At 60.5% G+C, this 115343-nt stretch carries 99 protein-coding genes and 2 tRNA genes (1 of these 101 running past the window's edge); 42 read left to right on the forward strand and 59 right to left on the reverse strand.

Going from position 1 to position 115343, the window contains the following annotated elements; genetic code table 11:
- Positions 1-31 precede the first annotated feature (31 nt).
- Entirely contained in the window at positions 32-535 is a 504-nt protein-coding gene (locus ACP7D9_RS19940; RefSeq protein ID WP_426159528.1) for a lysis system i-spanin subunit Rz, read from the forward strand.
- Here the strand turns inward: ACP7D9_RS19940 and ACP7D9_RS19945 are convergent.
- Positions 517-897: a hypothetical protein gene (locus ACP7D9_RS19945; protein WP_426159306.1), complete on the reverse strand. Its 381-nt coding sequence runs from the start codon at positions 895-897 to the stop codon at positions 517-519. The genes ACP7D9_RS19940 and ACP7D9_RS19945 overlap by 19 nt on opposite strands.
- A 448-nt stretch (positions 898-1345) precedes the next feature.
- On the opposite strand from ACP7D9_RS19945, the gene ACP7D9_RS19950 reads away from it, so the two are divergent.
- Both ACP7D9_RS19950 and ACP7D9_RS19955 read left to right on the forward strand, forming a co-directional pair.
- Entirely contained in the window at positions 1346-1753 is a 408-nt protein-coding gene (locus ACP7D9_RS19950) for a DUF3775 domain-containing protein (RefSeq protein ID WP_426159308.1), read from the forward strand.
- Positions 1754-2131: 378 nt separating this feature from the next.
- A tRNA-OTHER gene (locus ACP7D9_RS19955) sits at positions 2132-2209 on the forward strand.
- Positions 2210-2322: 113 nt separating this feature from the next.
- Here the strand turns inward: ACP7D9_RS19955 and ACP7D9_RS19960 are convergent.
- From ACP7D9_RS19960 to cyoA, 10 genes are all read right to left on the reverse strand, one after another.
- Positions 2323-3666: an MFS transporter gene (locus ACP7D9_RS19960; RefSeq protein WP_426159529.1), complete on the reverse strand. Its 1344-nt coding sequence runs from the start codon at positions 3664-3666 to the stop codon at positions 2323-2325.
- Positions 3667-3951: 285 nt separating this feature from the next.
- Positions 3952-4626: a polysaccharide lyase family 7 protein gene (locus ACP7D9_RS19965; protein ID WP_426159310.1), complete on the reverse strand. Its 675-nt coding sequence runs from the start codon at positions 4624-4626 to the stop codon at positions 3952-3954.
- Between the two features lie 42 nt (positions 4627-4668).
- The gene (locus ACP7D9_RS19970; RefSeq protein WP_426159313.1) at positions 4669-5835 is read right to left on the reverse strand and encodes an MFS transporter; all 1167 of its coding nucleotides are present in this window, start codon (positions 5833-5835) and stop codon (positions 4669-4671) included.
- Between the two features lie 40 nt (positions 5836-5875).
- Positions 5876-6118: a DUF2934 domain-containing protein gene (locus ACP7D9_RS19975; protein WP_426159316.1), complete on the reverse strand. Its 243-nt coding sequence runs from the start codon at positions 6116-6118 to the stop codon at positions 5876-5878.
- A 52-nt stretch (positions 6119-6170) separates the two neighbouring features.
- Positions 6171-6431 (reverse strand): metallothionein, encoded by a 261-nt coding sequence (locus ACP7D9_RS19980; RefSeq protein WP_426159318.1) that lies wholly within the window; start codon positions 6429-6431, stop codon positions 6171-6173.
- Complete coding sequence (cyoE, locus tag ACP7D9_RS19985) at positions 6424-7449, reverse strand: heme o synthase (protein WP_426159320.1); 1026 nt, start codon at positions 7447-7449, stop codon at positions 6424-6426. Before cyoE ends, ACP7D9_RS19980 begins: the two co-directional genes overlap by 8 nt.
- The gene (gene cyoD, locus ACP7D9_RS19990) at positions 7407-7745 is read right to left on the reverse strand and encodes a cytochrome o ubiquinol oxidase subunit IV (protein ID WP_101159446.1); all 339 of its coding nucleotides are present in this window, start codon (positions 7743-7745) and stop codon (positions 7407-7409) included. The genes cyoE and cyoD overlap by 43 nt, the downstream gene beginning before the upstream one ends.
- A 1-nt stretch (position 7746) precedes the next feature.
- Entirely contained in the window at positions 7747-8361 is a 615-nt protein-coding gene (locus tag ACP7D9_RS19995) for a cytochrome o ubiquinol oxidase subunit III (RefSeq protein WP_101159447.1), read from the reverse strand.
- 2 nt (positions 8362-8363) lie between these two features.
- On the reverse strand, positions 8364-10337 hold the full coding sequence (gene cyoB, locus ACP7D9_RS20000; RefSeq protein ID WP_426159323.1) for a cytochrome o ubiquinol oxidase subunit I: 1974 nt from the start codon (positions 10335-10337) through the stop codon (positions 8364-8366).
- 3 nt (positions 10338-10340) lie between these two features.
- Positions 10341-11270, reverse strand: a complete 930-nt coding sequence (gene cyoA, locus ACP7D9_RS20005) for a ubiquinol oxidase subunit II (RefSeq protein WP_039760286.1) — start codon at positions 11268-11270, stop codon at positions 10341-10343.
- A 401-nt stretch (positions 11271-11671) separates the two neighbouring features.
- Here cyoA and ACP7D9_RS20010 point away from each other — a divergent pair, with 401 nt between their 5' ends.
- Positions 11672-11986: a hypothetical protein gene (locus ACP7D9_RS20010; RefSeq protein ID WP_101159449.1), complete on the forward strand. Its 315-nt coding sequence runs from the start codon at positions 11672-11674 to the stop codon at positions 11984-11986.
- A 13-nt stretch (positions 11987-11999) separates the two neighbouring features.
- Here the strand turns inward: ACP7D9_RS20010 and galE (ACP7D9_RS20015) are convergent, their stop codons facing one another.
- Positions 12000-13025, reverse strand: coding sequence for a UDP-glucose 4-epimerase GalE (gene galE, locus ACP7D9_RS20015; RefSeq protein WP_426159325.1), 1026 nt, complete (start codon positions 13023-13025; stop codon positions 12000-12002).
- A gap of 326 nt (positions 13026-13351) precedes the next feature.
- Between galE (ACP7D9_RS20015) and ACP7D9_RS20020 the strand changes: the two genes are divergently transcribed.
- Genes ACP7D9_RS20020 through ACP7D9_RS20035 form a run of 4 tightly spaced genes read left to right on the forward strand, consistent with a single transcriptional unit; the run spans position 13352 to position 18634 of the window.
- Positions 13352-14521: a glycosyltransferase family 1 protein gene (locus ACP7D9_RS20020; protein ID WP_426159327.1), complete on the forward strand. Its 1170-nt coding sequence runs from the start codon at positions 13352-13354 to the stop codon at positions 14519-14521.
- On the forward strand, positions 14509-15681 hold the full coding sequence (gene glf / locus ACP7D9_RS20025; protein ID WP_426159329.1) for a UDP-galactopyranose mutase: 1173 nt from the start codon (positions 14509-14511) through the stop codon (positions 15679-15681). The genes ACP7D9_RS20020 and glf overlap by 13 nt, the downstream gene beginning before the upstream one ends.
- A gap of 50 nt (positions 15682-15731) precedes the next feature.
- Positions 15732-16877, forward strand: a complete 1146-nt coding sequence (locus ACP7D9_RS20030) for a beta-glucosidase (protein WP_426159332.1) — start codon at positions 15732-15734, stop codon at positions 16875-16877.
- Positions 16874-18634 (forward strand): ABC transporter ATP-binding protein, encoded by a 1761-nt coding sequence (locus tag ACP7D9_RS20035; protein ID WP_426159334.1) that lies wholly within the window; start codon positions 16874-16876, stop codon positions 18632-18634. The genes ACP7D9_RS20030 and ACP7D9_RS20035 overlap by 4 nt, the downstream gene beginning before the upstream one ends.
- An 8-nt stretch (positions 18635-18642) precedes the next feature.
- Here ACP7D9_RS20035 and ACP7D9_RS20040 read toward each other — a convergent pair whose 3' ends face one another.
- The 14 genes from ACP7D9_RS20040 to rfaH form a co-directional block, all read right to left on the reverse strand.
- The gene (locus tag ACP7D9_RS20040; protein WP_426159336.1) at positions 18643-20121 is read right to left on the reverse strand and encodes a LamG domain-containing protein; glycoside hydrolase family 16 protein; all 1479 of its coding nucleotides are present in this window, start codon (positions 20119-20121) and stop codon (positions 18643-18645) included.
- Positions 20122-20151: 30 nt separating this feature from the next.
- Positions 20152-21207: a UDP-glucose 4-epimerase GalE gene (galE, locus tag ACP7D9_RS20045; protein ID WP_312999122.1), complete on the reverse strand. Its 1056-nt coding sequence runs from the start codon at positions 21205-21207 to the stop codon at positions 20152-20154.
- Between the two features lie 31 nt (positions 21208-21238).
- Positions 21239-22657, reverse strand: coding sequence for an oligosaccharide flippase family protein (locus tag ACP7D9_RS20050; RefSeq protein WP_312999125.1), 1419 nt, complete (start codon positions 22655-22657; stop codon positions 21239-21241).
- A gap of 17 nt (positions 22658-22674) precedes the next feature.
- Positions 22675-23604: a glycosyltransferase family 2 protein gene (locus ACP7D9_RS20055; RefSeq protein ID WP_426159339.1), complete on the reverse strand. Its 930-nt coding sequence runs from the start codon at positions 23602-23604 to the stop codon at positions 22675-22677.
- Complete coding sequence (locus ACP7D9_RS20060; protein ID WP_426159341.1) at positions 23598-24905, reverse strand: O-antigen ligase family protein; 1308 nt, start codon at positions 24903-24905, stop codon at positions 23598-23600. The genes ACP7D9_RS20055 and ACP7D9_RS20060 overlap by 7 nt, the downstream gene beginning before the upstream one ends.
- Position 24906: 1 nt before the next feature.
- Positions 24907-26013, reverse strand: a complete 1107-nt coding sequence (locus ACP7D9_RS20065) for a glycosyltransferase (RefSeq protein WP_397478201.1) — start codon at positions 26011-26013, stop codon at positions 24907-24909.
- A complete protein-coding gene (locus ACP7D9_RS20070; RefSeq protein ID WP_426159344.1) occupies positions 26010-27089 on the reverse strand; it encodes a glycosyltransferase in 1080 nt (359 codons plus the stop codon). The genes ACP7D9_RS20065 and ACP7D9_RS20070 overlap by 4 nt, the downstream gene beginning before the upstream one ends.
- An 11-nt stretch (positions 27090-27100) precedes the next feature.
- On the reverse strand, positions 27101-27808 hold the full coding sequence (locus ACP7D9_RS20075) for a WecB/TagA/CpsF family glycosyltransferase (RefSeq protein ID WP_426159346.1): 708 nt from the start codon (positions 27806-27808) through the stop codon (positions 27101-27103).
- Positions 27805-29163: a UDP-glucose dehydrogenase family protein gene (locus ACP7D9_RS20080; protein ID WP_426159348.1), complete on the reverse strand. Its 1359-nt coding sequence runs from the start codon at positions 29161-29163 to the stop codon at positions 27805-27807. Before ACP7D9_RS20080 ends, ACP7D9_RS20075 begins: the two co-directional genes overlap by 4 nt.
- A gap of 46 nt (positions 29164-29209) precedes the next feature.
- The gene (locus ACP7D9_RS20085) at positions 29210-30601 is read right to left on the reverse strand and encodes an undecaprenyl-phosphate glucose phosphotransferase (RefSeq protein WP_426159350.1); all 1392 of its coding nucleotides are present in this window, start codon (positions 30599-30601) and stop codon (positions 29210-29212) included.
- A 66-nt stretch (positions 30602-30667) separates the two neighbouring features.
- Positions 30668-32977, reverse strand: a complete 2310-nt coding sequence (locus tag ACP7D9_RS20090) for a GumC family protein (protein WP_101159465.1) — start codon at positions 32975-32977, stop codon at positions 30668-30670.
- Between the two features lie 2 nt (positions 32978-32979).
- Positions 32980-33513: a polysaccharide biosynthesis/export family protein gene (locus tag ACP7D9_RS20095; RefSeq protein WP_101159466.1), complete on the reverse strand. Its 534-nt coding sequence runs from the start codon at positions 33511-33513 to the stop codon at positions 32980-32982.
- A 12-nt stretch (positions 33514-33525) separates the two neighbouring features.
- Positions 33526-34686 carry an outer membrane beta-barrel protein gene (locus ACP7D9_RS20100; RefSeq protein ID WP_397478198.1) on the reverse strand — a complete coding sequence of 387 codons (1161 nt, stop codon included), beginning with the start codon at positions 34684-34686 and terminating at the stop codon, positions 33526-33528.
- A gap of 51 nt (positions 34687-34737) precedes the next feature.
- Entirely contained in the window at positions 34738-35256 is a 519-nt protein-coding gene (gene rfaH / locus ACP7D9_RS20105) for a transcription/translation regulatory transformer protein RfaH (RefSeq protein ID WP_312999156.1), read from the reverse strand.
- A gap of 684 nt (positions 35257-35940) precedes the next feature.
- Between rfaH and ACP7D9_RS20110 the strand changes: the two genes are divergently transcribed.
- On the forward strand, positions 35941-36915 hold the full coding sequence (locus ACP7D9_RS20110; RefSeq protein WP_426159352.1) for an NAD-dependent epimerase: 975 nt from the start codon (positions 35941-35943) through the stop codon (positions 36913-36915).
- Between the two features lies 1 nt (position 36916).
- On the opposite strand, the gene ACP7D9_RS20115 is transcribed toward ACP7D9_RS20110, so the two are convergent.
- From ACP7D9_RS20115 to ACP7D9_RS20125, 3 genes are read right to left on the reverse strand one after another with little or no spacing between them, the layout of a single operon-like run.
- Positions 36917-37126, reverse strand: a complete 210-nt coding sequence (locus ACP7D9_RS20115; protein ID WP_426159353.1) for a hypothetical protein — start codon at positions 37124-37126, stop codon at positions 36917-36919.
- A gap of 5 nt (positions 37127-37131) precedes the next feature.
- Positions 37132-37494 (reverse strand): response regulator, encoded by a 363-nt coding sequence (locus tag ACP7D9_RS20120; protein ID WP_426159354.1) that lies wholly within the window; start codon positions 37492-37494, stop codon positions 37132-37134.
- 23 nt (positions 37495-37517) lie between these two features.
- Complete coding sequence (locus tag ACP7D9_RS20125; protein ID WP_426159530.1) at positions 37518-38957, reverse strand: ATPase domain-containing protein; 1440 nt, start codon at positions 38955-38957, stop codon at positions 37518-37520.
- A 312-nt stretch (positions 38958-39269) separates the two neighbouring features.
- On the opposite strand from ACP7D9_RS20125, the gene pstS reads away from it, so the two are divergent.
- The 6 genes from pstS to ACP7D9_RS20155 all read left to right on the forward strand — a co-directional run bounded on the left by pstS (position 39270) and on the right by ACP7D9_RS20155 (position 44514).
- A complete protein-coding gene (gene pstS / locus ACP7D9_RS20130) occupies positions 39270-40301 on the forward strand; it encodes a phosphate ABC transporter substrate-binding protein PstS (RefSeq protein WP_101159481.1) in 1032 nt (343 codons plus the stop codon).
- 74 nt (positions 40302-40375) lie between these two features.
- Positions 40376-41341, forward strand: a complete 966-nt coding sequence (gene pstC / locus ACP7D9_RS20135; protein ID WP_312999194.1) for a phosphate ABC transporter permease subunit PstC — start codon at positions 40376-40378, stop codon at positions 41339-41341.
- Positions 41341-42252, forward strand: coding sequence for a phosphate ABC transporter permease PstA (gene pstA, locus ACP7D9_RS20140; RefSeq protein ID WP_101159610.1), 912 nt, complete (start codon positions 41341-41343; stop codon positions 42250-42252). Before pstC ends, pstA begins: the two co-directional genes overlap by 1 nt.
- A 75-nt stretch (positions 42253-42327) precedes the next feature.
- A complete protein-coding gene (gene pstB / locus ACP7D9_RS20145) occupies positions 42328-43089 on the forward strand; it encodes a phosphate ABC transporter ATP-binding protein PstB (RefSeq protein ID WP_016774591.1) in 762 nt (253 codons plus the stop codon).
- An 85-nt stretch (positions 43090-43174) separates the two neighbouring features.
- Positions 43175-43873 (forward strand): hypothetical protein, encoded by a 699-nt coding sequence (locus ACP7D9_RS20150; protein ID WP_426159531.1) that lies wholly within the window; start codon positions 43175-43177, stop codon positions 43871-43873.
- Positions 43873-44514, forward strand: a complete 642-nt coding sequence (locus tag ACP7D9_RS20155) for a hypothetical protein (protein ID WP_426159532.1) — start codon at positions 43873-43875, stop codon at positions 44512-44514. Before ACP7D9_RS20150 ends, ACP7D9_RS20155 begins: the two co-directional genes overlap by 1 nt.
- Positions 44515-44667: 153 nt before the next feature.
- Here ACP7D9_RS20155 and ACP7D9_RS20160 read toward each other — a convergent pair.
- Positions 44668-44755, reverse strand: a tRNA-Ser gene (locus tag ACP7D9_RS20160).
- A 123-nt stretch (positions 44756-44878) separates the two neighbouring features.
- Here ACP7D9_RS20160 and ACP7D9_RS20165 point away from each other — a divergent pair.
- On the forward strand, positions 44879-45550 hold the full coding sequence (locus ACP7D9_RS20165; protein WP_008006561.1) for a Bax inhibitor-1/YccA family protein: 672 nt from the start codon (positions 44879-44881) through the stop codon (positions 45548-45550).
- Between the two features lie 65 nt (positions 45551-45615).
- On the opposite strand, the gene ACP7D9_RS20170 is transcribed toward ACP7D9_RS20165, so the two are convergent.
- Both ACP7D9_RS20170 and ACP7D9_RS20175 read right to left on the reverse strand, forming a co-directional pair.
- A complete protein-coding gene (locus ACP7D9_RS20170) occupies positions 45616-45945 on the reverse strand; it encodes a YceK/YidQ family lipoprotein (RefSeq protein ID WP_426159533.1) in 330 nt (109 codons plus the stop codon).
- Positions 45946-46003: 58 nt separating this feature from the next.
- On the reverse strand, positions 46004-46441 hold the full coding sequence (locus ACP7D9_RS20175; protein ID WP_426159355.1) for an Lrp/AsnC family transcriptional regulator: 438 nt from the start codon (positions 46439-46441) through the stop codon (positions 46004-46006).
- A gap of 148 nt (positions 46442-46589) precedes the next feature.
- On the opposite strand from ACP7D9_RS20175, the gene ACP7D9_RS20180 reads away from it, so the two are divergent.
- Positions 46590-47483, forward strand: coding sequence for a DMT family transporter (locus ACP7D9_RS20180; RefSeq protein ID WP_426159356.1), 894 nt, complete (start codon positions 46590-46592; stop codon positions 47481-47483).
- Between the two features lie 3 nt (positions 47484-47486).
- On the opposite strand, the gene ACP7D9_RS20185 is transcribed toward ACP7D9_RS20180, so the two are convergent.
- The 4 genes from ACP7D9_RS20185 to ACP7D9_RS20200 form a co-directional block, all read right to left on the reverse strand.
- The gene (locus ACP7D9_RS20185) at positions 47487-48527 is read right to left on the reverse strand and encodes an FUSC family protein (RefSeq protein ID WP_178081208.1); all 1041 of its coding nucleotides are present in this window, start codon (positions 48525-48527) and stop codon (positions 47487-47489) included.
- 57 nt (positions 48528-48584) lie between these two features.
- On the reverse strand, positions 48585-49544 hold the full coding sequence (locus tag ACP7D9_RS20190) for an HlyD family secretion protein (RefSeq protein ID WP_426159357.1): 960 nt from the start codon (positions 49542-49544) through the stop codon (positions 48585-48587).
- Between the two features lie 2 nt (positions 49545-49546).
- Positions 49547-49903, reverse strand: coding sequence for a DUF3302 domain-containing protein (locus ACP7D9_RS20195; protein WP_312999213.1), 357 nt, complete (start codon positions 49901-49903; stop codon positions 49547-49549).
- 104 nt (positions 49904-50007) lie between these two features.
- The gene (locus tag ACP7D9_RS20200; RefSeq protein ID WP_426159358.1) at positions 50008-51633 is read right to left on the reverse strand and encodes an NADP-dependent glyceraldehyde-3-phosphate dehydrogenase; all 1626 of its coding nucleotides are present in this window, start codon (positions 51631-51633) and stop codon (positions 50008-50010) included.
- A 308-nt stretch (positions 51634-51941) separates the two neighbouring features.
- Between ACP7D9_RS20200 and ACP7D9_RS20205 the strand changes: the two genes are divergently transcribed.
- The 11 genes from ACP7D9_RS20205 (at position 51942) to ACP7D9_RS20255 (ending at position 62873) form a co-directional block, all read left to right on the forward strand.
- Positions 51942-52553 (forward strand): transposase, encoded by a 612-nt coding sequence (locus ACP7D9_RS20205; protein ID WP_426159359.1) that lies wholly within the window; start codon positions 51942-51944, stop codon positions 52551-52553.
- 54 nt (positions 52554-52607) lie between these two features.
- A complete protein-coding gene (locus ACP7D9_RS20210; RefSeq protein WP_426159360.1) occupies positions 52608-54206 on the forward strand; it encodes a ShlB/FhaC/HecB family hemolysin secretion/activation protein in 1599 nt (532 codons plus the stop codon).
- A 12-nt stretch (positions 54207-54218) separates the two neighbouring features.
- Positions 54219-56018: a DUF2341 domain-containing protein gene (locus tag ACP7D9_RS20215; protein ID WP_426159361.1), complete on the forward strand. Its 1800-nt coding sequence runs from the start codon at positions 54219-54221 to the stop codon at positions 56016-56018.
- 11 nt (positions 56019-56029) lie between these two features.
- Positions 56030-56455: an ExbD/TolR family protein gene (locus tag ACP7D9_RS20220; protein WP_283436649.1), complete on the forward strand. Its 426-nt coding sequence runs from the start codon at positions 56030-56032 to the stop codon at positions 56453-56455.
- Between the two features lie 3 nt (positions 56456-56458).
- Positions 56459-57163, forward strand: coding sequence for an energy transducer TonB family protein (locus ACP7D9_RS20225; protein WP_426159362.1), 705 nt, complete (start codon positions 56459-56461; stop codon positions 57161-57163).
- A 39-nt stretch (positions 57164-57202) separates the two neighbouring features.
- The gene (locus ACP7D9_RS20230) at positions 57203-58900 is read left to right on the forward strand and encodes a putative porin (RefSeq protein ID WP_426159363.1); all 1698 of its coding nucleotides are present in this window, start codon (positions 57203-57205) and stop codon (positions 58898-58900) included.
- Positions 58901-58917: 17 nt separating this feature from the next.
- Complete coding sequence (locus ACP7D9_RS20235; RefSeq protein WP_426159364.1) at positions 58918-59547, forward strand: DNA repair protein; 630 nt, start codon at positions 58918-58920, stop codon at positions 59545-59547.
- Between the two features lie 17 nt (positions 59548-59564).
- Positions 59565-60035, forward strand: a complete 471-nt coding sequence (locus tag ACP7D9_RS20240; RefSeq protein WP_426159365.1) for a YbjN domain-containing protein — start codon at positions 59565-59567, stop codon at positions 60033-60035.
- Positions 60032-60979: a peptidylprolyl isomerase gene (locus ACP7D9_RS20245; RefSeq protein ID WP_426159366.1), complete on the forward strand. Its 948-nt coding sequence runs from the start codon at positions 60032-60034 to the stop codon at positions 60977-60979. Before ACP7D9_RS20240 ends, ACP7D9_RS20245 begins: the two co-directional genes overlap by 4 nt.
- A gap of 160 nt (positions 60980-61139) precedes the next feature.
- Positions 61140-62120 (forward strand): substrate-binding domain-containing protein, encoded by a 981-nt coding sequence (locus ACP7D9_RS20250; RefSeq protein WP_312999244.1) that lies wholly within the window; start codon positions 61140-61142, stop codon positions 62118-62120.
- 234 nt (positions 62121-62354) lie between these two features.
- Positions 62355-62873, forward strand: a complete 519-nt coding sequence (locus tag ACP7D9_RS20255) for a GNAT family N-acetyltransferase (protein WP_426159367.1) — start codon at positions 62355-62357, stop codon at positions 62871-62873.
- Between the two features lies 1 nt (position 62874).
- Here ACP7D9_RS20255 and ACP7D9_RS20260 read toward each other — a convergent pair whose 3' ends face one another.
- The gene (locus ACP7D9_RS20260; protein WP_426159368.1) at positions 62875-63567 is read right to left on the reverse strand and encodes an aspartate/glutamate racemase family protein; all 693 of its coding nucleotides are present in this window, start codon (positions 63565-63567) and stop codon (positions 62875-62877) included.
- Between the two features lie 197 nt (positions 63568-63764).
- Between ACP7D9_RS20260 and ACP7D9_RS20265 the strand changes: the two genes are divergently transcribed.
- Both ACP7D9_RS20265 and ACP7D9_RS20270 read left to right on the forward strand, forming a co-directional pair.
- The gene (locus tag ACP7D9_RS20265) at positions 63765-64256 is read left to right on the forward strand and encodes a hypothetical protein (RefSeq protein WP_101159502.1); all 492 of its coding nucleotides are present in this window, start codon (positions 63765-63767) and stop codon (positions 64254-64256) included.
- A gap of 156 nt (positions 64257-64412) precedes the next feature.
- Complete coding sequence (locus ACP7D9_RS20270; protein WP_426159370.1) at positions 64413-65387, forward strand: hypothetical protein; 975 nt, start codon at positions 64413-64415, stop codon at positions 65385-65387.
- A gap of 134 nt (positions 65388-65521) precedes the next feature.
- On the opposite strand, the gene ACP7D9_RS20275 is transcribed toward ACP7D9_RS20270, so the two are convergent.
- The gene (locus tag ACP7D9_RS20275; protein ID WP_426159371.1) at positions 65522-67888 is read right to left on the reverse strand and encodes a tetratricopeptide repeat protein; all 2367 of its coding nucleotides are present in this window, start codon (positions 67886-67888) and stop codon (positions 65522-65524) included.
- A gap of 212 nt (positions 67889-68100) precedes the next feature.
- Between ACP7D9_RS20275 and ACP7D9_RS20280 the strand changes: the two genes are divergently transcribed.
- Positions 68101-68778: a DUF3313 domain-containing protein gene (locus tag ACP7D9_RS20280; protein ID WP_426159372.1), complete on the forward strand. Its 678-nt coding sequence runs from the start codon at positions 68101-68103 to the stop codon at positions 68776-68778.
- A gap of 302 nt (positions 68779-69080) precedes the next feature.
- Here ACP7D9_RS20280 and ACP7D9_RS20285 read toward each other — a convergent pair whose 3' ends face one another.
- The 9 genes from ACP7D9_RS20285 to ACP7D9_RS20325 all read right to left on the reverse strand — a co-directional run bounded on the left by ACP7D9_RS20285 (position 69081) and on the right by ACP7D9_RS20325 (position 80904).
- Positions 69081-71585, reverse strand: coding sequence for a fused MFS/spermidine synthase (locus ACP7D9_RS20285; protein ID WP_426159373.1), 2505 nt, complete (start codon positions 71583-71585; stop codon positions 69081-69083).
- Between the two features lie 248 nt (positions 71586-71833).
- Positions 71834-73408, reverse strand: a complete 1575-nt coding sequence (locus ACP7D9_RS20290) for an arylsulfatase (RefSeq protein WP_426159374.1) — start codon at positions 73406-73408, stop codon at positions 71834-71836.
- 70 nt (positions 73409-73478) lie between these two features.
- Positions 73479-74501: an HAD family hydrolase gene (locus ACP7D9_RS20295; protein ID WP_426159375.1), complete on the reverse strand. Its 1023-nt coding sequence runs from the start codon at positions 74499-74501 to the stop codon at positions 73479-73481.
- Complete coding sequence (locus ACP7D9_RS20300) at positions 74498-75838, reverse strand: hypothetical protein (protein ID WP_426159376.1); 1341 nt, start codon at positions 75836-75838, stop codon at positions 74498-74500. The genes ACP7D9_RS20295 and ACP7D9_RS20300 overlap by 4 nt, the downstream gene beginning before the upstream one ends.
- Entirely contained in the window at positions 75835-77415 is a 1581-nt protein-coding gene (locus tag ACP7D9_RS20305) for a VWA domain-containing protein (RefSeq protein WP_426159377.1), read from the reverse strand. Before ACP7D9_RS20305 ends, ACP7D9_RS20300 begins: the two co-directional genes overlap by 4 nt.
- Before the next feature lies 1 nt (position 77416).
- Positions 77417-78409, reverse strand: coding sequence for a vWA domain-containing protein (locus ACP7D9_RS20310; protein ID WP_426159378.1), 993 nt, complete (start codon positions 78407-78409; stop codon positions 77417-77419).
- On the reverse strand, positions 78396-78995 hold the full coding sequence (locus tag ACP7D9_RS20315; RefSeq protein WP_426159379.1) for a DUF4381 domain-containing protein: 600 nt from the start codon (positions 78993-78995) through the stop codon (positions 78396-78398). The genes ACP7D9_RS20310 and ACP7D9_RS20315 overlap by 14 nt, the downstream gene beginning before the upstream one ends.
- Positions 78992-79927 (reverse strand): DUF58 domain-containing protein, encoded by a 936-nt coding sequence (locus ACP7D9_RS20320; protein WP_426159380.1) that lies wholly within the window; start codon positions 79925-79927, stop codon positions 78992-78994. The genes ACP7D9_RS20315 and ACP7D9_RS20320 overlap by 4 nt, the downstream gene beginning before the upstream one ends.
- Positions 79924-80904, reverse strand: coding sequence for an AAA family ATPase (locus ACP7D9_RS20325; protein ID WP_426159381.1), 981 nt, complete (start codon positions 80902-80904; stop codon positions 79924-79926). The genes ACP7D9_RS20320 and ACP7D9_RS20325 overlap by 4 nt, the downstream gene beginning before the upstream one ends.
- 355 nt (positions 80905-81259) lie before the next feature.
- Between ACP7D9_RS20325 and tpx the strand changes: the two genes are divergently transcribed.
- The 7 genes from tpx (at position 81260) to ACP7D9_RS20360 (ending at position 94309) form a co-directional block, all read left to right on the forward strand.
- Positions 81260-81760, forward strand: coding sequence for a thiol peroxidase (gene tpx / locus ACP7D9_RS20330; protein ID WP_426159382.1), 501 nt, complete (start codon positions 81260-81262; stop codon positions 81758-81760).
- 174 nt (positions 81761-81934) lie between these two features.
- A complete protein-coding gene (locus ACP7D9_RS20335; protein WP_426159383.1) occupies positions 81935-83239 on the forward strand; it encodes an MdtA/MuxA family multidrug efflux RND transporter periplasmic adaptor subunit in 1305 nt (434 codons plus the stop codon).
- Positions 83236-86337, forward strand: a complete 3102-nt coding sequence (locus ACP7D9_RS20340; RefSeq protein ID WP_426159384.1) for an MdtB/MuxB family multidrug efflux RND transporter permease subunit — start codon at positions 83236-83238, stop codon at positions 86335-86337. The genes ACP7D9_RS20335 and ACP7D9_RS20340 overlap by 4 nt, the downstream gene beginning before the upstream one ends.
- A 142-nt stretch (positions 86338-86479) precedes the next feature.
- Entirely contained in the window at positions 86480-89587 is a 3108-nt protein-coding gene (locus ACP7D9_RS20345) for an efflux RND transporter permease subunit (RefSeq protein WP_101159517.1), read from the forward strand.
- Positions 89584-91056, forward strand: coding sequence for an efflux transporter outer membrane subunit (locus ACP7D9_RS20350; protein WP_101159518.1), 1473 nt, complete (start codon positions 89584-89586; stop codon positions 91054-91056). Before ACP7D9_RS20345 ends, ACP7D9_RS20350 begins: the two co-directional genes overlap by 4 nt.
- A gap of 299 nt (positions 91057-91355) precedes the next feature.
- Positions 91356-93437 (forward strand): putative bifunctional diguanylate cyclase/phosphodiesterase, encoded by a 2082-nt coding sequence (locus ACP7D9_RS20355; RefSeq protein WP_312999313.1) that lies wholly within the window; start codon positions 91356-91358, stop codon positions 93435-93437.
- Between the two features lie 125 nt (positions 93438-93562).
- Positions 93563-94309 carry an SDR family oxidoreductase gene (locus ACP7D9_RS20360; RefSeq protein ID WP_101159520.1) on the forward strand — a complete coding sequence of 249 codons (747 nt, stop codon included), beginning with the start codon at positions 93563-93565 and terminating at the stop codon, positions 94307-94309.
- Between the two features lie 80 nt (positions 94310-94389).
- On the opposite strand, the gene mapR is transcribed toward ACP7D9_RS20360, so the two are convergent.
- The 3 genes from mapR to ACP7D9_RS20375 form a co-directional block, all read right to left on the reverse strand.
- Positions 94390-95799: a GntR family transcriptional regulator MpaR gene (gene mapR / locus ACP7D9_RS20365; RefSeq protein ID WP_426159385.1), complete on the reverse strand. Its 1410-nt coding sequence runs from the start codon at positions 95797-95799 to the stop codon at positions 94390-94392.
- A gap of 62 nt (positions 95800-95861) precedes the next feature.
- Entirely contained in the window at positions 95862-97292 is a 1431-nt protein-coding gene (gene ccoG / locus ACP7D9_RS20370) for a cytochrome c oxidase accessory protein CcoG (RefSeq protein ID WP_426159387.1), read from the reverse strand.
- Positions 97293-97487: 195 nt separating this feature from the next.
- Positions 97488-97736 (reverse strand): DUF3203 family protein, encoded by a 249-nt coding sequence (locus ACP7D9_RS20375; RefSeq protein WP_101159523.1) that lies wholly within the window; start codon positions 97734-97736, stop codon positions 97488-97490.
- A gap of 123 nt (positions 97737-97859) precedes the next feature.
- Between ACP7D9_RS20375 and ACP7D9_RS20380 the strand changes: the two genes are divergently transcribed.
- On the forward strand, positions 97860-98372 hold the full coding sequence (locus ACP7D9_RS20380) for an MgtC/SapB family protein (RefSeq protein WP_016774631.1): 513 nt from the start codon (positions 97860-97862) through the stop codon (positions 98370-98372).
- A gap of 65 nt (positions 98373-98437) precedes the next feature.
- Here the strand turns inward: ACP7D9_RS20380 and ACP7D9_RS20385 are convergent, their stop codons facing one another.
- Complete coding sequence (locus ACP7D9_RS20385; RefSeq protein ID WP_165368403.1) at positions 98438-98596, reverse strand: hypothetical protein; 159 nt, start codon at positions 98594-98596, stop codon at positions 98438-98440.
- 217 nt (positions 98597-98813) lie between these two features.
- Between ACP7D9_RS20385 and ACP7D9_RS20390 the strand changes: the two genes are divergently transcribed.
- The 3 genes from ACP7D9_RS20390 (at position 98814) to glgB (ending at position 106530) form a co-directional block, all read left to right on the forward strand.
- A complete protein-coding gene (locus tag ACP7D9_RS20390; protein ID WP_426159388.1) occupies positions 98814-100811 on the forward strand; it encodes an alpha-1,4-glucan--maltose-1-phosphate maltosyltransferase in 1998 nt (665 codons plus the stop codon).
- 143 nt (positions 100812-100954) lie between these two features.
- A complete protein-coding gene (gene treS, locus ACP7D9_RS20395; RefSeq protein WP_426159389.1) occupies positions 100955-104296 on the forward strand; it encodes a maltose alpha-D-glucosyltransferase in 3342 nt (1113 codons plus the stop codon).
- Positions 104297-104298: 2 nt separating this feature from the next.
- Positions 104299-106530: a 1,4-alpha-glucan branching protein GlgB gene (gene glgB / locus ACP7D9_RS20400; RefSeq protein ID WP_101159526.1), complete on the forward strand. Its 2232-nt coding sequence runs from the start codon at positions 104299-104301 to the stop codon at positions 106528-106530.
- 131 nt (positions 106531-106661) lie between these two features.
- On the opposite strand, the gene ACP7D9_RS20405 is transcribed toward glgB, so the two are convergent.
- From ACP7D9_RS20405 to ACP7D9_RS20440, 8 genes are all read right to left on the reverse strand, one after another.
- Positions 106662-107714 (reverse strand): autotransporter outer membrane beta-barrel domain-containing protein, encoded by a 1053-nt coding sequence (locus tag ACP7D9_RS20405; RefSeq protein WP_426159390.1) that lies wholly within the window; start codon positions 107712-107714, stop codon positions 106662-106664.
- Positions 107715-107995: 281 nt separating this feature from the next.
- Positions 107996-110527, reverse strand: a complete 2532-nt coding sequence (locus ACP7D9_RS20410; protein ID WP_426159391.1) for an autotransporter outer membrane beta-barrel domain-containing protein — start codon at positions 110525-110527, stop codon at positions 107996-107998.
- Positions 110528-110713: 186 nt separating this feature from the next.
- Positions 110714-111496 carry an endonuclease/exonuclease/phosphatase family protein gene (locus tag ACP7D9_RS20415; protein WP_101159529.1) on the reverse strand — a complete coding sequence of 261 codons (783 nt, stop codon included), beginning with the start codon at positions 111494-111496 and terminating at the stop codon, positions 110714-110716.
- Positions 111497-111627: 131 nt separating this feature from the next.
- A complete protein-coding gene (locus ACP7D9_RS20420; RefSeq protein ID WP_101159530.1) occupies positions 111628-112386 on the reverse strand; it encodes a PIG-L deacetylase family protein in 759 nt (252 codons plus the stop codon).
- A gap of 178 nt (positions 112387-112564) precedes the next feature.
- Positions 112565-113224 carry a glycosyltransferase gene (locus tag ACP7D9_RS20425; protein ID WP_426159394.1) on the reverse strand — a complete coding sequence of 220 codons (660 nt, stop codon included), beginning with the start codon at positions 113222-113224 and terminating at the stop codon, positions 112565-112567.
- On the reverse strand, positions 113221-113820 hold the full coding sequence (locus ACP7D9_RS20430; protein WP_426159395.1) for an SAM-dependent methyltransferase: 600 nt from the start codon (positions 113818-113820) through the stop codon (positions 113221-113223). Before ACP7D9_RS20430 ends, ACP7D9_RS20425 begins: the two co-directional genes overlap by 4 nt.
- Positions 113817-114575, reverse strand: coding sequence for a PIG-L deacetylase family protein (locus ACP7D9_RS20435; RefSeq protein WP_426159396.1), 759 nt, complete (start codon positions 114573-114575; stop codon positions 113817-113819). Before ACP7D9_RS20435 ends, ACP7D9_RS20430 begins: the two co-directional genes overlap by 4 nt.
- On the reverse strand, positions 114572-115343 hold the 3' portion of the coding sequence (locus tag ACP7D9_RS20440; RefSeq protein WP_101159534.1) for an acyl-CoA dehydrogenase family protein. It continues 227 nt past the right edge of the window; 772 of the gene's 999 nt are visible here — the last part of the coding sequence; its start codon lies beyond the right edge, outside the window — the gene reads right to left on this strand; the stop codon is at positions 114572-114574. The genes ACP7D9_RS20435 and ACP7D9_RS20440 overlap by 4 nt, the downstream gene beginning before the upstream one ends.

Raw genomic sequence — 115343 nt, forward strand, 5'->3', positions numbered from 1 at the left:
GGCACCACGTCTTCTTCAAGGATGTGCCGTGATGGTCGTGCCGGGGCAAGCGGTGGGCATGCTGGCGCTGGTTCTGATCGGTGCCGGTAGCGCCTGGCAGTTTCAGGACTGGCGCTACGGCCGGCAGCTCGCCGAGCAGGCGAAGTTGCATGGCGAGACGTTGAACCAACTGGCCACGGCCGGCGCCGATGCGCAGAAGGCCGAGCACGATAAGCGGCTGGCGCTCGAGCAGAAGCTGGCTGCCAGTGAGCAAACCTATTACAGGAAATTGAATGATGCCCAACGTGACCAAGATCGTCTGCGCGATCGCCTTGCCACTGCTGATCTGCGGTTGTCAGTCCTCATCGACGCGGATTCAGCCAGTGGCTGTGACGTGCCAAAAGCCACCGGCGCCGGCGGCGTGGATCATGCAACCGTACGAGCCCGACTTGACCCGGCGCATGCTCAAAGAATTATCGCCATCACCGACACCGGCGACCAGGGACTGATCGCGCTTCAGGCGTGCCAAGCGTACGTTCAGGAAATATCCCGCTGATGCGGAAAGGCCGGGGCGAAGGGGGTCTCGCCTTTTAGCTTTTTAATTTCCGTCGACAGGTGAGAGATGTGCTTGTCCTTCGCCATCAGCTCCCAGTTGGTTTTGATTGTGATGTCATTCGCGCGCCGGCCAGCCTCGGCGGCTTCAGTTTTGGCAGCAGTTAGCTCAGCCCTGAGAGAATTCCTCTCGAGCGTGAGCGCATCGTTGTCACGCACCAGGCCCTGAATATTTTCAAGTGCGCGCTCGAGCTTGAGGGTGAGAGCCTCGAATTCGTTCTCGTACATCCTGAGCTGGTGTCGACAGGTTTCGAGCGGGGTCGGGTTACCGAGCCAATCGTCGGTATCTTCTATGAGGTGGTCCACGGGAATGCCTTACTGAACACTGTTTGCATGTACAGTAATCGAGGCGACATTTGTGGGCGAGGGGGAGGCGACGAGCTGTAGATTTTTGGTTTGATAATCGGTCGGCTGGACGCCGGAGATGGGTTGAGCCTCTGTCTAAAACTACCGAGCATGAACGCGGTTTTATTGAGGCAAAGAATCGCCTTCTTGTACTTGAGTTTTAGACAGGAGCCAATGCATACCTTTGCAGTACAAGGCCTGCAAGCCGTTTCCGTCCATACTGCTGCATCAGTGGCGTGTTGGTGGGATTGCAGTTCGGCAGGGCGCCCTAGGGCGCTGCAGGAAACTCAACTAGATGGCGCCATGTACCCCGACGGCATCATTCTTCGCTTCAGTTGAGTTGCGGTGTTCCATTACTCCATCCACAAACTGTAGGATCAGGAGCTATCAACATCACAAGGGACGGTCCATGAAACACCTCAACACCACCAAAGCAGCCTCTATTGTTCGCCTTGCTGCGGCAAGCCATGACGAATACCGTCAGCGTCATCCTGGGAACCGCATTTTAGGAGCGGGGGAGTTGAAAGCTCTGATTCTTGAGCCTGATAGCCAGGAGGAAATTGCTTTCGTCGAGGCGATGCGTGCGCTTTCTGATGATGAACTCCTCGACCTGGTTGCCTTGATGTGCGTAGGCCGCGGCGAGCACGTTGAGAATCCTGAGGATCCAGAGTCGATTCGCGGCGCATTCGAAGGCCATGCCCACTCATTCTCAAAAGACTCGCATAAAGAATTGCTGGATTATATTTCCGGCAAGGGGGCCGTTATTCACCGGTACCTCGCGCGAGGCCTTGATCGGGTGAGATTCGCGTACAAGTAGGGCTGTTAATAAATTTAATCATCGCCGGGACGGGGTAACCACTGTAGGAATATACAACGCTAAGTTATTGATTCTTATATGGTGATGTTCCGGTTTTTCACCCACTGAAAATCTAGCATTTTTCCTTTTGAATCATATGCTTGCGTAGGTTTCGTGGTCACCTTGACATGGTGGTGCTCTGGACAACGCCGTCGGCGCATCGCCTTATGCATAATCGGCATACTTGCTGATCAGCGTACGTGAGCCGAAAGGGGCCCGTACTACCAAATCTCGGCGCCGTTTTTCGGTCCGCAATCATTTGAAGGTATGCGGAAACATTGGGCTGCATGACAGGCTTTCTAGGTTGATTGCGGACCAAAAAACCTATCACAAGGCGCGGCCTGATTGATTTCCACTTGGGACTTAAAATCCCCCGCTCGTAAGGGCGTGCCGGTTCGATTCCGGCTTCGGGCACCATCTTTCAACGAAGGCCTGCTAGCGAAAGCTACGCAGGCCTTTGTTCGTTTGCGCTTCGCTCTTCTGGCTTTTGCCGCGTCGATCAACGACGCAACCCGCCGGGCGGTTGCTGATCAGCTGTCACCGCGCTGCGCTACCCATTCGCCACTAATCGCATCCACCATGGCCGGATGCTCTTCCGCTGCCACGCGCAAATCCTCGGTGACCCGCAATTCCGCACCCGTAGGCGAAAAGGTGGCTGCCGCCGTGAACGGTGCGGGATTGGCCGGCACCGGGCGTTTGCCCCGGCGCCAGAAGAAAAAGCTGACCATGCACAGGTTGACCACTGCAAATACCCAGAACAGGCCGTCGGCGCCGAACGAGCTCATCACCGGCGAGATCATCATCGGGCTGATGGCCGAGCCCAGCGAGTTGATGAGCAGCAAACCCTGAATCATTGGTACGAGTGTTTCGGCGGGGGCGCGGTCTGCTGCGTGGCTGACGGCAACCGGATACAGCGCGAACACGCCGCCACCGAGCAGAAACAACATCACCGCGAGCATTGTCATGGACAGCGGCATCAGCACAATCACCAGCGATAACACGGTGCACGCAACCGCCAACAGAGTGAGCACCTGCACGCGATCCGTGCGGTCGGACCAGCGTCCGACCGGGTACTGCAGCAACATCGCGCCGAGAATCGTCCAGGCCATCATGCTGCCGACTTCACCGACGTCCAGCCCGCTGCGTTGCAGATACAACGGCAACAACGTGTAAATCGCCGCGATGGTCAGCCCCGAGCCGAAACAGCCGACCAGCCCGGTCGGCGTCACGCCCAGCAATTGTCGTGGCTTGAGCGGCTCGACGTGATCGAGCAGCGGCGACACCCGTGGCAGGATCACGATCGGCAGTACCGACAGCGCAGCGAGCATGCCGGCAACCATGAACGGCGCGCTGTCGCTCATGCCCGTGATGGTTCCCAACGTCGCCTGTCCGAGTACGCCGGCGCCATAGAGGACGATCATGTACAGCGCGAGCAAACGCCCGCGAATTTTTTCGTCACCTGCCAAGAGCAGCCAGCTTTCAATCACCAGAAACACACCGACCGTGGCCCAGCCGTTGATCAGGCGCAGAATCAGCCAGCCCCAAGTGTCATAGAACAGACCCTGCAGCAAAATCGTCACCGCTATCAGCGAGGCAAAGCTGCCGTAGGCCCGAATGTGGCCGATGCGCAGAATCAGCCGGTCATTGAACACCGCGCCGAGCGTCAGGCCCATGAAATAGGCCGACGAAACAATCCCGATCATCGTTGCCGAGGTACCAGCGGCGTCCAGGCGAAGGGTGGTCAGGGAGGAAAGAAAACCATTGCCCAGAGCAATAATGAACAGCCCGAGCAGGGGCGCCAGCGCCATGGCCAGCAAACGCGGAGACATAAAAACCTCAAGAAATAGAACAGCGCAACGTGCGCCTCTGCGCATGCGGTTGCCAGGCTGGAACAGGTGTTGTGAAAATGTCTGCCGATCGGGCAGGGCGGTGGTGTCGGACAAGGTCCGCCTTGCAGGTCCGCCTCCCTGACGAGACGCGCGATAGCAAGAGCGCGCGGGATTCTAAGGCTTGCGCAGGATTTGCCAAGAGCTGAAAGCTGCGACGTTAGGACGCAGGCTGTTCCGACATGAGGCGCAAGGCTGAAGACCAATCATCAAGCTCAGCTCCAACAAGGGCCTGCCAGCGAAAGCTGACCCAGGCCCTTGCTCATTGCAGCCCTAGGTATGTGAAATCAACAAATCACTGATGATGCAAATCGAGCCATCCTCAGGCGGGGTGGCGTCGGTGTAATCGATCTGGTTGTAGACCCCGCCGTGGAAGTTGAACACCTGCAAATTCCAGGTTGAATCGAGCTGCAAGTCGCCTGATGTCCCTACTATGCCGTTGTAGTCGACCGTGACTCGGGCGACGCCGGCAGAGTTCGCGCGAATGGTCACCTTGAACTTCGCCCCCAGCGGCACGCCCTTGAGCACCGTGCTGTTGACGGGGGATGGCTGGTTGAAGCTCTGGCGGAAGCCCATGGTGATGTTGCCTTTCTGCCAGAACACTTTGATCACCGGGCCGTCGTCGTTTTTCACGTGCATCTGCGAAATGACCACCTTCTGCGCAGAATTGACCTTGGTCACGGTCATCTCTTGATAGTTGAGGTGGTCAGCGGCGCTGGCCAGCGACCAATAGAAGGATTCCTTCCATTCGCAGCGGGTTCGGTGGGTGCTCTTGCTCGAGGCGCCTTTGGTCGGTGCGGACAGTTGCAGTGACCCGTCCGGCAGCACCGTGACGATGCTGGGAAACTGCGCGATCGCCTCGGCGCCGTTGAGCTCCAGTGCCACCGGATTGGTCGCCGAGACGGGAACCGGAGTGGAGAGGGTGAGATTGCTGATGTTTACGGCCATGGTTTCTACTCCTGACGATAAAAATCATTCTCGCTGCAAGCCTCAGGTCATTCCCGAGCCGCACATTTGCCTGCGCGGGTTTTCACTACCTCTCGGGCTCAGCAGCATGGCGACGCAAGCGACCGCCGCAAAAATACACAGGGCAACGATCACATCAGCAGCTTCCAGCACTGCACCGAACATCGGCGTGCCAGCGGTCTGACCGAGTGCCAGCACCAGAAACGGAATGCCCAGCCCCAGATCCGGGCGATCCGGGAACAACCGGATCCCTTGCAACAGATAAACGCCTGAAGAAACAATGTAGGCCGCGCCAAACAGGCCCATCGCAGCGAGGCCGTAAATGGCACCCGCGCCAGTGGCGGCAAGTCCCAGCGTGCCGACGGCGATCCCGGCGAGCGCCAGATGCTGCATTCGTGCAACACCAAACCGGCCGGTCAGCACACCGGTTGCGCAGCCACTGATGCCCGCCGCGCCCAACACAATCCACGCCCAGGCCATCGACTGATCAGAGAACCCAGCCTCGCTACGCAGAATGTCGGCGCCGAACGTCCAGACCGCCGTGCTCGCCAACCCCATCAGAAAAGCACTGGCGCACAACGGCATAACGCCCGGTCGACGCAACATTGCCAGAGAAAAGTGTTGCGCAACGTCATGCTCGACCCGACGCGGTACCGCAAACCAAAGCCAGGCCGTCACGCCAACGCCGATCAATCCGAACAGCGCATAAAGTGGCCGCCATTGCCCGGCCGCCAATATTGCCGCCAAGCCTGAAAAAACGATCCCGGCCGCCGTCCCTGCATTGATAAAACCATTAGCACGCGGCCGGTCCGCGTCATCAAGACGCGCCGCCACCGCGCTGGCCAATGGCGGCGAGGTCAAACCTGTGCTCAATCCCGCCAGCGCTACGCCGCAGCCCAACGCCAGTGCGGACGACCCGATCACGAGCAACCCCATCCCTAGCGTAGCCGCGGCGCCGGCCACGACCGTCAACCCGCGTGGGCTGACTTTGTGACTGCAGACAAACGTCGCCACGATCCCCACGCAATAAGTCGCGAACGCGCTGCCGCCGATCCAGCCGGCAGCGGTCACGCTGAGCGCCAGATCCTGACGAATCTGCGGCAGCAGCAATCCGTAGGCGAAGCGCGCCAGACCATAAGACAACGCCGTCAGCGCGAAGGCCGCCGCAACAAGGTTGATGCCACGTTTCACGAGCGCTTGGGCCCCGTAGTCACGCGGCTTTCAAGATCGGTCATTTGGCAGCAGACGCGCTTTTCTTGCGGGTTTTGGTCGCTGGAGCAGCGGTTGCAGCCTTGGCTTTTTTGCGGGGTGCCGGTGGCGCGACGCTGCTGGCCACCGAACCGGGCAAGCCATCGGAGTCAAACGCATCCAGCTCGGCACGCGCCTGCAACCAATGCTCGAAATCATTACCGTGGGGCCGTCCCTGTTCTTCCCAGAGGCGATAGGCGATTTTTCGGATGGTTTCCTCGTCCATTACGTTGTCTCCTGCTGAAAAAAAAGACTGCTTCGAAAGCGCAAGTGGCGGATCACGGCGAAATCGGATCGCTGGCGGGGAAGGTCTCTTCGACCGCTTCATCCAGTTTCGAATCACTCACATTGCGCTCATCGTCCCCAAGGTTTTGCTCGCAGTGGCAAGCTGAGGACGGGCAGGGTTGGCCTTTGGGATGGAGATCTGCGCAGGCCTGGCTGCAAAACTGCTTGCCGTCACGCTCGAAGGTTTGCTCGCCGCTGCACTTGCAGGTGCAGCCAGGGCAGGCGCAATCGGTAGTTGAGGGGGCATTAGCCATGGGTTTCCTCCGGGCTGTCTGTTGGTGAAGTTGTTATCGATTCTGATAACCCGCCACACGCCTGCGTTTGATGATTTTCCGCCACGCCCGATGAGCGGTAGAGCGCAGAGGGCGAGGGCAGCACAGCGTTCAGCGCCAGGGAAAGATTCAGCGCCAGGATCAGCAGGATCGACACGCTGAACAAACGCCGAGCCCAAGCTTTTGCGGTAGCGTTTCGCACGGGGCGCAAGGCCAGGTAAAACCAGTATCCGCCCAGCCCGAGCACCACCAGCGGATAGGAAACATTGATATCCGCGACCCAGCCCAATATCGCCGCGGTGAGCAGAAAAGCGACCATGTAGATGTTGATCTCGCGTCTGGCTTGACCCAAGGTCAACGTCGGCAATCCGGCGGCGCGAAAGTCTTCGTGGCGCATGACCGTAATCGCATGGGAGTGGGGCATCTGCCAGCAGCAAAACACCACGATCAGCATCAGCGCCGTCGCATCGAAGCTGCCTGTCACGGCGCAATATCCGACCACCGGCGGCATGGCCCCGGACAGGCTGCCGACCAGCGTGCCCCAGTGCGAGCGGCGCTTCATCAGACAGGTGTAGACGCCCGCGTAAACAACCAGCCCGACCGCCGCCATCGCACAAGCCAATTGCGTAGTGCCGGCCCACAGCAAGCCGAAGCCGACGACCCCGAGGACTGCCGCGTAGCACAACGCTCCAGGCAGCGATACTGCGCGAATGGCCAAGGCCCGATGGCAGGTGCGCACCATGCGCCGGTCGATGTCTCGGTCGACGCAGTTATTGATCACGCAACCGCAAGCAATGACCAGCGCGGTGCCGAGCAAGGCGGCCAATAAATGCGCCAAGGTAACCGGACGCCCGCCTGCAGCAAGCAGGTAGCCGCCGAACACCGACGCCAGGTTGCCGACGATAATGCCGGGCTTGGTCAGTTCCAGCCCGACATTCAGCGACAGCCGCCATTGCTTCAGTGCGCCAGCATGTTGTGGTGAATGCTGTCCATGATCCATAGCGAAAGCCCAACCAGCAGAAGAATGATGACGGCGGAAAAAATCAGCGCAATCAGGTTCCAGCGTTGCTCCTTGGCGGTGTCCAGATGCAGGAAATATTTGAGGTGGGCAAACACCTGCACTACACCGAGTGCGACCACCACCCACGCGGTGACGCTGCGCGGCAACGTCGGGTACATGACCAGGCCAAAGGGAATCACCGTCAGGATCACCGAAATGATGAAGCCCACCATGTATGAACGACTGGTGCCATGGCTGGTACCGGCACTGCTATGAATCGGACTCTGGTTATACATGTCACACCACCCCCAGCAGATAAACCACGGTAAACACGCAAATCCACACCACATCGAGGAAGTGCCAGAACAGGCTCAGGCAACTCAGCCGCGTGGTGTTGGTGTTGGTCAGGCCACGGCTGCGCACTTGCAGCATCAGCACCGCCATCCACACCAGACCGCTGAGTACGTGCGCGCCGTGGGTGCCGACGAGGGTGAAGAACGCAGTGAGGAAACCGCTGCGATCCGGCCCGTAGCCTTCTTCGATCAGATGATGGAATTCATTGATTTCCATGGCGATGAAGCCGCAACCCAGCACGAAGGTGACACCCAGCCAGCGCAATACATGGGATGTGTCATTGCGGTTCATCGCCAGCATGGCGTAGCCGTAGGTGATGCTGCTCAACAACAGCAACGCGGTTTCGGCAAGGACGTAGGGCAGTTCGAAAATGTCGACGGTCGATGGCCCGCCAGCCACGCTGTCACGCAGTACTGCATAGCCTGCGAACAGCGTTGCGAACAGGATGCAGTCGGTCATCAGGTAGATCCAGAAGCCGAAAATGCGCATCGATCCCGCGTCTTCATGGCCCTGTTCATGGCTGTGCGCGATGTCTTTATCCAGAATGATGTTGGACATGTTCAGGCCTCCGCCAAATCTTTGAGACGCGCTTTTTCAATCCGGGCGACTTCCTCTGCCGGGACGAAATAATCGATGTCTTCGTCGTAGCTGCGCACGATCATCGCTACCACAGAAGCGACCAGGCCAAGGATCGCCAGCCACCAGATGTGCCACACCAGGGCAAAGCTGCAGATCAGCGCGAAGACACTGATCACCAGGCCCGCCGAGGTGTTGCGTGGCATGTGGATGGCGCGGTAGTCGGTGTGGCTGAGGGTACTGACGCCGCGCTCCTTCATGCCCCAATAGGCGTCGAGATCGTTGACCTTCGGTTGCTCGGCAAAGTTATAGAACGGTGGAGGCGAGGCCGTGGCCCATTCCAGGGTGCGTCCGTCCCATGGGTCGCCGGTGAGGTCGCGTAATTTCGCGCGGTTGCGAATACTCACGTAGAGCTGCAGCGCCTGCGCGGATACGCCACAGAGAATGATGCCGACACCGACCAGTTCCAGCAGCAGCCACGGTTGCCAGGCCGGGTTGTCGAAATGGTTGAGACGCCGCGTCATACCCATGAAACCGAGCACGTAAGACGGCATGAACGCGAAGTAGAAGCCGACCAGCCAGCACCAGAACGCGATGCGCCCGAGGCGGTCGTTGAGGCGGAAGCCAAAGGCTTTGGGGAACCAGTAAGTCAGCCCGGCCATGTAGCCGAACACCGCGCCACCGATGATCACGTTATGGAAGTGAGCAATCAGGAACAGGCTGTTGTGCAACAGGAAGTCGGCACCGGGCACCGCCAGCAGCACGCCGGTCATGCCGCCGATGCTGAACGTGACGATAAAGCCCAGCGTCCACAGCATCGGCGTTTCGAAGCGCACCCGACCGCGGTACATGGTGAACAGCCAGGTGAAGATTTTCACCCCGGTCGGCACGGCAATGATCATCGTCATGATGCCGAAGAACGCGTTGACGTTGGCCCCCGCGCCCATGGTGAAGAAGTGATGCAGCCAGACGATGAACGAGAGGATGGTGATCGCAATCGTCGCCCATACCAGCGACACATAACCGAACAGGCGCTTGCTGCTGAAGGTCGCGGCGATCTCGGAGAAAATCCCGAACGCGGGCAAGATCAGGATGTACACCTCCGGATGTCCCCAGGCCCAGATGAGGTTGACGTACATCATCGGGTTGCCGCCGGCCTCGTTGGTGAAGAAGTGCATGCCCAGATAACGATCGAGGGTGAGCATCAGCAGTGTCGCGGTGAGGATCGGGAACGCGGCGAGGATCAAAATCGAGGTGCACAGTGCGTTCCAGGTGAACACCGGCATCTTGAACAGGGTCATGCCTTCGGTGCGCATCTTCAGAATGGTCACGAAGAAGTTGACCCCGGTTAATAACGTCCCTATGCCGGATATCTGTAATGACCAGATGTAGTAATCCACCCCGACTCCCGGGCTATAGCCGAGCTCGGAAAGGGGCGGGTAGGCGACCCAGCCGGTGCGGGCAAACTCACCGACACCCAGCGAGATATTCACCAGCGCCGCGCCGACCACGAACAGCCAGAAACTCAGGGCATTGAGGAACGGATAGGCGACGTCGCGGGCGCCGATCTGCAGCGGCACGACGATGTTCATCAGGCCGACCACGAACGGCATGGCCATGAAGAAAATCATGATCACGCCGTGAGCAGTAAAGATCTGGTCGTAGTGTTCCGGCGGCAAATAACCCGGCCCGCCACTGGATGCCATGGCTTGCTGGGTGCGCATCATGATCGCGTCGGAGAAACCGCGCAGCAGCATGACCAGCGCAACGATGATGTACATGCAGCCGATTTTCTTGTGGTCGACCGAGGTGAACCACTCGCGCCAGAGGTAACCCCACTTGCGTTTCCAGGTCACGGTGCCGACCAGGGCAAAGCCCATCAGGCCGACGATAGCCAGGGTGTACATGACAATCGGCTCATGCAGTGGAACCGCGTCCCATGAAAGTTTCCCGAACATGATTTAACGCTCCTCGGCCAGCAGACTCGGTTGTTGATTGACGCGCACATCGTCGCTGTTGCGTTGCACTTGGGTTTGCTTCTTGCGTGGTGCCTTGTTCATCCCTTCATACTTGTCGACGATGTCGAGAAACAGTCGCTCCTGCACAGCCGAGTAATAAGTAATCTTGTGCGCGACAGAGGGCTTGGCCAACTCGGCGTAACTGGCCTGATCAAGTTGGCCGGGCGCCGCTTTGACTTTATTGACCCAGGCTTCGTAATCCGCACCGCTGAGTGCCAGGGTGCTGAAGTGCATGTCGGAGAAACCGTGGCCGTTATAGTTCGCGGCGATCCCGCGATACTGGCCGATTTCATTGGCGATCAAGTGCAACTTGGTCTGCATGCCGGCCATGGCATATATCTGCCCACCGAGTGCAGGAATAAAGAATGAAGTCATGGCAGCGTCAGAAGTGACGGTGAAACTTACCGGCGTATTCACCGGTATCGCCAGTTCATTGACCGAGGCAATGCCCAGGTCGGGGTAAATGAACAGCCATTTCCAGTCGGTTGCCACCACTTGCACATTGAGGTGCGGTACATCGGAATCCAGCGGTCGGTACGGATCGAGTGCATGGGTGGTTTCCCAGGTGACCCAGCCGAGCACGCAAATGATCAGGAACGGCACGCCCCAGACCACCGCTTCGATCTTGTGCGAACTTGCCCAACGCGGCGAATAACGGGCCTTTTTGTTGGTCGCCCGGTAGCGATAGGCGAACAGGAAAGTCATGACGATGACCGGAATGACCACCAACAGCATCAGGCCCGTGGCGAGGATGATCAGGTCGCGTTCATCGCGGGCGACATCGCCCTTGGGGTTGAACACCACCAGGTTGCAACCGGCGAGCAGAACGCTGGTAGCGAGGTAGACCAGGCAATAGCTGATTGTTCGCTTCATACAGGCTCCTGTTTATCAGAGCGATCCTTTTTTTACGCCGGGACTGCGACGCGCCATGTTGAAAGGCAACTACCGTTGCGCTTGTTCAAGCGAAGCGAAGTTGCCGAGATATTTCTCCAGGCAATAGTGTTGCTGTCGGCTACAAAACAGTGTTTGCGCGGCCGCTCTGCCACCCTTTGTCGGAGATGAGTTGAGATGAACTCGTCTGGGTCTCGAACTTTTTGAATAAGCGCTCTGGCATTGGTTTGACAAAATGTTTCGCAAGCTGACGAACGGTTGAACTAGCGAAACGGCGAAGCGCAACTTGCGGGCTATGCTGCAAATGCCTCTCGGCAAAAGCGGGAATCATCCAGCCAGAGGGTGGGTCATTGAAGAAAGCGGAGTGACTTCAGGAGTACGACATGTTTATACGCGGCGAAACCTACAACAAATGGAAAGCGACGGAAAAGGCAGAGAAGTGCCATACCGAAGAAGTTGAAAATGGTTGCCATATCGAAGTTCGGGCACGGGAGGCCGATGATGGCGACGTAGAAATGTTTATCAGCGTGTACACCGCGACTGGCGAGTGCGCCTATGAGCGCATCAGGAAATTGCCGGGCGTGGAATGGGAAGTCGAAGACGCGCTCAAGCGCGGTATCGACCAGGCAGAGCGAATCGCCGGCGGCGAGTCCGGGCGATTGTCCTGTGCCGACGCGCACGGCCACGAGAATGAGTGACCGCGCGCAACGTTCAATTGGCTTGGCGAACATTGACATTTCCGCGCTGGTTGCACTGCCAGCGCCAGGCATCGGCGAGCATGCTGTGCAGTGAGCGGCTCGCCTGCCACCCCAGTTCTTCGATCGCTTTTTGCGGGTCCGCCCAGCAACGCGCGATATCGCCGGGCCGCCGCGCTTCAATACTCATCGGGATCTTGATACCGGTGATCTGTTCAAAGGCGCTGATCACCTCCAGTACCGAATAGCCGCGCCCGGTGCCGAGGTTCCAGATGCTCACGCCGTGGCGATCGCGCAGTGCGTCGAGGGCACAGACATGCCCCAGCGCCAGGTCAACGACGTGCAGGTAATCACGAATGCCGGTGCCATCCGGGGTCGGGTAATCATTACCGAATACTGACAGCTGCGCGCGCTGGCCACTGGCGACTTCCAGCAAGTAGGGCAACAGATTGTTCGGCGTGCTGGTGGGGGCCTCACCGAGCAGGCCGGAAGGATGCGCACCGATCGGGTTGAAATAGCGCAGCAGGCCAATCGACCAGCGCGGGTCGGAACTGGCCACGCTCTTCATGATGTTTTCCGACATCAGTTTCGACATCCCGTAAGGATTGGTCGGTTGGCCGGTGGCGCAGGCTTCATTGATGGGCAGAGTGGCACAATCGCCGTAGACCGTGGCCGACGAGCTGAACACCAGATGGAATACACCGGCCTGGGCCATGGCCTGGCACAGCGTCAGGCTGCCGCCGACGTTGGTATCGAAATAACGCAGTGGTTCACGGACGCTTTCGCCAACGGCTTTCAAACCCGCGCAGTGCACCACGGCATCGATCGGATAGTCATGCAGGAGATTGTCGAGCAGTCGTCGATTGCGCACATCGCCCTGAATGAACTCCGGTCGTTTTCCGGCCAGCGTGCTGATGCGCTCGATCGCCGCGCGCTGGCTGTTGCACAAGTTATCGAGGATCACTACATCCTCACCTTTGCCCAGCCATTGCAGTGCGACATGCGCACCAATGTATCCCGCACCACCCGTAATCAAGATCATGCGTCCGCCCTCACCAGTGCTGCCATCGGCCGATGGCGATGGCGATGTGGATGGTTTCGGTGCGCCTGTGTGGCGGCCAAAACCATGGTTGTCCTGGACGGTAGGGGATGGATTGGCCGGCGAGTTCAACCTGCTTTGCCAACCGGTATGTGCAGTTCATCGGCTTCGATCAACGTTCGTATGAACGCTGTGTGAACGCCGCGATTCCAACAATCAAGAGCCGTACGGCCTCATCGAGACATGCCATGCACTTGCTGTGTCGACAAGTGTGACGGTCCGGTGGCTCGGCACTGTGTCGTCTTGTTTTTCTTGATGAGGAACTGGCTATGAACCTTGCAGAACAACCCGAGGTCCTCGCACTGGCGAGTGTGCAAAAAGCTGTTGAAGCATCGCTACAGGTGCGGCCGACGCTGGTGTGCCTTTCGCACTTGCGTTGGGGGTTTGTCTATCAGCGGCCGCAGCACGTCATGTCGCGACTGGCAAAAAACTACGACGTAGTGTTTTTCGAAGAACCGGTATTTTCCCAAGACACGCCCCCCCGGCTTGAACTCTCGAATCCGGCAACCGGGATAGAAGTCGCTGTACCGCATTTGCCTGGCGGCATGAGCGGCGAAGCGATTGAGCAGGCGCAAAAAAAACTGCTCGACGAACACCTCGCGGGCCGTGTGCAGGGTGATCTGCTGCTTTGGTATTTCACGCCGATGAGTCTGCTGTTTACCGAGCACCTCGACCCTCGCGTCACGATTTATGACTGCATGGATGAACTCTCGGCTTTCATGGGCGCACCGGCGCGATTGATTGATATGGAAAAGCAACTGCTGGCCCGAGCCGACGTGGTGTTTACCGGCGGCGTCAGTTTGTGGGAGGTCAAGCAGCGCCAGCACGGCAATGCTTATCCGGTGCCCAGCAGCGTAGACATTGCGCATTTCGCGGCGGCGCGGCAGGCATTGCCGGAGCCGCCAGACCAGGCATCCGTAGCGCGGCCACGTCTGGGTTTCTTTGGCGTGATTGATGAACGCTTTGATCTCCAGTTGATCGAGCGAGTGGCGACCATGCGTCCCGACTGGCAAATCGTACTGATCGGGCCAGTGGTGAAAATAGATCCGCAGACGCTGCCGCAACGGTCGAACATTCATTATCTGGGCGGCAAGCAATATGCCGAGCTGCCGGACTACCTCGCTGGCTGGGACGTGGCGCTGATGCCGTTCGCTCTCAACGCTTCCACGCGTTACATCAGCCCCACCAAGACCCCGGAATATCTCGCCGGCGGCTGCCCGGTGGTGTCGACGCCGATTCACGATGTCATCAGCGGCTACGGCGAGAGTGGCGCAGTGTTTATTGCCGACACCGTCGAGGCTTTCGTCGAAGCCATCGAAAAAGCCTTGCCGCTCAAAAGTACGGTTGAATTTGTGCAGCGCGCCGATGCCGCCATCGCCGGTATGTCGTGGGACAACACCAGCCGCTTCATGCAGGAGCAGATCGAATGCCTACGATAAGCCTGGAGAGCGCAAAGTCCGCCCATTCCTACGACTACCTGATCGTCGGTGCCGGGTTTGCCGGCAGCGTTATCGCCGAGCGTCTGGCTGAAGGGTTGAGTCGCCGTGTGTTGCTGATTGATCGGCGTCCACACATCGCTGGCAATGCCTACGACCATTACGATGAGGCCGGGGTGCTGGTGCACCGATACGGCCCGCATATCTTCCACACCAACGCGCAGCGGATCGTCGATTACCTGTCGCGCTTTACCAAGTGGCGGCCCTATGAGCACCGCGTCCTGGCGCAGGTGGACGGCAAGCTGGTGCCGATCCCGATCAATCTGACGACGCTTAATTCGCTTTATGGTCTGTCGATGTCCTCTGAGGAAGCCGAGGTATTTCTCGCCGAACGCGCCGAACCGGTGGCGACCATTCGCACGTCCGAGGACGTTGTAGTGAACCAGATCGGTCGCGAACTTTATGAGAAGTTCTTCCGTGGCTATACGCGCAAGCAGTGGGGCCTGGATCCGTCGGCGCTGGACAAATCGGTGACCTCGCGCATCCCCACGCGAACCAGCGAAGACGACCGCTATTTCGGCGACACCTTTCAGATCATGCCCACCGATGGCTACACGAAAATGTTCGAACGCATGCTTGATCATCCGAACATCGATTTGCTGCTGGGCACCGATTTCACCGCGGTGCGTGAAGGGGTGAAGTACGCGCATTTGATCTACTGCGGCCCGATCGACGAGTACTTCGATTTCCAGTTGGGCCGCTTGCCGTACCGGTCGCTGCGCTTCGAGCATCAGACCCTCGAGCAGGAACATTATCAACCCGTGGCAGTGGTCAATTATCCGCACCCCGACGTGCCGTACACGCGCATCACCGAATACAAACATCTGACCGGCCAGACACACCCGTGCACCAGCATCACCTACGAATATCCCTGTGATGACGGCGATCCGTATTATCCAGTGCCCCGCGCGGAAAACGCTGAGCTGTACAAACGCTACCGAGCGCTCGCTGAGCAGACACCGAACGTGACGTTTCTCGGACGACTGGGCACCTACAAGTACTACAACATGGATCAGGTGGTGGGGCAGGCGCTGGCCTTGTATCGGGATATTCAAGCGGCGAACGCACCAGTCACTGCCGCAACCGAGATCGATATCTCATGAGCGTGCAGCCCAAACGCGACGAACCCGAGCCCGGCGCAGGCGCACCTTCAATGTTCAGCAGCTTCGTGATGGCCGGTTTTGAGTGTTCCAGTCAGCGCCGCCAGGACGGTCGGCGTCTCGACCTGTTGGCAGACACCGGGCATGCGCGTTGGGTGGAAGAGGATTACCAGCGCCTGGGCGCCTTGAACATTCGTTGCGCCCGAGACGGCTTGCGCTGGCACTTGATCGAACGCAGCCCCGGGCGGTATGACTGGAGCAGCTTTGTGCCCATGCTCAAAGCCGCGCAAGCGCGGCAGGTGCAAGTGGTCTGGGACTTGTGCCACTACGGTTATCCGGATGATCTGGACATCTGGCGCCCGTCGTTCGTCGAACGCTTCGCCCGTTTCGCTGGAGCCGTTGCGAAGCTGATGACCGACGAGGGCGTGAGCGTGCCGTTCTACTCGCCGATCAACGAGATTTCGTTCTGGAGTTGGGCGGGGGGTGATGTCGCTTACTTCAACCCGAACGCGCGCGGGCGTGCGCAGGAACTCAAGCATCAACTGGTGCGAGCCAGCATTGCTGCGATCGAAGCGATTCGCGGGCAGGCGCCGAATGCACGCTTCGTCCAGTGCGACCCGCTGATCCATGTGATCGCCGGATCCCGGCGCAGCGATGAAGTCGAAGCGGCCGAAGCGTATCGGCTGTCGCAGTTCCAGGCGTGGGATTTGCTCACCGGTCGCCAATGGCCGGGGCTGGGCGGGCAGGAACGCTACCTGGATATCATCGGTGCGAACTTCTACCCGCATAACCAATGGTATTTCCAGGGGCGGCGCATTGTTCGCGGCGAAGCGGACTATCGTCCGCTGGCCGGGATGCTCAAGGAATTGCACCAGCGGTACCAGCGGCCGGTGCTGCTTGCCGAGACCGGCGCCGAGGATGACGAACGCCTGCCGTGGCTGAGCTACGTTGTCGATCAGGTGGGGAGTGCGCTGGAGCGCGGTGTGCCGGTGCAAGGCATCTGCTGGTATCCGTTTCTCGATTATCCCGGTTGGGACGACGGCCGTTATTGCCCGACCGGCGTGTTTGGCTACGCGGATGGCGAGGGCGCGCGCGCGGCGTTTCATCCGTTGCATGTCGAGCTTGCGCGAGTCCCGGAGCGGATCAACGCACGGTTGCGCAGGCTCAATGACGGGCGATTGGAGGGGCGACCAACATGAACTTCCAGCACTTGCGTGACGAACCGTTGCCGGCCTCATCCAGCGCGTTTTTGTGGCGCTACGTCAGAGTGCGCCCGGCGCATTTCATGGCAATGGTGGCGCTGGTGATTGGCGCGGCGTGTTGCGCGGTGGTGGTGCAGTACGGCATGAAACTGCTGGTCGATGCCATGGCTGGCGAATCAGCAGCGGATCAGGTCTGGCGCGCGTTCGGCCTGTTCATGGCACTGATCATTCTGGAGAACGTGCTCTGGCGTCTGGGCGGCTGGGTGGGCTGTTACACCATCGTCGGCAGTTGTGCCGATCTGCGTGTCGACCTGTTTCATCATCTGACTGGCCACCCTATGCGTTATTTCCGGCGGCATTTTTCCGGCTCGCTGGCCAACCGCGTCGCGGCGATCGGCGCCGCTGCCGACAAGGTCTACGGCGGGCTGACGTGGCGCATCGTGCCGCCGTGCGTGGATTTTATTGGCGCTGTAGTGGTGATGGTCGCGGTCCATCCGGCAATGGCACTGGCCTTGATCGGCTGCGTCATCGTGGTCGCCGCGCTGATTACCCTTTTTGGCGTGCGCGGCCGCAGCCGGCACATCGCGTTCGCATCGCAGTCAGCCCGGGTCGGTGGCGAAATTGTCGACCTGGTCTCCAACGTGTGGACGATCAAGGCTTTCTCCGGGCGTGAACGCGAGCGGCTGCGCCTGGAGCGCGAGATCGGCATCGAGGCGCAATCGCACCGCCTTAGCTGGATCTACATGGAAAAGGCCCGGGTGCTGCACGACATCTGCCTGACCCTCATGGCCGGCGGCATGCTCGGCTGGGCGATTGTGCTCTGGCGCACGGGGCAAGTGACCGCAGGGGATGTGGTGATGGTCAGCGCGCTGACGTTCCGCATCCTGCATGGTTCGCGCGAACTGGCGCTGGCGCTGGTCGAAACCAGCCAGCAAATGGGCGTCATCAGCGAAACGCTGGGCATCGTCGCCCAGCCCCACGAGCTCAGCGACACCGCAGAAGAATTGGCACCAACGCGCGGGCACATAAAAATGCTCGACGTCAGTTACGCCTATCCGGACGGGCGCAACGTCTTCGAGCATTTTTTTCTGGATATCCCGGCTGGGCAAAGTATCGGGATTGCCGGTACCTCGGGCGCGGGCAAATCGACCTTGCTCGGCTTGCTGCAACGTCTGGATGACGTGCGCAGCGGGGTGATTCTGATCGACGACCGTGACATCCGCTCGGTCAGCCAGGACAGCCTGCGCCGGCAGATCGCCGTGGTGCCGCAAGAGCCGGCGCTGTTCAACCGCAGCATTCTGGAAAACATCGGCTACGGCCAGCCGCACGCCACTGAGCAGCAGATTATCGAGGCTGCCCGCCAGGCGTTTTGCGATGAATTCATTCAGGCGCTACCGCAGGGTTATCACACCCCGGTAGGGGAGCGCGGCGTAACGTTGTCCGGCGGGCAACGCCAGCGCCTGGGGCTGGCGCGGGCGTTTTTGAAGGACGCACCGATCCTGATTCTTGATGAGGCCACCTCGGCACTGGATTCCGATTCGGAAGCGATCATCCAGCGCGCACTGAGCAACTTGATGCGCGGCCGCACGGTGCTCGCCGTCGCCCACCGCCTCTCGACCATCGCCAACTTCGACCGCGTGCTGGTGTTGGAGGACGGCGAGATCGTGCAGGACGGCACTCCCGAAGAACTGCGCGAGAGCCAGGGACGGTTTCGCACGCTGTGGCAGATGCAGGCGATGGTGCATAACCGCTAAGTGCAGCCCTATTGCGTTGAGCGGGTCCAGACCCTGACGTAATCGATGCGAAAGACCGACGGCAGGTCCGCGTCGTCGACCACGCCGAACCAGTCCCACATCGCTTCACTGTCGAAGACGATCTGCATCGGAAAATGCCAGTAGCTGTTCTTCGCTTCCCGAACGAGTACGCCGTCGACATACCAGCGCAAGGTCTCGGGTTGCCAGTCGAAACCGTAAACATGAAAGGTGTTGGCCAGCCGCCACGGCGCAATCCAGGTACTGCCGGAACTGAGATGTTGATCGTTCTGTGGTCTGGCCCAAACATGCGCATTCATGTTGTAGCGGCGATCAAACGCTTCGTTACGGGTTTTGCCGCCGATTTCAAAGATATCGATTTCCGTGGCGTTGTCCGGCAGCCCCGTCCACGCCAGCCAGAACGCGCTAGAACCGGCAGAGTTCATCGGTTTCGCGCGTGCTTCGTAATAGCCGTACATGCCCCGTTCATGGGTGCGCACCATCGCCGAGCTGTAGTCCTTGTAGCCCAGGGCGACATATTTCTCCGGGAGGGTCTGTTTGCGGAACGTGATGTTCAGATTGCCGTTGCCGACCCTGGCGTTCTCCGGCAAAAACAGCGCCGGTTTGCGCCCGAGGGAGTCGGTGCCGGTGGCGTTGTTGACGTGCCAGCGCTCGGCATCGAGCGCACTGCCGTTGAATTCGTCGGACAGCCGCGTATCGCGTTTCCAACCGCCGGCATTGGCCTGGTCCGATAACGGCAGGTCGGGCGTAACGTGCGTCGGTGTCGGGCCCAACGGGCCGACGCGAGTCCAGGCATCGGCCTGTTGCGGTAGGGCGACCGCCCACTTTTGCGCCAGATACTCGAACACGTTGCGGCGTTCGTCCTGGTTGCTGAATGGGCGGTCGTAAACCAGTACTTCGGCAATGTCGCCACGCAGGATCTCCGAGGTGCCGACGACGTTGCGCGCCACGGCGAACGGGCCGATCGGCACGTCACTGGTTTCCAGCACCGCCAGGGCCGGTTCGTAGGCCGTGGTCTGCTGCACGCTGATGCCGAAATTCGGCGCGACGTTATCGTTATCCGCCAGTTGCGGTCGCGAGCTGAACAGGCGCTGCCAGGCCTTGCCACCGGCCTGCTCGGGCAAGCGCCGCGAGACCACGAACACCGTCACCGGGCCTTTGCTTGTGCGAATGGCCTGGCCCATGAACGCCGCCGTGCCGCTGAAACGTACCACGCCGTGGCCGTTGAGGGCGTTGTCGACGCGTGTCGGCAACGTCGTTGCCGCACGGTTGTCGACGACGACGTCATTGCCCTTGCCGGATTTATCCAGCCAGCGTACCACCTGATTTTGCCCTTCGAGGGTCATTGCGGCCGGGTCATTGCCGTCCAGCCACAGCACCAGTCCGTCAGCCACAGGCTGTGGAATATTGGCGCTGACGCCGGCGCTCAGCAGCAGCAAAACAAACAGCAAGCATCGTGATCTGTTCATGAGTCGTCCCTAACTTGGTTTGCGCCGTTATTACGTGCCCACCGCCAGCAACGGCGCGGGTTGCGGGCGGTAGCCCCACGGGTTGTTGGTTTGCCAGCGCCAGCTGTCAATGAGCATTTGCGTCAACTCACGCTGTGCCCGCCAGCCCAGCTCGCGCCCGGCCTTGCTCGCATCGGCGCGGCACTCGGCGACATCACCGGCACGGCGCGGGGCGAAACGGTAGGGAATGCGCAGACCGGTGACGTCTTCGAAGGCGCTGATGATCTGCAACACGCTGTAGCCGCTGCCGGTGCCGAGGTTCCATACGTGCAGGCCATGCTCATCGCCCTGCAAAACCTGCAGCGCCTTGAGATGACCTTCGGCCAGATCCAGCACGTGGATGTAATCGCGAATACAGGTACCGTCGACGGTCGGATAGTCATTGCCATACACGGTTAACGCAGCGCGCTGGCCGCTGGCAACCTCGCTCAGGCACGGCAGCAGATTGTTCGGTCGACCATTGGGCGCTTCGCCGATCAGCCCGCTCTCATGCGCGCCAATGGGATTGAAATAGCGCAGCACAGCGATGTTCCAGCGTGAATCGGCGAGGGCGAGGTCGCCGAGCAATTGCTCGATCATCAGCTTCGAGCGCCCGTACGGATTTGCCGGTATGCCGGTGCCGTGCTCCTCGACGATGGGCATCGCGGCCGGCTCGCCGTAGACAGTAGCCGATGAGCTGAACACCAGATTGAACACGTGGGCGCGGGCCATCGCCTGACACAGGTTCAGTGTGCCCACGACATTGTTGGCGTAGTAATCCATCGGCCGGCGCACGCTCTGTGCCACAGCTTTGAGCCCGGCGAAATGCAGCACCGCGTCAATCGCGTAAGTGCTGAAAATCTCTTCCAGCAGCGCGGCGTCGCGAATATCGCCCTCGATGAAATCGACGTGCGAATGACTCAACAGCTCAAGCCGTGCGATCGACTCGCGGCTGCTGTTGCACAGATTGTCGAGGATCAGAACCGAGTGTCCGGACTCGATCAGTTGCAATGCCGTGTGCGAACCGATGTAGCCGGCACCGCCCGTGATCAACGTGGTTTTGCGCATGACGACGTGCTCCATTGCGGGAAAATCCGGCTTAGCGGGCGGTGAACACCAGCTTGAATTCTTGCGGCCAGCGCGGGTGCAGCAGGCTGTAGGCCAAGGCGTAGGTCAGCGTGCCGATAGCGATGTCGCCGGCCAGGTGCGCGTAGCCGGACAGGCCGGTTTGCCGCGACAGCCACATCACCATGACGGCCATCACCAGTGAGGCGAACAGGCTGCGGTAACCGGACTGGAAGAAGCTGCGCCAGTCATAACCGATGGCGGCGTGCAGGCCGCGCACCTGCAGCGGCGTGATCAGCAGCATGCGCAGCAGCAAAGCCAGCGCCGCCGCCATGCCGCCATAGGTCGCGCCGAGCAGGTAGACCAGCGCCAGCGCGAGCAGGGTAGTGGCGACTTCGGCCTTGAGCGTCAGGTGTGTGCGGTTGACCGCCACCAGCGCGGTGGTGGCGTACAGCGCCAGATTGCCCAGCGCTGCCGTGCACGCGAGCACTTGCAGCAACGGAATCGCATCGGCCCATTTGGCGCCGAAGATCAGCAGAATAATGTCTTCGGCGGTCAGGGCGATGCCGAAAAAAAGCGGTGTCAGCACGAAGCCGCTGATCGCCGTTGAATCACCAATCACACCGATCAGTCGCGCCGGTTCGGCACTGCGCCGGGCAAACACTGGCAGCGCGTAACTCATCAAACCGTTGTAGATCGCCGAGCGCGGCAGGTCGATGATGCGCATGGCCAGGTTGAACATGCCCACCGCCTGCGCCCCGGCAGTGAGGCCGAGAAGCAGGTTGACGCCGCGTTGCAGGGTTTGCGAGCTCATGACGTTGACACAGACCGGCAGGCCGGCGCGCAGCAGTTCGCCCAGCACTTGGCGGTCGATCAACAAGGGAATGCGCCGACGCTCGCTGCGCATCAGTACCAGCGTGGAAATGCCGTCCATGATCAGCGCCTGAGCGACCACCGCCCACGGGCCGAAACCCATCAGTGCCACGGCCACACCGCCCACTCCGCCAGCAACTTTGCCGAGCAAGGTGCGCGAGGCCAGCAGCTTGAAATTGCCGCTGCGGCGCATCTGCGCCACATACACCCGCGCCATCAGGGTGAAGAGGATTTTCACCGAGGCCACAACGGTCATCCAGCGTAGCGCGGGCGACGGCGTGTAAAGCACGACCGCCAGCGAAATCAACGCAATCGACAACAGACTGACCAGCACGGCAAACCAGAACACGCTGCTGATGTGTTTGTCTTCCACCCGCTGCAGACGCACCAGCGGGTCTTCCAGCATCGACGAGAACAGAATGCCGACCACTTCGACCACAGCGATGATCAGCGTGCCGATGCCCAGCTCCGTTGGCGTCAGCAAATGTGCGTAGACGACAAAGGTGATCATCGACAGAAAGATCAGGCCGAATTTCTCGGTGAAAATCCAGGCGAGTGTCGTCAGGCGACGGTTGGCCATGGTGCGATCCCCGAAAGTCAGCGGCTGTTGCCCAGGCTTTTGAAGCAGGCGTAGAGGTAGCGCAGGGTCGGTTTGCCCTGAAAGAAAAACAGCGTCTGCCACGAATGCCCGAGCATCTGCCGGAACACCTCGATGACCCGGCGATGATCGCCGCGCCGGGAAAAGGCATTGAGAAACTCCGCGTGGTTGGCGAGGACGAAATTGATCCGCTGCTGCTTGTTCAATCGGGTGCCGTAACGCGCCAGGTACAGCTGGATGAAGCGCAGTTTGTGCGGGTAGTACTTGTGCGGTTGCGCGGTGATATTGGCGGCGTTGACGGCGCGCCAGTGCAGGATCTGCGGCACGCTGTGGATCTCGCTGATTTCCCCGATGCGCGTCCACAACAGGCGATCCTCGGCGAAGCGCAGGCTCTGATCGAAGCCGCCAATGGCAACGATGATCTCGCGCAGCGCGAGCACGCCGGAGGTGCCGTTGATGATGTTTTCGCGCATGAAGTCGGCAAAGTGATCACCGTGTTTGCAGCGATCCTCCAGTTGCCGTTTGCCGTCGCTGAATTCACTCATTTGAAAGCAATCGATCAAACCGACCTTGCGTCCCTGCTGCGTCAGTTCAGCGTGCAGCGCCAATTGCCTGTGCAGTTTTTCCGGATGCCAGCGGTCATCGGCATCGAGGAAGGCGATAAAGGTTTCCTCGGCACTGAACACACCGCGATTGCGCGCACTGGCCGGGCCTTGATTGGGCTGTTGCAACAGGACGATGGGGAAGGGCGCGGCGTATTGCCTGACGATCTCTGGCCCGGCATCGCTGGAGCCGTCATCGACGATGATGACTTTGTCCGGCTGGCGGGTTTGTGCGCACACCGAATCCAGTGTGCGCTGGATGCTGGCGGCGGCGTTGTACAGCGGAATCACCACGCACACGGTGAAGGCCGAGGGATCATTCAGCATGGGCGTTGCTCCCGGAAAGTGCCGCGCATCGGCCGCGCGTTGGCAGCTGGCAGCGGCTGGGTACGGGTGACGAGGTGATGGCGGAAGGTCAGGCTGAGCACGCAGAAAATCAGGAACTCGCCCGAGCGGTAGTTGGGAATTACATAGGCAACGTAATTGGTAACGACGAACAGGCCGATGATCACCAGAGCACACGCCTGATAGCGCGCCGATTGATCCGCCGTGATTGCCCGATAACGCTTTGCCAGTGTCTGGGCAAACATCAGCAGCAAGGCGATCAACTGAATCAAGCCACCGTTGAGCAGGGTCTCAACGTAGCCGCTGTGCGCGTTGCCGATGTAGCCCCAGCGCGTGATGAACGCGTCAGCATCGGCACTGGCCCAGAACGCGCCGAAGCCATAGCCCTTGAGAAATTGCGCATCGATCAGGGGCTGCAACAGCTCCCAGATCAGCGTGCGGTCTGTCAGCGACGGGTCGCGGCCAACCAGCTCCAGCAACATCGCGTAGTTGGCGTAGAGCACCCCACACAGGAGGAAGAACACCAGCGTGGCCGCCATGAACGCGAGCAGTGAGCGGTTGATGCGCAACCGGATCAGCGCAATGAAGTACGCGTAGCTGGCAGTGCCGGCGACGATCAGGGCAATCGCCGTGGCTGACTGCGCGAGGCCAATGGCAATCAGCGCGAACAGCCCATACAGCATGGCCAGCGGGTTGCGCTGGCGGATCATCGGCAGCAGCAACAGAATCGCGATGGCGTTCAGGCGCGCGCCAGCGTTCTTTTCCGCGAACACCCCGCGAAAGGCGCCGTCGCGAATGCCGCCGGAAATAAAGGCGATGTCCGGGCGAATCAGGGCAAAGATCAACCCGACCAACGCCGCCGCACCGATCACGCAGCCGAACAGAAAAGCGATGCGTTCCAGGCTGTAGCGCCAGGCAATGAAACCGGCAAAGAACACCACGCTGAGCAGCGCAACGAAACGCTTGAAGCTGAGCATCGGCTCGCTCGACCAACTGATCGACGCCGCCACGCAGCCCAGAAACAACAGCAAAAACAGGTTCTGCCGGTAGAAGCTCTTGCTGAGGAACACCTTGTGGCGAATGAAGAAAAACAGCGGCACCAGCAGCGTCAGCAAGCCACAGACCTGATTGGCCAGATTGCCCTCGAGATCCTGCTGCGCATCGTCCAGCGTGCTCACATTGCCCAGGCGCAGAAAGAAGCCGATCACTTGGGTATAGAACAGCACACCGAACAAGGTGAAGGCGTCGGCGAGCGTCGAATAACGCACTTGCAGACGGTTCATCTCAGCGCCTCCCGAGTAACGCCTTGAGGTAGGTCTGCACCGCGCGAGCGCTGACAAAGCGTGCGGCGGCGTCGATGCGCCGTTGTCGGTGCAGCGCTCGCGGCCTGGCCATTTGTTCGCTGATCGCAGCGGCAAGCGCCGCCGGGTCGTCAACCTCGACCAAGGGCGCGACGGCGCCATCGGCGAGGATTTCCTGCGGGCCATACGGGCAGCGTGTCGCCACTACCGGCGTGCCGGTCGACAGGGCTTCGACCAGGGCGTTGGGGCTGCCCTCGAAGCGTGACGACAAAACAAAGCAATCGGCCCGAGCGATTTCGGCGATGGGGTCACTGGCGTACCCCGGCAGATCGCAACGCTCTGCGACGCCGAGCGCTGTCGCCTGGGCAAGCAGTTCGCCGCGCAAGGCGCCTTCGCCGAAGATGATCAGACGTGCATCGCGTTGCGCCAGGCGGGCGAAGGCGTCGATCAACGTGTCGAAGCCTTTCTGCTGGGCCAGCCGACCCACGGCAACGATCACCGGAGTGGTTTTATCCCGCAGCCAGGGATGGCTGGGGGCGGCGGCAGGTTTGTCGCGAAAATCGTTGTCGAGTACCGGGTTGTCGGCGGTGGTCACATCGCGCGGGCGGGCGATAGTGGTGTCGACCAGATCTTCGGCGACGCCCTGTGACACGCAGATCACCGGGTTGGGAATCAGCCGATACAGCCACGGCGCCAGCCAATAGGCGAGCTTGACCGAGAGCGCCGGGTTGACGTGCTTGTCCCGCGAGAAGGCATTGCGCTCGCTGACATGCAGCCGCGCCAGCGTCCCGGACAGCGCGGCGGCGGCAATCGCCACGACGTTGACATGAGTGAGCACCGCCAGTTGCGCGTCGTAGCGATTGCTGCGCAAAAAGCGCATCAGGGCGGGCACGGCAGCGGCGCTGCGCGGGCTGTCGAGCAGCACTTGCCTGACCCGTGGATCGAGCGCCGGTTGATTGATGCCGGCGCCGGTGAGCATCAGCAGCGTGACTTCGTTGCCGGCCTCAACCAACGCGCCAGCGAGGCGCACCATCATTTTCTCCGCGCCGCCGGCGCCGAGATCCTGGAGGATGATCAGCAGCTTTTTCATCGGTTCCACACCTGGTAATAAGCCTGCGCAGCGTATTGGCTGGTATACGGCTGGATCGCTTCGCTGACTGAACGGCGCGCCGGGAAGGCAGGTTCGCGGCTGGCCAGACTGTCGAGCAGCGCCTCGGCCAGGGCCGGAACATCATCGACGCTGACCAGGCGCCCGAGGCGTCCGCCGTCGAGCAACTCGCGCGGCCCGCTGCCGCAATCGGTGGAGATCACCGCCGTGCCCAGCGCCAGCGCCTCGACCAGCACCGTCGGCAAGCCTTCGTGAAGTGAGCTGAGCACCAACAGCTGCGCATGGCGAATCAGCGGGTATGGATTGCGCAGATGCCCGGTGAAATGCACCAGACGTTCGATGCCCAGCCGTTGCGCCTGCGCTTCAAGCTCAGCGCGCAACGGCCCGTCGCCGGCAATCACCAGATAGGGCAACGTGCGTTGTTGCGCCGCCACGGCATAGGCTTCGAGCAGCAAATCAAAGCCCTTGGTGTGCACCAGTCGGCCAATTCCCAGCCAGTAATGATGGGGCACGCCACCGGGCAGCGGCGCTTGTGCCCCGCGCAGCAATTGCTCGGTGATCACCGCGTTCGGGCAATAACGGATGCGCGGCTGGCCCCACGGCATCAACCCGGCCAGCGACTGGCGCAAACCGTGGGACACCGCGACCACCTTGCCGCTGCCGCACAAATACAGCGCGTACAACAGGCGCAAGCTGGCGCGCCCGGTGTTTTGCTCGGCGCAATCCAGCGCGGCGTGGCGGCTGTAAATGACTTTGCATGTACTGCCCAGGGTGGCGAACCAGGTGCACAGATTGGCTTGTTCCTTGGCGCCGATCAGGTGCGTCACGCCTTCGCGGCGAATCAATCGGCGCAGCAGCACGATCGACTTCAGCCAGCCAGCGAGTCCGCTGCCGCCACCGGCCACGCTCGGCGCGCCGTCGACGTCGGGCGAGTCGCCGTTCATGACGTAAAAACTCACCCGTCGACCGTCCGCCAGAAACTGCTCGGCAAGGCGTTGCTGCACGCACTCGACGCCGCCGCCAGTCTGGTAATCCTTGAGCGTGAACAGAATATGCATCGACACAATCCTCATGGGGCAGTGACATTGATCGCCACTTGCTGGCGCAGAATCATTTCGGTCAGGCGCAGGGCATTGCTCGGGTAGTCGAGCAGGTAGCGTTTGATCGTGTGCGGCTCGCGATACATGCGGTAGAAGGCGCGCAGGTGCAGGCGATTGATGGCGTCGGGGTAGTAACGCTCGCTGGCATTGGCTTCCTGACGAATGAAGCCGCCGCAGGTGAACGCCACGCCGCTGAAACCGCCGCGCAGCGCCTGGAGGACAAAGCGCTCCTGCAGACCGGCACCGAGGCCGACCAGTAGAACGTTGGTCCGCTGTCGGCGGATATCGGCATGGATCATGGCGCCTTGCTCGGCGTCGAAGTAACCGTTGTGCGCGCCGACCAATTGCAGGCGTGGGTACTGCGTGCCGAGCTTTTCGACAAAATGATCAAGCTCCGCCTGTCGCGCGCCGACCACGTAGACGCGTTTGCCGCGCTGCTCGGATTCGCGCAACACCGGATCGGCAATCGAGGTGAAATCGAAACTGACCCGTTGCACTGCGCGCCCGGTGATACGCGACATGAACCCGGACATCAGCATGCCGTCGCAGAAATACGCCAGCGACGGCGGCGGCTGGCGGATGAAACTGCCAATCGAGGCAAAGTTGAGAAAGGAGAACGCCCGGTTCGATTCCAGCAGGGCCGGCGAATAACGGTCGAGCAATTCCAGGCGGATCATGATGCAAGATCCTGTACTTGCGCGGCGCAGGTCGGCCGACCGACGCTGATGTAGGTAAAGCCGCGTGCGCTGAGACGTTGCGGATCGAACAGGTTGCGGCCGTCGAAGATCAGCGGGTTTTTCAACTGGCGAGCAAGCAACTCGAAGTCCGGCGCACGAAACGATTGCCACTCGGTGACGATCACCAGCGCGTCGGCATTTTTCAGCGCCGCCTCTTTGGTGCCGGCCAGGGTCAGGTCGTCGCGCGGGCCGTAAAGCTGCTGGGCCTGTTCCATGGCTTTCGGGTCGAACGCCTGCACACTGGCGCCAGCGCGCCATAACGCCTCCATCAAGACGCGGCTGGGTGCTTCGCGCATGTCGTCGGTGTTGGGCTTGAAACTCAGGCCCCACAGCGCAAAGGTTTTGCCCTCCAGGGCGCCGTTGAAGTGTTCGGCAATTTTGTGGAACAGCGTGCTTTTCTGCTCGTTGTTGCGCGACTCCACCGCGCGCAGCAGGCGCGCATCGACATCAACGCCGTGGGCGGCATGGATCAGCGCACGCACATCCTTGGGAAAGCACGAGCCGCCGTAGCCGATGCCGGGGTAGATGAACTGGTAGCCGATGCGCGGATCCGAGCCGATGCCGTGGCGGACCATTTCGATGTCGGCGCCGAGCTTTTCGGCGAGCCCGGCCATCTCGTTCATGAAGCTGATCTTGGTCGCCAGCATGCAATTGGCGGCGTACTTGGTCAGCTCGGCGCTGCGTACGTCCATGACGATGATTTTTTCGCGGTTGCGATTGAACGGTTCGTACAGCTCGCGCATCAGCGCTTCGGCGCGCGGGCTGTCGGTGCCGATGATGATCCGGTCGGGGCGCATGCAGTCATCGACCGCGCAGCCTTCCTTGAGAAATTCCGGGTTGGAGACCACATCGAAGGTCAGTTCGCCACGGCCGCTTTCGGCGAGGATGACATTGATGCAATCGCGCACACGGTCCGCCGTGCCCACCGGCACCGTGGATTTGTCGACGATGATCTGCTCGCCGCGCAGGTGCTCGCCGATCGTTCGCGCGACGCTCAGCACATGTTTGAGATCCGCCGAGCCGTCCTCGTCCGGCGGGGTGCCGACGGCGATCAGCAACACGTCGCCGTGCGTTACCGCAGCGGCCAGATCACTGCCGAATTGCAAGCGTCCGCTCTGATGGTTTTCCCGCACCAGGCTTTTCAGGCCCGGCTCGTAGATGGGCAGGCTGCCGTCATTCAAGGCCTGCACCTTGGCCGCGTCAACATCCACACACAGCACGTTGTGGCCGACCTCGGCCAGCGCGGCGCCCTGGACCAGTCCGACATAACCGATACCGAATACACTCACATTCATGGGAAAACCTCATGCGTGGCGGGGTGGGCCAGAGCGCTGGCCGCTGTCAGTAGATGTTTTTCGAGAACAGGGTGAAGGGCGTCTTCAGCAGGATCTTGATGTCCAGCCACAGCGACCATTGATTGATGTAATTGAGGTCCTGGGCGACCCGGCGCTGCATCTTTTCCACGGTCTCGGTTTCGCCGCGATGTCCGGTGATCTGCGCCAGCCCGGTGATGCCAGGCTTGAGCCGATGCCGCGCCATGTAGGCGCGCACCTTGCCGGTGTAATAGATGTTGTGGGTGACCGCGTGGGGGCGCGGGCCAACCAGCGCCATGTGGCCGAACAGCACGTTGAACAGTTGCGGCAGCTCATCTATCGAGCTGCGCCGCAGAAAGCGTCCCAGCGGGGTGACGCGGTCGTCGTCGCGGGTGGCCTGGCGCACTTGCTGATCGTCGTGCACGCGCATCGAGCGGAATTTCCACACGCGGATCACTTCGCCGTCGCAGCCATGGCGGCTTTGCTTGAACAGCACCGGTCCCGGCGACGTCAGCTTGACCGCGATGGCCACGCCGAGCAGCAGCGGGCTGAGCAGAATCAGCGCCACGGCGGCCACGCTGCGTTCGAACAGGTCTTTGCAGAACAGACTGCCGGGGTGCGAGGTGAGCAGGCTTTCGTTGAGGTAGATCGCCGGCATCCGTTCGATCTCGGAGATCGAGTGATTGAGCAGGACCATGCTGCCCAGATCCGGAATCCACACCACGTCGACGTTCATGTCGAGCAGGTTGATGTACAGCGCTTCGATGGTCGCCGCCTCGGCCATTGGCAGCACGATGTACACGCGCCGCGCCTGCAAGCGCGTGATGATTTCGCGGATGTCCTCGACCTCGCCGAGCAGCGGCAGGATGCTCGGCGCGGGGCCGCTGTCGGCTTTCGCCGCGATGAAACCGAGCAGCAGCGCGCGATCCGGATCGAGGAGTTTGCGCGCCAGCTCATGGGCGGTCGGGCAGGTGCCGATGATCACCGCACGGCGCTCGTTGCTGATCATTCTGGTGTAGAGGCGCACGAACAGATGCAGCGGCACAAACGTCGCCGCCTGAGCGAGAAAACCGACCACGGCCCAGACAATCACCACCTGCCGGGAGAACAAAGCGCTGGTCTGGGTGACGAAAGCGATGCTCATCAGCAGCCCGAGCAGAATCAGCCATCCGGCAAGCAAACGCCCGAGCCCGACCAGCAGGCCATGGCGCTTGTGGTAGACCTGCACCAGGCCGTAGACCGGCATCGAACCGAGCACCGTGAGGATGATCAGCAAGCGGTACTCACTGGGCAGTTCGCCGATGCGCCAGTGCACCAGCACGATCAGCAACAGGTTGACCAGAGTCATTGCGCACAGCCATTGCACCCAGAAGGTGAGGCCGCGACGGTGTGCCATTTGCGCGGAATATTGCGAGGTCATCGGCGCGATCTCCGATTCGTCCAACAGGGAGGGATTTGCTGTTGCCGGGCGGCACGGCCCGGAAGATCAGCGCGGGGCGAAGTCGTAGTCGTAGAAGGAGCGGGAGTGACCATGGCCGTACTTGCGCGCCTTGCGCAGATCGACCTGATTGAGCACCACGCCGAACACCGGCGCTTGGCTCTGCTGCAACACGGCGATGCTTTTGCGCACCTGGCCGACCGGCGTGCTCTGCGCCTTGACCACGTAGATCACCGCGTCGGAGTGCTGAGCCAGCAACAACGCGTCACTGACGATTTCTGCTGGCGGCGAATCGATGATGATGTGCCGATAGCGCGACTTCAGAATCTGCAATAGCCGACCGAGGCGTGGCGAACTGAGCAAGTCCTGCGCGGGGGCCACGGCATTGCTCGAACTGCTCGAGGCTTTCAGCCGTGGCGCATCGAACGGGTCCAGCGCCGAAGGCGCCAGGCAACCGGCCGGGAGCATGTCGAGATTGCCCACGCTGCGGATGCAGTCTTCGAGCCGCGCGGTGCCGGCCATGAGGTTGGCCAGGCCGGGGTTTTCCGGCGGGAAATCGAAGTTCAGCGACAGTGTCGGCTGACGCATGTCGGCATCGATCAGCAGCACTCGCTCCAGCGGCGCGAGCGACGAAGCGAGGTTGTTGGCGATGGTGCTCTTGCCTTCGCCGGACACCGAAGACGTGACCAGCACCACCTGCGCCGGACGTTCGTTGTTTTGCAGCATCAGCCAGGTGCGCAGGTTGCGGATGGTTTCGCAGAAGCGCGGGTGGTCGTTGTCCTCGAACAGCCGCGCCAACTGCCGCCGGCTCTTTTTCATTACCAGCGGCACCACGCTCAGTAGCGGCACATTGAGCAGGCTCTCGACGGTGTCGTCGGTCTTGAAGGTGTTGCTCAGGGTATCGAAGAGGAAGGCGAGGGCGACGCCGACGACCGCAGCCACCAGCGCAACAATCGCGAGGATCAGATTCTTGCGCGGTTTGCTCGCTTCCAGCGGCGCGATCGCCGGGTCAACGATGCGTGCTTTGGCCGAATCCATGTCCGAGGTGGCGGCGGTTTCCTTGAGGCGAGTGACGAAAGTTTCGTACAGCGCTCGGGTGCTGTCGACTTCGCGCTGGAATTCGCGCAGCTGGAATTCCTTGCGCGAAATATCCTGAATCTGCGCCTTGTTGCTGTTGAAGGATTTGCGCAACGCGTCTTCGCTGGCCACCGCCAGTTGATATTGGCGTTCGATGCCGGCGACCACTTGCTGCACCTGCAGGCGCAGGCTGTTGGCAGCGGTGCGCTGTTCGGAACGGGCGGAAATCAGCGCCGGGTGCTTGGGCCCGTAGCGCCCCGACAACTCCTCGACTTTGGCCTGGGCCTTGGCCAGATCGCCTTGGAACTGCTGAATCAACGGGTTGCTCAGCACCGCTGGCACGCTCGACAGGCGACTGATATCGCCATTGCTGAGAGATTGGGCCTGGCGGTACTGGCTCTCGGCCTCGGCACGATCGCGGCGCGCGTCGATCATGCGGTTGCCGGTCATTTGCAACTCGTTGGCACTGATCGTCGCGACACCGTCAACATCGACCAGGCCTTGTTCCTCGCGATACGCCTGCAACTTGTTCTCGGCCACGCGCAGGTTGTCGCGCAATTCGACCAGACGAGTGTTCATCCAGCTCGTGTTGTTTTGCGAAGACTTGAGACTGGTGTCCTGCTGGCTGTCGATGAAACCTTGGGCGAGGGCATTGGCCACCGCCGCAGCGAGCGCGGGGTCGGGCAGCTCGACGTCGATTTCCAGCAACTGGCTCTTGCCGACGAACTTGACGCTGGTGTGCAGCATCAGGTTTTGCGTGACGTCGTTGAACACCTGTTCTTCGGTCGCAGGCGGCTTGGGCGGCGGCAGCAGATCCAGCCATGGCAGCCATTGATCGCGATTGAGCTCGGCCAGCCATTGGCGCGGGGCGAACCAGCTCTGCGCCTGTTGGCGTGGATCGGTAATCGGGTGGGTGGTCAGGCCGAGCTTGCGCACCGCGCGCTCGGCGAGTTCCCGCGATTGCAGCAACGCCTGCTGAGTCTGCAAGTAATCGGTGGTGGTCGCGCCGCCAGCTTCGGCGGCCTGCTGAAAACTCAACACCGGCGGCGTCTTGTCCTTGATCAGCAGCGTCGCACTGCCGACGTACTGCGGCGTGATGAACGACAGCACCGCCACGGCCAGCGCGCAACTGAGCAGAACCAGCCAGGCGATGTTCCACTTCGCCGACCAGATCACCCGCCACAGGTGCAGCAGATCAAGGGTGTCCGACTCATCGGCGGCTTGCGTTGGCAAGTGGCCCTGGAGCGGACGTTCGAGGTAGGTGCTTGGGCTGTTGTCCATGATCAGAAAAAGCCTTGTGCAATGGAAATGGTGTCGCCGGGGGCGATGACGGTAGTGCGCGAAATGTTTTCAGTGACCGGCGGGCCGCCACTGCCGCGCAAAATCGTCACGCGTTTCATCGAGGCGCGTTCGGTCAGACCGCCGCCCAGCGCGATGGCTTTTTCCAGGGTCAGGCCGGGTTGGAACGGATAGCTGCCGGGTTTCTGCACTTCGCCGTTGATATAGAAAGGGCGGTATTCGATCTGGCTGAGGCTGACTTTCGGGTCGACCAGATAGCCTTGCTTGAGGCCGTCGACGATCTTTTGTTCGACTTGATTGGGCGTCAGGCCCCTGGCGACGATCTCGCCGAGAAACGGGTAGGAGAAGGTGCCAGCGTCATTCAGGCGAATCTTCTTGAAGCTCAGTTCCGGCTCGCCGAACACGATGATGCGCAAGACATCGCCAGCGGCCAGGCGGTAATTGGTGTCGGTGTCCGCCGCCTCGACCGTGGGCACTGTCCAGAGCAGCAACAACAGTAAAATCAGGCGCGTGTGCATGGCCCAACCCTCCTACAGACTGACGTCGAAAGTGATCTGGAAGACGTTGCGGGTGAAGCTTTCGTTGTCGGCATCGGAGTCGTTGTCGCGGTGGCGGTAGGCGACTTCGACGTCCAGCCAGCGGCGCATTTCGTAATTCACGCCGAGTTTGTAATCCTGCAGATCGTCGCTGCGGTCCTGGCCTTCGTAGACGTAATGACCCATGCCAACTTCGGCAACACTGGTGATGCGCTCGGTCCAGCCATGGCGCCAACCGACCTGGGTGAACGTGGCTTTCACCGCGTCGGCGCCGTCGTCGCCTTCGGCCATGGCCTGGCGCGCAAGAAAGGTGAAGGTCGAGTAGGTGCGCGGTTTCCACGCCAGGTCCACTTGCCAGGTCGGGTTGCTCAGGTCGTCGGAGCCGCTCTGGTCGAAATTCTTGCGCTCATAGCCGACGCGCAGCTTGCCGGTGGTTTTCGCCGTCATGTCCCACTCGGCGCCGGCCAGCACCGCATCGGAGCGGCTGCTGCGCGGGCTGTTCGATTGCAAGTAGTCGAAGCGCGTGTGGTCGTATTCGAGCAGGCCACGGGTCTTGCTGCCGAGGCGGTGATACCAGGTGGTGGTCAGGTTGCTGGTGTCGCGCTCCTTGTCATCGTTGATGCCGTCGGCGTTGTCGTAGCGAAGCTGTGCGTAGTTGGCGCCGAGGTCGATCTGGTTCAGCGCACTGCGCGCACCGAAGGTGTAGACGCCGCCGACGCGTTTGCTTTCGATCTTGTCGTTGATGCCGTCGACGGCGGTAGACGTGGTGCGCTCGTATTTGCGCGCCTCGGCTTCGAGTTTCAGCCGATGTCGGTCCGTAAACTCCATGATGCTGTCGGCGCGCAGGCGCTGGGCGGTGTTCGAAGCATCCGAGTCGCTGTGATAGATGTAGCGGGTCGGTTCCCAGATCACTCGCGTGGCGCTGTTGCGATCCTCGGCCTTGAGCTCGAAGGCGGGCGCCAATCGCGTGACCATGGTGGACTCGACATCGTGTTCGACTTCGCGAAAATTGTCGTCGTAGCTTTCCGACAAGGCGAAAGTCGGGGTGAAATCGAAGCCGTAGACATTGATCGCTTGCGGCTCGACGCTCCAGGCGGCTTCGGGAGCGCAGCAGGCGACGACTAAAACCAGGGAACAGCGAGGCTTCAGAGCCATGGATCACGCTCCTGATGAAGGGGGTCGGTGTCAGGGCGAAGCGGATCCGGACTATTGTCGCTGGCGTTCTAGGTAACTCAGCGGGACGCTGACGTGCTGTTGGCGGTTGAGGAAATTGAGCAGAAGCATCACGCGCTCTTCGCCCTGCATGGACAGGAACACGCCTTCGAGCGGGGACAGCGGGCCTTGGACGATTTGCAAAGGTTCGCCGGGTTTGAGCATCGGATCGACAGGAAAGCCGATCGACTCCTGGCTGCGTTCACGCAGTTGTGCGATCACGTCTTCATCGACCCGGGCGGGCACATGGTTGAATTCAACAATGCGACTGACGCCGCGCGTTGAGCGGATCGGCGCCCAGTTATCGTCACGGCTCAGTTGAATGAACACATAGCCGGGGAACAACGATTCCAGCGTCCGTTGGCGTTTGCCACGGATGCTGCGCTCGCTCATCAGCTGAGGCCGAAAGATCGAATAGTTCTGTTGCTGCAGATTGAGTTGTGCCCGTTCATCCTGGCGGGGCTTGCACTGCAATAAATACCAGTTAGAACCGTTGCGGCAAACCGTTAGCATGCTGGAGTACTCCATACATAGCGATCGTGTAAGCAGGGTGGCCGATAACGTGGGACGAGCCGCCCTGCTTGCTAGTAGGTAGTAGGCTGATCAAGGCAAAGTGCCGAGCCAGATGCATCAATGTTTATTGGCAGAAGAAGTGTTTCAAAAATGAATCAAGTTGATCGGGTTATTGTTATATCCGTGGCCGTCTTGGCTATAACGAGTCCGTGCTTTTGTTTAAGCAAAGCTACCGCACGGTTCGCAGTTGCGACCTTCAGGATCCAATTACATAAGTAGCCAGAGAGCGGAAAAGTGCGCGGCGGCGCGAGCTCATCGGGCAGTGCTAAGTTATCGGCCAGTCTGCGCAAGCTGTCAATTGATAACAGTCAAAAACATTGCCTTTCATCCGCTGATAATGGGCGTGTTTCGTAAGTCGTTGACTTTCAACGATGAAAGCTGTTCGTCGGATTTTTTAAACTTTTCGAAGTTATTGTAGTCGTCGAGGTTAGATGCTGTGCGTGATAGCAAATTAGTTTCAATCTTACATGTTTCGGTTCGTAAGAAGTTCGGTTTTTAAATGCCTCGCGTCGGATGCTGCTGGCCCTGGTAACTAAGGTCGTCTATGAATAACTGTCGTCGTTTGCGGACAAATGTACGGCGGTGTTTAACGCCTTAAAGTCGAAACAGTGAGCCGAGGCAATCATGAGTGTTCTGGTAACGGGGGCCGCAGGTTTTATCGGTTATCACACGGCCATGCGATTATGTCGCGAAGGACTGGAGGTTGTTGGGCTCGATAATCTCAATCCTTACTACGACGTCAAACTCAAACAGGCGCGGTTGCACAGACTGCAAGCGCAGACCAACTTCACTTTCCATCGGCTGGACATTGTTGACCCGTCGGCACTCACCGCGCTGTTCGAACACGGCCAATTCCAACAGGTCATTCACCTCGCCGCGCAGGCCGGAGTGCGCTACTCGCTGGACAATCCTGAGGCTTATGCGCAATCGAATCTGGTCGGGTTTCTCAACGTCCTGGAAGCCTGCCGACGTCATCCGCCGGAACACCTGATCTACGCATCGAGCAGTTCGGTGTACGGCGCCAATACCCGAATGCCGTTTCGCGAAGACGACAAGGTCGACCAGCCGGTTTCTTTGTACGCTGCGACCAAACGCGCCAACGAACTAATCGCCCACAGCTACTGCCATCTCTACGGTGTGCAAGCCACCGGTCTGCGCTTCTTTACCGTTTACGGCCCTTGGGGTCGGCCGGACATGGCGCTGTTCAAATTCACCGAAGCGATGCTGCAAGGGCGCGCCATCGACATCTACAACCAAGGCGAAATGGCGCGGGATTTCACTTATATCGATGACATTGTCGAAGCGATTTTTCGACTGCTCGACAAACCGCCCGCACGCAGCGCCGAGCGTGGTACCAACCGTTTGTTCAATATCGGTCGCGGCAGTCCGGTGGCGCTGATGAGCTTCGTTGAATGCCTGGAACAGACGCTGGTCATCGAGGCGCAGCGCCGTTATCTGCCGATGCAGGAAGGCGACGTATTGAAAACCTGGGCCGACGTGTCGGCACTGGCACGCTGCATCGACTTCCGCCCCCAGGTGCCGATCGAGCAGGGCGTGCAAGCGTTCGTGCAGTGGTATCGCGAGTTTTATCAGGTCTGATTCAGTGCAGGGTGACGGCCCTGCGACTTTCACCAATGCGGATCCGGTCGAGGGCGCGGTTCAGCGCATCCAGCGCATCGAGCAACGCCTTGGCCTCGGCTTCACGCCCGTCGCCCCACAGACGTTCGGCCATTTTGTTCAAGGCCAGAATGGCGCGTTCGATGTCGGCTGCGCTGGCGGTGCTGTCAGGGGCTGGTGTTTTTTTTGGCATTCAAGCTAGTCCAGCGCAAGGATCTTTTTTACCTCAGCCACAATCACCGCAATGTCGAACGGCTTGGCCACCACCACATCAAACAGATCCGAGCGCTGCATGCCGATGTGCGCCTGCGCGCCACTCATCAGAATGATCGGCAAATGTTTGACGGACGGCTGGGCACGTACGGCTTCGGCGAATTCGAGGCCGTCCATGACCGGCATCATGAAGTCGGTAATAACCAGCGCCGGGCGTTCTCTTTCCAGCACCTCGAGCGCTTTCTTGCCGTTGCTCGCGGTCACGGTCATGAAGCCCTCATCCTCAAGCGCAAAGCCAAGAATGTCAGCAATCAGATACTCGTCGTCGACTACCAGAATGGTGGTCATGTTATTTCAACCCGCTTGAAGACTTACGAAATTGAACCAGGCAATGACTCAGCTGCGACTGAAGGTTCATTTTTCAAAGCCTTTTCCAGGAACACATCTTGATCACGGACAACCACCTCGAACCGCGACGGGTTGTAGGAGCTATCGCGTACCTTAAGAATGGAAAGCGTCCTGCGAAGTTCAGCGTGATTGTCAAAGAAACGCATGAGGATCAGGTTGTCGACAATACTGGACAGGTCAGAGTTCGGTGCGCTGACCTCGGATCCGAACAAATCGCGCATTTCCCAGGAGGCGAATACGGTCACGCCTCTGGATCGCAGTTCGTTCATCAATGCACTGAAAAAGTCGGTGATGCGTTCCGGTGTGGTTGACACCCGTGTCATGCCGCTCAGGCTATCGATGAACAGGCGCTTGATGCCTTTTTCATCGACCAGGCTCAGCAGGCGTGCGCCGAGGCCATCGAGCAAACCCTCCGTTGTGGGCTGCCAGGCAATGCTCAATGCGCCGCTGTGTTCCATGTGTTCAATATCGATGCCCAGCGAACGGCCTTTCAGGCGCAGGCGCTGCGGGCTTTCATAGAAACCGAAATGCAGGCCCGGCTCTTCCGCCGTTGATTGCGCAAGAAACTTCAGGCCCAGCGTGGTTTTGCCGATGCCGGAAGGGCCCATGACCAGCGTGACGCTGGAGCTGTGCAAGCCGCCACCGAAGATCTCATCGAGCGACGCAATGCCGCTTGGAATACGCGTCATGTCCGCGCTGTCGGGGGCGGAAGGGCGCTTGTAGAGACTTTCGAGGCGCGGGTAGACGACCAGGCCGTTATCGGTGATTTCACATTCGTGAAGACCGGTCAACGCACCGCTGCCGCGGGTCTTGCGCAAATGAATACGGCGCACCGAACGGGTACCGAAAAGCTCTTCGCCCATTTCGATGACGCCGTCGACCATGGTGTGCTCGGGGCTGCCGTCATCCAGGCGCGAGCTGGTCAGGAACAGCACGGTGCAACCGGCAAATGCGGCATGGCCTTGCAGTTCGGAAATGAATTTTTTCGTGTCGATCGGCGAGTCGGCTTTGGAGCGTGCATTGAGCAGGCCGTCAACGACCATGACGGTCGCCTTCTGCCGAGTGATTTCGCGTCGCAGCAGCTTCACGACTTCATCGAGGCCTTCGTTTTCCAGCGTATCGAATGCGCTGACAAATTGAATCTCGGCGCCGACTCGCGAGGCGTCAAAAAAACTCATGGTCGACAGAAACTGGAACAGCCGGTCGTGCGACTCGGCCAGCAATGTGGCGACCAGCACACGGCCGCCGTCGCGGGCATGGTGAAACCCGAGCTGGTTGGCAAGGATGGTTTTGCCCGAGCCCGGGCGCCCTTGAATGATGTATGAAGCGCCGGCGACAAAGCCCCCCTGAAGCAGCGCGTCGAGCCCTTCGATCCCGCTTTGAAGGCGTTTTAGCTTTTCCACAATGCGACCCTGATCTGGATAAACAGGCTTGTTCAGCCGAATGAGTGAAATGCTAACGCCATTTCCGGTTGAGGGCCATAAAGGCTGGGGAAAAGTAGCGTTTGTGCAATGTGAACCTGGCGCGTGACTGCTCGGGATCAGGGAGTAGGGACAAGCCTCGCACAGGAAGATTCGATTTTTCAAAACCTGGCACCGATTACATCCATGGGCGCTGTTGCGGACCATGAGGGTAACGCTTGCCACTTTGCTTTCATGAAATCGTCACAAAACTGCTGCAGAGTTCGGGAGCCCGTAATCACTAGGTGTCATTTAATGAAAAGTTCGATGAAGTCTGCTGCGCTCGCCATTGCGGTATCTCTTTGTGCCACCTCGGCCTCCTTTGCAGCAGAAAATGTTCGCCTGACGGGGTCCGGAGCAAGTTTCCCGGCACCGATCTACCTGACCTGGTTCAAGGATTTCAGCAAGAAATCCGATAGCGTCACTGTCGATTACCAATCCAAGGGCAGTGGCGCGGGCGTACAGGACTTCTTGAACAAAACCGTGGATTTCGCTGCCAGTGACTCGGCAATGAAAGACGAAGATATCGCCAAGGTCGCCGAAGGCGTGCAGTTGCTGCCAATGACCGCCGGGGAAATCGTGCTGGCCTATAACCTGCCGGGCAATCCCAAGGGGCTGAAGCTGCCACGCGATGTCTATTCCAACATTTTCCTGGGCAAGATCACGCGCTGGAACGATCCGCAGATCGTGGCTGCCAACCCGGACCTGAAGCTCTCCGATACGCCGATCACGGTTGTCGTGCGTGCAGATTCCAGCGGTACGACCGCGGTATTCACCAAGCACCTGGCAACCGTCAACGCCGAGTTCAAGCAGGCGTTGGGTGAGGGCAACACCGTCAACTGGCCGGCCAGTGACAAGTTCATCAAGTCGCCGAAAAACGATGGCGTGACGGCGACCGTGCGCCAGACCCCTGGAGCGATTGGTTACATCGAATATGGCTTCGCCAAGCTGGCCAAGGTCGACTTTGCCCAGTTGCAGAACAAGGCTGGCAATTACGTGGTACCAAATGCCGAAAGCGGTGCCGAGGCCCTGGCGGCGGTAAAAATGCCGGAAAACCTGGTGGCCTGGCTGCCTGATCCGGACGGCGCCAAGTCCTACCCGATCACCTCTTATACCTGGATGATTTTCCGCAAGGACAATGGCAACCCGGCCAAGGCCAAAGCCATGCGTGAAATGGTCGAATACAGCCTGACCGAAGGGCAGAAGATTGCCGATTCGATGGGTTACATCCCGTTGCCGCAATCGGTCGTCGAACAGGTTCGCAAAGCGTCCGCCAACATTCAGTAACGCCGTGAGGTCTCTCTCGACGTGTGCGTCTGCGCCACGCCGGGAGAGTTTTCCCCCTGTTCCGGACTTAGCCCATGAACAAACCTTTTGTCGTACCGGTTAATCCCGACTCTGCCTGCCAGCCACCTTCGACGAAGGATTTTCTGGTTGATCGCACCTTCCGCGCGCTCGCGCGCATCGGTGTGGTACTGATTCTGGCGCTGGTATTTGCACTGGTGTTCGAAGTCGGACGCAAGGCACTTCCCGGTATGGAGAAGCACGGCTTCGATGTCCTTCTGGGCAGTGTGTGGGACGTCAACCAAGGCAAATACGGCATCCTGCCAGCCATCTGGGGCACGCTCTACAGCGCCTTCATCGCTTTGCTGATCGCCGGTGTTTTTGGCGTGAGCATGGCGATTTTCCTCACCCAGGATTTCTTGCCAACCAAGCTCGCTGCGCTGTTTCGCACCATTGTCGAACTGCTCGCGGCCATTCCCAGCGTGGTCTATGGCCTGTGGGGGATCTATGTGGTGATCCCGGCGATTCGGCCGCTGACCACCTGGTTGAACAGCGAACTGGGCTGGATACCCTTTTTCGGCACGTCCCTGAGCGGTCCGGGCCTGCTGCCCGCAGCGCTGGTGCTCGCCATCATGATTCTGCCGACCATTGCCGCCGTTTCGCAGGACGCGCTGACGGCTGTGCCGATGAAAACCAAGCAGGCTGCGTACGGCATGGGCACTACCCATTGGGAAGCGATTCTCAAAGTGATGGTGCCTTCGGCCGCCACCGGCATTTTCGGCTCGCTGGTGCTGGGCCTGGGGCGCGCGCTGGGTGAAACGATGGCGCTGGCCATGCTGGTCGGCAATGCCAACAACATTTCCCTCTCGCTGTTTGCACCGGCCAACACGCTTGCCGCTCTGCTGGCGCTGAACTTCCCCGAAGCCGGGCCGAACGAGATCGAGGTGTTGATGTATGCCGCACTGGTGCTGATGTTGATTACGCTGATCGTGAACATTTTCGGTTCGATGATCATGATGTACGCCCAACGGGGTAACAGATGATGACTGACCTGACCGCAGCAACAGACTTGACCGCGCCAACCGGTGCAATGCCCAGCTTGCAACGCAGGTTTGAAGGTCGCGCTTTGCGCAGCCTGATTCTGACCACCCTGGTATGGGCAGGAGCTTTGCTGGCCAGCGTGCCGCTGATTTCCGTGCTCTACATGCTGATCACCCGCGGTGGCGCGCGTCTGAACCTGGAAGTGTTTACCGAGCTGCCACCGACCGGCTTCGAGATGGGCGGCGGTTTCGGCAATGCGATGGCGGGTACCTTTGTAATGGTCGGAATCGCGGCAGCGATCGCGGTGCCGATCGGGATCATGGCGGCCATCTTCCTCGCTGAACTGGGGCCAGACAGCAAGCTGGGGAACGCTGCGCGTTTTGCCGCCAAGATGCTTACGGGCCTGCCGTCGATCCTGGCCGGTGTGTTTGCCTATGCCTTGGTAGTCATGACGACTGGCACGTATTCGGCGCCGGCGGGTGGCGTGGCGCTTGCCGTCCTGATGCTGCCTATCGTGGTGCTGACCGCAGAAGAGTCGATGCGGATGGTGCCCAAGATTATGAAGGATGCTGCTTATGGCATGGGCTGCACCCGCTCGCAGGTCATCTGGAAGATCATCTTGCCGACCGGTATGCCAGCGATCCTGACTGGCGTGATGCTCGCCGTGGCACGTGCCGCAGGCGAGACGGCACCGTTGTTGTTTACCGCGCTGTTCAGCAACTACTGGATCTACCACCAGGGCAATCTCGACGTCATGAACCCGACTGCCTCGCTGGCGGTACTGATCTACAACTTCTCCGGCATGCCTTTCGATAACCAGCTCGAGCTCGCATGGGCGGCCTCGTTGGTGCTGGTGATGATCGTGCTGTTCGTCAACATCATCAGCCGGATTTTCGGCAAGCCCAAGTATTAAGAACGGGAGCATCTGATTTTGAAGGTATCCACTGCGCAAATAGCCGCTCCGTTTGTCACCCAGGCGCCTGTAGTCATGGACTGCAAGCTGGACAAGATTTTCTACGGCAACTTCATGGCGGTACGTGACAGTCACGTGCCGATCGAGAAAAACAAGATCACCGGATTCATCGGTCCCTCAGGCTGCGGCAAAAGCACCGTGCTGCGCAGCCTCAACCGGATGAACGATCTGGTGAAGGGATTCCGTTTCGAGGGCCACGTGCATTTTCTCGGGCAGGACGTCTACGGCAAGGGTGTCGATCCGGTGGTCGTGCGCCGCTACATCGGCATGGTGTTTCAACAACCTAACCCGTTTTCGATGAGCATTTTCGACAACGTCGCGTTTGGTCTTCGCCTCAATCGCTACAAGGGCGATATCGGTGACCGGGTCAAGCACGCGCTGCAAGGCGCCGCGTTATGGGATGAGGTCAAGGACAAGCTCAAGGTCAGCGGCCTGTCGCTCTCCGGTGGTCAGCAACAACGCCTGTGTATCGCCCGCGCCATTGCTACTGAGCCGGAAGTCCTGCTGCTGGATGAGCCTTGCTCGGCACTGGACCCGATCGCCACCCGACGGGTCGAAGAATTGATGGTCGAGTTGAAGAAGGATTACACCATCGCGCTGGTCACCCACAACATGCAGCAAGCCATCCGTGTCGCTGACACCACAGCGTTTTTCTCGGTGGATATTTCCCAGGGCACGCGCACCGGTTATCTGGTTGAGATGGGCCCGACGGCGCAGATCTTCGACAACCCGCGTGAACAGATGACCGGCGATTACATCAGCGGCAAGTTCAGCTAAGCCACACACCGGATCAGGCCGCCTGTGCCAAATGGATTTGGCGGGCATCCGGTGGACATTTACCAAGCGTTTCCAAGGAGCACCAATGCCTGCCAAGCATCGTCTTGATTTGCCTGCGATTGAACGCGCACTGCGGGACGTGCAGAGCCGTTTCGCCGAGCTCAGCCGGCACTTCACCGAGCCGCGTGACCCGTTGACGGACGAAGTGCTGCACAACGTGCTTGAAGGTTATGCGTTGGTTGACGAATATGTCGCCCGCGGCATCGACCTGTTCGATCTTCAGCAACTGAACCTGATGCTGGAAATCAATGCCACGGTGCTGTGTGGCCGAGATCCGGCGCGCCGGCTGGAATACGCCCAGCATCTGGCAGCCACCGAGGCGCATTTCTTCAACAATGTTGAGGGTGGCATCAAGGATTTGTACAACTGGTATTGCGCGTATCGCAGTGAATCGGTCTGGAAGCGTGCAGCGGGTGTCTATGTCCGCATTCTGAGCAAGCCGCAGCTGTTCATCGAAGGCAATAACCGCAGCGGCTCGCTCATTGTCAGCTACTTGCTCATGCGGGCGGGGCTGCCTCCATTCGTGTTGACCCTTGAAAACGCCGAGGGCTATTTCAACCCGTCCTCGGTCATCCGCAACTCCGCCAAGCATGGCGTCAAGGCGTTGTACGAATTGCCCAAAATCAAGAAAAAATACGCAGCATTTTTAGAAGAACAGGCGCCGGATCCCATGAAGTTCTTTCTCAAAGACAAGCCTTTGCCTCTCTCTCAGGGAGGCCATTGATGAGCGCGGCTTCAGCCTTTGCCAAATGCACAAGCTTCGGCAGCCGGGCAGGGCAGATCATCCGCTGCGCTGTGCCGCAGCTGTTCAGGCGTCAGCGCATACGGATTTCGTTCGATATCGATGACACGCTCGCCTGCCAGCTGCACCACTGCGCGGTCGAAAAAAGTCGGATACCGGCCTGTATTCATCGGTGGTTGGGTGAGCCGTTGCGTATGGGCACGCGTTCCCTGATCCGAGAGCTGCGACGCCAGGATTGCAGTGTCTGGGTCTACACCTCGTCCGGGCGCACTCCGTCGTATATCAGGCGTTGGTTAGCGCTTTACGGCATCCGCGTCGACGGCGTGGTTAACAGCGTGCTGCACAACCGTGCCCTGACAGCGCATGGGATGTCGAATTCGCCTTCAAAATATCCACCGGCGTTCGATATCGACCTGCATGTCGATGACTCCGAGGGCGTGCAGCTTGAAGGCAAGGATCATGGCTTCCGGGTGGTCGTAGTGCATCCTGAGGATGATCGCTGGGCGCAGAAAGTGCTGGATTCGGTAGCCAAGGTCCAGGCGCAGCTCGCCTGGCAGCAAATGCTCAGACCTCAAGCGCCGGTGCAACACCGGGCAGAGGCTGTCTTTGAGCCTCTCGGTTAAGCGGTTACACCCTCCGCTACCAGAACAGCAGAGCCTCTGGCATACGAGGCGCTGCTGTGAAATGACTCAGAAGATGCGTAAGCGATGCGGCGTAAAACGTGTACCGCAGAAACGACAAAGCCCTGAATAATCAGGGCTTTGTCGTATATAAGATGGCGGAGGCGATGGGATTCGAACTCATGGACCTGTTACAGTCGACGGTTTTCAAGACCGTTGCCTTAAACCACTCGGCCACACCTCCGTTTGCGTTGCGGGCGCCATAATACCTGAATGAAACACACTGTCAAACTCTCTGCATGGCTTGTTACAGAGCGTCTGTTATGATCTTTGCGACTGAACGTTTCAAACCAACAGGAGTGTCGCCATGCGCGAACAGGATTACGCAGTTAATAACAGCGTGCAGGCTGAGCAGCTAGAGGTTAGCCGCGTCCTGCGCAACACTTATGGTCTCTTGGCTCTGACCCTCGCATTCAGCGGCGTGATGGCCTTCGTAGCCCAGCAGATGCGTGTCGGCTACCCGAACATTTTCGTGGTGCTGATCGGCTTCTACGGGCTGTTCTTCCTCACCAACAAACTCCGTGATTCCGCGTGGGGCCTGGTGTCCGCCTTTGCGTTGACCGGTTTCATGGGTTTCCTGCTCGGCCCGATCCTCAACCGTTACCTGGGTATGCAGGGCGGTGCTGAAGTGGTCAGCTCGGCATTCGCCATGACCGCTCTGGTGTTCGGTGGTCTATCGGCCTACGTGCTGATCACCCGCAAGGACATGAGCTTCCTCGGTGGCTTCATCACTGCCGGTTTCTTTGTCCTGCTGGGCGCAACGCTGGCCAGCTTCTTCTTCCAGATCAGCGGCCTGCAACTGGCCATCAGCGCCGGCTTCGTGCTGTTCTCGTCGGTCTGCATTCTGTTCCAGACCAGTGCGATCATTCACGGCGGCGAGCGCAACTACATCATGGCAACCATCAGCCTGTATGTATCGATCTACAACCTGTTCGTCAGCCTGTTGCAACTGTTCGGCATCATGAGCCGCGACGACTGATCAAAGCAGCTGCAATAAGAAACCCGCTTCGGCGGGTTTTTTATCGTCTGGAGAAAGGTGTTCATTCAGTGGATGACAATGCTGCCATCCACTTGTTGACGATAGATCGTATAAGGCAGCAGCAAGGTATCGAGCGCGCCGGAAACCACGGCGTCAACCAACAGCCCCGGGATCGCTGTGTTGCGATGATTATCGGCATCCACGCCCGAGGCCAGCGGCGCATTCAATGAACAGAAGTCATAGGCAAGGCCGCTATAGATCCTTGGCACCGCGCCACAATAACTCTTTTGTTCCTTAAGGCCGTCCACTGCAGCCTGATCATTGCGCGCCACTGTTTGAATCGTGCCACAACCGCCCAGCAGCAGCGCCGCCAGCATCATTGCCCTAGTTCTCATCCCGCCATTCCTTAGCCGCGAAAAATCACAATCTACGCCGATCAGGGGCAAATGACATTCACGCCATCGGTGGCAGTCGCCGCTTGACCGGGGTCTTCTTGACGATCGCTGTGTTGGTTTCCGCCAGCGTATTGAGACGATCAAGCAGGGTGTCGAGCTGTTCCATCGAACGTACGTGCAGACGGGCGATAAAGCAGTCCTCGCCGGTGACCTTGTCGCACTCGGTGAACTCCGGGATTGCCATGATCTGCCGCTCCACCTCCTGCAATTGCCCTGGCAGCGGTCGTACCCGGACGATCGCCTGAAGCTGATAGCCGAAGCATTTTGGATCGATTTCCACCGTGTAGCCCTTGAGCACGCCGCGCTCTTCCAGGCGCCGCAGCCGCTCCGCCACGCTCGGTGAGGACAAGCCGCTGCTCTGCGCCAGCGCTTTGAGCGAGCGCCGCGAATCTTCCATCAGCGCGCCGATGAGAATCCGGTCGATATCGTCAGTCATGTGCAAAGTCTCTGATTAGGCAAAAGGTGGGAAACACCTACGATAAAAAAGGCGCAATCTGATTTTAGCCTGCTTTATGCGCTGGAGCAGCCTGGCGCTTGCTAGGCATACTTTGGCCATGCTTCGCCACAGCCTCAGGAGATAAATGATGGACAATTCAATCCGCCGCGGTTCGCTGGAAATGACCGCCGCGATGCTGATATCCGGGACGATCGGCTGGTTTGTGCTGGTGTCCGGGCAACCGGTGCTGGACGTGGTGTTCTGGCGCTGCGTGTTCGGCGCCGGCACCTTGCTATCGATCTGCATCGCATTCGGCTTCCTGCGCCCAGGGATTCTGACCCGCACAACGTTTTTGCTGGCGGTGCTCAGTGGAATGGCGATCGTTGGCAATTGGGTGCTGCTTTTCGCGTCGTATTCGCGCGCCTCGATTGCCATTGGCACGGCGGTCTATAACGTGCAGCCGTTCATGCTGGTCGGTCTGGCGGCGTTGTTTCTCGGCGAAAAAATCACCTTGCAGAAGCTGTTCTGGCTGGCGATTTCGTTCTTGGGCATGCTGGCCATTGTCAGCGCACATGGCACTCAGGGCGACAGCGGCAATGACTATCTGCTAGGAATTGCCCTGGCGTCGGGTGCGGCGTTTCTCTATGCGATTGCTGCACTGATCATCAAGCGCCTGACTGGCACGCCACCGCATCTGATCGCGTTGGTTCAGGTCTGCACCGGCGTGTTGTTACTCGCGCCGTTTGCGCATTTTGACGCGTTTCCGGCAGGCGCTGATGCCTGGGCGAGTCTGGTGACCTTGGGCATCGTGCACACCGGTCTGATGTACGTCTTGCTGTACGGCGCGATTCAAAAATTGCCGACGGCATTGACCGGCGCGCTGTCCTTCATCTATCCGATTGCGGCGATTTTCGTCGACTGGTTCGCCTTCGGCCATCGCCTGGAACTGCTGCAGTGGATCGGCGTCGCGGCGATCCTGCTGGCCGCTGCCGGCATGCAACAAGGTTGGGGCTGGAAAGCCCGGCGGCTGGCGGCGCAGTAGCGGTCAGATGTTCCAGCGCGGCGCAGTGGCGGCCAGGCGTTGGCGCATCTCGCCGATATTGGCTGCCAGTTGTCGGGTTAGCATCCGGTAGCCGTCAAGGGTATTGGCGACCGGCGCATCGAGGTTCGCCGTGGGCAGTTCCATTGGCCGCTCCAGCCGCTGCGAGGCGCCTGTTTTCAGGGCGCGGGCCATGCCGATCAGTTGCACGCGAATCTGTCGGTGCTCAGCCTTCAGTGCCATTTGCAAATGTGCCATGGCCTGCGGGTCGCTGACGTTGGGGCGGATATTACCGAGGATTTCCAGCGTGCTGATGCACATGCGCAGGTTGCGCTGAATCGCATCGAGCTCGGTCATGGAAATCTTCACTTCCTTGGACACCGACGGCATCAGCGAACGCAGTTGCACCATCACCGCGCCGACCTTGCTCATCAGTCGCAGATGCTCGTCGGCGCTGACCGCTTCACCGTTGATGATGCGCCCGTACACCGTGGCGCAGTCGCGCAAGGCATCGGCGAGGTTGTAGCGCCACGAGTAGACCGCGTACAGCGGCAAAGCAAAGGAGAACGCCAGAGCGAGCGCGATGCCGATCAGGATGTCGACGCCCCGCCACAGACCATCAGTGATCGGGTTATCACCATGCCCGGCGACAATGAACACGGTGATGGCCGAAAGCAGGGCGGTGTAGCCGCCCTTGCCAATCGCGTGATAGGAGAAAAAGCCGCAAACCACCGCCATGGAAAAATAGGTCAGCCACGGCATGCCCAGCCACGCATGTTGCGCCACCAGCGCCAACCCGACCCCAGCACCAATCAAGGTACCGATGGCGCGCTCGGCAGCTTTTTTGCCGATATTGCCGTGGTGCTGCAAGCCGCCGATCACCACCAGCATCGTCACCGACGCCCATTCGCCGTGGGGCAGGTTGATCCCGGTGGTCAGCAGAATCGTCGCCAGTAGCCCCAGTGCTACCCGCACGGAGTGGATCAGTCGGGCGTGACGGTAGCGCCGATACGGGTCCAGCAGCGGTCGCAGGATGCGGCGTAACAGCGGTGGCAGGCGGGAGGTGCTGTAAGTAGTCAGTGCGAACCTCGTGTGTCAGTCAAATCAATGGAAGGGGAAAATGTAATTCATCCAGGCCGCCATGCGCAGCAGGATTTTGCGCATCGCGCCGATGTGGTGAAAGTGCTGGCTGTACAGCGCCGCTTGCCCGTAGGCGCCACCCGGCATGAGCGAACTGTAGGGCGCGAACGCCGGGTCAGTGATTTCAATGATCACCGGCACGCGTCCGGCCGGTGGCGAACCGGTGTAGCTGATCAGCGTACCGGAAGGTTGCACCTGACCCTCGGCGATCACGCCGATGACGCTTTTCACGCGTCCAGCGAAGACCTTGCCGGGGATGCCATCGAAGGCGACCTCGGCCTCATCGCCCACGGTCAGCCGCAACAGACTGTTCTGACGCATCCACGCCGCAAAATACTGACCTTCCTGCGGGATAAAAACCATCGACGGGCGCAGCGGCAACTTGCTCGCCATCATCCCCGGTCGCAGCGAAACGTGGGTGACGAAGCCTTTGCTCGGCGCTCGAACCACGGTGTTGTCCAGCTCAAACTGAGCGTTGTCCAGCTGCGCCTGCAGATCGTCGGTGCGGGCGATGGCCGCGTCCAGTTCACGTTGAGTGCCGAAGTTGCGGCGAATCAGTTCGGTGATGCGATAGCGGTCGCCCTTGGCGGCTACCAACTGCGCCTTCAGTGACTTGAGGCGGTTGTGAAAAGGCGTGGGGTCGATGCGAAACAGCACATCGCCTTTTTCCAGGGGTTCATTGCCCTTGACCGGCACGTCGATAACCTGACCGCTCACAATCGGAATGACTGGCACCGAAACAAAGTAGGAGCGCGCGACCTCGGAATAGGGGTGGTTGTAGTTCATGGTGAAAATCAACGCGCCGATGATCAGCACGCCGCCCAAGACAGCGGTGGGCACCGTCCATTTGTTCAGCGGAATGCGGAAGATCTTGAAGATGGCGACGCAGAGTGCGGCGTACGTGAGGATGAGCAACAGATCCATGCTCAGATCCCCCGGCTGTCAGTATGAGGCGCAACCGGCGACTGCGCTTCGAGCCGCTCGATACGGGCTTGCAGCTCGACCACCTGCTGCTCTAGTTGATTGACGTGATTCTGGATAGGTTTGCCATCGCCAAAGCCCCAGCCGCGATCCTCCCGATAGGCCATCGCCCATATCCACAGGAACGGCCAGAGCGCGTGCAAGGTAAACAGACTGACCCAACCGGTGGCGTGGATTGCGTCCTGATGCGGATGGTTGCGGTGAACCGCGATCTCGTACGGGATGTCATGCAGCACGATGATCCCGTAAAACAGCACGAGGCCAACAAAAACCAACAGACCCAAGGCGAAGTAATCGAGCATGGTCAGCCTCCCAGGCATCCAGCAATGCTGGGCTCAGTGTAGACACTGAATCGCCGGGGGGCTGACCGTATCAGGCAGGATTATTCAATCCTGCGGGTGTTCGATCAGAAAATGTAGTCGGTGGTGAGGAAACTCGAATCGCGGCCCCGAATGATTTCGCTGATCAGATCCTTGTTGCTCTCCTGGAATCTGGTCGCCACCAGCGTGCGGATCGAGAACACGCGCAACGCGTCATGCACCGAGAGCGTGCCTTCGGCGGAGTTCTTGCGGCCGTTGAACGGATAGGTGTCCGGGCCGCGCTGGCACTGGGCGTTGAGGTTGATCCGCCCGACCTGGTTGGCGAAAGTGTCGACCAGCCGGCCGACCGCCACCGGGTTGGTGCCGAAGATGCTCAGCTGTTGGCCGAAGTCGGATTCCAGCACGTAGTCGATCACGGTATCGAGGTGGCGGTACGGCACGATGGGCACGACCGGGCCGAACTGTTCTTCCTGATAGACGCGCATTTGAGGGTTTACTGGATACAGCACAGCCGGGTAGAAAAACGAGGCGTGGGATTCGCCGCCATTGGGATTGACCACCTGCGCCCCTTTGCTTTGTGCGTCCGCGACCAGACCGTGCAGATAATCGACCTTGCCCGATTCCGGCAGCGGCGTCAGCGCCACGCCGCTGTCCCACGGCATGCCCGGTTTGAGCGTGGCCAGTCTGGCATTGAATTTCTCGATGAAACTGTCGACCACCTCTTCATGGACGAAGAGGATTTTCAGTGCGGTGCAGCGCTGGCCGTTGAATGACAGCGAACCGGTCACCGCTTCGCTGACTGCGTTGTCGAGGTCGACCTCGGGCAAAACGATGCCGGGGTTCTTCGCATCCAGGCCGAGAGCGGCGCGCAAACGATGTGGTTTCGGGTGGAGCTTCTTCAGGTCACTGGCAGCCTTGTTGGTGCCGATGAAGGCGAAGATGTCGATCTTGCCGCTGGCCATCAAAGCGCTGACAGTCTCGCGCCCGCTGCCGTAGATCACGTTGATCACACCGCTCGGGAAGCTGTCGCGGAAAGCTTCGAGCAAAGGGCGAATCAGCAGCACGCCGAGTTTGGCCGGTTTGAATACCACGGTGTTGCCCATGATCAACGCCGGAATCAACGTGGTGAAGGTTTCGTTCAGCGGATAGTTGTAAGGGCCCATGCACAAGGCGACGCCAAGTGGCACGCGGCGGATCTGGCCGAGGGTGTCCTGCTCCAGTTCGAAACGGCTGGAGCGGCGGTCGAGTTCTTTCAGGGCATTGATGGTGTCGACGATGTAATCGCAGGTGCGATCGAACTCTTTTTCCGAGTCCTTGAGGTTCTTGCCGATCTCCCACATCAGCAGCTTCACCACGGCTTCGCGCTGCTCGCGCATGCGGCCGAGAAACGCCTCGACATGCTGGATGCGCTCGGCCACACGCATCGTCGGCCACAGGCCCTGGCCTCGGTCATATGCGCGGACGGCAGCGTCGAGGGCGGTGAGGGCAGTGTCGGCATCGAGCAGCGGCGTGCTGCCCAGGATCACTTGTTCTTCGCCGTTTTCGCCTTTCAGATAGACCGGGCTGCGCACCTGCGCGAGCGGACCGTCCCAGCGGCGCAATTGGCCATCGACCAGATACTCACGCTGCTCGACCTGTGCATCGGGGCGGTATTTCTCCGGGATGTCGCTGACAGAAGGGAACAGGTTGCCAAGGATATTTGCTGTGGTCATGTCACTACCCTGTGTTGATGTCTGCATGCAGGTCAAAAAGTCACTACAGGTTATACGCCTGAATGCCCATGGATTTAACCCCGTGAATGTCACGTAAATGTCACGCAACGGTGCATGGCAGAGGGCCAGGAACACCACCGATCCCACAGGGTTTGTGTGATTTCGCGGGCCATGTGCAGTTGGGTAATGAAGCTTTTATGACAAAAGTTCGGTAGCACATAGCCAGTCCGGTCATGCCTGTGTAACGCGCTTGAGGGGCCTTTCGGGGCGCACTTTGCGAACCGAGGCGGGACGCCGGGAGTGAGGCAATGGGGACTATGGAACGCTATTCGAAAGTGGGCATGCAGGAACTCGATCAACGCCTGTCGAAGATCGTCGAAGCCGCGCGCAAGAAGCCGGTTTCGGTGTATCGCTACGGCGCGCCGTGGGTCTGGATCGTCTCGCAGGATGACTGGCAGGGCGCCTTGAAAGAAGTGTCCAGCTACATTCCGCCGGGCCATTCGCTGGTCTTGCTGCGCCCGCAGATCGACGATCTGCTCGACGCCCACCAAGACCTGCTGCACGACCTCAATGTCGCGCCCGGCATGCTCATTCCCGCGCAGACGGTCATGCACATCCTGCTCCTGCAATTGCTCTATTCGGTGCCCAGCGAACAGCAACTCTATGAACAGCTCAATTACAACCTGCTGTTCCGCTGGTTCGTCGGCCTTGGCCTGAACCAGAAAGTCTGGAGCTTCAACGCCCTCAGTCGTGACATCGCCACGCTCCTCAACGAGCCGCGCGCGGTTCTGCTGATTCAAAAAGTCATCGGCGAAGTGTTCTGCGGCGCCTTGCTGCAGATGCCCGAGTTCTCGCTGAACTTCGCGCTCTTGCACACCTGGCTCGGCAAGCACGCCTGCGCCACAACGATCAGCAATTGACGCAACACACCGGGCGCTAACGCCCACAGGTCATCGCGAATTTCAGGGGGTAGTGTGGAACGGATTTTCACGTCACGGCTGGCGCTGTGGGGCTGGCTGCTGGTGACGGCGGGCGCGCAGCCGGCCCTGGCCGAGGAGGGCACAGAAGCGCCCGCCGCGCAGCGTCTGGTCGATGTCAACGAATACTTCGTGCGCGGCAACACCGTGCTTGATGCGCGGGCGATCGAAGAAGCGGTGTACCCGTTTCTCGGTCCGCAGAAAGCCTTGAGCGACATTGAAGGCGCACGTGATGCGTTGCAGAAGGCCTATCAGGAACGCGGCTATCAATCGGTGTTCGTCGAGTTGCCCGAGCAGGCCGTTGCCGATGGCATCGTCTATCTGCAAGTCAGCGAAACCAAGGTCGGCCGGGTGCGCGTCGTCGGCGCCAAACATTATTCGCCACTGGATATTCGCGACAACGTCCCGGCGCTGAAAGAAGGCGAGGTGCCGGACTTCGCCAAGGTCCAGGGCGAACTCGCGCAGCTCAACAAGACACCCGGACGCCAGGTCATGCCACTGGTGCGCGAGGGCCAACGCCCCGGCACCATGGATGTCGACCTGCAGGTTGAGGACCAGAACCCGTGGACCGCCAGCGTCGGCGTCAATAACGACTACAGCGCCGACACTGAAAAACTGCGCAGCGTCACCAGCCTCGGTTACAACAACCTCTGGCAGCTCGGCCACAGCGTTAACCTGACGTTCTTCACCGCACCGCAGGAAACCGACAACGCCAAGGTCTGGTCAGGCTCCTACACCGCGCCGCTGAGTGAGCGCTGGAGCGTGCAGTTCTCCGGTTACCAGTCCGACAGCAACGTCGCCACCATCGGCGGCAGCAACGTGCTCGGCAAGGGCCACAGCTACGGCGTCGCGGCAATTTATACGCTGCCGTCGAGCGGCAACTGGTCGAACTCGCTGTCGGCGGGCATCGACTTCAAGGATTTTGATGAACGCCTGACGCTGTCCGGCGAGAGCGACGAGGTCCCGCTGCAATACGCACCATTCACCTTCGCCTACAACGGCTTCCGCTACAGCGAAAAGAGCCAGCTCGGCCTCGGCCTGAGTCTGGTGGCCGCCACGCGCAGTGTGTTCGGCTACGGCAGCGACGACGAAGACTTCGACTACAAACGCTATCGCGCCAAACCGAGTTTCGCCGTGCTCAAGGGCGACACCAATTACACCTGGACCTTCGACAGCGACTGGCAGAGCGCAAGCAAAGCGGCGTTCCAACTGGCCTCGGGCCCGCTGGTTTCCAACGAACAATTCTCCGCCGGTGGCGCCACCTCGGTGCGCGGCTATCTGGCCGCCGAACGCACGGCGGATGACGGCTATTTGCTCAGCCAGGAATTGCGCACGCCGTCGCTGGCCAAATTTGCCGGCACGTGGATGCAGGACTGGCGCTTCTACGCCTTCGCCGAAGGTGCGCAGCTGTACCTGCGCGACGAACTGCCGGATCAGGACGCCAATTACGCCTTGGCCAGTGTCGGCCTCGGCACCCGCGCCAGCCTGAGTAAATGGCTGTCCGGCAGCCTCGACTGGGGCTACCCGCTACTCGAAGGGCCGAACACCTCGAAACAGGAATCGCGCCTGCACTTCAACCTTCAAGCCACTTTCTAACGGAGCACGTCCATGCAACGCCTTTTCCTTTCGCTGTTGATCTGCCTGGGCTTTGTGCTCCCGGCCACGGCTCAGGCCTGGTGGCAGGACGATTGGCATTACCGCAAACAGATCGCCGTCGACACCACACCGCAGGGTGCGGCGATCAATCAGGCGCTCGGTCGCGCGGCGCTGCTGGTGCGTTTGCACACCGGCAACTTCACCTTCGACGGGGTGAAAGAGGACGGCTCGGATTTGCGCTTTGTCGCCGCCGATGACAAAACCGTGCTCAACCACCAGATCGAAAGTTTCGATGCGCTGATGGGCATGGCGCTGATCTGGGTTGATGTACCGAATGTCGAGGGTGGCCAACGCCAGGACATCTGGATGTATTACGGTAATCAGAAGGCACCGGCGACCGGCAACGGCCAACTGACCTTCGACCCGAATTACACCGCGCTCTATCACTTCGACGGCGCCACCGGCACCCCGGCGAAAGACACCACGGCTTACGGCAACACCGCGCAAAGCGCCACGGGCATGGCGATTGATGGCGTGGTCGGCCGTGCGTTGCAGTTCAGCGGTCAGCCATTGTTGCTGCCGGCCAGTCCGTCGCTGCAACACAACGCGGGCAGCGCGTTCACTTTCAGTGCCTGGCTGCGTCTGGATCAGGCCAGTGGCGAGCAACTGATCCTGGCTCGTCGCGAAGGCACGCAAAGTCTGCTGATCGGTGTCAGCCAAGGCCTGCCCTTCGTGGAGATCGACGGCCAGCGCGCCGCTGCCACCCAGGCATTGGCTACGGCGCAGTGGCAACACCTGGCACTGACCGCCGAAGGCTCGAAAGTCACGCTGTACATCAACGGTCGCGAGAGCGCTGAGTTGGCTCAAGCGATGCCGGCGTTCAACTCGGTCATGGCCATCGGTGCCGATCTGCAGGAAGGTGCGTTCCAGCCATTCGCCGGCGCCATTGACGAGCTGCGCCTGTCGAAAGTCGCCCGTCCCGCCGCGCTGCTGCTGGCCGATGCCACCTCACAAGGCGCCGAGTCGAAACTGGTGGCTTACGGCGTCGATGAAGAACAGTCCGGCTTCGGTTTTGGCAGCCTCGGCTTCCTGCTCAACGCGGTGCCGATTGACGCCTGGGTGATCATCGCTGTGCTGGTGCTGATGATGTTTCAGTCGTGGATCATCATGCTGCGCAAGAACCGCAGCCTCAGCCGCGTCACCGCCGCCAACGAAGACTTCCGCGCGCAGTTCGCCAAGGTCGGCACCCGCCTGGAAATGTTCGCCGACGACGCGCAACTGGCTCAGCGTCTGCAGCATTCGTCGCTGTGGCGCCTGTATCTGGTGGCGGTCAAAGAAATCCGCACGCGCCGCGAGCAGGGCGCCGATACCTCGTCGGTGTCGGCTGCGACCATCGAAGCCATCCGCTGCTCGATGGACGGCGTGCGCACCCGCGAAAACCAGCAACTGAGTTCGAAACTCTCGACCCTGTCCAACGCCATCGCCGGCGGCCCCTACATCGGCCTGCTCGGCACGGTGCTGGGGATCATGGTGGTGTTCCTCGGCACGGCGATGGCCGGTGACGTCAACATCAATGCCATTGCGCCGGGCATGGCCGCCGCGCTGTTGGCCACCGCGATGGGTCTGTTCGTCGCGATCCCCGCGCTGTTTGGCTACAACCGCCTGATCACCCGCAACAAGGAAGTCAGCGCCGACATGCGTGTGTTCGTCGACGAATTCATCACGCGTCTGGCGGAGATGCACGGCGAGAGCCAGTTCAGTGAGGCGTCGCACCAGCGAGGCCATCACGTCAACCATTCCGTACCGGCCTGAGGAGCACTGCCATGGCGTCCGTAAATGCCTCCCACGACGATGACGAAGATGCCGCAGTGGACAGCATCAACATCACGCCGCTGGTTGACGTGCTGATGGTGGTGCTGGTGATGTTCATCCTCACCGCCACCGCGCAGGTCTCCGGGATCCAGATCAACCTGCCCAAGGCCAGCGCTGCGGTGTCGCTTTCCGAGGCCAAGACCAAGGCGATCTCTGTCAACGACGGCGGCCAGGTGTTTCTCGATGCCTATCCGGTGACACTGGCCGAGCTGGAAGAACGCCTGCGCATCGAGAAAGCGCAGAGCCCGGATTTCCCGGTGATCGTGCGCGGCGATGCGACGGTGCAGTACCAGAAAGTCATCGAAGTGCTGGACCTGCTGCGCCGGCTCGAACTGTCCCAGGTCGGTCTCGTTACCGGCAAACCGAGTCAGGGCTGAGTCATGACCGCACAACTCCCGATCGAACCGCCGCCGGTGAAAAAGTCGCCATTGCGCTACGTGAAGTGGGGCGCCGGATTGCTGGTCGGCGCGCTCGCCGCATGGTTCCTCTGGCAGTGGGCCAACGACATGGCCGGCGTGCGCCGTGAAGCGCCGAAGGTGCCGACGATCATTCCGTTGCCGCCACCGCCACCCCCGCCGCCGGAAAAACCGCCGGAGCCGGAAACCCCGGCGGAAGAGAAAGTCGTCGAGCCCGAGCCAACGCCCGAGCCGCAAGAGGTCAAGCCCGAGGAAGAAGCGCCGCCATCGCCGGCGGACGATCTGGCCAACCCGATGCAAATGGACGGCGATGCGCAAAGCGGCAACGACGCCTTCAACATCGGCGCGGGCAAGGGCGGCGGCATGGCCGGGGCCGGCGGCGGGCGTTTGGGTACCGGCACGTACAGCCAGTTCCTCGCGTTCACCTTCCAGCGTTTGCTGCGCGAAAACCCCGAGCTGCGCAACCTCGCGTTTTCGCTGCAGGCCGATGTCTGGCTGAGCAGCGTCGGCGAGATCACTCGTGTCGAACTGATCAAGTCCAGCGGCAATCCGCAAATCGATACCCAGGTGCTGGCCGCTTTACGCGGTGCGCCGGCCCTCAGCGAACGGCCACCGGCCTCTATCACTTTACCCGTGCGCCTGTCCCTGCAAGGGCGCCGTCCGGGTTAATTCACTTATTTGAGCTTTGCCAAAAGGAGTTGTGTGCAGATGATTTCCAACGTGAATCGATTGTCCCTGGCGGTCGGCATGGTCATTGCGACCCTGGTCGGTCAGGCCGTGGCAGCACCCGCGCCCTCGGAGAACGCCACGATCAATCTGATCCGCTTGCTGGTCGAGCAGGGCATTCTGAAACAGGACAAGGCCGACGCATTGATCGCCCAGGCGCAGAACGAAGCGGCGCAGGCCAAACAGGCGGCGGCTTCTACCGCAGTGGCGGCCGGGCCGGTCGCCGCGCCCGGCGATGTACGCGTGCAATACGTGCCGGCAGCGGTGCGTGACCAGATCCGCGATCAAGTCAAAGCCGAGGTCATGGCCACCGCCAAACAGGAAAACTGGGCAGCGCCGAATACCTTTCCGGACTGGGCCTCGCGCATCAGTTTCGACGGCGACATTCGTCTGCGTGACGAATCGCGTTACTACTCCGGCAACAACAGCAACGAAATCGTCGACTTCGCCAAGCTCAACAACAACGGCCCGTACGACGTAAATCCCAACAGCAGCACCAGCCTGCCGCCGTTGCTCAACACCCGCGAAGACCGCGAAAACCTCTTTCGCCTGCGTGCACGTCTGGGCATGAAAGCGGTGATATCGGAGGAATGGACCGCCGGCATTCGCATCGGCACTGGCTCTGACAACAATCCGGTATCGACCACGCAGAACCTCGGTGGCGGCTTCGCCAAGAAAGACATCTGGCTCGATCAGGGCTACCTGAGCTGGAAGCCAATGGACGAACTGACCCTGACCGGCGGGCGCTTCGCCAATCCATTCATGTCCACCGACATGCTCTATTCCAACGACCTGAATTTCGACGGAGTCGCGGCGATCTTCGATCACAAGCTCAACCGCGAATGGGGCGTGTTCGGTACGGTCGGCGCGTTCCCGGTGGACTACACCAACGACACCACCAGCAGCAACGGATTCGACAAGGAAGAGAGCGACAACAAGTGGCTGTACGGCGCGCAGCTCGGCGCGAAGTGGGCGATCAACAGCAACAACCGCCTGAAGGGCGCGCTGGCCTACTACCGTTTCGACGACATTCAAGGCCAACGCTCCAGCCCTTGCGAACCGTGGGCCGGCGCGCCGGGTTGCGACAGCGACGGCACCCGTGCGGCGTTCATGCAGAAAGGCAACAGCGTGTTCCTGCTGCGCGACATCACGCCGAACCCGCTCAACCCGAGCGCCACGCCGCAGCCGCAATTTGTCGGCCTCGCCTCCGAATTCAACCTGCTCGACCTCAACCTGGTCTGGGACGCCGACCTGCCGCAGGATTTCAAGCTGCGCAGCCAGGGCAACTACATCCACAACCTCAGCTACGACGAAGGCGACATGCGCAAGCGGTCCGCCGGGCAGATCGTCAACAACCTCGACAGCAACGGCGAGATCGAAAGCGGCGCCAACGCATGGATGGTGCAGTTCACCCTCGGCAACGCGCTGGACCTCAAGCGCAAGGGCGACTGGAACCTGTTCGCCGGCTACAAGTACATCCAGCCGGACGCCTTGCCGGACGGCTTCAACGACTCGTCATTCCACCTCGGTGGCACCAACGCCAAGGGCTATTTCATGGGCGGCAACTACGGCCTGGCGAAGAACGTTTCTGCCACCGGCCGCTGGATGAGCACCGAAGCGGTGTACGGCGCGCCATTCGACATCGATGTCTTGCAGCTTGAGATCAACACGCGCTTCTAAGGCGCCGGGAGAGCTTTATGAACACGCGTTTTCTCGCGCTGGGCCTGGGTTTTGTAATTGCCACCGGGGCGAACGCCGAAGGCATGGAAGAGCGCTTGCGCACGCAATTGCGCAGCACCACCCAGCAATTGCAGTCCCTGCAAAGCCAACAGGCCCAGGCCAGCGCCGCGCAACTGGCGGCACAGAACGAAGCCAGGGCTGCCCAGGCGCAAATCAGGCAATTGACGGCCGAACTGGCCAAGGCCAAGGGCCTCGCCGAGCAATTGGCCGGGCAACAACAGAGCCTGCACAGCCAGGCGCAGGCGCAAGTGGCGGCCAGCGCCGAACAGACCGGCAAGTTCAAAAAGGCCTATGACGAATTGCTGGTTCTGGCTCGCGGCAAAGAAGCCGAACGCACCAGCCTGCAAGCGCAACTGGCAGAACGTGACACACAAGTGCAGCAATGTTCAGCCAAGAATCAACAAATGTACGGCGTCGCCAAACAGATTCTCACGGCCTACGAAAACATCGATGTCGCCGAGGTGATGAAGATCCGCCAGCCCTTCGCGGGTAGCGTCCGGGTCAAGTTCGATGAACTGGCGCAGGGTTTTGGCGACGAGCTCTACAAGACTCAATTCGACGCGCCGCAAGCCGCGATCGCTCACTGAAAACAAGGAAGAAAGGCATGACTCAATTGATCACCCACGTTTCCCCGCAATCACTGACCGATGTGCTGCAAGAGGCCGGTTACCGTGTCAATCAGAGCGAACAGAACGGCATCGTCCAGTTGCTCAGCGCCAGTCAGGGCATCGGCTACGCGGTGCGTTTCGGCAACCCGGCGCTGGAGCAGGGCAGCTTTGTCGATTTCACCTTCAGCTGTGCCCTGCGCGTGCAAGGTGATTTGCCCCAAGGCGTCGCCGAGCAGTGGAACGTAACGCGGCGGTTTGCGCGGTTGTCGTTGCAGGGCGAATTTCTGGTCATGGAGATGGACGTCGTCGTGGCGGCGGGTGTCAGCAATGAGCATCTGCGTGGCAACCTTGAATTGTGGGATCGCCTGTTGCAGGAATTCATTGTTTACCTGCGAGATTTCAGCCAGAGCGCTGATGTGCAAACGGCCAAATCCACTGTCGCCGAAGCAGAGGACGTCGCGCTGTGAAGAAGCCTGCCATGGTGATTGGCGCCGGAGCGGTGGCGTTGTTGGTGGTGGCGGTGGCGCTGGTGCTGCGGCCGGGCAGTGATCCGGTCGCCGCCCAGCAGCCGTCGACGGTGGTTGCGGTTTCAGCCGGGCCAGCGGTCGCGCGGTTGGGCAATCAGCAGGTTTCGCCGCAAGAGTTGCAGGCGCTGCTGGCCACTGTCCCGACCCAAACCCGCGAACAACTGCGTGGCAACCGGGAGGCGCTGGAGCGCTGGATTCGCGCACGGCTGGCGGAAAAAGCCGTGCTGGAGCAGGCCGATGCGCAGGGCTGGGCGCAACGCCCCGACGTCGCCCGACAGACTCGCGCAGCGACTGAGCAGATTGTGTTTCGTGATTATTTGCGCTCGGTGAGTCAGGTGCCCGCAGAGTATCCGAACGCAGCTGAGTTGCAGCAGGCGTACGACGCTGGCAAGGCCAATTGGCAGACCCCGGCGCTGTATCGGGTCAGCCAGATTTTCCTCGGTGTGAATGATCCGCAAGCGCTGGAAGCCGTGCGCAAACAGGCTGCCGAACTGAGCAAAAAAGCGCAGTCTGCACCGGGCGAATTCGCGGCGCTGGCTACGCAATATTCGCAGGATCGCGTGACGGCAGAGCGGGGCGGTGATACCGGTCTGCAACCGTTGCAGCAACTGGTGCCGGAAGTACGCGCTGCCGTGGCGCGGCTCAAGGTTGGCGCGGTGTCCGATCCCATACAGAGCGGCGCCGGATTCCATGTGATCAAACTCACCGAGCAACAACCGGCCCGCACCGCGACGCTCGATGAACTGCGCGACCCATTGACCCAGGCTTTGCGCGCGCAGCGCCAGGAACAGATCGCCCAAGCATATCTGGACGGCATGCTCAACACCGCGACCCTGAGCATCGACGGCGCCGAGCTGAACAAAATTCTTGAGGAACAACACTGATCCATCACCATCGCAAATCCTGTGGGAGCGGGCTTGCTCGCGAAGCGGTGGGTCAGTCAGCGAAGATGTTGGATGTGCCGACGCTTTCGCGAGCAAGCCCGCTCCCACAAGGGGTCGCATGTATTGAGAACGACCACATTAGATCGACAGGGAGTCATCAATGTCATTCACCGAACCTGCAGGACGCCCGGGCACCACTGACTACCAATCGCCCCAATCCGGATCCGAGCCCTGGCTCAATCTGGCGGCTGACATCGACAGCGAAGTCGCCCGATACTTCCTCATCAGCGCCCGCTGCGGTTGCTTCATGCAGGCTGCGCGCAGCCTCAACGTGCGCTCGACCCTGCTGCGCAAACAACTCGCGCAACTCGAACAACAATTGCAACACAGCCTGTTCGGCTTCCAAGGCAGCCACCTCAGCCTCACCCGCGAAGGCCAGCAATTGCAGGCTCGCCTGATCACCTTGGCCCACGAACGCAAACTGCCGATCATCGAGCAGCCGCTGATTCGTCTCGCAGTCGCCGAATCCATCCTTCACGACATCCTCGGCCGCGACCTCATCGCACTGCTGCGCCGCAACGCCAGCCTGCGCCTGGAAATCATCGCCCTGGACAGCGAAATGTCGCTGCGCGCCGTGAGCGCCGATATCGTCCTTTGGCTCGCTGCCGGCGATACCCCAAACCCCGGCCCAACGTTTGCTACCACTGAAGCACGATGCCTCGCGCGGATTGAATATCTGCCGCACATTGCCAAGCGCTATTCGCGGGTCACCACACGACCGCAAACCCAGGATGAACTGGCGGATTTCATGCTGGTGCAGTGGCAGCATGATCGGCGGGTCGAGGGTTTTCGGCCATGGAATGCGCTGGTGGAAGGGAGGTTGGCCGGGGTCGTGCAGACGCATGCTTATGAATTGATGCTGGAGATGATTCGGTGTGGTGGGTGTATTGGTTTGTTGCCGACCTACATGGCTCGTTTCGACCGGGGGGTTGTCGCGCTGCCCGGATTATTTGCCGAACCGATGCAGCTGCACGCGTGGCTGGCGGTCAACGCTGACTCGCAAAACACGCCCGAAATCAAAGCCCTCGCCGACCTCATCCAGCAAACGTTCAACGAGCGCCACGAATGGTTCCAGCCGTGACGCGGCCCCCTGTGGAAGGGCTTGCCCGCTCCCACAAAATCGGTGGTGGAACCGCAGTCGCGTGAGCATCAAAAATTCCCTGTGGGAGCTTGCCCGCGAATGCAAGCTGCCAGTCGAAGCTTGAATGACTGACACACCGCCTTCGCGAGCAAGCCCGCTCGCACAATTTCATCTCGCCAAGTTCAAGATCAGCAGTTTAGAGTGACCAGCCACCCTGATCACGGATCGATCCCCATGCCAGACCCAACTCCCGATATTCATCTCGAACGCTCCAGCGAATCCCACCTCGAAGGCATCACCGCGCTCTACAACGACCCGGCGGTCGCACGGCAAGTGCTGCAAATGCCGTTTAAGTCCAGTGAAGTCTGGCGCCAGCGTCTTCAGGCCGACAACGAACGGGCGCTGAAACTGGTGGCGCTGCACCAAGGCGTGGTGATCGGCAATCTTGGGCTGGAGGCCTGTTCAAGGATGCGCCGCGCCCATGCCGGCAGTTTCGGCATGGCCGTCGCAGTGCCATGGCAAGGCAAAGGTGTGGGTTCGCAGTTGTTGGCGGCGGCGCTCAACGTTGCCGACAACTGGATGAACCTGCACCGCGTCGAACTCACGGTGTACGCCGATAACGAGGCGGCGATCGCGCTTTACCGCAAGTTCGGTTTCGAGGCCGAGGGGCTGTTGCGTGATTACGCGGTGCGCGACGGGCAATGGGTCGACACCCTGAGCATGGCCCGTCTGCGCGGTTCGCCGAAAGCCTGAGTCAGTCGCCGAGTGCGTACGCCACCGCCGACTGCGCATGCAGTTCAGTGGTGTCGAGCAGGGGCAGGGCGCTGTGTTCGGGTTTGACCAGCAGGCCGATTTCCGTGCAACCGAGGATGATCGCCTGAGCGCCACGGGCGGTTAACGATTCAATAACGCCTTGGTAGATCTGGCGCGATTGTTCGCTGATCACGCCCACGCAGAGTTCGTCGTAGATGATCCGGTGCACGTCCTTGCGCTCGGCTGCGTCGGGCACCAGCACGGTCAGGCCTTGGGCGATCAGCCGCTGCTTGAGGAAATCCTCTTCCATGGTAAACGCCGTGCCGAGCAGACCGACTGTCAGCGCGTCGATCTCCAGCGCCGCCCGCGCCGCCGGTTCGGCAATGTGCAGAAACGGGATGCTGATCGCTGCCTGAATCTGATCTGCCACTTTGTGCATGGTGTTGGTACACAGCACCACGCATTCGGCGCCACCGGCCTCAAGCCTGCGCGCGGCATCCACCAGAATCGCCGCCGCATCGTCCCAGCGTCCCGCGTGCTGGGCCTGTTCGACCGGGCCGAAGTCGACGCTGTACATCAGCAATTGCGCCGAACGCAGCGGGCCCAGGCGGTCGCGGACCTGCTGGTTGATCAGACGATAGTATTCGGCGCTGGACTCCCAGCTCATGCCGCCAATAAGGCCGATAGTGCGCATTGGACTTCCTCTGGCAAATAACAGTGTCGAGCGTTCAGGTCGGCTCGAAGTTTCCTTCTGTTCGAGTCGCGACGCCAGCACCGGCTGACTGTACCGCCGATCTTTCACACAACTGTGCATCTGCAAGAACTAAACGTACGCCGTGCCCGGGATCTGCCACTATCCCCCTTCGCAGGTCCTTTCCGAGGAACACAGCAATGAATGACGTAGAGCAACTGGGCGAGATGCTTCGCCACTATGCCGATAGCGAAGCGCACAAGAAGCAACTGTTCACTGCGCAGTCGGCGGAGTGGGCCACACGGATTGGCGCGTTGTTCGATGCGATCGAGCGATGGCTTGAACCGGTCAAGGCGCCGAATCTTCTGGAGGTGAGCCGCGAGGCCTACGTCGCCTCCGGGCCGAGCGTGCCGGTTGAAACATCGACCTTCAAGACAGAGAAGTTGAGCATTGTCCTTGCCGGCAAACCGGTAGAGTTCGTCCCGGACGTGATGGGCAGCGGCGGGCAGATTTCCCTGGCAGTGATGGGGCTGACGGCAGCGCGGTATGGGAGCATTTCGCTGGTCGGCCTGGCGAATGGCACGTGGCAGTGGCGCAAGACCAATGGTTTGAAGGATCCGGATACCTTTACCTTCGACGCCAACTTTCTCGCCCAGCAGTTGCAAAGCCTGATCCCCCGCGAGCGCACTTGACGGGGCATCTGCCTGGTCAAGGCGAGTACCGGGGAAACCCTTAGGCTCGACGCCAGTCCGGCATTTTTCCTTGGGTCACTGATGGCCTTTTGGTAGAGTCGCCGTCGCCAGCGGGTTTTCGGCTGGACGATGGAACCGAAGAAGGGAGTCTGATCAGTGAGTCCGGGCAAAAAAATCCTCGGTCTCACGGCGTCGCTTTTGCTGCTGACGCTGTGGGCCAGTTACTTTTACGTATTCAAGGAAAACCGCGACGGCCAGCTTGGCGGCGTCGGTGAAAGCACCGCCTGGTGCGGCACGCCACCGACCAGCGAGGCAGCGCTGCTGGGCAAGGATCAACTGACCTTGCGCGTCACCAACAACCTGCGCGGCGAGTTCATGGTCGGCGGTTCGCTGGTGGTTTCCGAACGCACCTTCAACCGCTACGACCTGGGCCGCAACGAACTGCGCTTGCGTCTGGAACCGCTGCAATGGTCGTTTGGCGTGACGCCAATCTTCCTCGAACAGGTCAAGGTGCAGCCGCTGAGCCGCAACCTCTCGTCGACCAATAAAAGTGCTTTCGCCGAACTCGAACCACGGCCGATCGGCGTACACGCGCAGACGGCCGCGTTCCCGTTCGACACCTATCGTTACGGCTACAAACCGGTGCTGTATTACCTCAAGGGCAGCGAACGCATCGACCTTCGCTTCAAAAACATCACCACGCTGATGGAGATGTCCAACACCTTCACGCCGATCCAGAAGTACAACCGCGTCGATTACATCAACGAGAAAAACTCGATGATCCGCGACGAAGACTACAAGCCTTATGGCGCGCATGAATGCGCGTTCAGCGTCGAACGCAAAGGCTCGTTCAAGGTGGTGGTGTTGTTGCTTCTGCTGGTGCTTTGCCTGCCGCTGATGCTGGTGTTCTATCGCGATGAGCCGGGTATCGACTTCCTTGCCACGCTGGTGGGGATTGCGGTGGTGCGCACGTTACTGATCGGGCCGGTGGAAGATTTCCAGCTGTACAACATCGACTTTCTGTTTGGTGCGGCGATTTTGCTGGTGGGGACGGTGTCGCTGATCAAGGCGATGCGCGCCAACAGCCGGCGGGAGATGGCGTTGCGTAGCGGCGAAACATCGTCCTGGTGAAGCAAGCGCGGTGGTAGCCCTATGGGAGCGAGCCTGCTCGCGTAAACGCTATGTCAGCCGACTGCGATGTCACTGACAAATTGCATTCGCGAGCAGGCTCGCTCCCACAGGCGATCGGGGGGGCATCCCATCGATCACTTGAGCGCCGGATCCCCCATGTTCATTTTCTTCCAGCCCTGCAACAGCACCTGTGCCTTGGGTTCCTGGCCGCTGTCGAGGTAGTACTGGATTAGCGACAACCGCGCATTGCGGTTGGCCGGTTGTACCTTCAGCAAACTTTCCAGAATCGCGCACGCCTCATCAACCTTGCCGCCCTCATGCAGTGCCACCGCCAGTACATAGCCGTATTGCGCATTCTCCGGTTCCAGTTGTGCGGCTTTGCGCAGGTAGGACATGGCGTCGGCGGGCTGGCCGGCACGGATCAGCGACAACCCGCGCGTGTGCTGCAACAGCGCCGCATCCGGATGCTGCTTGAGGCTGTCATCCAACAGCTTCTGCGCTTCGGTGGCGCGACCATTCGCCTCCAGCCACTGTGCCAGCGTGACCAGCGCGGGGTAGAAATCCGGGTCACGTTGCAGGGCACTGCGCAGCAACGGTTCGACCTCGGCATTGCGCCCGCTGGCCTGGTAGAGCATCGCCAGGTTCAGATTGGCCTCGGCACGTTCCAGCAGGCTTTTCTGCACGGTTTCATATTCGCCAATGGCTGCGTGCCAGCTGCCTTGCGCCGCGCCCAGGCCATTGTTGCGTGCGGCGCCGAGCAGATCCCGCGCGGCGACGATGCGTACGGCTTTCACTGGATCATTGAGCAACGGCGCCAATAGCGGCACACGCTCGTGCGGTGGGAGGAATGCGCTTATCGCTCGCACCGCGCTGTCGCGCACCTGCGGCTCTGGGTGTTGGAGGTCCTGAGTGGCCAGTTTCAGCGCTTGCTCGCTCGGGTACAGCGGCAATTCCGCCAGCAACGTCGCGCGCTGGATTGCCGGCAGGTTGCTGCGCTGCAATTGCTGGTACAGCGCGTCGGCGGCGCCGGGCTGGCCATTGCGGATCAACCACAGGCTTTCGTCATAACGTGGCGCCTGCTGAGCCGGGGAGGCGGAGGCGTTCCACAATTTGAATTGCGCGGTGACCTTGTCGCCGGCCTTGCCTTGGTGACAGGTCAGGCAGGCGTCTGGCGTGCCGAGTTTCTGCGCGCGCTCCGGGTCGGGAATGCTGAAGCTGTGGTCGTGCCGAAAGTCATTGCCCATGTAGAACTTGCCGGGCATGTGGCAATCGACGCACTGCGAACCGGGCTGGCCGATAGCGTGGCGGGTATGTTCGATAGAGTCATAGTTCTTCGCTTGCAGGCCCTTGCCGTCGACGCCGGCGACCGAGGTCTTGCCCGCCGTGTTGTGACATTGCAGACACACGGCGTTGCCCGGTGCCTTCAGTTCGTTGCTGTGCGGATTATGGCAATTGCTGCAGCGCACGCCCTTGTCGAACATCTTGCTTTGCAGGAACGAGCCGTGTTCGAACACTTCGTCCTTGATCTTGCCATCCAGTGCGTACAGTTCGCGGGTCAGGACGCTGGGCAGGTAATCGTCCATCAGGCGCTTGCCGACGGTGAAACCATCGCCCAGCGGTGCGCGGCGGGAATGGCAGCGCGCGCAGGTTTCGATTTCCACCGTGGCGTTCTTGTCCTTGAGATCGACGTCGAAGCCCTTATGGATCAGGTCGTCTTTTTTCTGCGCCCATTCCAGGTGATTGGACGCCGGGCCATGACAGGCCTGACAGCCGACACCAAGGCTGTTCCACTGACTGTTGAAGCTGTTGCTCGCCGCATCGAAATTGCGCTTGAAACCGGTAGTGTGGCATTCAACGCACATGAAATTGGCGTTCTGGCTCGGTTTGCTCCAGTGCAGCGGATTCTTGAAATTCACGCCCTGGCCGGCGTACAGATGAAACCAGCGATGTTTTTCGCTATCCCACGCTACGCCGAGGGCTTGCAGGCGGCCCTTGCCAACCTCGATCAGATATTGCTGCAGCGGCGCGATGCCGAACGTGTAGGCCACTTTGAAATCGGCATTCCTGCCGTCGACGCCGGGCGCATTGACCCAGAACTCATCGCCCCTGCGGGTAAACCGTGTGGTCTCGTTCCCGGCCTTGAAGGTCAGGTTGTTGAAGTCGCCGAGGGTGGTTTCGGCAGTCGCCGGCTGCATGGCCAACTGGTGATGCGAGCCTTGCCAGTCCTTGACCTGTTCGCTGTGGCAACCTTGGCATTGCTGCTCATCGACCAAGCTTGCCGGCTTGCTCGCCACCACTGGTTGCGGCTTGGCTGGCGGTGCTACAGGCGCGCTGATTGCCGAAGGTTTGAGGGGGGCGGACGCCGGGCTGAACAGGAACCAGCCGATACCGGCCACGGCCGCGAGCAGCACGCCGATGATGATCGGGAATACGAAACGTGAAAAAGAGGAGGGTGATGCGTCAGGTTCAGGTTGCACCGCTTTGTTTTTATGCTTGGGCATTGCGACTTCCATAGTCCGGGTGCGTTGGCCTTCTGGCGTGCATACGTCTGGATGCAGCTTTGCCGGATGCGGCGGGTCTGTCAAATGTGCGTTGTGATTCGCTGCGCAGCGCTGTGTGAATTTTGTAATTTGCAATCGCAATTGCTGCGGTTTTAGCTATACCTGTAACTTCCCCTATGCAAACGATTTGGCCTTCTGACAGGAGTTACAGCATGAAGCTAGCCGTAATGATGGGCACGCTGTGCATCGCCACCCTGGGTGTGGTGGGTTGTTCCAGCAAAACCGTCGAGCCAGACCAGTACTCCGGTTTTCTCAAGGATTACAGTCAACTGAAGGAGACCAAATCACCGTCGGGTGCCGAGGTGATGCGCTGGATGGACCCGAAACTCGACATCAACAAATTCACCAGCGTCTATGTCGAACCGAGCCAGCTCTATCCGAAGCCGCAAGCGACTGAAAAAATCCCCCAGCAGACGCTCAATGGCATCACCAGTTATTACGATCAGGCCCTCAAGCGTGAGCTGAGCAAGTCGCTGCCGCTGGCCACCGGCCCGGGGCCTGGCGTCATCGTGATCCGGCCGGCGATCACGGCGGTGAGCAGCAAGACCGAAGGCCTGCATGTGTATGAGGTGATTCCGATTGCGCTGGTCGCTGCTGCGGTCAGCACGGCTACCGGGATTCGCGACCAGGAAACCACGTTGGCCACCGAGGCGGTATTCCTCGATGGCAGCAGTAACAAGGTGGTGGCTCAAGTGGTGCGCAAGGGCACCGGTCAGCCGCTGGAAAATTCCTCGCAGGTGATGAAAGCCACTGACGTCAAAGCGGTGATCGATGGCTGGGCGAGTGACATGCATCAGACGTATCTGAAGCTCAAGTCCGAGGCCAAGTGATGTCGTGAGGCTCGGGCCTGTTTGCGAGCAGGCTGGCTCCCGCTGGATTGCAGTTCAGTTTGGGGGCTTGTCTGCTTAAGGTTGGGGTTGGGGTTGGATGGCTTCGCCAGACGGTCGCTACGCTCCCACCCCCGGATCAATCCCTCCGCTCAGCCTTCCGACGTCGCCGGTGGATCAAGATCAAGAGCACTCGAGCTAACGCTCATCGTGTAGGAGCTGCCGAAGGCTGCGATCTTTTGATCTTGATTTTGCTGTTTTGTGGGAGCGAGCCTGCTCGCGAGGGCATCCAGTCTGTTCCCACCTTACTGCCCGACAAACCAGCGAAAATACGGGTTCGCCCGATCCCCTTGCATCACCTCCCGAATATCCCGTCCCCATGCGTCCCGATCGCCGTCGTAGGCGTGCAGGCTTGCCCGATAAAACTGCATCAATCGCTGCCGATGCGCTTGCATGCGTTCAATGAACCCTGCATCGGCATTGACCAGTGTCGGTGGCTGATACAAGTCCAGCAGCGCTGGCAGTACGCGGGTGATTTCCTTGCTGCGCACCCACGGCGCGTATTCGATGCGCGGCTGGTCATCGGTCGCCGCCGGGGCATCGGCGGCGAAGCGGTCCAGGCCGGCGCGGTCGGTGACCCAGGTGGCCAGCAGCGCCGCCGGCGAGCCGATGCCGACGTCCTGCAAGGTGCTGCGTACGCTGTCCTGCTGAAAGCGCGCGGTGATTTTCTCGGCGTCCAGTTGCATCGGTGTCATCGAACCAACCAGCAGCATTTCGTGGAACTCGCTGGTCCACAGCGAGGCATGCGGGAACACATCGAGGAAGCTGCGCACCAATGAGCGCGAGTCGTCGATGTTCTGCGTCGGCAGCGGTAGCCACTGGGCAACGATGCCCTTGTCCTGCAAGCGACTGGCGGCCAGCTCGTAGAAATCGCGCGAATACAGATTGACCACGCCGGCGGCGGAGGGCGGTGGGGGCTCGAGGGTGATTACGTCGTAGGTCTGTTCACTGCGCAACAGTTCCTGGCGACCGTCGCGCAGGCGCACGTCGATATCGGGATCGCTGGCCGCATTGAAATTGCCCTTGAACAAAGGCGCCGCTTTCACCACCGATGGCAGCAACTCGGCGACCACGCGATGTTCCAGACCCGGATAGCGCAGCATGGCCCCTGCGGTGATGCCGGTGCCGAAGCCGATCACCAGGGTCGAGCGCGGTTCACCGTTGTGGATCAGCAGCGGCAGCAGCGCCTGAATGCGCATGTAGCGCAGCGATGGCATGGCATCGCCAGTGTTCGACACTCCCTGGATGTACAAACGGTGGAAGGTGTTTTCGCCACGCCCCTGAGTGACCACCGCGACCGTGCCGCCGCGCCCTTCCTCGTAGAACGCCAGCGTGCCGTTGCGTGCGCCGGGCAACAGGCTGGCCAGTTTGTCGGCTGGGGTCAGTACCGCCACCGCTACGCTAACCAGACCGAGTGCGACCACGGCCTGGCGCCGACCTTTCGTCACGCCATGGCCTTTGCGCACCGCCAGATAACCAATCGTCGCTGCGATAAGCGCCAGTAGACCGAGGGTGCGCACAAGTCCCAGCAACGGAATCAATACAAAGCCGCAAAGCATCACACCGATGATCCCGCCCAAGGTGTTGAACGCCACCACGGCGCCGACATCGCGGCCCACACGTTCGCTGCCGACACTCAGGCGCAACGCCAGAGGAAACGCCGCGCCCAGCAGCAGGGTCGGCGCAAACACTATGCTCAGCGCCGCCACGGCAAATCGCGCGCTCATGCCGGCCAACTCACTGACGCCCAGACTCAGCAGCCAGGTTTCGGCATGGCTCTGCGCGAGCACCAGCCAGCGGCCGAGCATGGCGATCTCCAGCAGCGCAATCAGGCCTGCACCGGCGATCAACAAACCGAATACGCCCCATGGGTCGCGAATGCGCTCGACGCGACGAGCGAGTACGACGCTGCCGATAAACAGCCCGGTCAGGTAAGTCGCCAGCACCACCGCAAACGCATAGCTGCGCGTGCTCATGAACTGCACGATCGATTGCGACCAGACCACCTCGTAACCCAACGCCACACCTCCGGCGATAGCGTAGAGCCACAGCGCAGAGCGGTCGGGTGCTTTTGCGTTGCCGTGTTTGACCGGCGTGCCCAGCGCCAATGGCTGCTGCCGCTGCAACCACAGCGCACCGGCAGCGGCGAGCAAGTTGAGCATCGCGGCGAACAGCGCGCTGCCGCGCACGCCGAGGCTGGCGATCAGTACGAACGCGGCGAGCAAAGTGCCGACGATGGCGCCCAGCGTATTTGCCGCATACAACTGACCGCCGGCCTTGCCCGGCTCAGCCGCCAGTGAGCGCACCAGCACCGGCAATGTCCCGCCCATCAACACCGCCGGGATACCCACCAGCGCAAACGGCAACAACCACGCGAGCACGCCGACATGACCCTGCAACCAGGCAAATGCATTGGCCGCCAGACTCATGGCCACTGTCGCGCCAACCCCGAGCATCGCCACCAGCACTTCCAGCCCGGCATACAACAGGACCGGCTGTTGCAAACGATCGGCCCAGCGTCCGAACAACCAGCCGCCGAGGGCGAGCCCGGCGAAAAACGCGCTGATGCCGGTCGTGATCGCGTAGACCTCGACGCCGACCACCAGCGATAGCTGTTTGATCCACAACACTTGATAGACCAACGCCGCCGCGCCGGAGATGCAGAGCAGCAGGGCAGGGATCAGCGAGGTGGCGGGCGCGGCTTGCGAGACGGGTATGGCCGACGACTTGCTGGCGACACGTGAGGACATGCGGTGAGCCTTGTTATGGATTGGCTGATGTTGATCGTTCCCACGCTCTGCGTGGGAATGCCTCACTGGACGCTCGGCGTCCGCTTCGGCATTGGACGCAGAGCGTCCCGGGCTGCGTTACCACGCAGAGCGTGGGAACGATCGCAGAAAACCTTGTGGGAGCGAGCCTGCTCGCGAACGAAACCGACCCGGTCGCTTGTTCAAAACAGGGCCGCCCGCCTATGAAAGCGGGCGGCGGTAGAGCGGTATTACTGGGCCTTCTTCATTTTTTCTTCGATACGGCGGTCCACGTCCTCGCGGATCTGGTCGATGCTGAAGCTCGCCGGACGCTGGCTAGGTGGATAATCGACGAAGGTCTGCAGGAACTTCGCAGCGCGGCGGGTACCGTCGAAAATCAAATAGTCGTTTTTCGTCAGCCAGTCATAGTACTGGTCAGAGACGATATCGGCGCGTTCGTACGGGTCCATGCGCAGGTTGAACATTTTCGGCACACGCAGGCAGGTGAACGGTTCGCTCCACACCTGCAGTCCGCCGGGCGCGCGCTGCTCACAGAACACCAGTTTCCAATCGTTGAAACGCATGCTGACCAACGCACCGTCATCGTTGAAGTAGTAGAACTCCTTGCGCGCGCTCTTATCGGTTTTACCTGTCAGATAGTCCAGCTGGTTATAGCCGTCCAGGTGCACTTTGAAGTTTTTGCCGGCAACGTCGGCGCCTTTGAGCAAACGCTCCTCGATGTCTGTGTCGCCCACGGCGGCCAACAGCGTCGGGAACCAGTCCAGACCGGAGAACATTTGCGTGGAGACTTCGCCTGCCTTGACTTTGCCCGGCCAGCGAATCATCGCCGGTACCCGGTACGCGCCTTCCCAGTTCGAGTTTTTCTCGTTGCGGAACGGCGTCGTTGCAGCGTCAGGCCACGACCATTGGTTCGGGCCGTTATCGGTGGTGTAGACGACGATGGTGTTCTCGGTCAGCTTCAAGTCATCCAGTGTCTTGAGCAGCTTGCCGACGTCGCCGTCGTGCTCGAGCATGCCATCGGCATATGCGTTGCCGACCATGCCACTTTGGCCTTGCATGGATTCGCGCACGTGAGTGAAGGCATGCATGCGTGTGGTGTTCATCCAGACAAAGAACGGCTTGTCCGCCTTGGCCTGTTTCTCGATGAACGCTTGCGCTGCTGCAGTGGTTTCGTCGTCGATGGTTTCCATGCGCTTTTTGGTCAGCGCGCCGGTGTCTTCGATCTTGCCGTCGGCAAAACTGTGGATCACGCCACGGGGCGAGGCGGCCTTGACGAACTCGGCGTCATCCTTGGGCCAGTATGGGCGTTCCGGTTCCTCTTCGGCGTTGAGGTGATAGAGGTTGCCGAAAAACTCGTCGAAGCCGTGGTTGGTCGGCAGGTATTCGTCCTTGTCGCCCAAGTGGTTCTTGCCGAATTGACCCGTGGCATAGCCTTGCGCTTTCAGCGCTTGGGCAATGGTCACATCGCGTGGCTGCAAGCCCACCGGAACCCCTGGCATGCCCACCTTGGACAAGCCTGTACGCAATGGCGTCTGCCCGGTAATGAAAGACGAGCGTCCGGCCGTGCAACTGTTTTCGGCATAGTAATCGGTGAAAATCATGCCTTCTTTAGCGATACGGTCGATATTCGGCGTCTTGTATCCGACCACGCCCATGGAATAGGCACTGATGTTGGTCTGGCCGATGTCATCGCCGAAGATGACGAGAATGTTGGGTTTTTCAGCCGCTGTGGCGGTTGCCGACAGCGCCATCACCGAGGTTGCCACCAGGGCGAGATTCGGTAGCCACTTGCGTATGCGAGTCATCTGACTTGCTCCTTTGCGCGGGGGTCGTTTTTTGCGACAAACGTTAATTGCTCTCCTGCATCACGCTTTCTTATTGCACCTGCTCGGTTGCCGGTGGATCGAACGGATAGATCCGGCGCCATTCCGACGCCATGTCCACCACCGTCCAGCCACGGGTATTCGCTTCGTCGAGGGCCTTGTCGAGTCGGCCGATATTCGATTGCCGGTCATATGCCCACTCGCGCTTGGCATCGGTGTGGTGCACCAGCCCCATCAGGCGCTTGCCGGGCCCGGCGGCGGTCCACTGCAGCATCTGCAAGTCACCGTCGGAATTACCGAAGGCCAGAATCGGCCGTCGACCGATCACCGCATCAATGCTTACTGGTTTGCCCGGGCCGTCGTCGTTGTGCGCGACTTTCGGCGTGCGCACGATAGAGGCTTTGCCGTCCTTGAACTGGTAAGAAGTGACGAAGGTGGTGCCGATCACCTGTTCTGGCGCAATGCCGTAGACCTTCTCGGCAAAGGCGCGCATGAAGCCGGTGTCGCCACCGGATACGATGTAGGTCTTGAAGTTCTGGCTGCGCAGGTAGTCGAGCATTTCCAGCATCGGCTGGAAGATCATTTCGGTGTAGGGCTTGCCGGTTTTCGGGTGGCGGGCCTGGCTGAACCAGGTTTTCGCGTAGTCATCGAAAGCTTCGGTGGTCATGCCGCTGTGGGTGGCGCCGACGATCTTCAGCAAACCGTCCATGCCCGACGCGGCGAGGGCTTTGTGATCATTTTCCAGCACCGCTTTGAACGGCTGTGTGGTTTTCCATTCGGGGTGTTGCGCGGCGGTGCGCTTGACCTCGTCGAAGGCAAACAGCAATTCGAAGTACGCCGGTTGCTCGCTCCACAAGGTGCCGTCGTTGTCGAACACGGCGATCCGCTCGGCCGGTTTGACGAAGTCCTTGCTGCTCGGGTCGGTCACGGCTTGGACGAATTCGATAATGCTCTTCTTGACCGGGCCGTCATTCCACGACGGCAGCGGTTCATTCGCCTGTGCCAGCAGGGGCAGGGCCAGTGTCAACAGCAGGGCAAGACCGAAACGTTGGCAAAGCAGCAACGGGTTGATCATGTGAAATCCTTCTCATGCACTGGGTTAAGCGGGCGCAGGGCTGGCGCGGGTTTCGCGTGTTGCCTGGCGACATGACTTTGAAGCGTAGACAACGATTGGCGAAGCTGAACAAGTGTTTGATCGACGGCAGACTGACGGCCGTAAAGCCCGCGTAACACACCCTGCAAACGCGGCCCGGCGCCTGTAAGTTTCAAGCCCGGACGACTGCGCCGTAGCCACAGGTACAGCGCGGTCAGTTGGGCGGGTCTGGCTTGCAATTGCGGATCGATCTGCTGCCAGGCGAACGCGGCCGATTGCTGCCAGGCCAATTGCTTCGCCCGTTTATGTGCGAGCCAGCGTCGATGGGCGCGAACGGCGACGGGCCGCAGCAAGTACACACCGACGGCGAGGCCGACCGACAGCGCCAGCCAGAGCAGCCAGCGGCTGGAGAAGTGCAAGTGGTTCTGTTGCAGTTGCCTGAGGTCTGCGGCGAGCGAAAAAACCGGTTTATAGGCGTTGTTGGCTGCGGCCTCGAAGCTCACGGACGGCACCTCAGCACTACGGATCTGCTTCGCAGAGGAGTCCCACCATTTCACGCGGATGGCTGGCAGCGTGTAAGTGCCGGCGCGGTCGACACGATAGCTGACGCCGTCGACGCGTTGACCGCCGAGGATATTGCCTCGACCGTCATCCAGCGCAGTGACTTGTGGCGTCTTCGCGTAGCGACTCAAGCCGGCGCGATCATTGAAGGTCGGAATCGGCAGCGCCATCGCCAGCGCGCCATCGGCCTGCAGCGTGAGCTCACGGGTGATGCTGTCGCCGACTTTCAACGGCGTTGCAGAATGGGTAACGATCTGTTTCAGGCGCAACCCATTGGCAACCAGAGGCGTCTCCCCGGGCGCGAAGCCGGGCGGCTGGACGGCGCTGAAACTCAGCGGCTGGCTTTGTGCGCTGATCTCCTCAGTGGCCTGGCCCAGTCTGGCGCGTACGGTCAGCGCCGGAATATCGAAACTGCGTGCGACGTTGGGCGTGATCAGATAGCTATAGCGCAAGCCATTGAACGATTGGCCATCGATGGTTTGGTTCAGATGCTGCGCCTGGCCGTTTGGCGGCATCACCAGTGCACCGTCGAGTTTCAGGGCGGGCAGGGCGGCGGCGCTGGTGAACCAGGTGTCGGTGAGGACATCGAGTTGCAGTTCGACCAGACCGCCAACCATCGCGCCCTCGCTGGGGTTGAGGTGGGCCTGGACTTTCAGTTGCGGGGGGGCAGCAACAGCGTTCAGGGACAGCAGACTGGTCAGCAGTAGTGCGCTGAGTTTTGCGGTGAGTGTCCGGGCCTCTTCGCGAGCACGGTTCATGGCTGGTCTCCCTGCTGATCCTGCAGGCTGAACTTCTGCCTTAGAAACTTCGCCGGTGAGGTGGTCAGGTTTTCCAGCCACAGCGCGTCGGACGCTGCCTGCTGGGTCGTGACCTTTTTGCTCTGACCTTTACCGGGTGCCTTGTCGAATTTGACTTCATCAGGTTTGGTTTGCGGAGCGTTTTTCTCGGCGCTTTCGGTGTCCTTGAGCAGCGCCTGGGCCAGGGCCAGATTGGCGCTCGCTTCGGGAAATTGCGGCTGCAGTTTCAACGCCTGGCTGTAGGCGGCAATCGCCTGATCGAACTTGAAGCGGCGCACGTAAATGTTGCCCAGGTAGAAATACGCCTGCGGCGTGTCCAGGCGGGCAAAGGTCGCCGTCGCCAAGTCGTAATCGGCGGCGTGATAGGCCGCGACGCCTTTCCAGTACGGGTCGACGAACAGCGCTGCGGCCTCAGGCAGACGATCATGCTCAAACGCCCAGCGGCCTTGTTGGTCACGGGTGAAAAACGCATCGGTGAGGGCGTTGGCCTGCGCCGGCGCCGCAGGCCATCCCCAACCTACGGCCAAAAACAGCGCCGGCATCCAGTTGACGCTCCAGCCCTTGCGCACGCTGAACAGCGCCAGTAACAGCAATGGCCAGCAGAGCCAGTAACCGGCGTCCTTCCAGTGCAATTCGCGCTGTTCGGCGCTGGCACTCTGGAAGTGTTGGCGGGCGTGCAACTCGATCCATTCCAGGTCGTCGTTACCGAGGGTCAGGCTGCCGAGTGGCGCGTCGACGGCCGAGGCCAATTGCTTGAGTGCCGCTTGATCGAAACTGCCGAGCACCGGTCGCCCGCTGCTGTCGATTTTTGCCTGGCCGCTGGCGGTAGTGATGACGCCAGCGTCTTCGCTGCCCACCGCCAGAACCAGAACCTGCAAGGCACTGCCGTCGAGGTGTTTTTGCAGATCACGGCGTTGCGTGGTATCGGCACCGTCAGTCATCAGCAGCAGACTGCCTGGGGTTTTCTCGGCGCTGAGCAAGCGTTTCGCTTGTTCGATCACGGCGGCGACGTTCTTGCCTGGGTTGTCGATCAATCCGGTGCCCAAGGCCTGGATGAAACTGTCGAGCAGCGCCGGATCGTCGGTCGGTGGCAACACCAGATGTGCGCTGCCGGCATAGGCGATCAGTGCGGTCCGTGCGCCGGCGCGGCGCTGAATCAGATCATGCAGCTTGTGCTTGACCGCCTCCAGCCGCGTCGGCGGCACATCGTTGGCGTCCATCGACGGCGAAAGGTCGACGGCAACAATCAACGGCGCGCGGTTCTCGAGAAAGTCCGGGCGATCCTGTTTCCACGTCGGCCCGGCAGCGGCGAGGGCGCCAAGAATCAGCAGCGCGCATAGCAGGTGTACCGGGCGCAATCGTTGGTGATCCTGCGGCGTGATCAACAGGTGCGGCAGCAAGTGTTCGGCGATATTGCCGCGCAGGCGTTTTTGCAGGTCGCGGCTGCGGCGCCAGATCAGTGGCAGCATTGCGCCGAACAGCGCAAGCAACAGCCACAAAGGGCGCAGAAAGTGGAAATCGCTCAGGTTGATCTCCATCTCAGGCCTCCTGCCGCTGCCGCGCAACCTTCAGGTTCGAGCGTAAAAGGGCGCCGAGCTGATATAGCGCCAACAGCAGCAATGCTGCGCTCAGCGGCCAGTAGAACAATTCCCGTTGCGGTTGATGGCTCAGGGTTTTCACTTGATGCGGGGTGAGTTGGTCGAGGGTGTTGTAGACCTGATCCAGTGCCGCGCGATCTTCGGCGCGGAAGAAGCGGCCGCCGGTGGTGTTGGCGATCTGCTCGAGGCCTTGCAGATTGACCTTCGCTTCTCCGGACGCATCGGGGTCGCCGATGCCGATGGTATGAATGACCACGCCTTTGTTGGCCGCCATTTCGGCGGCGTGATCCGGGGTGATGGCGCTGCTGGTGTCGTTGCCATCGGTCAGCAGAATCAGGACTTTTTCCTGCTCATGGGCCTTGTCGAGTAATTTCAGGCTGAGCCCGATCGCATCGCCGATCGCTGTGTTGGGGCCGGCCATGCCGATCCCGGTATCGGCCAGCAACAGCGACACGCTGGCGTGATCGAGGGTCAGAGGAGCCTGTGGATAGGCACCGCTGCCAAATACGATCAGGCCGATGCGGTCGTCCTTGCGCTTGTCGATGAAGCCTTGCACCACGCCTTTGACCGCCGCCAGGCGATTGATTTTTTCGCCTTGGGCGTTAGTGAAGTCCTCGGTTTCCATCGACTGCGAAAGGTCGATGGCGAGCATCAGGTCACGCACCGGTTGCTGGCGCTCGATCGGCTTTTCGACGTACACCGGGCGCGACACGGCCAGCAGGATCAGCGCCCACACCAGCACATTCAGGAGCAGTTGCCAGCGATTGCGCCGACTGCCAGCGGTGCCCGGAGCTTCGCCGACGGCGCGGCTCATCGCGGCGAAAAACGGAACGCGCACAGCACTGCGTGCTTCGTTGTAGGCGGGCAAAAAGCGGTAAGCCAGCCAGGGCAGTGGCAGCAGGAGCAACAACCATGGGTAATCAAGCTGCCACATGATGATGCTCCACCCAGTATTGGCAGGTGTCGAACAGCATCTGCCGTTGCGCTATCGGGAGGGCGCGCAATACGGGGTCCGGCGCGTAGGCGAGTTGGGCGAGGTGGGTGCTGAAATCGGCGGGCATTTTGTTTTTGCAATGCCGTTGCAGGAACTCTTGCCAATCATGTCTGCCAAGCGCCGCCGGCTCTTTTGGGAGCGAGCCTGCTCGCGAAGGCGCTGTATCAGGTGACCGGTAAATTGAATGTGCCGACCTCCTCGCGAGCAGGCTCGCTCCCGCAGGGAATGCATTCCAGCGCCACGATCGGGTCGGCATGGAAAGGGCCACACGTTTAAGCAGCTCGGGCAATTCGCGCAGGGCATTGAGGTCGTCGCTGCGGCCGCGCAACTGTGCCAGACGCGCTAGCGCTTCACGGCGATAGCGGTCACGGCGCCATTGCCAGTGTCTGCGCAGGCCGATCACCAACGCGGCTAATATCAGCACCGCCAGCAACACCCACCAGCCCCACGTTTGCGGTGCATAGCCGACGGGCGCGGGCAGGGCCAGCTCCTTAAGCTGATCGATGCTGGGAATATTCGGGTTCATCGCGTGCCACCGGCGCTTTTGCCGAGTTCGGCGCGCAGTTGCCCATGAGCGTCCTCGGCGGTGCTGATCATCATCAGCGGCACCTGGCTGCGGCGCAGCAGGGTGGCGACATCCTTGAGCCGACCGCTGAGAAAATCCCCCAGAGGCTGATGCACGTTACGTTTCTCGATTGCCAGCTCGACCTGCAACTCGCCCTGGGTCACCAGCAGCCGGCCGTTGTTCGGCAGCTTCAGCGCCAGCGGATCGTACACTTGCAGAGCTATCACATCGTTGTGCGCCGACAGCTGTCGCATCAGTTGCAGGGTGCGTTCACCGGCGCCGGCAAAATCGCTGACAATGCAGATCAAATGGTCGTGTCCGGCTACACCGAGGCAGCGCTGCAAGGCTTTGTCCAACTGGTCTTCATCTTCAGCGTCGGGATTGCCGGCATTCAACGCGCGATTGTGCTGCACCACACGGCTGAGCAGTGCCTCGACACGCTTGCGGCTGCGCAACGGCGCGATGCTGTCGATACGCTGGTCGTTGAAGACCAGACCGCCGACCCGATCCCCGGCATGAAAAACCATCCACGCCGCCAGCGCGGCGAGTTCGGCGGCGACCGCCGATTTGAAGCTGCGCTGCGAGCCGAAGAACATCGACATGCGCTGGTCGACCACGATCAGGGCCGGGCGGTCGCGTTCTTCGGTGAAGGTGCGCACCACCGGTTTGCCGGTGCGCAACGAAGCGCGCCAGTCGAGGTGGCGCAGGTCGTCGCCCGGCTGATAGCGGCGCAATTCATCGAAATTCAGCCCGCGACCACGCAGCCGCGAGGCATGGTTGCCGGCGAGGATGCTGCCTTGCGGCTGCCGGGCAAGAAAACTCAGGTCACGGGCCTTGAACTCCAGCGCCATCAACTGCGCGAGAGAAACGTAGACCAGACCTTCGTCGTTCATGCAGGAATCGCCACTTTGTCGAGAATCCGGTCGAGCACTTGATCGGCGCTGACGCCATCGGCAACGGCGTCGTAACTCAGCTGCAAACGATGGCGCAACACCGGATGAACGACTGCGCGGACGTTGTCCGGCGAGACGAAGTCCTGCCCCTGCAGCCAGGCATCGGCGCGGGCGCAGCGGTCCAGGCCAATGCCGCCACGCGGGCTTGCGCCAATGGCAATCCAGCGTGCGAGGTCGTCGTCGTAGTCGGCGGGGTGGCGGGTGGCGTTGATCAGGTCGATCAGGTAAGTGTCGATGGCCGGTGACACGTGCACGGCGCTGACTTCCTTGCGCGCAGCGAAAATCACCTCTTGCGGCAAAGTGAAATTCTTCACCGGCGTGGTGCGGGCACCTTGGGCAAACTCTTCGTTACGCAGCAGGCGCAGCACCTGGCTTTCGTTTTCGGCGCTGGGGTAATCAAGCAGCACTTTCATCAGAAAACGGTCCATCTGCGCTTCCGGCAGCGGGTAGGTACCTTCCTGCTCGATCGGGTTCTGCGTCGCCACCACGATGAACAGCTCTGGCAGCGCATGGCTGTGGCCGGCGACGGTGATCTGACGTTCCTCCATGGCTTCGAGCAGCGCCGCCTGAACCTTGGCCGGGGCGCGGTTGATTTCGTCGGCGAGGATCAGATTGCCGAACAGCGGGCCGGGCTGGAAACGAATTTCATTTTTGCCCTCGACCTGGTGTAGCACCTCGGCGCCAGTGATGTCCGAGGGCAACAGGTCGGGGGTGAACTGGATGCGGCTCATCTTGGCATCCAGGTGTTTGGCCAATGCCTTGACCGTACGCGTCTTGGCCAGCCCGGGCAGACTTTCCAGGAGCAAATGACCGTTGGCCAACAGCCCGAGCAGAATCTGCCGGATGACTTGATCCTGGCCGAGCACCGCTTCAGCGATGCTGGCTTGCAGGGCGTTAAGGTCGGTGAGCGCTGTCATGGCAGTCCTTTGTGTCCGGGTCCAAAAAAACGTTTGCGTCAGAATGATGCTGAAACAGGTGTTCCAGTCTTCAGGTCAGGTCTTTCTGAAACTAGCAGCTAATCGGGGGTTGGCCAGCCGAAGGAATTAATTCGTTGGTGAGTGCGGGGCGGTGCACATATCACGCTTTTCATGGTCGGAGCTGAGCTGAATCGACAAAGGTCTGATCAGCAACTGCTGATTCCTTCAGGAGTTGTATACAATCCGCCGGTCCCGCGCCCAACAAATGCAAGCAGGTCATAGGTCGTCAGCCGATTTCGTGGTTAACTTCCGCCTCTTGCATGCTTTCCAATCAAAAAACAGAAGGACTCAAGTCATGGCTCAAGTCACCCTCAAAGGCAATCCGGTTCAAGTCAACGGCCAGTTGCCACAAGCCGGTTCCAAGGCGCCAGCCTTTTCCCTGGTGGCCGGCAATCTGTCCGATGTCACCCTGCAAGACTTTGCCGGCAAGCGCAAAATTCTCAACATTTTCCCAAGCGTCGATACCCCGACCTGCGCCACCTCCGTGCGCAAGTTCAACGCCCAGGCCAACGACATCAGCAACACCGTGGTGCTGTGCATCTCCGCTGACCTGCCATTCGCCCAGGCGCGCTTCTGCGGTGCCGAAGGCCTGGAAAACGTACAGAACCTGTCGACCCAGCGCGGCAGTGAGTTCAAGGAAAACTACGGCGTGGCCATTGCTGACGGCCCGCTGAAAGGCCTGACCGCTCGCGCCGTTGTGGTTCTGGACGAAAACGACAACGTCCTGCACAGCGAACTGGTCAAGGAAATCGCTGAAGAGCCTAACTACGAAGCGGCACTGTCCGTTCTCAAGTAAGGCTTTTACAATTGTTAACGGCCTGGCCCTGTCCAGGCCGTTTTCATTTGTGTATCAGGGTTTTGCCTCACACCTTGAAACGTAAGTGGAAGGTAAATTGCCGGTAAAGCTGCTTTGCTTAAATCCACTCAGTGCTTATCGTTCAGCCTCCCGTAATAGAAGCCCGCACGCCCAATGGTCAATAACTCCATGCAATCGTCCCCCCGCAAGTCCCGTCGCTGGCTGATCAGCCTGCTTGTCCTGTTGGTTATCGCCATCCTTTGCTGGAAATTCTGGCCGGCCGGCTCTGCTGACAAGTCTGGAGGCGACAAAGCGGCCGCCGGGCATACCGGGCGTGCGGGAATGATGCGACCAGGCTTTGGTGGCGGCACCGGGCCGATTCCGGTGCGCGTGGCGCCGGCGGTGAAGGGCGATTTCCCGCTTTATTACAAAGCGCTGGGCACGGTAACCGCGCTGAACACAATCAATGTCCGCAGTCGGGTGGGCGGCGAACTGGTGAAGATTCATTTCGAAGAAGGGCAGATGGTCAAGGCGGGCGACCTGTTGGCCGAGATAGATCCGCGTCCGTATCAGAACGCTTTGCTCCAGGCCGAAGGCACGCTGCTGCAGAATCAGGCGCAACTGAAAAACGCCCAGGTCGACGTCGAGCGTTACCGCGGCCTGTATAAAGAAGACAGCATCGCCAAACAGACCCTCGACACTGCCGAAGCGCTGGTCGGGCAGTATCTGGGTACGGTCAAGACCAATCAGGCCGCGGTCAACGACGCCAAACTCAATCTCGAATTCACCAAGATCCGCGCGCCAATTGCCGGCCGCGTCGGTCTGCGTCAGGTCGACGTCGGCAACCTCGTGGCCGCCAACGACACCACCTTCCTCGCGGTGATCACCCAGACGCAACCGATCAGCGTGGCCTTTACCTTGCCGGAAAACAGCCTCGACACCGTGCTGGCCCGTTACCGCAGCGGCGCCAAGTTGCCTGCCGAGGCGTGGGATCGTGGCGACACCAAACTGCAGGCCACCGGCGTGCTGCAAAGCCTCGACAACCAGATCGACGTCGCTACTGGCACCCTCAAGTTCAAGGCTCGCTACGATAACCGCGACCAGTCGCTGTTCCCCAACCAGTTCGTCAACGTCCACCTGCTCGCCGACACGCTCAAAGGTGTAGTGCTGGCACCGTCGGCGGCGATTCAGTTCGGCACCAACGGCACCTTCGTCTATGCCTTGGACGGTGACAAGAAGGTCACCATTCGCCAACTGAAGATCGGCGCCAGCGACGGTGACAACACCGTGGTCACCGAAGGCCTCGCCGCTGGCGATCGGGTGGTGCTTGAAGGCACTGATCGTCTGAAGGAGGGCAGCGAAGTCGAAGTGGTCAATGACAGCAGCGAAGTGCCGACCTCGCCGACCGAACACCTGCAAGGCAAGTCCGCCGCCAATCCGGATGCGACTGCTGTTGACAAGGCCAAGAAGGGCGCATGAACATTTCGCGGCTGTTCATCCTCCGTCCGGTAGCCACAACCCTGAGCATGCTGGCCATTGTTCTGGCCGGCCTGATCGCTTATCGCCTGTTGCCGGTTTCGGCCTTGCCGCAGGTCGATTACCCGACCATCCGCGTCATGACCCTGTACCCGGGTGCCAGTCCGGACGTGATGACCAGCGCCGTCACCGCGCCGCTTGAACGCCAGTTCGGGCAGATGCCAGGCCTCACGCAAATGGCGTCGACCAGCTCCGGCGGCGCTTCGGTGCTGACCCTGCGTTTCAGCCTCGACATCAACATGGACGTCGCCGAGCAGCAGGTGCAAGCCGCGATCAACGCCGCGACCAACTTGCTGCCGACCGACCTGCCGGCACCGCCGGTGTACAACAAGGTCAACCCGGCGGACACCCCGGTGCTGACCCTGGCCATCACCTCGAAAACCATGCTGCTGCCCAAGCTCAATGATCTGGTCGATACGCGCATGGCGCAGAAAATCGCCCAGATCAGCGGTGTCGGCATGGTCAGCATTGCCGGCGGCCAGCGCCAGGCTGTGCGGATCAAGGTCAACCCCGAAGCGCTGGCGGCCAACAGCCTCAACCTGTCGGACGTGCGCACGCTGATCGGCGCCTCCAACGTCAACCAGCCGAAAGGCAACTTCGATGGCCCTACCCGGGTATCGATGCTCGATGCCAACGACCAACTGACCTCGCCCGAGGACTACGCCAACCTGATCCTGACCTACAAGAACGGCGCGCCGCTGCGGCTCAAAGACGTGGCCGAAATTGTCGATGGCGCCGAGAACGAGCGGCTGGCCGCATGGGCCAACCAGAATCAGGCGGTGCTGCTGAACATCCAGCGTCAGCCCGGTGCCAACGTCATCGAAGTGGTCGACCGCATCAAGGCCTTGCTGCCGAGCATCACTGATAATCTGCCGGCCGGCCTTGATGTCACCGTGCTGACGGATCGCACCCAGACCATTCGTGCCTCGGTTACCGATGTGCAGCACGAACTGCTGATCGCCATCGCGCTGGTGGTCATGGTCACGTTCCTGTTTCTACGCCGCGCCAGTGCGACGATCATTCCCTCGGTTGCCGTGCCGCTGTCGTTGATCGGCACCTTCGGCGTGATGTACCTCGCCGGCTTCTCGGTGAACAACCTGACGCTGATGGCGCTGACCATTGCCACCGGTTTCGTGGTCGACGACGCCATCGTCATGCTCGAGAACATCTCGCGCTTCATCGAGGAAGGTGACAGCCCGATGCAGGCCGCGCTCAAGGGCGCGAAACAGATCGGTTTCACTCTGATCTCCCTGACGCTGTCACTGATTGCCGTACTGATTCCGCTGCTGTTCATGGCCGATGTGGTGGGGCGCCTGTTCCGTGAATTCGCCATTACTTTGGCCGTGGCAATTCTTATTTCCCTGGTCGTGTCGCTGACCCTGACGCCGATGATGTGCGCGCGTTTGCTCAAGCGTGAACCGCAGGAACATGAGCAAGGCCGTTTCTATCGCGCCAGCGGTGCGTTCATCGATTGGATGATCAAGGAATACGGGCGGATGCTGCGCTGGGTGCTCAAGCATCAGCCGCTGACTCTGCTGGTCGCAATCGGCACACTGGCGTTGACCGTGTTCCTCTATGTGATCGTGCCGAAGGGCTTCTTTCCAGTGCAGGACACCGGTGTGATTCAGGGCATCTCCGAAGCGCCGCAGTCAATCTCCTTCGCGGCGATGGGCGAGCGGCAGCAGCAACTGGCGAAGATCATCCTCGAAGATCCGGCGGTGCAGAGCCTGTCGTCCTATATTGGCGTCGACGGCGACAACGCCACGCTCAACAGCGGCCGCTTGCTGATCAACCTCAAGCCTCATGGCGAGCGCGACCTGACGGCCAGCGAAGTGATCGCACGCCTGCAACCACGGCTGGACAAACTGGTCGGCATTCGTCTGTTCATGCAGCCGGTGCAGGACCTGACCATCGAGGATCGGGTCAGCCGCACCCAGTACCAGTTCAGCATGTCTTCACCGGACTCCGAACTGCTCAGCCAGTGGAGCGGCCGTCTGGTCGAGGCGCTGGCACAGCGTCCGGAGTTGACCGATGTTGCCAGTGATCTGCAGGACAAAGGCTTGCAGGTCTATCTGGTGATCGACCGCGACGCCGCTTCGCGTCTGGGTGTTTCGGTGGCCAATATCACCGATGCGCTATATGACGCGTTCGGCCAGCGGCAGATTTCGACCATTTACACCCAGGCCAGCCAGTACCGCGTGGTGCTGCAAGCCCAGGCCGGCGAGAAAATCGGCCCGCAGGCGCTTGATCAGATTCACGTCAAGACCACTGACGGCGCGCAGGTACGCCTGTCGAGTCTGGCCCACGTCGAAGAGCGTCAGGCGCAATTGGCGATCACCCACATTGGCCAGTTCCCGGCGGTGATGATGTCGTTCAACCTCGCGCCCGGCGTGGCGTTGGGGCATGCCGTGGACATCATCGAGCAGGTGCAGCAGGACATCGGCATGCCGGTGGGCGTGCAGACCCAGTTTCAGGGCGCGGCGCAAGCGTTTCAGGCTTCGCTGTCGAGCACCTTGCTGCTGATTCTCGCAGCGGTGGTAACCATGTACATCGTGCTCGGCGTGCTCTACGAGAGTTACATCCACCCGATCACCATTCTCTCGACCTTGCCGTCGGCCGCAGTCGGTGCCTTGCTGGCGTTGCTGCTCAGTGGCAACGATCTGGGGATGATCGCGATCATCGGCATCATTCTGCTGATCGGTATCGTCAAGAAGAACGCGATCATGATGATCGACTTCGCCCTCGACGCCGAGCGAACCCAGGGCATGGCCCCGGCAGAGGCGATCTATCAAGCGGCGCTGTTGCGGTTCCGGCCGATTCTGATGACCACGCTGGCGGCGTTGTTCGGTGCCGTGCCGCTGATGCTGGCCACCGGTTCCGGGGCTGAATTGCGTCAGCCTCTGGGACTGGTGATGGTCGGTGGTTTGTTGGTGAGCCAGGTCTTGACGTTGTTCACCACACCAGTGATCTACCTGTATTTCGACCGCCTCGGTCGGCGCTTTGGCAAAAGCAAGGCTGATGGTGAAGAGGTCGCGGTATGACGGTCGGAACATATCTGCCCTGTGGGAGCGGGCTCGCTCGCGAAAGCGGCATGTCAGCCGCTGCACAGGTTGGATGTGCTGGCGTCTTCGCGAGCAAGCCCGCTCCCACAGGGGAATTGTGTGAAGGCGAGGATCGCATTCGATGAACCTCTCCGGCCCTTTCATCAAACGTCCCGTGGCAACCATGCTGCTGTCCCTGGCAATCATGTTGCTCGGTGGGGTCAGCTTCGGTCTGCTCCCGGTGTCGCCATTGCCGCAGATGGATTTCCCGGTGATCGTGGTTCAGGCCAGTCTGCCTGGCGCAAGTCCCGAGGTGATGGCTTCGACGGTGGCGACGCCGCTGGAGCGTTCGTTCGGTGCGATTGCCGGCGTCAACACCATGAGCAGTCGTTCCAGTCAGGGTTCGACACGGGTCATTCTGCAATTTGACCTCGACCGCGACATCAACGGCGCGGCGCGCGAAGTGCAGGCGGCGATCAATGCGTCGCGCAATTTGCTGCCGAGCGGGATGCGCAGCATGCCGACCTATAAAAAGGTCAACCCGTCGCAGGCACCGATCATGGTGCTGTCGCTGACCTCGGACGTGCTGGAAAAAGGCCAGCTCTACGACCTGGCCTCGACGATCCTCTCGCAAAGCCTGTCGCAGGTGCAGGGCGTCGGCGAGGTGCAGATCGGTGGCAGTTCGTTGCCGGCGGTGCGCATCGAGCTCGAACCGCAGGCACTGAACCAGTACGGCGTGGCGCTCGACGATGTGCGCAAGACCATCGCCGACGCCAACGTGCGCCGGCCCAAGGGTTCGGTCGAGGACGGCCAGCGTCTGTGGCAGATCCAGGCCAACGACCAACTTGAGAAAGCCAAGGACTACGAGTCGCTGATCATTCACTATGCCGACGGCGCCGCGCTGCGTCTCAAGGATGTGGCGAAAGTCAGTGATGGCGTCGAAGACCGTTACAACAGCGGTTTCTTCAACGACGATGCGGCGGTGCTGCTGGTGATCAACCGTCAGGCCGGCGCCAACATTATCGAAACGGTCAACGAGATCAAGGCACAGTTGCCTGCACTGCAAGCGGTACTGCCGGCCAGTGTCAAACTCAATCTGGCCATGGATCGCTCGCCGGTGATCAAGGCCACGCTGCACGAAGCCGAGATGACCCTGCTGATCGCTGTCGCCTTGGTGGTGCTGGTCGTCTATCTGTTTCTCGGTAACTTTCGCGCCTCGTTGATCCCGACCCTGGCCGTGCCTGTGTCGCTGGTCGGTACCTTTGCGGTGATGTACCTCTACGGTTTTTCGTTGAACAACCTGTCGCTGATGGCGCTGATACTGGCCACCGGACTGGTGGTGGACGACGCCATCGTGGTGCTGGAAAACATTTCCCGGCATATCGACGAAGGCGTCAAACCGATGCAGGCGGCGTACCTCGGCGCCAAGGAAGTCGGTTTCACTTTGTTGTCGATGAACGTGTCGCTGGTGGCGGTGTTCCTGTCGATCCTGTTCATGGGCGGGCTGGTCGAAAGCCTGTTCCGCGAATTTTCCATCACTCTCGCGGCGGCGATCGTTGTGTCGCTGGTGGTGTCCCTCACGCTGACGCCGATGCTCTGTGCGCGCTGGCTCAAGCCGCATACGCCGGGGCAGGAAAACCGCCTGCAACGCTGGAGCCAGAAGACCAACGACTGGATGGTCGGCAAATACGCCACCAGCCTCGACTGGGTGTTGCGTCATCGGCGTCTGACCCTGTTCAGCCTGTTGCTCACCGTTGGCGTCAACGTCGCGCTCTATGTGGTGGTGCCGAAAACCTTTCTGCCGCAGCAGGACACCGGCCAACTGATCGGTTTCGTGCGGGGCGACGACGGTTTGTCGTTCAACGTCATGCAGCCGAAGATGGAAACCTTCCGCCGCGCCGTGCTCAAGGATGAAGCGGTGGAAAGCGTGGCCGGATTCATTGGGGGCAACAACGGCACCAACAATGCCTTCATGATCGTGCGCCTGAAGCCGATCAAGGAACGCCAACTGTCGGCACAGAAAGTCATCGAGCGTCTGCGCAAGGAAATGCCCAAAGTACCCGGCGCGCAATTGATGTTGATGGCCGACCAGGACCTGCAATTTGGCGGCGGCCGCGAACAGACCAGTTCGCAGTACACCTACATTCTGCAAAGCGGCGACCTCGCCGAGCTGCGCAAATGGTTCCCGAAAGTGGTCAGCGCTCTGCGTGCCTTGCCCGAGCTGACCGCCATCGATGCCCGCGAAGGTGCCGGGGCGCAGCAGGTCACGCTGATCGTCGACCGGGATCAGGCCAAGCGCCTCGGTGTCGACATGAACATGGTCACGGCCGTGCTGAACAACGCCTACAGTCAGCGGCAGATTTCGACCATCTACGACAGCCTCAACCAGTATCAGGTGGTGATGGAGGTCAACCCGAAATACGCCCAGGACCCGGTGACGCTCAAGCAGGTCGAGGTGATTACCGCTGACGGTGCGCGGGTACCGCTGTCGACGTTCGCTCACTACGAAAACAGTCTGGAAAACGACCGGGTCAGCCATGAAGGCCAGTTTGCTTCCGAAAGCATTTCCTTTGACATGGCCGAAGGTGTGACCGTAGAGCAGGGCAGTGCGGCCATTGAGCGGGCAATTGCCAAAGTCGGCCTGCCGGAAGATGTCATTGCGAAAATGGCCGGTACCGCTGATGCCTTTGCCGCCACGCAGAAGAGCCAGCCGTTCATGATCCTCGGTGCGTTGCTGGCGGTGTATCTGGTGCTCGGTGTGCTGTACGAAAGCTACATCCACCCACTGACCATTCTCTCCACCTTGCCCTCGGCCGGGGTTGGCGCGTTGTTGTCGATCTATGCACTCGGCGGCGAGTTCAGCCTGATTTCGCTCCTGGGGATATTCCTGCTGATCGGCGTGGTGAAGAAAAACGCCATTCTGATGATCGATCTCGCGCTGCAACTGGAGCGGCATCAGGGGCTGTCACCGCTGGAGTCGATCCGCAGTGCCTGCCTGCAACGGCTGCGGCCGATTCTGATGACCACGCTGGCGGCGATCCTCGGCGCCTTGCCGCTGCTGCTCGGCCGCGCCGAAGGTGCGGAAATGCGCCAGCCGCTGGGCCTGACCATCATTGGCGGCCTGGTGTTCAGCCAGGTCCTGACCCTTTACACCACCCCGGTGGTTTACCTTTATCTCGACAAGCTGCGCCATCGTTTCAACAAATGGCGTGGCGTGCGCACTGATGCCGCTCTGGAAACTCCGCTATGACTGACCGTTCGCTTATCCACTTGGCCACCGTGCGCGGCTCCCGCCTGTTGAGCCTGTCGTTGTGCGTGGCGCTACTCAGCGCTTGCGCCGTCGGCCCGGACTACGAGCGCCCGCAAACCGCAGAAATTGCTCAGTTCAAGGAAGCCGAAGGCTGGCGTCAGGCCAACCCCAGCGACTCGCTCGCCCGGGGCGCCTGGTGGGAGCTGTACGGCGATCAGCAGCTCAACGCACTGATCGTGAAACTCAACAGCGCCAACCAGACCGTCGCCCAATCCGAGGCGCAGTTCCGTCAGGCGCAGGCTCTGGTGCGCAGTGCGCGCGGGGCGTTTTATCCGAGCGTCGACCTGAGTCTGGGCAAGAACCGTTCAAGTCAGGGCACTGGCAGCAGCAGTTCAAGCCTGAGCAGTTCCTCAAGCGGTATTCGTGACACGTATACCGCGCAGTTGGGCGTGAGTTGGGAAGCGGATGTGTGGGGCAAACTGCGCCGTGGGCTGGAGGCGGACGAAGCCAACGCCCAAGCGAGTTTTGCCGATCTGGCGGCGATGCGCCTGAGCCAGCAGTCGGAACTGGTGCAGAACTATTTGCAGCTGCGGGTCATCGACCAGCAGAAGCGCCTGCTTGAAGCCACCGTTGCCGCTTACGAGCGCTCGTTGAAAATGACCCAGAATCAGTATCGCGCCGGGGTTTCCGGGCGCGATGCGGTAGCGCAGGCGCAAACCCAGTTGAAAAGCACCCAGGCTGATCTGGTCGACCTGATCTGGCAGCGTGCACAGTTCGAAAACGCTATTGCCGTACTGACCGGCGAAGCACCGGCCAACTTCAGCATCGCCGAAAGCCAGAGCATCCCGAATCTGCCGCAAGTACCGCTGAGCTTGCCTTCACAGCTGCTGGAACGCCGTCCTGACATCGCTTCGGCCGAACGCTCGGTAATCGCCGCCAACGCCAACATCGGCGTGGCTAAAGCCGCGTATTACCCGGACCTGACCCTGAGTCTGAGCGGCGGTTACAGCAGCAGCACCTCGAAAAACCTGATCAGCCTGCCGAACCGTTTCTGGTCGGTCGGCCCGCAGCTGTCGTTGCCGCTATTTGACGGCGGCATTCGCTCGGCCGAGGTCGACCGCAGCGAAGCGGCCTACGACGAAACCGTCGCCCGCTATCGCCAGACGGTGCTCGACGGGTTCCGCGAAGTGGAAAACTACCTGGTCCAGCTCAAGGTGTATGAGGACGAAGCGGCGGTGCGCCAGGAAGCGCTGGATGCTGCCCGCGATTCCCTGCGCCTGACGGAAAACCAGTACAAGGCTGGCCTGATTGCCTACATCGACGTGGTCGTGGTGCAGGCCACCGCGCTGAGCAATGAGCGCAGTGTGCTGAATATCCTGCAGAACCGACTGATTGCCAGTGTGCAGCTGATTGCCGCGCTCGGCGGCGGCTGGGATGGCGAACTCGACGTCAGCGACGCCACCCGATGATCGTTCCCACGCTCTGCGTGGGAACGCCTCTACGGGCGCTCTGTGTTCGGCTTTGAAAGGGACGCGGAGCGTCCCCGGCTGCATTACCACGCAGAGCATGGGAACGATCTTCATCCGCCAGCTCAGCTCGGGCTAAAGCCCACAGCAGAGCCTTGTAGGACGATCGAACAAGCGTTTCATCGGCTTGATGGCAATTTGGTTACTTTGTCAGTGCGTTCTTCCGCGCAATCAGTACAATCGCCGCATTTGCCCGACCGAGAATGGAAGCAGTACGGTTTCGGCTTGTCACGAGAACGTCCATGCTCATCGGCAGCTACTCTTTCACCCTGGTTTTCATTTCGTTGTGCGTGGCCATTCTTGCTTCCTACACGGCGCTTGACCTGACCGGGCGCATCGCCACGGCGAAAGGGCGCGCCGTGCATTTCTGGACGGCGGGCGGCGCGTTGGCAATGGGCGTTGGCGTCTGGTCGATGCATTTCATCGGCATGCTCGCCTTCAAATTGCCGATCGACCTGGGATATGACTTCGCCCTGACCGCTTTGTCATTGCTGATCGCGGTGTTGTCCTGCGGCTTCGCCTTGTGGCTGGTCAGTCAACCGAAACTGCCGCTAGCGCAACTGGGTTTCGGCGCCTTGATCATGGGCGCGGGCATCAGCGCCATGCACTACACCGGCATGGCCGCGCTGCGCATGACCCCGGGCATCGATTACGACCCGACGCTGTTCAGTGCTTCGTTACTGATCGCCGTCGGCGCCTCGGCAGCGGCGTTGTCGATCGCCTTTCGTTTGCGCCAACAATCGCCTTATGTGCGGCTGATTCGTGCCGGCGCAGCGGTGATCATGGGTGTGGCGATTGTTGGCATGCATTACACCGGCATGGCGGCCGCGCAATTTCCCGACGGCAGTTTCTGCGGCGCGACGCTCAATGGCTTGAAGGGTAATGGCCTCGACAGTCTGGTGGTGGTCACCACCCTGGCGGTGCTGTCGATTGCCCTGTTGACCTCGATTCTCGACGCCCGCCTCGAAGCACGCACCGCCGATCTGGCGCACTCGCTGACGGTGGCCAACCGCGAACTCACCCAGTTGGCCCTGCACGATCCGCTGACCAGTCTGCCCAATCGCATGCTGCTGGATGACCGCATCAACCAGGCGATGAAAAAGGTTGAAGAACAGGGCGGCTGCTTCGCCTTGATGTTCATCGATCTCGACGGTTTCAAACCCGTCAACGACGCGTTCGGCCATCACATGGGCGACCAATTGCTGCGTGAAGTCGGCGTACGTCTGCGCGAAGACTTGCGCAGCCAGGACACTCTGGCGCGAATCGGGGGCGATGAATTCGTTCTGCTCGTGCGTTTGAGCGAGCCCAACGACGCCTTGAGCCTGGCCGCGCGTCAGGTCGGCCTGATCGCCCGCACGTTCCGCGTCGCCGAACATGACCTGCAGATTTCCGCCAGTGTCGGCATTGCCTTGTACCCGGGCAACGGCGACAACGCCCAGGAACTGCTGATGAACGCCGACGCCGCGATGTACCACGCCAAGGGCGGCGGCAAAAACGGCTACAGCTTCTTCGATGCGTCGATGAACACCAACGCGCGCAAACAACTGCAACTGTTACAGGACCTGCGCGCGGCCATCGAGCACAACCAGTTTTGTCTGCATTACCAGCCCAAATTCGACGCCGCCAATGGCCGCCCGGTCGGGGCCGAAGCGCTGCTGCGTTGGGCGCATCCGCTGCATGGCATGTTGATGCCGGACAAGTTCATCGATCTGGCGGAGAAAACCGGGCTGATCATTCCGATGGGCGAATGGGTACTCAACGAAGCCTGCCGGCAAATGCGCGAGTGGTACGTGCTGGGCTACACCGACTGGCGCATTGCCGTGAACCTCTCGGCGCTGCAGTTCTGCCACGCCGGGCTGGTGCAAAGCGTGGCCAAGGCGCTGGCGACCCACCAGTTGCCGGCCAACAGCCTGACCCTGGAAATCACTGAAACCACTGCCATGAGCGACGCTGACGCGAGCATGACTGTGCTGCAAGAGCTGTCGGACATGGGCGTCGACCTGTCGATCGACGACTTTGGCACCGGTTATTCCAGCCTGATGTACCTCAAGCGTCTGCCGGCCAATGAGTTGAAGATCGATCGCGGTTTCGTCCGCGACCTGGAGCACGACAGCGATGATGCGGCGATCGTTTCGGCGATCGTGGCGCTGGGCCAGGCATTGGATCTGCGGATTGTCGCCGAGGGTGTCGAGACCGGTGCCCAGCAGGACTTCCTGACGAAACTGGGCTGTGATTCGCTGCAGGGCTATCTGCTCGGCCACCCGATGCCGGCGGAGCGTTTCATGCAGGACATCGTGCGCGGCCAGCGTTTGGCGGTGGTCTAGACACTTTGTGGGAACGAGCCTGCTCGCGAAGGCGATGGTGCAAACACCATAGAACTCATGCAAAAGCCATGAATGGCAGTTATCCTTCCCCCGACTGTTACGTGTGTACGTAGGGGAAGGCCAGCATGGATAAAGTCATTGTCATCACCGGTGGCGGGCGCGGAATCGGCGCAGCCACGGCATTGTTGGCGGCCGAACAGGGCTACCGGATCTGCATCAACTATCAGTCGGATGAACAGGCCGCACACAGCGTGCTCGAGCAGGTCAGAGCCTTGGGCGCCCAAGCCATCGCAGTGCGCGCCGATGTCAGCATCGAAGACGAAGTGATCGCGATGTTCAGCCGTGTCGACACCGAACTGGGCCGCGTCACGTCGCTGGTCAACAATGCCGGCACCGTCGGGCAGAAGTCGCGAGTCGATGAAATGTCCGAATTTCGCATCCTCAAAATCATGAAAACCAACGTACTGGCGCCAATTCTCTGCGCCAAACACGCGATCCTGCGCATGTCACCCAAACATGGCGGGCAGGGCGGCAGCATCGTCAACGTGTCCTCGGTCGCGGCTCGCCTCGGGTCGCCAAACGAATACGTTGATTACGCTGCATCCAAAGGCGCGCTGGATACGTTCACCATCGGCCTGTCGAAAGAAGTCGCAGGCGAGGGAATCCGTGTGAATGCCGTGCGTCCGGGCTACATCTATACCGATTTCCATGCCTTGAGCGGCGATCCTGATCGGGTCAGCAAGCTTGAGTCGGCCATCCCGATGGCCCGTGGCGGCCGGCCGGATGAGGTCGCGGAGGCGATTGTCTGGTTGCTGTCCGACAAGGCTTCTTACGCGACGGGGACGTTTGTTGATTTGGGAGGCGGGCGCTAGGGTCGAATGATTTTCGCTGACAGTGCGGTCCTCATCGCTGGCTTGCCAGCGATGAGGCCGGTGCAAACGGCACAAAATCCTCAGAACGAACGCACAATCCGTCCCAACGTCTCCATGGCCTTTTCCGATTCCTCGCTCCACGGGCTGCCGTAATTCAAGCGAATGCAATTTCTGAAACGCTGGGTCGGCGAGAAAATCGGCCCCGGCGCGATGCTGATGCCTTGCGCCAGCGCCATTTGAAACAGCTTCAGCGAATCCATCTGCTCCGGCAATTCCAGCCATAGAAAATAGCCGCCCGCCGGTTGGCTGACCCGAGTCTGAGCGGGGAAATAACGGGCAATTGCGGCAAGCATCGCGCTTTGCTGTTCTTCCAGGGCATAGCGCAGTTTGCGCAGATGCCGGTCGTAGCCGCCGTGTTGCAGATAGTCGGCGATCGCCGCTTGCGCCGGCATCGAAGCGCATAACGAGGTCATCAGCTTCAGCCGTTCGATTTTCTGCGCGTAGCGCCCGGCGGCGACCCAGCCGATGCGATAGCCGGGTGCAAGGCTCTTGGCGAACGAGCCGCAATGCATGACCAAGCCCTCGGTGTCGAAGGCCTTGGCCGGTTTCGGCGCCTGTTGCCCGTAATAAAGCTCAGCGTAGACGTCGTCCTCAATCAACGGCACCTGATGCTGGCGCAGCAGCTCGACCAGTTCCTGCTTGTTCGCCTCGGGCATGCTCGCGCCCATCGGGTTCTGGAAACTGGTCATGCACCAACAGGCCTTGATCGGGTGACGTTCAAGGGTTTGCGCCAGTACGCCGAGGTCGATGCCGTCGCGTGGATGCACGGGAATTTCCACGGCTTTGAGCTTCAGGCGTTCGAGCACTTGCAGGCTGGCATAAAACGCCGGGGCTTCGATGGCCACCAGATCACCCGGCTCGGTCACCGCTTGCAGGCACAGGTTCAGCGCTTCAAGGGCGCCGTTGGTGATGAGCAATTCTTCCATCGGCAGCATCAGGCCGCCGACCATGTAACGCAGGGCGATCTGCCGACGCAGTTGCGGGTTGCCCGGCGACATGTCGGTCACCACCATGCGCGGATCCATGTCCCGCGCGGCGCTGGCGAGCGAGCGTGACAGGCGCTGCAGGGGAAACAGCATCGGGCTGGGGAAGGCCGAACCGAACGGCACGGTGGTGGGGTCCTTGATCGAATCGAGCACCGAGAACACCAGTTCGCTGACGTCGACTTCAGTGGACTCGTTGACCTGGCTGCTGATGACCGGCTCGGAGAATGTGCTCGGCGTATGAGCGTTGACGAAGTAACCGGAACGCGGCCGGGCGCGAATCAGCCCGCGGCGTTCGAGCAGGTAATAAGCCTGAAACACTGTTGACGGGCTGACCCCGTAAGTCTGGCTGGCATAGCGCACCGAAGGCACCCGCTGGCCAGGGCCCAGCACGCCGGAGCGGATCAGTTCAGCGATGTCGTCGGCAAATTTTTCGTAGCGTTTCATCGGTGGATCCGGTGGGTTCTTGTAAAGGAGTCGCGAATGAAAGCATCGCAGTCTAACGACAATCAGCGATTCATCGGCGCCACAAACCGGCTGTTCGCCACGCTGTAAATCTGCGGTTCGTCAATGTCTTCAATCTTGAAGCTCAATGTTTGCGAGCTGCTCGCCGGGCGCTCGGTCGTCATTGCCACCGACACCGGCACATCGACAATCTCTCCCGGCGCCAGGCTCAGTGCCGTCTTGCCCTGCAGCTCGAATCCTTCAGCGCCAACCAGACTCAACCGGTATTCCTGACGCTGCTGAGTCTTGTTGATCACTTTCAGCGAGTAAATATTCTCGATCTGCCCCTGAGCATTCTCACGAAACAACCCGCGATCCTTGGTTACGTCCAGCGATACCATCGGCCGCTCGACCAGGGCCAGCGCTAGCGCTCCAATCATCACCAACAACACCGCCGTATAGCCGATCAGACGTGGACGCAGCAGATGAGTCTTGCCACCCTGTAATTGACGCTCGGAACTGTAGCGAATCAAGCCGCGCGGGTAATGCATTTTGTCCATGATCGAATCGCAGGCGTCGATGCACGCGGCGCAGCCAATGCATTCCATCTGCAAGCCATCGCGAATGTCGATGCCAGTCGGGCAGACCTGCACGCACAACTGGCAATCGATGCAATCGCCCAGACCTGCTTCGACGGGGCGTACCTCACGTTTGCGCGGGCCACGGTTCTCGCCACGGGCGGCGTCGTAGGCAATGGTCAGCGTGTCCTTGTCGAACATCACACTCTGGAACCGCGCATACGGGCACATGTGCATGCACACCGCCTCACGCAGCCAGCCGGCGTTGATGTAAGTGGCGGCGGCAAAGAACAGTACCCAGAACAGGCTGACGCCACCGATTTGCAGAGTCAGCAGTGCTTCGGCCAGCGGGCGGATCGGGGTGAAGTAGCCGACGAAGGTCAGGCCGGTGATCACGCTGATTGCCAGCCACAATGTGTGCTTGGCCGCGCGCCGGGCGAGCTTGTTCAGGCTCCACGGCGCGACTTGCAACTTGATCCGCTGGTTGCGCTCGCCTTCGGTGATCTTCTCGCACCACATGAAGATCCACGTCCACGAACTCTGAGGGCAGGTGTAACCGCACCAGACCCTCCCGGCGAACACAGTGATGGCGAAGAGTCCGAACGCGGCAATGATCAGCAGCGCCGAGAGCAGAATGAAATCCTGCGGCCAGAACGTCGCGCCGAAAATGTGAAATTTGCTTTCCGCCAGATCCCACAGCACCGCCTGCCGACCGCCCCAGTTCAACCACGCGGTGCCGAAGAACAGCACGAACAGCACTCCGGCGCCGCTCATACGCAGGTTGCGGAACAGACCGGTGAAACTGCGGGTATGGATCTGCTTATCGGTGGATCCGGCAGTCGCTTTCAGAGGGCGCGCGGGTACGCTTTTTATAGTCGGCGTTGCTTCTACGGTTCGGACGGGGATTTGCTCGCTCATGTTCGTTCGCTCATCAGCCTCCATCAGGCCAATGCACTATGAGCGCCGATCTGTTTGCAGAACAGACTCAGCTCTGGCAATTAAAAGCGGATCAGATGAGCTTTGGCGCGGTGCCTGCGACAACTTGAAGCATCAGGCCGGGCGCGGCGCAAACGCCTGTTGCAGGCGTCTGCGCGGGGTGTTGATCGAGGTCAATCAAACCACCGAATCACGATCGTCGGCTTTCAGATGTTTGCGCCCGTCTTTGGCCCCAGCGACGGTGAGGGCGTCGGCTTCCGCTTCGGTCACGTAGGTGCGTTTGCCTTCAATTTCCACGAACGACATGGCTTTGTCGCTATCGGTCAGGACTTCCAGCGTGTCGCAGATACGAATTTCCTCGCCATGTTCAACAGTGAAAAAACACACTTTCTGCTCGGGATTGGTTTCATCGATTCGAACGGGCATGACGGCAGTCCTTTTTCCGGTTAGGTCTGCACGTTAGGAAGCGCAACGCGCCGATCGTTCTGCGCAACCGATTAATGGTCGCTGTTGTCCATCGCTTATCAGGCCAATAACAAGGGAAGCACGATGGAAGACTGGTGGGATGAAGTGTGGGCAACGATGCAAGCCGAATTTGCCGACATTGGCGATGCCTCGCAGATGACACGGATCACCGTACGTCTGGTGATGGCGGCGATTCTCGGCGGGATTCTCGGTTTCGAGCGTGAACATAAAGGCAAGGCAGCGGGCGTGCGCACGCACATGCTGGTGGCGTTGGGCGCTGCGCTGTTTGTATTGGTGCCGCAGACCTCGGGCGCCGAGTCCGATGCCATGAGCCGAGTGCTGCAGGGCGTGATCGCCGGGATAGGCTTTCTCGGCGCCGGGACCATTCTGAAAAATCAGCAGGGCGATGAAGCGCATGTCAAAGGCCTGACCACAGCGGCCGGTTTATGGATGACCGCAGCGATCGGCGTGGCGGCAGGGCTCGGCAAGGAGGCGACGGCCTTGCTCAGTACCATCCTGGCGCTGGCGATCTTCAGCGTGATGCCTTACGTGGTGAGAGTGTTCGAAAAGGACGTCGACAAGAACGACCACCTCTGACTCCCTGCCGGCTGATCATCGTTCCCACGCGGAGCGTGGGAACGATCAAAACAGATATGGATATGTCAGACGATTACCGGCGGCATTGTGCTCGGTGGTTCTTCTTTTGGCGGTGGCGTGGTGCCGGGCGGTTCTTGTTCCGGAACCGCCGGCGGCTCGGTCTCGGGCAGGGTGGGTTTGTCGATGTTCGGATCAGGCGTTTCTGCCGGGATCGGGATGCTCATCAGGTGACCTCCGTATGGCACATGGCGTGGGACGTGCTTAAGTGAGTTGACCCGGTCACGGCTGATTCGATCCGTGCGTGCGTCTCGATAATTTCATCTGAACTTTTCCCCGCGCCGGTTGCTCGGAAACTAAGTGAGTTCATGACAGGGCCGGCGCTTTGTCGCGAATACTGTTCTGGCACAAGAGCGTCCTTGGGGCGTTAAGGAGAGATGCTCAATGACTGCTGAAAAACCTTCAGAGCTGAGTTACAACCCGCACATGCCGCTGTCGCAGGCGTTGCTGCTGCCGCGTATCGTCATCGAAAACACCATGCCGACGCTCGACGGCGGCCAGTTTGCAGTCAAATCGATTGCCGGGCGCGAGGTCGTGGTAACCAGCAAAGTGTTTGCCGACGGTCATGACAAGCTCGCCGTGCGCATCCGCTGGCGCGAGGAAGGCCAGGAATCCTGGCAGACCGAGGTCATGGCCGATCAGGGCAACAACACCTGGCAAGGCCGCTTCCGTCCGCAAGAGCAGGGCCGCTACCTCTATTGCATCGAAGCGTGGATCGACCATTTCGCCAGTTTCCAGTATGAGCTTGAGAAGAAGCACAGCGCTGCGGTGCCCGTTTCGCTGGAGCTGCAGGAAGGCCGAACCATGGTGCAACAGGCCGCCGAACGCAGCGAAGGCCAGCTCAGCGAGCAACTCGCCGCACTGCACCATGAGTTGTCCGGCCTGCTCGAAACCGAACAGGTCGCGCTGTTTCTGCACTCGCGCAGTGCAGAGCTGATGGCTCAGGCCGATCACCGCGCCTATCTCAGCGTCAGCGCCGAATTCCCGATGGACGTCGAGCGTGAACTTGCAGAGTTCGCCAGTTGGTATGAACTGTTTCCGCGCTCGATCACCGACGACCCCAAGCGTCACGGCACCTTCAACGACGTGCACTCGCGCCTGCCGATGATTCAGGACATGGGCTTCGACGTGCTGTATTTCACGCCGATTCACCCGATCGGCCGCGCCCACCGCAAGGGCCGCAACAATTCCCTGACCGCCGGGCCCGACGATCCCGGCAGCCCGTACGCGATCGGCAGCGAGGAGGGCGGCCACGAAGCGATTCACTCGCAGCTCGGCACGCGTGAAGACTTCCGCCGCCTGGTGGCCGCCGCCGCCGATCATGGTCTGGAAATCGCCCTCGACTTCGCCATTCAGTGTTCTCAGGATCACCCGTGGCTCAAGGAGCATCCGGGCTGGTTCAACTGGCGCCCGGACGGCACGATCAAATACGCCGAAAACCCGCCGAAGAAATACCAGGACATCGTCAACGTCGACTTCTACGCGCCGGATGCGATTCCGAGCCTGTGGGTCGAGCTGCGTGACATCGTGGTGGGCTGGGTCAAGGAAGGCGTGAAGATCTTTCGCGTCGACAACCCGCACACCAAACCGCTGCCGTTCTGGCAATGGCTCATTGCCGACGTGCGCACGCTGTACCCGGAAGTGATTTTCCTCGCCGAAGCCTTTACCACGCCGGCGATGATGGCGCGTCTGGGCAAGGTCGGTTATTCGCAGAGCTACACCTACTTCACCTGGCGCAACACCAAGGCCGAACTGGCGGAATATTTCACCGAGCTGAACCAGTCGCCGTGGCGCGAGTGCTACCGGCCAAATTTCTTCGTCAATACCCCGGATATCAACCCGGCGTTCCTGCACGAGTCAGGGCGTCCCGGTTTCCTCATCCGCGCGGCTCTGGCGACCATGGGCTCGGGCCTGTGGGGCATGTATTCCGGCTTCGAGTTGTGCGAATCGGCACCGGTGCCGGGCAAAGAGGAATATCTGGATTCAGAGAAATACGAGATCCGTGTCCGCGATTTCACCGCGCCAGGCAACATCATTGCCGAGATTGCCCAACTCAACCGCATTCGACGGCAGAACCCGGCGCTGCACACGCATTTGGGCCTGAAAATCTACAACGCCTGGAACGACAACATTCTGTATTTCGGCAAGCGCATCGCCGACGGCAGCAATTTCATCCTGGTCGCGGTCAGCCTCGATCCGCATAACGTTCAGGAAGCGAATTTCGAACTGCCGCTGTGGGAAATGGGCCTGGCGGATGACGCCACCACTCATGGCGAAGATTTGATGAATGGCCATCGCTGGGATTGGCACGGCAAATATCAATTCATGCGCATTGACCCTGCGTATCAGCCGTTCGGGATTTGGCGAATTTCAGCAAGTTAACGCTCGCTCAACCTCTGTAGGAGCTGCCGAAGGCTGCGATCTTTTGATCTGGTTTTTAGAAGGTCAAGATCAAAAGATCGCAGCCTTCGGCAGCTCCTACAAAGTCAGTACAGCGCGCAGACACGAATTTTCAGGAGTTCCACATGGCGAAGAAACCCAAGGCAGCCGCCTTCATCAAAGACCCGCTCTGGTACAAGGACGCGGTGATTTATCAGGTTCACGTCAAATCGTTCTACGACTCCAACAATGACGGGATCGGCGACTTTCCCGGGCTTATCGCCAAACTCGATTACATTGCCGATCTCGGCGTCAACACCATCTGGCTTCTGCCGTTCTACCCTTCGCCACGCCGCGACGACGGTTACGACATCGCCGAATACCGCGGCGTGCACAGCGATTACGGGACCATGGCCGACGCCAAGCGCTTTATTGCCGAAGCGCACAAACGCGGCCTGCGGGTGATTACCGAGCTGGTCATCAACCACACTTCCGACCAGCACCCCTGGTTCCAGCGCGCGCGTAAAGCCAAGCCCGGTTCGGCGGCGCGGGACTTTTATGTCTGGTCGGATGACGACCAGAAATACGACGGCACGCGGATCATCTTCCTCGACACCGAAAAATCCAACTGGACCTGGGATCCGGTCGCCGGCCAGTATTTCTGGCACCGTTTCTACTCGCACCAGCCCGATCTGAACTTCGACAACCCGCAAGTGATGAAAGCGGTGTTGTCGGTGATGCGTTACTGGCTGGACATGGGCATCGACGGTCTGCGCCTTGATGCGATTCCGTACCTGATCGAGCGCGACGGCACCAATAACGAAAACCTGCCCGAGACTCACGACGTCCTCAAGCAGATCCGTGCCGAGATCGACGCCAATTACCCTGATCGCATGTTGCTCGCCGAGGCCAACCAGTGGCCGGAAGACACTCAGCTGTACTTCGGCGACACCGATGCCGCTGGGGTCAACGGCGACGAATGCCACATGGCCTTTCACTTCCCGCTGATGCCGCGCATGTACATGGCGCTGGCTCAGGAAGATCGCTTCCCGATTACCGATATTCTCCGCCAGACCCCGGAGATTCCGGCGAACTGCCAGTGGGCGATCTTCTTGCGCAACCACGATGAACTGACCCTGGAAATGGTCACCGACCGCGAGCGCGATTACCTGTGGAACTACTACGCCGCTGACCGTCGCGCACGGATCAACCTCGGCATTCGCCGCCGACTCGCACCACTGATGGAACGCGATCGGCGCCGCATCGAACTGCTCAACAGCCTGTTGCTGTCGATGCCGGGCACGCCCACGCTGTATTACGGCGACGAAATCGGCATGGGCGACAACATTTACCTTGGCGACCGCGACGGCGTGCGTACGCCCATGCAGTGGTCGATCGACCGCAACGGCGGTTTCTCCCGCGCCGATCCGGCCAGTCTTGTGCTGCCGCCGATCATGGATCCGCAGTATGGTTATCAGTCGGTCAACGTCGAAACCCAGTCCGGCGATCCCCATTCGCTGTTGAACTGGACGCGGCGTCTGCTGGCCGTGCGCAAGCAGTCGAAAGCCTTTGGCCGCGGTACTTTGAAGATGCTGTCGCCGACCAACCGTCGCGTGCTGGCCTACACCCGCGAATACACCGATGCCGACGGTAAGCATGAAATCATTCTGTGCGTGGCCAACGTCTCGCGCAGTGCGCAAGCGGTCGAACTGGATCTGTCGGCGTATGTCGGCATGGTGCCGGTGGAAATGCTCGGCGGTAACGCGTTCCCGCCTATCGGCCAACTGAATTTCCTCCTGACCCTCGCGCCTTATGGCTTCTATTGGTTTGCGCTGGCAACGGAAAACCAGATGCCGAGCTGGCACGTCGAGCCGGCGCAAAGCCTGCCGGACTTCACCACGCTGGTGCTGAAAAAACGCATGGAAGAACTGCTCGAAGCGCCGTCGCGCAACACACTGGAGCAAAGCATTCTGCCGAGCTGGCTGCAGAACCGGCGCTGGTTCGCTGGCAAGGATGCGGCGATCGAGAAGGTCAATCTGGCTTACGGCGTGCGCTTCGGCGATGCCCAGCACCCGGTGCTGCTCAGCGAGATCGAAGTCACCAGTGGCGGCCAGACCAACCGTTATCAACTGCCGTTCGGCTTTATCGCCGAGGACCACGTCGGCCCGCCATTGCCGCAGCAATTGGCGCTGTCGCGGGTCCGCCGTGTGCGCCAAGTCGGTCTGATCACCGATGCGTTCAGCCTGGAGACCTTCGTCCGCGCGGTGCTGCAGGGCATGCAGAACAACACGGTGCTGGAATCGATCGAGGGCGAAATCCGCTTCGAACAGACCCCCCATCTGGAAAAACTCGGCCTCAACGCAGAGTCGGATGTGCGTTACCTGTCGGCCGAGCAATCGAACAGTTCAGTGGTGATCGGCAACAACCTGGTGCTTAAGCTCATACGTAAAGTCGCTTCTGGCGTACACCCGGAACTGGAGATGAGCGCTTACCTGACCGAGGCCGGGTTTGCCAATATCTCTCCACTGCTGGGCTCGGTGATTCGTCGCGACGCCCAAGGTCAAGACAACCTGCTGATGATCGCGCAGGGCTACCTGAGCAATCAGGGCGACGCGTGGGAATGGACGCAGAACAACCTTGAACGGGCGCTGCGCGATGAGCTGGCCGATGCCATGTCCGAGCAGGAGCAACATTACAACGCCTTGGGTGAGCTGAAGGATTTCGCCGGCATGCTCGGCCAGCGTCTGGGCGAGATGCACCAGGTGCTCGCGGCGCCTACCGATAACGAAGACTTCGCTGCGCAGGTGTCGTCAAGCAAGGACATGGCAGCAACGGGCAAGGATGTCACCGCCCAGGTCGAACACGCGTTGAAACTGCTCAAGCAGCATCAAAGCGAGTTGAACCCGGCGGACCAGAAACGGGTCAAGCGTCTGCTCGATGAGAAGAAAACCATTCTTGCGCACGTGCAGGACCTGGCGAAGAAAGCCACCGGCGGATTGCGCATTCGGGTGCACGGCGACTTGCATTTGGGCCAGGTGCTGGTGATCAAGGGCGATGCCTACCTGATCGACTTTGAGGGCGAACCGGCGCGGCCGCTGAGCGAGCGTCGCGGTAAACACAGCCCGTACAAAGATGTCAGTGGCGTACTGCGTTCGTTTGATTACGCCGCGGCGATGACCATCAACGTGCACAACGTCGACAACAGCACTGAAGCTGAAGCGGCGCGTAAACGCGTTGCCGAGCGTTATCTGCGTGAAGCGCGTGAGGCATTTGTTCAGTCATATCGCGAGGCGGCAGCTAGTCTTGAGCATGCCTGGCAGGATCCTGAGGGTGCCGACGCCGCGCTGGCGTTGTTCGGCCTGGAAAAAGCCGCTTATGAAGTGGCCTATGAAGCGGAAAACCGCCCTACGTGGCTGCCCGTGCCATTGCACGGCTTGTATGGATTATTGACTGGGCTTAAACCCTTTTCCGATCTTGGTGGAGAGTAGTCATGAGTTTCTCGAACAAGGAACAGGGTGTGGTAAAGGAAGCGTTGTTACCTTCGGCACGTGACGTCGATGCCTTGGTGCGCGCTGAGCATCACGACCCGTTTTCCATTCTCGGCCCGCACGGCGATGGCGCCGGCGGCCAGTTCATCCGCGCGTATCTGCCCGGTGCGCTGAGTGTGGCGGTGCTGGACAAGGACAGCGGCGAAGAGCTCGGTCCGCTGCAGATGACCGAAACCCCGGGGCTGTTTGTCGGGCATTTCGATCAGGCGCGACCGTATCTGTTGCGTACGCGCTGGGCCGGTGGCGAGCAGGTCGCGGAAGATCCGTACAGCTTCGGCCAGTTGCTTGGCGAAATGGATTTGTACCTGTTCGCCGAAGGCAACCACCGCGACCTCAGTGCCTGCCTCGGCGCGCAGTTGAAAACCGTTGATGGTGTCGACGGCGTGCGCTTTGCCGTGTGGGCACCGAATGCTCGCCGCGTGTCGGTGGTTGGCGATTTCAACGTCTGGGACGGTCGTCGCCACCCGATGCGCCTGCGTCACCCATCGGGCGTTTGGGAGCTGTTCATCCCACGTCTGCAAGCGGGGGAGTTGTACAAGTACGAAATCCTTGGCGCCCACGGCATTCTGCCGCTCAAGGCCGACCCGATGGCGCTGGCCACCAGCCTGCCGCCGGACACCGCCTCGAAAGTCGCCTCGCCTCTGCAAATCGACTGGCAGGATCATGACTGGATGAATGCCCGTCAGGATCGGCAAAAGCATTCCAAGCCTTTGTCCATCTACGAGCTGCACGCCGGTTCCTGGCAGTGCGAGCTGGATGATCTCGGCGAAGTCGCGCGTCAGTACACCTGGCCGGAACTGGCTGAGCGGCTGATTCCTTATGTGAAGGAGCTGGGGTTCACCCACATCGAACTGATGCCGATCATGGAGCACCCGTTCGGCGGTTCCTGGGGTTACCAGTTGCTCTCACAATTCGCGCCGAGCGCCCGTTATGGCACGCCGGATCAGTTCGCCGCATTCGTCAACGCCTGTCACCAGGCCGACATCGGCGTGATTCTCGACTGGGTGCCGGCGCATTTTCCCACCGACACCCATGGTCTGGCGCAATTTGACGGCACCGCGCTGTACGAATACGGCAACCCGCTGGAAGGCTTTCACCAGGATTGGGACACGCTGATCTACAACCTCGGCCGCACCGAGGTGCACGGCTACATGCTCGCTTCGGCGCTGCATTGGCTGAAACACTTCCATATCGATGGTCTGCGTGTCGATGCCGTGGCCTCGATGTTGTATCGCGACTATTCGCGCAAGGCTGGCGAATGGGTGCCGAACCGCCACGGTGGTCGGGAGAATCTCGAAGCAATCGACTTCCTGCGTCATTTGAACGATGTGGTCGCGCTGGAAGCCCCGGGTGCGCTGGTGATCGCTGAAGAATCCACCGCATGGCCGGGCGTCAGCCAGAGCACCCAGCAGGGCGGCCTCGGCTTTTCCTACAAATGGAACATGGGCTGGATGCACGATTCGCTGCACTACATCCAGCAGGATCCGGTGTACCGCGCCCATCACCACAATGAGTTGAGCTTTGGTCTGGTCTACGCCTGGTCGGAGCGTTTCATCCTGCCGATTTCCCACGATGAAGTGGTGCACGGCAAGCACTCGCTGATCGACAAGATGCCCGGCGACCGCTGGCAGAAATTCGCCAACCTGCGCGCGTACCTGAGTTTCATGTGGACGCACCCGGGCAAGAAACTGTTGTTCATGGGCTGCGAGTTTGGCCAGTGGCGCGAGTGGAATCACGATCAGCAGCTGGACTGGTACCTGCTGCAGTACTCCGAGCACAAGGGCGTGCAGAAACTGGTTGGTGATCTCAACCGTTTGTATCGCGAAGAGCCGGCACTGCACGATCAGGACGACGCCCCGCAAGGCTTCCAGTGGTTGATTGGCGATGATGCGATCAACAGCGTTTACGCGTGGTTGCGCTGGAGCAAGGATGGCTCGCCGGTTTTGGTCGTCGCCAACTTCACGCCGGTACCGCGCCAGGCATATCGTGTCGGCGTACCGTTTGCCGGGCGCTGGACCGAGTTGTTCAACAGTGATGCCGACATTTATGCCGGTTCCAATTATGGCAATGGTGGCGGGGCGTTGACCGAAGAGGTACCCAGCCATGGCCAGTCGTTGTCGCTGGAGCTGAATCTGCCACCGCTGGCGGTGTTGATCCTCAAGCCGCAAGGCTGATTCGCAACCGCATCCCAATTGTGGGAGCGGGCTTGCTCGCGAAGGCGCCGTGTCAGTCAACGATAAAGTTGAAGGTGACACCGCTTTCGCGGGCAAGCCCGCTCCCACAAGGTTCTTCAGCGTTCAGAGGCTCACCAGCGCATCCGCACCCCGAGGCTGCCAATGATTCCGTTAAGGTCGTTGTCATCCACGTCGCTGCTGTAATCGGCGCTCATGTACAGGCTCACTGCCGGCGTGACCCGTGCCACCAGTCCCAAACCCAACTCCACGGTTGAAGATTTGCGGCTGCTGCTGATCTTGTCGACCTGATCCAGCGTCACCGTGCTGCCGGTATAGACCGTGTGCCACAGGTTAGTGCGCACGTAAGGCTCGACCGGCAACCCGTTCAAGTCATAACTGCCTTTCAACCGCGCACCGACGCGGCCGCTCCACGCTGTCAGGTCAGTCGAGGAAGCGTTGCCCGCGCTGGCGTAAGGAGCGTCGAGGCTAATGCGTTGATTGATCAGTTGCGCTTGCGGTTCAACCACCCAATTCTCACCCAAGCCGATCGGATAACCGCCCTCGACAGAAAATGTCATCGCGCTGCCTTCGGTGACCTGACGGTTACCTTGCGCGGTACGACTGAAACCACTGACCCGGCCGCCGCTGGCCGTCAGGTCAACATGCCAGCCTTGCGCGCCCACGAGGCTGTAATAAGCGCCCAGACTCTGGCCGTGCAGATTAAGCCTGTCAGTGTTCGGGGCGGCGAAAGTACGTCGCGTCAGTGCACCCTCGGCACTCATTTGAATCTGATTGTCGCCGCCGATCAGACCAAGGGTCTGGGTAGCGCCATTGTTGCTTTTCAACGTGACCACGGCCGGGCCCTTGTCCTCTGCGCCGGGCATCGCGTAACCAGAGGTCAGTGCATCGGTCTGAGCGCGTCGCGCATGTTTGCCATAAAGCTCATCCCATGCGGAGGGCGCCAGATCCTCGGTGATCAGGCGCGAAGTCTGTTGGCCCAGCGGCAGCGGGCCAGGGGTTATCACGGTTACCGGCAACGTCATCACTGGCACCTCCGCGCGATACCACGTGGGTTCATCCGCCGCAGAACCCGCATGCGCCTCCATGGATGAGCACAGCATCAACGAACCTGACACTGTGCAAAGGGTGATTTTCAACTCGTGTGGGGTCAGTGAAGTTTTCATGGAGGTCTACCTTGCAGGCGCATGCGTCATCTCAAGTTTGGCGTCTCTCCTACCCCGAACGAGGGGCGACCGAATAGAGCGGGGCGAACCGTGGCGGCTCGATTTCACGAGTGCCGGAAGGTCAGCCCCAGTAGTGATTCCGGGGGTAGTAAGGTAGAGATAAGAAGAGCGATGCCCGCGCGTCAAGAAAATGGACGATAAGCGGTAATGGCAAATTGCACGACGCAAGTTGCTGTTTTTAAAAAAAATAACTAAGTGATTGTTTGTACGTAAAAACCCGTTTACCAGCTGATCCGCACCCCCATATTTGCCACCAGCCCACGCTCATCGTTGCTGTCGATATTCTGGCTGTAGTCGGTGCTCGCATACACACTGACAGCGCGGTCAAGGGTCAATATCACACCGAGACCGACGTCCGTTGTTGAAGACTTCTGTTCGGTACTGATCACGGTGCTGTCGCCGAAGGTGACCGAATCGGTGCCGGAGAACGTGTGCCAAAGGTTGGCGCGCAGGAAAGGTTCCACTGGCAAGCCACTGACCTGATAGCGCCCCTTGAGACGCGCACCAAGACGGCCGGTCCAGGCGCTGTCGGAGTCGAATGAGACCCGGGAAATTCCGTCGTCCTGGCTGTCGAGAGAGATTTTTTGGTGAATGATCTGGGCCTGCGGCTCGACCACCCAGGTGTCGTTCATCGCAAACGGGTAACCCGCCTCGGCCGAGAGCGTCAGCGCATGGCCGCGGTTATCCAGCTTCACGCCGCGATCGGAATGATTGTCGCCATCGAAGCGGGTACCCATCACTACCGTATCGACGTACCCACCATGCGGATCGCTCAGCGTCCAGTACAGCCCATAGCTGTCGCCCTCAAGTTTGATCTTGCCGGCGCTGTTGTTTTGGAAACCCTCGTTGAAGCCGTCGACATCGCCTCGCAAGCGACTATGCCCGACGAAAAAACCAAGGCGCTGAGTCATGTCGTCCAGGATCAGCGAACTGTAAAGATCATTGCCGACCTGAAAGCCTTTGAGCGAACCGTCGAGGCTCGGGGTGACCGTGCCCGCCCAGGTCTGATCGAGGTTTTTGCCGTACACCCGGCCCCATCCAGCACCGAAGGCGCCAGTCTCGCTGAGCAGACGTTGATCACCCTGACGGTCATGGAACGTGCCCAGAGCGCTCAGCGTCAACTGCGCCGCGGCCGGTGGCAGCACCGACCAGGTCGGGACTTCCGGGCGATAAAGCGCAATGGGCGCGGCGCCTGCCACCGCAGCGGGCAGTACTGGCAACGGTGGGCTACCGGCCGGCGCCACCGCAGCGATCGGCACAGCAACCGCCGGCACAATGACTGGAGGCACAATGATCGGAGGCAAGGTCGGGTCGGGGTTGGGCACGCTGACCACCGGTGGCGAGACTGGTGGCGCGACCACGGCGGAGCGCAGGTACCAACTGTTTTCCGTGCCGGCAGTGACGCCACCCTTGAACAGGTAATAGTCATAAGCCCCGGCAGACACCGGGCCATTGAGCGTAAATGCATTGTCGCTACTGACCGTGCTGCCTTGGGCCTGTACCAGTTGAATGCCGTTGAGCTGAGTCAGCGCGCCAAGCCCGCCGATATTGCTGACGCTGATCACCGTCGCGCCGTCGAGGCTGCCGTTGCTGACCACCAGCTTGTCGCTCGGGGAGTCATCGCCAGCGACGACGGTTTGCAACAGTAACTGGCCGCCGCTGCCGATGTAATTTCCATTGATCGTCAACGCATCATTGGTACGGCTGTTATCGCGGGTCAGATCAATGATGCCGGCGTTGTTGACGGTTACGGCTTGCCCGGCCAGTGCGGGCGATATAGCCCCTTGCATCGAAAGCATCACGCTGGCGGCATCGACATTCAGCACGCCGGTGCCAGTGCCTGCGTCGCCCAGCACCAAAGCGTCCGAGCCCAGATCGAGGGCGCTACCGTTCAGACTGATCGTTTCCCAGTTGCTGAAGCGCGCGGGCAGGGCAGTCCGCGTGTTGTCAAAGGTCAATACGTCAGTGCCGGCGCCGCCGTCGACTCTCGGTGTGAGGGCGAGAATGCTGTCGTCCAGGTTGCGCAAGGTCGCGCTGTCATTTGCGACATCCATCAAAATCGCCGAGCGAATGATGCCGCCACCGTCCCATAGGAAGCGGTCATCACCCGCGCTGGCACGGATCTCGCCGCCGATTTCCCCTCCGGTTACGGTGATGCTGTCGCTTGCGCCGCTGACACTGATATTGCCGCCGACACGTCCGCCCGAAACAATAATGGTGTCGGTGCCGAATCCGGCCACCAGATTGCCGATGATCTGTCCGCCGGACAGGTCAAAAATATTGTTGTCGAGCTTCATGTCGACGCGGCCGATGGTACCGCCGGCCATGCGTGCAACATCGCCGTCCTCGAACGCCGCGACGATGGTGCCACCCGTCATCAGGAACGTGTCGCGACCGTCACCTTGGCCAAGAAACCCGATGGAGCCGCCGGTCATCACAAAATCGTCGACGCCTGTGCCTTGATTGACGGCAAGGCTGATCACACCGGAATTGACCTCGACCCTGTCAGCACCGGCGCCAAACGACACGCTGCCGTTGATCTGGCCCGTGCCGCCGACAGGAAGGGTCAGGCTGTTGTTACCAGAGAGATCGGTCAGCGCACCGCTGGTGCCGCTGTCGCAAATGAAAGCATCGTTGCCAGGGCCCGCTACCAGCGAGCAAGCGGCCGAAACGGGTGAACTGTCCAGCAGCAGATAAGCAGGCAGCATCAGGAACGGCGGCAGCACCCGCAGTTTCGTGGCGTGGCGCATCATGACAGTCCCTCTATCATTTTTGGGGAATTCATCCATGAGCCATTCCTTTGTGAGCCGCCCCGTGCACCGATGCACCTTGTGAGGTCCATGCTCCCGTTGAACGCGCCACTCCATGTGCTGCTGTAGGTGTAGAGGGTTTCGCCCGCTGATCAAGCGGTTCCGACAGACGGTCACGTCAGGATCGGTCTACAGATGCACTTCCACCGCTAATGGCAGGTGATCAGAAAGATGCGTCCACGGCTTGTTACCGAGGATTCTTGGATCATGGCTGCTGGCATTGCGCAGATAGATCCGGTCCAGCCGCAGGAGCGGAAAACGTGCCGGATAGGTTTTTGCCGGGCGGCCATGATGCCGTTCAAAGGCTTCGTGCAGATAATCGCGCCGGGCGAGGGCAGCGTTGCCCTGCAGCTGCCAGTCATTGAAATCGCCGGCAATGATTACCGGCGCATCGTCCGGCAGTGATTCCAGCAACTGGCAGAGCAGCTGCAACTGCAACTGCCGATGGCTTTCCAGCAGACTCAAATGCACACATATCGCATGCACCTCGGCATGCCCGGGCACATCGAGGATGCAGTGCAACAACCCGCGCCGTTCGGGGCCGGTGATCGACACATCGAGGTTGCGGTATTCGCGGATCGGGTATTTCGACAGCAGCGCATTGCCATGATGGCCATCGGGGTAAACAGCGTTGCGGCCGTAGGCAAAATCGCTCCACATGCTGTCGGCCAGGAATTCGTATTGAGAGGTTTGCGGCCATTCGTTGTAGCGACTCGAATGGCGTTCATGTTCACCCACCACTTCCTGCAGAAACACCAGATCGGCCGAGGTGCTGCGCACTGCTTCGCGCAGCTCCGGGAGGATGAAACGCCGATTCAGCGCGGTGAAACCCTTGTGGGTGTTGACCGTGAGTACCCGCAGGCGATGAATGACTGGCGCGTCGACCGCTTGACGCTTGGGATCGCTGGACACGTTCACTCCTCTGAATTGGGCCTTGCCTGTTCATGCGACTGATTTGAGAGGGTGGCAGTTCCTTCCAGAAACGGTTAATCGTACGCACGAGCCAGCTTCCACAGAGGTTGTTGGCGTCCAGTTGACCGAGATCAAACGAAGACAATCTCATACGGCAAGCGCATCCGTTCCAGCAACACCGGCGGCAGCAGCGGGGCGATGCCGATGGCCGGTTCGCCTTTCAGCTGGCTGGCATAAGCGTGAGTGGCGTGGCTCTTGCGCGCTACGGTCCAGGTATCGAGTCGCAGCTTGCGCGCACGCTCCCAGGGAATCATGCGCTGTTCGCGCTCCGGCCAGTGCCAGGCCCACACCGGCACATCGTGATAGCTCGCCCCGGCCTTTTGTGCCGCGTCGAAACTGGCCCGGCCCACCACTTCATGATCAGGCGGGCCATCCTTGCGCCAGGTGCTGAACACCACATCGCCCGGGCGCAGGTATCGGCCGATGAATTCAGTGAGCTGGGTCTGTTGATCACTCAGTGCGTTGTCGGTGAATCCGCCGCGCACCCATTTCAGGCTGTGCATTGGCAAGCCGAGGCGGCGCAGGGCTTCGACGCTTTCCTGCGGGCGGAATACGCTCAGGCGTTGTTCCGACCATTGCCGCGAGCCGGGGTGGCTGGCGCTGCCGTCGGTGATGGAGAGCAATTGCAGTGGATGGCCAAGGCTGCACAGCAATTGCAACAAGCCGCCGCAAGTGACCACTTCATCACCGGGATGCGGGGCAATGACCACGGCGCGAGCGCCAGCAGGCACCAGACTGTGGGTATTGATGACTGGAATATTGTCAAGCTGCGACGCGCTGTTCCAGATCTGTGCTGGCAGGCCGTGGTCGTTGAGCAATGAGGGTGTCATGAGTGCGACGTCCTTGTGGTGTCTCGCCCTCAGTCGTGAGCAGCCAACGCTGGTCGCGGCCCGTGAAGGCAAATGAATAGCAATGGTGCGGTGCTCCAACCCCTGGATTACCGCGAGGCAGAGTATTGCTCAAGCCAACGGATTCGTCGCGTCACAGATCAATCTGAATCGTATTTTTTTATTCCAACTGTGCCAGGTTTCGCAGGAAGTCACCGAATCCGCCCTTGGCCCGACTGTCGAGGCGGGCGCTGGTGTGCACCTGCGGCCGGTGACTCCAGGCGATATTGGCGCCGCTGCGTTCCAGCGCATGGACAAGTTGCACATCCTCATCACAGGTCAGCGGTTTGAAGCCGCCGGCCAGGCGATAGGCCTCGGCACTGACACCCAGGTTGGCGCCGTGAATATGTCGATGGCCATCGCGAGCCTGATAATCGCGGTGATAGCGAATCTGCGTCGCTTCATCGATCGACTCGTGCCAGTGCTCGACGGTGACCGTGCCGCACACCGCGTCAGCTTCCAGCCCCAGTTGCGCCGCCAGCCAGTCATCGGCGACGCGGCTATCGGCATCAGTGCAGGCGATCCAGCGCGCACCGCGTTCGAGCAGCAGGCGTGCACCGACGGCGCGGGCCTGGCCAACGTTGCGCGCATCGATCTGCAGGCTCAACACCGGATAAGCGCTGACAATCTGCGCCGAGCCATCGCTGCAACTATCCAGTACCACGAGAATTTCCACCGGCTCACCGGCCAGCTGCGCATGTTGGCTGGCACGCAAGGCGGCGCGCAGACATTCATCGAGCAGCGCCTCTTCGTTGTGCGCCGGAATTACAATGCCGATCAACGCAAGCCCTCCAGAGCCGCCACCGAGCGTGGCTCGCGGCTCCATAGTTCGAGAATGAAATCCGCCTCCTGATGCAACACCAGACGCGGCAACGCCAACTGATCGTGGATCTGATCGTGTACCTGGCGCGCATTCAGCGGGCAACCTTCGATTGGCGGTCGCCAGTGGCAGGCAAGCAATTGGCCGTCAGCGGTCAGCGATGCACTGATCCGGCGGATCACTTCGCTCAGATCATTCTCATCGAGGTAATAGCCGATTTCGCTGAATACAATCAGGTCGAATTTTTCCTCCGGCCAGTCAACCGGAAGGCGGCCCTGCCGGACTTCGGCATGCTCGAACACGCTCAAGCGAGTACGCGCCAGCTTCACCGCTGCGCTCGCTGTGTCGCAACACAGCAGGCGGTCGCAGCGCGGAGCGAGTTCCGCACTCAGTTCGCCATTGGCGCAACCCGGCTCGAAAACCGACCTGTAGCGCGGTCGGGGCAAGGCACCCAGAGTGATCGCACGTTTTCGCTGCTCGTACCAGCGCTGGCGGAACGCCCAAGGGTCGTCATTACCAGCGAACAGCCCGTCGAAATAGCGGTCATCGACACTCAAAGGAATACCACTTCAAAAGGTTGCAGCAAACGATCGAGCACATAGGGTGCGAGCACTGGCCCGAGTCCGACGTCGCGATCGCCTTCCAACTGGCTGGCGAAAGCGTGCGCCGCGTGGCGTTTGCGTGCGATGTGTGTCGGTGAAAGGATAATCTTGCGCGCCCGATCCCATGGCACCGAGGCGTCTTCCGGGGTTGCCCAGTGCCAGGTCCAGACCGGGAGTTCATGGCAGGTCGCACCGACGCGCCGTGCCGCTTCGACACTGGCGCGGCCGACGGCCTCGTGATCGCTGTGGCCGTCCTGGCGCCATGTGGTGAAGATCACGTCATTGGCATGCAGATAACCGCCGATGAATTCGCTCAACTCGGTTTCCTGAGCCGCCACTTGGGTATCGGTGAAACCGCCGCGCAGCCATTTCAGGCTGTGCATCGGCAAGCCAAGACGCCGCAGCGCTTCGGCGGACTCTTGCGGACGCACCACACTCAGGCGTTCGACCGTCCAGCGTTGCGAGCCGGGGTGGCTGGCGCTGCCATCGGTAACCGAGATCAACTGCAGCGGTCGCCCGGCGGCAGCGAGCAACTGCATGATGCCGCCGCAGCCAAGCACTTCGTCATCTGGATGCGGCGCGATGATTACCGCGCGCGAGCCCAGCGGTACGAGGTCAAGAATGTCGATGGCGGGCAGCTCGGCCAGACGCCGCGAACCCTGCCATTGCTGCAGCGAAGTGCCTTGGCCGACGATCGGGTTGTCCTTCATAACGCCCAGACCTCGCAGGACTGGCCAGCAATTTGCTGGCCCAGTGCGGCAAGGTCGCGTTCGGCGTGACTCTGGCGCAGAAACACCGGCAAGTCGGCGCTCAGTCGCGCGAAATGCCGATCCTGACAAAACGGCCCGGCCCCCAGTGCCCGCCCGACTTCACGCATTACCTGCTCGGCAGATTGTTCGACCACGGCGCGGGCGCGGCGGGCCAGCAATTGGGCGTCAGCCTCAGGTTGCGCATCGATTTGCAAGGCGCTGAAACGCAACACATCGGCAGCCGCTTGCAGTGCGGTGTCAGTCGCGCCGAGGTGGGCGAGGGCATGCGGTTCATCGCGTTGCGCGCAATGCTGGCGCAGCCCTTCGGCAATCCGCCGCGAAGCGCCGTACCAGCAAGCCGCAATACCGATTCCGCCTTGCCAGAAACCCGGCCGCTGCAGGTAATCGCCGGGATTGCCGATGGCCTGCGCTTCGGCGTTGTCGAACAGCACTTCGACGCTTCCGGTTGCCGCCATGCCCACTGCTTGCCAGCCTTGATCGGTGATGGTCACGCCAGGCTGATCCAGCGCGACTGCCACCAGTTGCTGCTGATCGTCAGCGTCCCACGCAGTGAGCAAGGCGTGGCTGAGCACCGCAGCGCCAGAACACCATGCCTTGCGTCCGTTCAGCGTCACCATCTGCCCGGACGGCGTGACTTTCACCCGTGCCTGCGGCGGTTCGGCAGCCCACATTCCCCACGTGCTGCCCGGCGTTGGCGTGCCACCCAAC

The sequence above is a fragment of the Pseudomonas sp. TSRC2-2 genome (assembly GCF_049897785.1).
Taxonomy (GTDB): Bacteria; Pseudomonadota; Gammaproteobacteria; order Pseudomonadales; family Pseudomonadaceae; genus Aquipseudomonas.

Excerpts from the sequence above, each read along its gene's own strand:
- ACP7D9_RS20205 (WP_426159359.1), top strand. The coding sequence starts at position 51,942 with ATGGGGACTATGGAACGCTATTCGAAAGTGGGCATGCAGGAACTCGAT.
- ACP7D9_RS19950 (WP_426159308.1), top strand. The coding sequence starts at position 1,346 with ATGAAACACCTCAACACCACCAAAGCAGCCTCTATTGTTCGCCTTGCT.
- ACP7D9_RS20360 (WP_101159520.1), top strand. The coding sequence starts at position 93,563 with ATGGATAAAGTCATTGTCATCACCGGTGGCGGGCGCGGAATCGGCGCA.
- ACP7D9_RS20060 (WP_426159341.1), bottom strand. The coding sequence starts at position 24,905 with ATGAACCGTCTGCAAGTGCGTTATTCGACGCTCGCCGACGCCTTCACC.
- ACP7D9_RS20020 (WP_426159327.1), top strand. The coding sequence starts at position 13,352 with ATGAACCTTGCAGAACAACCCGAGGTCCTCGCACTGGCGAGTGTGCAA.
- ACP7D9_RS20120 (WP_426159354.1), bottom strand. The coding sequence starts at position 37,494 with ATGACCACCATTCTGGTAGTCGACGACGAGTATCTGATTGCTGACATT.
- ACP7D9_RS20240 (WP_426159365.1), top strand. The coding sequence starts at position 59,565 with ATGACTCAATTGATCACCCACGTTTCCCCGCAATCACTGACCGATGTG.
- ACP7D9_RS20115 (WP_426159353.1), bottom strand. The coding sequence starts at position 37,126 with ATGCCAAAAAAAACACCAGCCCCTGACAGCACCGCCAGCGCAGCCGAC.
- ACP7D9_RS20405 (WP_426159390.1), bottom strand. The coding sequence starts at position 107,714 with ATGAAAACTTCACTGACCCCACACGAGTTGAAAATCACCCTTTGCACA.
- ACP7D9_RS20040 (WP_426159336.1), bottom strand. The coding sequence starts at position 20,121 with ATGAACAGATCACGATGCTTGCTGTTTGTTTTGCTGCTGCTGAGCGCC.
- ACP7D9_RS20385 (WP_165368403.1), bottom strand. The coding sequence starts at position 98,596 with ATGAGCATCCCGATCCCGGCAGAAACGCCTGATCCGAACATCGACAAA.
- ACP7D9_RS20320 (WP_426159380.1), bottom strand. The coding sequence starts at position 79,927 with ATGAACGACGAAGGTCTGGTCTACGTTTCTCTCGCGCAGTTGATGGCG.
- ACP7D9_RS20195 (WP_312999213.1), bottom strand. The coding sequence starts at position 49,903 with ATGCTCGATTACTTCGCCTTGGGTCTGTTGGTTTTTGTTGGCCTCGTG.
- galE (WP_426159325.1), bottom strand. The coding sequence starts at position 13,025 with ATGATCTTGATTACGGGTGGTGCGGGATACATTGGTGCGCATGTCGCA.
- pstB (WP_016774591.1), top strand. The coding sequence starts at position 42,328 with ATGGACTGCAAGCTGGACAAGATTTTCTACGGCAACTTCATGGCGGTA.
- ACP7D9_RS20150 (WP_426159531.1), top strand. The coding sequence starts at position 43,175 with ATGCCTGCCAAGCATCGTCTTGATTTGCCTGCGATTGAACGCGCACTG.
- ACP7D9_RS20165 (WP_008006561.1), top strand. The coding sequence starts at position 44,879 with ATGCGCGAACAGGATTACGCAGTTAATAACAGCGTGCAGGCTGAGCAG.
- galE (WP_312999122.1), bottom strand. The coding sequence starts at position 21,207 with ATGCGCAAAACCACGTTGATCACGGGCGGTGCCGGCTACATCGGTTCG.
- pstC (WP_312999194.1), top strand. The coding sequence starts at position 40,376 with ATGAACAAACCTTTTGTCGTACCGGTTAATCCCGACTCTGCCTGCCAG.
- ACP7D9_RS20050 (WP_312999125.1), bottom strand. The coding sequence starts at position 22,657 with ATGGCCAACCGTCGCCTGACGACACTCGCCTGGATTTTCACCGAGAAA.
- ACP7D9_RS20350 (WP_101159518.1), top strand. The coding sequence starts at position 89,584 with ATGACTGACCGTTCGCTTATCCACTTGGCCACCGTGCGCGGCTCCCGC.
- ACP7D9_RS19980 (WP_426159318.1), bottom strand. The coding sequence starts at position 6,431 with ATGGCTAATGCCCCCTCAACTACCGATTGCGCCTGCCCTGGCTGCACC.
- rfaH (WP_312999156.1), bottom strand. The coding sequence starts at position 35,256 with ATGCTAACGGTTTGCCGCAACGGTTCTAACTGGTATTTATTGCAGTGC.
- ACP7D9_RS20285 (WP_426159373.1), bottom strand. The coding sequence starts at position 71,585 with ATGTCCTCACGTGTCGCCAGCAAGTCGTCGGCCATACCCGTCTCGCAA.
- ACP7D9_RS20155 (WP_426159532.1), top strand. The coding sequence starts at position 43,873 with ATGAGCGCGGCTTCAGCCTTTGCCAAATGCACAAGCTTCGGCAGCCGG.
- glf (WP_426159329.1), top strand. The coding sequence starts at position 14,509 with ATGCCTACGATAAGCCTGGAGAGCGCAAAGTCCGCCCATTCCTACGAC.
- ACP7D9_RS20235 (WP_426159364.1), top strand. The coding sequence starts at position 58,918 with ATGAACACGCGTTTTCTCGCGCTGGGCCTGGGTTTTGTAATTGCCACC.
- ACP7D9_RS20260 (WP_426159368.1), bottom strand. The coding sequence starts at position 63,567 with ATGCGCACTATCGGCCTTATTGGCGGCATGAGCTGGGAGTCCAGCGCC.
- ACP7D9_RS20410 (WP_426159391.1), bottom strand. The coding sequence starts at position 110,527 with ATGATGCGCCACGCCACGAAACTGCGGGTGCTGCCGCCGTTCCTGATG.
- ACP7D9_RS20300 (WP_426159376.1), bottom strand. The coding sequence starts at position 75,838 with ATGAACCGTGCTCGCGAAGAGGCCCGGACACTCACCGCAAAACTCAGC.
- ACP7D9_RS20010 (WP_101159449.1), top strand. The coding sequence starts at position 11,672 with ATGTTTATACGCGGCGAAACCTACAACAAATGGAAAGCGACGGAAAAG.
- ACP7D9_RS20090 (WP_101159465.1), bottom strand. The coding sequence starts at position 32,977 with ATGGACAACAGCCCAAGCACCTACCTCGAACGTCCGCTCCAGGGCCAC.
- ACP7D9_RS20325 (WP_426159381.1), bottom strand. The coding sequence starts at position 80,904 with ATGACAGCGCTCACCGACCTTAACGCCCTGCAAGCCAGCATCGCTGAA.
- ACP7D9_RS20390 (WP_426159388.1), top strand. The coding sequence starts at position 98,814 with ATGACTGCTGAAAAACCTTCAGAGCTGAGTTACAACCCGCACATGCCG.
- ACP7D9_RS20030 (WP_426159332.1), top strand. The coding sequence starts at position 15,732 with ATGTTCAGCAGCTTCGTGATGGCCGGTTTTGAGTGTTCCAGTCAGCGC.
- ACP7D9_RS20275 (WP_426159371.1), bottom strand. The coding sequence starts at position 67,888 with ATGCCCAAGCATAAAAACAAAGCGGTGCAACCTGAACCTGACGCATCA.
- ACP7D9_RS20065 (WP_397478201.1), bottom strand. The coding sequence starts at position 26,013 with ATGAAAAAGCTGCTGATCATCCTCCAGGATCTCGGCGCCGGCGGCGCG.
- ACP7D9_RS20380 (WP_016774631.1), top strand. The coding sequence starts at position 97,860 with ATGGAAGACTGGTGGGATGAAGTGTGGGCAACGATGCAAGCCGAATTT.
- ACP7D9_RS19960 (WP_426159529.1), bottom strand. The coding sequence starts at position 3,666 with ATGCGCAGAGGCGCACGTTGCGCTGTTCTATTTCTTGAGGTTTTTATG.
- ACP7D9_RS19975 (WP_426159316.1), bottom strand. The coding sequence starts at position 6,118 with ATGGACGAGGAAACCATCCGAAAAATCGCCTATCGCCTCTGGGAAGAA.
- ACP7D9_RS20225 (WP_426159362.1), top strand. The coding sequence starts at position 56,459 with ATGACCGCACAACTCCCGATCGAACCGCCGCCGGTGAAAAAGTCGCCA.
- pstS (WP_101159481.1), top strand. The coding sequence starts at position 39,270 with ATGAAAAGTTCGATGAAGTCTGCTGCGCTCGCCATTGCGGTATCTCTT.
- ACP7D9_RS20265 (WP_101159502.1), top strand. The coding sequence starts at position 63,765 with ATGAATGACGTAGAGCAACTGGGCGAGATGCTTCGCCACTATGCCGAT.
- cyoB (WP_426159323.1), bottom strand. The coding sequence starts at position 10,337 with ATGTTCGGGAAACTTTCATGGGACGCGGTTCCACTGCATGAGCCGATT.
- ACP7D9_RS20375 (WP_101159523.1), bottom strand. The coding sequence starts at position 97,736 with ATGCCCGTTCGAATCGATGAAACCAATCCCGAGCAGAAAGTGTGTTTT.
- ACP7D9_RS20110 (WP_426159352.1), top strand. The coding sequence starts at position 35,941 with ATGAGTGTTCTGGTAACGGGGGCCGCAGGTTTTATCGGTTATCACACG.
- ACP7D9_RS20280 (WP_426159372.1), top strand. The coding sequence starts at position 68,101 with ATGAAGCTAGCCGTAATGATGGGCACGCTGTGCATCGCCACCCTGGGT.
- ACP7D9_RS20290 (WP_426159374.1), bottom strand. The coding sequence starts at position 73,408 with ATGACTCGCATACGCAAGTGGCTACCGAATCTCGCCCTGGTGGCAACC.
- tpx (WP_426159382.1), top strand. The coding sequence starts at position 81,260 with ATGGCTCAAGTCACCCTCAAAGGCAATCCGGTTCAAGTCAACGGCCAG.
- ACP7D9_RS20255 (WP_426159367.1), top strand. The coding sequence starts at position 62,355 with ATGCCAGACCCAACTCCCGATATTCATCTCGAACGCTCCAGCGAATCC.
- ACP7D9_RS20295 (WP_426159375.1), bottom strand. The coding sequence starts at position 74,501 with ATGATCAACCCGTTGCTGCTTTGCCAACGTTTCGGTCTTGCCCTGCTG.
- ACP7D9_RS20095 (WP_101159466.1), bottom strand. The coding sequence starts at position 33,513 with ATGCACACGCGCCTGATTTTACTGTTGTTGCTGCTCTGGACAGTGCCC.
- ACP7D9_RS20215 (WP_426159361.1), top strand. The coding sequence starts at position 54,219 with ATGCAACGCCTTTTCCTTTCGCTGTTGATCTGCCTGGGCTTTGTGCTC.
- ACP7D9_RS20340 (WP_426159384.1), top strand. The coding sequence starts at position 83,236 with ATGAACATTTCGCGGCTGTTCATCCTCCGTCCGGTAGCCACAACCCTG.
- ACP7D9_RS20420 (WP_101159530.1), bottom strand. The coding sequence starts at position 112,386 with ATGACACCCTCATTGCTCAACGACCACGGCCTGCCAGCACAGATCTGG.
- ACP7D9_RS20175 (WP_426159355.1), bottom strand. The coding sequence starts at position 46,441 with ATGACTGACGATATCGACCGGATTCTCATCGGCGCGCTGATGGAAGAT.
- ACP7D9_RS20310 (WP_426159378.1), bottom strand. The coding sequence starts at position 78,409 with ATGTGGCAGCTTGATTACCCATGGTTGTTGCTCCTGCTGCCACTGCCC.
- pstA (WP_101159610.1), top strand. The coding sequence starts at position 41,341 with ATGACTGACCTGACCGCAGCAACAGACTTGACCGCGCCAACCGGTGCA.
- cyoD (WP_101159446.1), bottom strand. The coding sequence starts at position 7,745 with ATGTATAACCAGAGTCCGATTCATAGCAGTGCCGGTACCAGCCATGGC.
- mapR (WP_426159385.1), bottom strand. The coding sequence starts at position 95,799 with ATGAAACGCTACGAAAAATTTGCCGACGACATCGCTGAACTGATCCGC.
- ACP7D9_RS20230 (WP_426159363.1), top strand. The coding sequence starts at position 57,203 with ATGATTTCCAACGTGAATCGATTGTCCCTGGCGGTCGGCATGGTCATT.
- cyoE (WP_426159320.1), bottom strand. The coding sequence starts at position 7,449 with ATGGATCATGGACAGCATTCACCACAACATGCTGGCGCACTGAAGCAA.
- ccoG (WP_426159387.1), bottom strand. The coding sequence starts at position 97,292 with ATGAGCGAGCAAATCCCCGTCCGAACCGTAGAAGCAACGCCGACTATA.
- ACP7D9_RS20200 (WP_426159358.1), bottom strand. The coding sequence starts at position 51,633 with ATGACCACAGCAAATATCCTTGGCAACCTGTTCCCTTCTGTCAGCGAC.
- ACP7D9_RS20180 (WP_426159356.1), top strand. The coding sequence starts at position 46,590 with ATGGACAATTCAATCCGCCGCGGTTCGCTGGAAATGACCGCCGCGATG.
- ACP7D9_RS20055 (WP_426159339.1), bottom strand. The coding sequence starts at position 23,604 with ATGCTGAATGATCCCTCGGCCTTCACCGTGTGCGTGGTGATTCCGCTG.
- ACP7D9_RS20085 (WP_426159350.1), bottom strand. The coding sequence starts at position 30,601 with ATGACCTCGCAATATTCCGCGCAAATGGCACACCGTCGCGGCCTCACC.
- ACP7D9_RS19965 (WP_426159310.1), bottom strand. The coding sequence starts at position 4,626 with ATGGCCGTAAACATCAGCAATCTCACCCTCTCCACTCCGGTTCCCGTC.
- ACP7D9_RS19995 (WP_101159447.1), bottom strand. The coding sequence starts at position 8,361 with ATGTCCAACATCATTCTGGATAAAGACATCGCGCACAGCCATGAACAG.
- treS (WP_426159389.1), top strand. The coding sequence starts at position 100,955 with ATGGCGAAGAAACCCAAGGCAGCCGCCTTCATCAAAGACCCGCTCTGG.
- ACP7D9_RS20335 (WP_426159383.1), top strand. The coding sequence starts at position 81,935 with ATGGTCAATAACTCCATGCAATCGTCCCCCCGCAAGTCCCGTCGCTGG.
- ACP7D9_RS20435 (WP_426159396.1), bottom strand. The coding sequence starts at position 114,575 with ATGAAGGACAACCCGATCGTCGGCCAAGGCACTTCGCTGCAGCAATGG.
- ACP7D9_RS20315 (WP_426159379.1), bottom strand. The coding sequence starts at position 78,995 with ATGAACCCGAATATTCCCAGCATCGATCAGCTTAAGGAGCTGGCCCTG.
- ACP7D9_RS20170 (WP_426159533.1), bottom strand. The coding sequence starts at position 45,945 with ATGAGAACTAGGGCAATGATGCTGGCGGCGCTGCTGCTGGGCGGTTGT.
- cyoA (WP_039760286.1), bottom strand. The coding sequence starts at position 11,270 with ATGAAGCGAACAATCAGCTATTGCCTGGTCTACCTCGCTACCAGCGTT.
- ACP7D9_RS20070 (WP_426159344.1), bottom strand. The coding sequence starts at position 27,089 with ATGCATATTCTGTTCACGCTCAAGGATTACCAGACTGGCGGCGGCGTC.
- ACP7D9_RS20345 (WP_101159517.1), top strand. The coding sequence starts at position 86,480 with ATGAACCTCTCCGGCCCTTTCATCAAACGTCCCGTGGCAACCATGCTG.
- ACP7D9_RS20080 (WP_426159348.1), bottom strand. The coding sequence starts at position 29,163 with ATGAATGTGAGTGTATTCGGTATCGGTTATGTCGGACTGGTCCAGGGC.
- ACP7D9_RS20355 (WP_312999313.1), top strand. The coding sequence starts at position 91,356 with ATGCTCATCGGCAGCTACTCTTTCACCCTGGTTTTCATTTCGTTGTGC.
- ACP7D9_RS20190 (WP_426159357.1), bottom strand. The coding sequence starts at position 49,544 with ATGGATCTGTTGCTCATCCTCACGTACGCCGCACTCTGCGTCGCCATC.
- ACP7D9_RS20100 (WP_397478198.1), bottom strand. The coding sequence starts at position 34,686 with ATGGCTCTGAAGCCTCGCTGTTCCCTGGTTTTAGTCGTCGCCTGCTGC.
- ACP7D9_RS20305 (WP_426159377.1), bottom strand. The coding sequence starts at position 77,415 with ATGGAGATCAACCTGAGCGATTTCCACTTTCTGCGCCCTTTGTGGCTG.
- ACP7D9_RS20035 (WP_426159334.1), top strand. The coding sequence starts at position 16,874 with ATGAACTTCCAGCACTTGCGTGACGAACCGTTGCCGGCCTCATCCAGC.
- ACP7D9_RS19940 (WP_426159528.1), top strand. The coding sequence starts at position 32 with ATGGTCGTGCCGGGGCAAGCGGTGGGCATGCTGGCGCTGGTTCTGATC.
- ACP7D9_RS20250 (WP_312999244.1), top strand. The coding sequence starts at position 61,140 with ATGTCATTCACCGAACCTGCAGGACGCCCGGGCACCACTGACTACCAA.
- ACP7D9_RS20220 (WP_283436649.1), top strand. The coding sequence starts at position 56,030 with ATGGCGTCCGTAAATGCCTCCCACGACGATGACGAAGATGCCGCAGTG.
- ACP7D9_RS20075 (WP_426159346.1), bottom strand. The coding sequence starts at position 27,808 with ATGATCCGCCTGGAATTGCTCGACCGTTATTCGCCGGCCCTGCTGGAA.
- glgB (WP_101159526.1), top strand. The coding sequence starts at position 104,299 with ATGAGTTTCTCGAACAAGGAACAGGGTGTGGTAAAGGAAGCGTTGTTA.